This is a genomic window from Candidatus Doudnabacteria bacterium, assembly GCA_037200925.1.
Taxonomy (GTDB): domain Bacteria; phylum Patescibacteriota; class Doudnabacteria; order UBA920; family O2-02-FULL-48-8; genus JBDTSL01.
Genome location: JBBCGO010000001.1, coordinates 1 through 115,343 on the forward strand (window position 1 = coordinate 1; position 115,343 = coordinate 115,343).

The 115,343-nt window shown below is 47.5% G+C and carries 118 protein-coding genes, 1 other RNA gene, 1 pseudogene and 1 riboswitch (1 of these 121 running past the window's edge); of the genes and pseudogenes, 101 read left to right on the forward strand and 19 right to left on the reverse strand.

Annotated features, from left to right (window positions below; translation table 11 throughout):
* Both WDN47_00005 and WDN47_00010 read left to right on the forward strand, forming a co-directional pair.
* The coding region (locus WDN47_00005) for a helix-turn-helix domain-containing protein (GenBank protein ID MEJ0020948.1) at window positions 1–1,233 on the forward strand (1,233 nt) is incomplete at its 5' end.
* A 91-nt stretch (window positions 1,234–1,324) separates the two neighbouring features.
* Window positions 1,325–1,504, forward strand: a complete 180-nt coding sequence (locus WDN47_00010; protein ID MEJ0020949.1) for a hypothetical protein — start codon at window positions 1,325–1,327, stop codon at window positions 1,502–1,504.
* 29 nt (window positions 1,505–1,533) lie between these two features.
* On the opposite strand, the gene scpB is transcribed toward WDN47_00010, so the two are convergent.
* The 5 genes from scpB to aspS all read right to left on the reverse strand — a co-directional run bounded on the left by scpB (window position 1,534) and on the right by aspS (window position 5,127).
* Window positions 1,534–2,076 (reverse strand): SMC-Scp complex subunit ScpB, encoded by a 543-nt coding sequence (gene scpB / locus WDN47_00015; protein MEJ0020950.1) that lies wholly within the window; start codon window positions 2,074–2,076, stop codon window positions 1,534–1,536.
* The gene (locus WDN47_00020) at window positions 2,057–2,776 is read right to left on the reverse strand and encodes a segregation/condensation protein A (protein ID MEJ0020951.1); all 720 of its coding nucleotides are present in this window, start codon (window positions 2,774–2,776) and stop codon (window positions 2,057–2,059) included. Before WDN47_00020 ends, scpB begins: the two co-directional genes overlap by 20 nt.
* Window positions 2,777–3,046: a GIY-YIG nuclease family protein gene (locus tag WDN47_00025; GenBank protein MEJ0020952.1), complete on the reverse strand. Its 270-nt coding sequence runs from the start codon at window positions 3,044–3,046 to the stop codon at window positions 2,777–2,779.
* A 13-nt stretch (window positions 3,047–3,059) separates the two neighbouring features.
* Window positions 3,060–3,521 (reverse strand): YbaK/EbsC family protein, encoded by a 462-nt coding sequence (locus WDN47_00030; protein MEJ0020953.1) that lies wholly within the window; start codon window positions 3,519–3,521, stop codon window positions 3,060–3,062.
* A 196-nt stretch (window positions 3,522–3,717) separates the two neighbouring features.
* The gene (gene aspS, locus WDN47_00035) at window positions 3,718–5,127 is read right to left on the reverse strand and encodes an aspartate--tRNA ligase (protein ID MEJ0020954.1); all 1,410 of its coding nucleotides are present in this window, start codon (window positions 5,125–5,127) and stop codon (window positions 3,718–3,720) included.
* Between the two features lie 134 nt (window positions 5,128–5,261).
* Between aspS and WDN47_00040 the strand changes: the two genes are divergently transcribed.
* Window positions 5,262–6,536 carry a hypothetical protein gene (locus WDN47_00040; protein ID MEJ0020955.1) on the forward strand — a complete coding sequence of 425 codons (1,275 nt, stop codon included), beginning with the start codon at window positions 5,262–5,264 and terminating at the stop codon, window positions 6,534–6,536.
* Window positions 6,537–6,722: 186 nt separating this feature from the next.
* Window positions 6,723–7,472, forward strand: coding sequence for a hypothetical protein (locus tag WDN47_00045; GenBank protein ID MEJ0020956.1), 750 nt, complete (start codon window positions 6,723–6,725; stop codon window positions 7,470–7,472).
* A gap of 41 nt (window positions 7,473–7,513) precedes the next feature.
* On the opposite strand, the gene WDN47_00050 is transcribed toward WDN47_00045, so the two are convergent.
* Window positions 7,514–8,203, reverse strand: coding sequence for a hypothetical protein (locus WDN47_00050; GenBank protein MEJ0020957.1), 690 nt, complete (start codon window positions 8,201–8,203; stop codon window positions 7,514–7,516).
* Between the two features lie 151 nt (window positions 8,204–8,354).
* Here WDN47_00050 and WDN47_00055 point away from each other — a divergent pair, with 151 nt between their 5' ends.
* The 11 genes from WDN47_00055 (at window position 8,355) to WDN47_00105 (ending at window position 16,292) form a co-directional block, all read left to right on the forward strand.
* Window positions 8,355–8,939: a ribonuclease H-like domain-containing protein gene (locus tag WDN47_00055; protein MEJ0020958.1), complete on the forward strand. Its 585-nt coding sequence runs from the start codon at window positions 8,355–8,357 to the stop codon at window positions 8,937–8,939.
* A gap of 5 nt (window positions 8,940–8,944) precedes the next feature.
* Window positions 8,945–9,787 carry a prolipoprotein diacylglyceryl transferase gene (lgt, locus tag WDN47_00060; GenBank protein ID MEJ0020959.1) on the forward strand — a complete coding sequence of 281 codons (843 nt, stop codon included), beginning with the start codon at window positions 8,945–8,947 and terminating at the stop codon, window positions 9,785–9,787.
* A gap of 47 nt (window positions 9,788–9,834) precedes the next feature.
* Window positions 9,835–10,542, forward strand: a complete 708-nt coding sequence (locus WDN47_00065) for a hypothetical protein (protein MEJ0020960.1) — start codon at window positions 9,835–9,837, stop codon at window positions 10,540–10,542.
* Window position 10,543: 1 nt separating this feature from the next.
* On the forward strand, window positions 10,544–10,837 hold the full coding sequence (locus tag WDN47_00070) for an MGMT family protein (protein MEJ0020961.1): 294 nt from the start codon (window positions 10,544–10,546) through the stop codon (window positions 10,835–10,837).
* The gene (locus tag WDN47_00075) at window positions 10,830–11,576 is read left to right on the forward strand and encodes a trypsin-like peptidase domain-containing protein (protein ID MEJ0020962.1); all 747 of its coding nucleotides are present in this window, start codon (window positions 10,830–10,832) and stop codon (window positions 11,574–11,576) included. The genes WDN47_00070 and WDN47_00075 overlap by 8 nt, the downstream gene beginning before the upstream one ends.
* A gap of 2 nt (window positions 11,577–11,578) precedes the next feature.
* Complete coding sequence (locus WDN47_00080) at window positions 11,579–11,986, forward strand: HIT family protein (GenBank protein ID MEJ0020963.1); 408 nt, start codon at window positions 11,579–11,581, stop codon at window positions 11,984–11,986.
* Window positions 11,983–12,954, forward strand: coding sequence for a dTDP-glucose 4,6-dehydratase (gene rfbB, locus WDN47_00085; GenBank protein MEJ0020964.1), 972 nt, complete (start codon window positions 11,983–11,985; stop codon window positions 12,952–12,954). Before WDN47_00080 ends, rfbB begins: the two co-directional genes overlap by 4 nt.
* A 2-nt stretch (window positions 12,955–12,956) precedes the next feature.
* Window positions 12,957–13,514: a dTDP-4-dehydrorhamnose 3,5-epimerase family protein gene (locus WDN47_00090; protein MEJ0020965.1), complete on the forward strand. Its 558-nt coding sequence runs from the start codon at window positions 12,957–12,959 to the stop codon at window positions 13,512–13,514.
* 3 nt (window positions 13,515–13,517) lie between these two features.
* Window positions 13,518–14,357: a dTDP-4-dehydrorhamnose reductase gene (rfbD, locus tag WDN47_00095; protein MEJ0020966.1), complete on the forward strand. Its 840-nt coding sequence runs from the start codon at window positions 13,518–13,520 to the stop codon at window positions 14,355–14,357.
* Between the two features lie 255 nt (window positions 14,358–14,612).
* Window positions 14,613–15,377 carry a sugar phosphate nucleotidyltransferase gene (locus tag WDN47_00100; protein MEJ0020967.1) on the forward strand — a complete coding sequence of 255 codons (765 nt, stop codon included), beginning with the start codon at window positions 14,613–14,615 and terminating at the stop codon, window positions 15,375–15,377.
* The gene (locus tag WDN47_00105) at window positions 15,378–16,292 is read left to right on the forward strand and encodes a hypothetical protein (protein MEJ0020968.1); all 915 of its coding nucleotides are present in this window, start codon (window positions 15,378–15,380) and stop codon (window positions 16,290–16,292) included.
* A gap of 21 nt (window positions 16,293–16,313) precedes the next feature.
* On the opposite strand, the gene WDN47_00110 is transcribed toward WDN47_00105, so the two are convergent.
* Complete coding sequence (locus WDN47_00110) at window positions 16,314–17,513, reverse strand: CAP domain-containing protein (GenBank protein ID MEJ0020969.1); 1,200 nt, start codon at window positions 17,511–17,513, stop codon at window positions 16,314–16,316.
* 130 nt (window positions 17,514–17,643) lie between these two features.
* Between WDN47_00110 and WDN47_00115 the strand changes: the two genes are divergently transcribed.
* From WDN47_00115 to WDN47_00180, 14 genes are all read left to right on the forward strand, one after another.
* Window positions 17,644–18,807 carry a sortase gene (locus WDN47_00115; protein ID MEJ0020970.1) on the forward strand — a complete coding sequence of 388 codons (1,164 nt, stop codon included), beginning with the start codon at window positions 17,644–17,646 and terminating at the stop codon, window positions 18,805–18,807.
* Window positions 18,808–19,173: 366 nt separating this feature from the next.
* On the forward strand, window positions 19,174–19,521 hold the full coding sequence (locus tag WDN47_00120; protein ID MEJ0020971.1) for a hypothetical protein: 348 nt from the start codon (window positions 19,174–19,176) through the stop codon (window positions 19,519–19,521).
* 226 nt (window positions 19,522–19,747) lie between these two features.
* Entirely contained in the window at window positions 19,748–21,025 is a 1,278-nt protein-coding gene (locus tag WDN47_00125) for a hypothetical protein (GenBank protein ID MEJ0020972.1), read from the forward strand.
* Between the two features lie 109 nt (window positions 21,026–21,134).
* On the forward strand, window positions 21,135–24,302 hold the full coding sequence (locus WDN47_00130) for a hypothetical protein (GenBank protein ID MEJ0020973.1): 3,168 nt from the start codon (window positions 21,135–21,137) through the stop codon (window positions 24,300–24,302).
* Entirely contained in the window at window positions 24,295–24,921 is a 627-nt protein-coding gene (locus WDN47_00135; protein ID MEJ0020974.1) for a hypothetical protein, read from the forward strand. The genes WDN47_00130 and WDN47_00135 overlap by 8 nt, the downstream gene beginning before the upstream one ends.
* A gap of 172 nt (window positions 24,922–25,093) precedes the next feature.
* Window positions 25,094–26,113 carry a UDP-glucose 4-epimerase GalE gene (gene galE, locus WDN47_00140; protein MEJ0020975.1) on the forward strand — a complete coding sequence of 340 codons (1,020 nt, stop codon included), beginning with the start codon at window positions 25,094–25,096 and terminating at the stop codon, window positions 26,111–26,113.
* Window positions 26,114–26,163: 50 nt separating this feature from the next.
* The gene (locus WDN47_00145) at window positions 26,164–27,144 is read left to right on the forward strand and encodes an aminoglycoside phosphotransferase family protein (GenBank protein ID MEJ0020976.1); all 981 of its coding nucleotides are present in this window, start codon (window positions 26,164–26,166) and stop codon (window positions 27,142–27,144) included.
* A gap of 51 nt (window positions 27,145–27,195) precedes the next feature.
* Window positions 27,196–27,921, forward strand: a complete 726-nt coding sequence (locus WDN47_00150; GenBank protein MEJ0020977.1) for a dolichyl-phosphate beta-glucosyltransferase — start codon at window positions 27,196–27,198, stop codon at window positions 27,919–27,921.
* Window positions 27,918–29,912 (forward strand): S8 family serine peptidase, encoded by a 1,995-nt coding sequence (locus tag WDN47_00155; protein MEJ0020978.1) that lies wholly within the window; start codon window positions 27,918–27,920, stop codon window positions 29,910–29,912. Before WDN47_00150 ends, WDN47_00155 begins: the two co-directional genes overlap by 4 nt.
* 17 nt (window positions 29,913–29,929) lie before the next feature.
* Window positions 29,930–31,660, forward strand: a complete 1,731-nt coding sequence (locus WDN47_00160) for a hypothetical protein (GenBank protein MEJ0020979.1) — start codon at window positions 29,930–29,932, stop codon at window positions 31,658–31,660.
* Window positions 31,661–31,786: 126 nt separating this feature from the next.
* Window positions 31,787–32,701 (forward strand): ABC transporter ATP-binding protein, encoded by a 915-nt coding sequence (locus WDN47_00165; GenBank protein ID MEJ0020980.1) that lies wholly within the window; start codon window positions 31,787–31,789, stop codon window positions 32,699–32,701.
* A 92-nt stretch (window positions 32,702–32,793) separates the two neighbouring features.
* Window positions 32,794–34,011, forward strand: coding sequence for an ABC transporter permease (locus WDN47_00170; GenBank protein ID MEJ0020981.1), 1,218 nt, complete (start codon window positions 32,794–32,796; stop codon window positions 34,009–34,011).
* Window positions 34,012–34,243: 232 nt separating this feature from the next.
* Complete coding sequence (locus tag WDN47_00175; protein MEJ0020982.1) at window positions 34,244–35,050, forward strand: ATP-binding cassette domain-containing protein; 807 nt, start codon at window positions 34,244–34,246, stop codon at window positions 35,048–35,050.
* Window positions 35,050–35,796, forward strand: a complete 747-nt coding sequence (locus WDN47_00180) for an ABC transporter permease (protein ID MEJ0020983.1) — start codon at window positions 35,050–35,052, stop codon at window positions 35,794–35,796. The genes WDN47_00175 and WDN47_00180 overlap by 1 nt, the downstream gene beginning before the upstream one ends.
* Window positions 35,797–36,111: 315 nt before the next feature.
* On the opposite strand, the gene WDN47_00185 is transcribed toward WDN47_00180, so the two are convergent.
* The gene (locus tag WDN47_00185) at window positions 36,112–36,693 is read right to left on the reverse strand and encodes a hypothetical protein (GenBank protein ID MEJ0020984.1); all 582 of its coding nucleotides are present in this window, start codon (window positions 36,691–36,693) and stop codon (window positions 36,112–36,114) included.
* A 314-nt stretch (window positions 36,694–37,007) separates the two neighbouring features.
* Between WDN47_00185 and WDN47_00190 the strand changes: the two genes are divergently transcribed.
* Entirely contained in the window at window positions 37,008–37,505 is a 498-nt protein-coding gene (locus WDN47_00190) for a DinB family protein (protein MEJ0020985.1), read from the forward strand.
* A gap of 114 nt (window positions 37,506–37,619) precedes the next feature.
* Window positions 37,620–38,768, forward strand: coding sequence for a replication-associated recombination protein A (locus WDN47_00195; protein ID MEJ0020986.1), 1,149 nt, complete (start codon window positions 37,620–37,622; stop codon window positions 38,766–38,768).
* 16 nt (window positions 38,769–38,784) lie between these two features.
* On the opposite strand, the gene WDN47_00200 is transcribed toward WDN47_00195, so the two are convergent.
* A complete protein-coding gene (locus WDN47_00200) occupies window positions 38,785–40,323 on the reverse strand; it encodes a gamma-glutamyl-gamma-aminobutyrate hydrolase family protein (GenBank protein ID MEJ0020987.1) in 1,539 nt (512 codons plus the stop codon).
* A 115-nt stretch (window positions 40,324–40,438) separates the two neighbouring features.
* Here WDN47_00200 and WDN47_00205 point away from each other — a divergent pair, with 115 nt between their 5' ends.
* From WDN47_00205 to WDN47_00225, 5 genes are read left to right on the forward strand one after another with little or no spacing between them, the layout of a single operon-like run.
* Complete coding sequence (locus tag WDN47_00205; GenBank protein MEJ0020988.1) at window positions 40,439–41,896, forward strand: flippase; 1,458 nt, start codon at window positions 40,439–40,441, stop codon at window positions 41,894–41,896.
* Window positions 41,893–42,195: a hypothetical protein gene (locus WDN47_00210; protein ID MEJ0020989.1), complete on the forward strand. Its 303-nt coding sequence runs from the start codon at window positions 41,893–41,895 to the stop codon at window positions 42,193–42,195. The genes WDN47_00205 and WDN47_00210 overlap by 4 nt, the downstream gene beginning before the upstream one ends.
* Window positions 42,120–42,998, forward strand: coding sequence for a glycosyltransferase family 1 protein (locus WDN47_00215; protein MEJ0020990.1), 879 nt, complete (start codon window positions 42,120–42,122; stop codon window positions 42,996–42,998). Before WDN47_00210 ends, WDN47_00215 begins: the two co-directional genes overlap by 76 nt.
* A complete protein-coding gene (locus WDN47_00220; protein ID MEJ0020991.1) occupies window positions 42,995–44,269 on the forward strand; it encodes an O-antigen polymerase in 1,275 nt (424 codons plus the stop codon). The genes WDN47_00215 and WDN47_00220 overlap by 4 nt, the downstream gene beginning before the upstream one ends.
* The gene (locus WDN47_00225; GenBank protein MEJ0020992.1) at window positions 44,259–45,209 is read left to right on the forward strand and encodes a glycosyltransferase family 2 protein; all 951 of its coding nucleotides are present in this window, start codon (window positions 44,259–44,261) and stop codon (window positions 45,207–45,209) included. The genes WDN47_00220 and WDN47_00225 overlap by 11 nt, the downstream gene beginning before the upstream one ends.
* A gap of 20 nt (window positions 45,210–45,229) precedes the next feature.
* On the opposite strand, the gene WDN47_00230 is transcribed toward WDN47_00225, so the two are convergent.
* Window positions 45,230–45,520 (reverse strand): hypothetical protein, encoded by a 291-nt coding sequence (locus tag WDN47_00230; GenBank protein MEJ0020993.1) that lies wholly within the window; start codon window positions 45,518–45,520, stop codon window positions 45,230–45,232.
* A 71-nt stretch (window positions 45,521–45,591) separates the two neighbouring features.
* Here WDN47_00230 and WDN47_00235 point away from each other — a divergent pair, with 71 nt between their 5' ends.
* Window positions 45,592–46,446, forward strand: coding sequence for a glycosyltransferase family 2 protein (locus WDN47_00235; protein ID MEJ0020994.1), 855 nt, complete (start codon window positions 45,592–45,594; stop codon window positions 46,444–46,446).
* 132 nt (window positions 46,447–46,578) lie between these two features.
* Here WDN47_00235 and WDN47_00240 read toward each other — a convergent pair whose 3' ends face one another.
* The gene (locus WDN47_00240; GenBank protein MEJ0020995.1) at window positions 46,579–46,773 is read right to left on the reverse strand and encodes a hypothetical protein; all 195 of its coding nucleotides are present in this window, start codon (window positions 46,771–46,773) and stop codon (window positions 46,579–46,581) included.
* Window positions 46,774–47,018: 245 nt separating this feature from the next.
* Here WDN47_00240 and WDN47_00245 point away from each other — a divergent pair, with 245 nt between their 5' ends.
* From WDN47_00245 to WDN47_00260, 4 genes are all read left to right on the forward strand, one after another.
* A complete protein-coding gene (locus WDN47_00245; GenBank protein ID MEJ0020996.1) occupies window positions 47,019–48,248 on the forward strand; it encodes a S41 family peptidase in 1,230 nt (409 codons plus the stop codon).
* Between the two features lie 125 nt (window positions 48,249–48,373).
* A complete protein-coding gene (locus tag WDN47_00250; protein ID MEJ0020997.1) occupies window positions 48,374–50,104 on the forward strand; it encodes an alanine--tRNA ligase in 1,731 nt (576 codons plus the stop codon).
* Window positions 50,101–50,904 carry a glucose-6-phosphate isomerase family protein gene (locus WDN47_00255; protein MEJ0020998.1) on the forward strand — a complete coding sequence of 268 codons (804 nt, stop codon included), beginning with the start codon at window positions 50,101–50,103 and terminating at the stop codon, window positions 50,902–50,904. Before WDN47_00250 ends, WDN47_00255 begins: the two co-directional genes overlap by 4 nt.
* 82 nt (window positions 50,905–50,986) lie before the next feature.
* Complete coding sequence (locus tag WDN47_00260; GenBank protein MEJ0020999.1) at window positions 50,987–52,552, forward strand: hypothetical protein; 1,566 nt, start codon at window positions 50,987–50,989, stop codon at window positions 52,550–52,552.
* A 175-nt stretch (window positions 52,553–52,727) separates the two neighbouring features.
* Here WDN47_00260 and WDN47_00265 read toward each other — a convergent pair whose 3' ends face one another.
* Entirely contained in the window at window positions 52,728–52,973 is a 246-nt protein-coding gene (locus WDN47_00265) for a hypothetical protein (protein MEJ0021000.1), read from the reverse strand.
* Window positions 52,974–53,449: 476 nt separating this feature from the next.
* On the opposite strand from WDN47_00265, the gene infA reads away from it, so the two are divergent.
* The 9 genes from infA to rpsI all read left to right on the forward strand — a co-directional run bounded on the left by infA (window position 53,450) and on the right by rpsI (window position 57,919).
* Window positions 53,450–53,701, forward strand: a complete 252-nt coding sequence (gene infA / locus WDN47_00270; GenBank protein ID MEJ0021001.1) for a translation initiation factor IF-1 — start codon at window positions 53,450–53,452, stop codon at window positions 53,699–53,701.
* A gap of 130 nt (window positions 53,702–53,831) precedes the next feature.
* Window positions 53,832–53,945, forward strand: coding sequence for a 50S ribosomal protein L36 (rpmJ, locus tag WDN47_00275; GenBank protein ID MEJ0021002.1), 114 nt, complete (start codon window positions 53,832–53,834; stop codon window positions 53,943–53,945).
* A gap of 38 nt (window positions 53,946–53,983) precedes the next feature.
* Window positions 53,984–54,379, forward strand: a complete 396-nt coding sequence (rpsM, locus tag WDN47_00280) for a 30S ribosomal protein S13 (GenBank protein ID MEJ0021003.1) — start codon at window positions 53,984–53,986, stop codon at window positions 54,377–54,379.
* A 129-nt stretch (window positions 54,380–54,508) separates the two neighbouring features.
* On the forward strand, window positions 54,509–54,955 hold the full coding sequence (gene rpsK, locus WDN47_00285; GenBank protein ID MEJ0021004.1) for a 30S ribosomal protein S11: 447 nt from the start codon (window positions 54,509–54,511) through the stop codon (window positions 54,953–54,955).
* A 31-nt stretch (window positions 54,956–54,986) separates the two neighbouring features.
* A complete protein-coding gene (gene rpsD / locus WDN47_00290; protein ID MEJ0021005.1) occupies window positions 54,987–55,595 on the forward strand; it encodes a 30S ribosomal protein S4 in 609 nt (202 codons plus the stop codon).
* A gap of 42 nt (window positions 55,596–55,637) precedes the next feature.
* Window positions 55,638–56,570, forward strand: coding sequence for a DNA-directed RNA polymerase subunit alpha (locus WDN47_00295; GenBank protein MEJ0021006.1), 933 nt, complete (start codon window positions 55,638–55,640; stop codon window positions 56,568–56,570).
* 24 nt (window positions 56,571–56,594) lie between these two features.
* The gene (rplQ, locus tag WDN47_00300; protein MEJ0021007.1) at window positions 56,595–56,927 is read left to right on the forward strand and encodes a 50S ribosomal protein L17; all 333 of its coding nucleotides are present in this window, start codon (window positions 56,595–56,597) and stop codon (window positions 56,925–56,927) included.
* A gap of 1 nt (window position 56,928) precedes the next feature.
* A complete protein-coding gene (gene rplM / locus WDN47_00305; protein MEJ0021008.1) occupies window positions 56,929–57,348 on the forward strand; it encodes a 50S ribosomal protein L13 in 420 nt (139 codons plus the stop codon).
* A gap of 175 nt (window positions 57,349–57,523) precedes the next feature.
* Window positions 57,524–57,919: a 30S ribosomal protein S9 gene (gene rpsI / locus WDN47_00310; GenBank protein ID MEJ0021009.1), complete on the forward strand. Its 396-nt coding sequence runs from the start codon at window positions 57,524–57,526 to the stop codon at window positions 57,917–57,919.
* Window positions 57,920–57,961: 42 nt separating this feature from the next.
* Here rpsI and WDN47_00315 read toward each other — a convergent pair whose 3' ends face one another.
* Together WDN47_00315 and WDN47_00320 are read right to left on the reverse strand one after the other, a co-directional pair.
* Entirely contained in the window at window positions 57,962–58,681 is a 720-nt protein-coding gene (locus WDN47_00315; GenBank protein ID MEJ0021010.1) for an Ig-like domain-containing protein, read from the reverse strand.
* Between the two features lies 1 nt (window position 58,682).
* Complete coding sequence (locus WDN47_00320; GenBank protein MEJ0021011.1) at window positions 58,683–58,847, reverse strand: hypothetical protein; 165 nt, start codon at window positions 58,845–58,847, stop codon at window positions 58,683–58,685.
* 240 nt (window positions 58,848–59,087) lie between these two features.
* On the opposite strand from WDN47_00320, the gene WDN47_00325 reads away from it, so the two are divergent.
* Window positions 59,088–64,151 carry a hypothetical protein gene (locus WDN47_00325; protein ID MEJ0021012.1) on the forward strand — a complete coding sequence of 1,688 codons (5,064 nt, stop codon included), beginning with the start codon at window positions 59,088–59,090 and terminating at the stop codon, window positions 64,149–64,151.
* A 63-nt stretch (window positions 64,152–64,214) separates the two neighbouring features.
* Here the strand turns inward: WDN47_00325 and typA are convergent, their stop codons facing one another.
* Entirely contained in the window at window positions 64,215–66,149 is a 1,935-nt protein-coding gene (gene typA, locus WDN47_00330; GenBank protein MEJ0021013.1) for a translational GTPase TypA, read from the reverse strand.
* A 58-nt stretch (window positions 66,150–66,207) separates the two neighbouring features.
* Here typA and WDN47_00335 point away from each other — a divergent pair, with 58 nt between their 5' ends.
* The 10 genes from WDN47_00335 to WDN47_00380 all read left to right on the forward strand — a co-directional run bounded on the left by WDN47_00335 (window position 66,208) and on the right by WDN47_00380 (window position 74,672).
* Window positions 66,208–67,137 (forward strand): interleukin-like EMT inducer domain-containing protein, encoded by a 930-nt coding sequence (locus WDN47_00335; GenBank protein MEJ0021014.1) that lies wholly within the window; start codon window positions 66,208–66,210, stop codon window positions 67,135–67,137.
* Window positions 67,138–67,227: 90 nt separating this feature from the next.
* Window positions 67,228–67,597, forward strand: an RNA gene (gene rnpB, locus WDN47_00340) — RNase P RNA component class A.
* Between the two features lie 95 nt (window positions 67,598–67,692).
* The gene (locus tag WDN47_00345) at window positions 67,693–68,202 is read left to right on the forward strand and encodes a hypothetical protein (protein ID MEJ0021015.1); all 510 of its coding nucleotides are present in this window, start codon (window positions 67,693–67,695) and stop codon (window positions 68,200–68,202) included.
* An 85-nt stretch (window positions 68,203–68,287) separates the two neighbouring features.
* Complete coding sequence (locus tag WDN47_00350) at window positions 68,288–69,562, forward strand: hypothetical protein (GenBank protein MEJ0021016.1); 1,275 nt, start codon at window positions 68,288–68,290, stop codon at window positions 69,560–69,562.
* Window positions 69,563–69,581: 19 nt separating this feature from the next.
* Window positions 69,582–70,832, forward strand: coding sequence for a hypothetical protein (locus tag WDN47_00355; protein MEJ0021017.1), 1,251 nt, complete (start codon window positions 69,582–69,584; stop codon window positions 70,830–70,832).
* Entirely contained in the window at window positions 70,814–71,914 is a 1,101-nt protein-coding gene (locus WDN47_00360) for a hypothetical protein (protein MEJ0021018.1), read from the forward strand. Before WDN47_00355 ends, WDN47_00360 begins: the two co-directional genes overlap by 19 nt.
* A gap of 108 nt (window positions 71,915–72,022) precedes the next feature.
* Complete coding sequence (locus tag WDN47_00365) at window positions 72,023–72,565, forward strand: hypothetical protein (GenBank protein MEJ0021019.1); 543 nt, start codon at window positions 72,023–72,025, stop codon at window positions 72,563–72,565.
* A gap of 80 nt (window positions 72,566–72,645) precedes the next feature.
* Entirely contained in the window at window positions 72,646–72,798 is a 153-nt protein-coding gene (locus WDN47_00370) for a DUF5989 family protein (protein MEJ0021020.1), read from the forward strand.
* Entirely contained in the window at window positions 72,795–72,983 is a 189-nt protein-coding gene (locus WDN47_00375; protein MEJ0021021.1) for a hypothetical protein, read from the forward strand. Before WDN47_00370 ends, WDN47_00375 begins: the two co-directional genes overlap by 4 nt.
* Before the next feature lie 3 nt (window positions 72,984–72,986).
* Entirely contained in the window at window positions 72,987–74,672 is a 1,686-nt protein-coding gene (locus WDN47_00380; GenBank protein ID MEJ0021022.1) for a carbamoyltransferase N-terminal domain-containing protein, read from the forward strand.
* Window positions 74,673–74,696: 24 nt separating this feature from the next.
* On the opposite strand, the gene WDN47_00385 is transcribed toward WDN47_00380, so the two are convergent.
* On the reverse strand, window positions 74,697–75,656 hold the full coding sequence (locus WDN47_00385) for an SGNH/GDSL hydrolase family protein (GenBank protein ID MEJ0021023.1): 960 nt from the start codon (window positions 75,654–75,656) through the stop codon (window positions 74,697–74,699).
* A gap of 85 nt (window positions 75,657–75,741) precedes the next feature.
* Here WDN47_00385 and WDN47_00390 point away from each other — a divergent pair, with 85 nt between their 5' ends.
* On the forward strand, window positions 75,742–77,259 hold the full coding sequence (locus tag WDN47_00390) for a hypothetical protein (protein MEJ0021024.1): 1,518 nt from the start codon (window positions 75,742–75,744) through the stop codon (window positions 77,257–77,259).
* 4 nt (window positions 77,260–77,263) lie between these two features.
* On the opposite strand, the gene WDN47_00395 is transcribed toward WDN47_00390, so the two are convergent.
* The gene (locus WDN47_00395) at window positions 77,264–78,253 is read right to left on the reverse strand and encodes an SGNH/GDSL hydrolase family protein (GenBank protein MEJ0021025.1); all 990 of its coding nucleotides are present in this window, start codon (window positions 78,251–78,253) and stop codon (window positions 77,264–77,266) included.
* Between the two features lie 66 nt (window positions 78,254–78,319).
* On the opposite strand from WDN47_00395, the gene WDN47_00400 reads away from it, so the two are divergent.
* From WDN47_00400 to secA, 29 genes are all read left to right on the forward strand, one after another.
* Window positions 78,320–79,777, forward strand: coding sequence for a hypothetical protein (locus WDN47_00400; protein ID MEJ0021026.1), 1,458 nt, complete (start codon window positions 78,320–78,322; stop codon window positions 79,775–79,777).
* On the forward strand, window positions 79,768–80,832 hold the full coding sequence (locus WDN47_00405) for a tetratricopeptide repeat protein (protein ID MEJ0021027.1): 1,065 nt from the start codon (window positions 79,768–79,770) through the stop codon (window positions 80,830–80,832). Before WDN47_00400 ends, WDN47_00405 begins: the two co-directional genes overlap by 10 nt.
* Window positions 80,829–82,019 carry a hypothetical protein gene (locus WDN47_00410; protein MEJ0021028.1) on the forward strand — a complete coding sequence of 397 codons (1,191 nt, stop codon included), beginning with the start codon at window positions 80,829–80,831 and terminating at the stop codon, window positions 82,017–82,019. Before WDN47_00405 ends, WDN47_00410 begins: the two co-directional genes overlap by 4 nt.
* A 7-nt stretch (window positions 82,020–82,026) precedes the next feature.
* Window positions 82,027–82,464, forward strand: coding sequence for a hypothetical protein (locus WDN47_00415; protein MEJ0021029.1), 438 nt, complete (start codon window positions 82,027–82,029; stop codon window positions 82,462–82,464).
* Window positions 82,465–82,500: 36 nt separating this feature from the next.
* Window positions 82,501–83,628 (forward strand): N-acetyl-alpha-D-glucosaminyl L-malate synthase BshA, encoded by a 1,128-nt coding sequence (gene bshA / locus WDN47_00420; GenBank protein ID MEJ0021030.1) that lies wholly within the window; start codon window positions 82,501–82,503, stop codon window positions 83,626–83,628.
* Between the two features lie 125 nt (window positions 83,629–83,753).
* Window positions 83,754–84,491 carry a hypothetical protein gene (locus tag WDN47_00425; protein ID MEJ0021031.1) on the forward strand — a complete coding sequence of 246 codons (738 nt, stop codon included), beginning with the start codon at window positions 83,754–83,756 and terminating at the stop codon, window positions 84,489–84,491.
* 135 nt (window positions 84,492–84,626) lie between these two features.
* A complete protein-coding gene (locus WDN47_00430; protein MEJ0021032.1) occupies window positions 84,627–85,112 on the forward strand; it encodes a hypothetical protein in 486 nt (161 codons plus the stop codon).
* A 1-nt stretch (window position 85,113) separates the two neighbouring features.
* Window positions 85,114–86,610 (forward strand): hypothetical protein, encoded by a 1,497-nt coding sequence (locus WDN47_00435; protein ID MEJ0021033.1) that lies wholly within the window; start codon window positions 85,114–85,116, stop codon window positions 86,608–86,610.
* Window positions 86,611–86,656: 46 nt separating this feature from the next.
* Window positions 86,657–87,229, forward strand: a complete 573-nt coding sequence (locus WDN47_00440; GenBank protein MEJ0021034.1) for a hypothetical protein — start codon at window positions 86,657–86,659, stop codon at window positions 87,227–87,229.
* Between the two features lie 410 nt (window positions 87,230–87,639).
* Complete coding sequence (locus WDN47_00445) at window positions 87,640–88,725, forward strand: fibronectin type III domain-containing protein (GenBank protein ID MEJ0021035.1); 1,086 nt, start codon at window positions 87,640–87,642, stop codon at window positions 88,723–88,725.
* A 220-nt stretch (window positions 88,726–88,945) separates the two neighbouring features.
* Window positions 88,946–89,350 carry a hypothetical protein gene (locus WDN47_00450; protein ID MEJ0021036.1) on the forward strand — a complete coding sequence of 135 codons (405 nt, stop codon included), beginning with the start codon at window positions 88,946–88,948 and terminating at the stop codon, window positions 89,348–89,350.
* Window positions 89,351–89,465: 115 nt separating this feature from the next.
* Window positions 89,466–90,179 carry a thioredoxin domain-containing protein gene (locus WDN47_00455; GenBank protein ID MEJ0021037.1) on the forward strand — a complete coding sequence of 238 codons (714 nt, stop codon included), beginning with the start codon at window positions 89,466–89,468 and terminating at the stop codon, window positions 90,177–90,179.
* Window positions 90,180–90,245: 66 nt separating this feature from the next.
* Window positions 90,246–90,803 carry a hypothetical protein gene (locus WDN47_00460; protein ID MEJ0021038.1) on the forward strand — a complete coding sequence of 186 codons (558 nt, stop codon included), beginning with the start codon at window positions 90,246–90,248 and terminating at the stop codon, window positions 90,801–90,803.
* Between the two features lie 167 nt (window positions 90,804–90,970).
* Window positions 90,971–92,203 carry a fibronectin type III domain-containing protein gene (locus tag WDN47_00465; GenBank protein ID MEJ0021039.1) on the forward strand — a complete coding sequence of 411 codons (1,233 nt, stop codon included), beginning with the start codon at window positions 90,971–90,973 and terminating at the stop codon, window positions 92,201–92,203.
* Between the two features lie 132 nt (window positions 92,204–92,335).
* Window positions 92,336–92,686 carry an RNA-binding protein gene (locus WDN47_00470; GenBank protein ID MEJ0021040.1) on the forward strand — a complete coding sequence of 117 codons (351 nt, stop codon included), beginning with the start codon at window positions 92,336–92,338 and terminating at the stop codon, window positions 92,684–92,686.
* A gap of 79 nt (window positions 92,687–92,765) precedes the next feature.
* A complete protein-coding gene (locus WDN47_00475; GenBank protein ID MEJ0021041.1) occupies window positions 92,766–94,187 on the forward strand; it encodes a sugar transferase in 1,422 nt (473 codons plus the stop codon).
* Complete coding sequence (locus tag WDN47_00480) at window positions 94,187–95,302, forward strand: glycosyltransferase (GenBank protein MEJ0021042.1); 1,116 nt, start codon at window positions 94,187–94,189, stop codon at window positions 95,300–95,302. Before WDN47_00475 ends, WDN47_00480 begins: the two co-directional genes overlap by 1 nt.
* A 47-nt stretch (window positions 95,303–95,349) precedes the next feature.
* Window positions 95,350–96,459, forward strand: coding sequence for a glycosyltransferase family 1 protein (locus tag WDN47_00485; protein ID MEJ0021043.1), 1,110 nt, complete (start codon window positions 95,350–95,352; stop codon window positions 96,457–96,459).
* A gap of 5 nt (window positions 96,460–96,464) precedes the next feature.
* On the forward strand, window positions 96,465–97,562 hold the full coding sequence (locus tag WDN47_00490) for a UDP-N-acetylglucosamine--N-acetylmuramyl-(pentapeptide) pyrophosphoryl-undecaprenol N-acetylglucosamine transferase (protein MEJ0021044.1): 1,098 nt from the start codon (window positions 96,465–96,467) through the stop codon (window positions 97,560–97,562).
* Window positions 97,549–98,550 carry a patatin-like phospholipase family protein gene (locus WDN47_00495; GenBank protein MEJ0021045.1) on the forward strand — a complete coding sequence of 334 codons (1,002 nt, stop codon included), beginning with the start codon at window positions 97,549–97,551 and terminating at the stop codon, window positions 98,548–98,550. The genes WDN47_00490 and WDN47_00495 overlap by 14 nt, the downstream gene beginning before the upstream one ends.
* Window positions 98,540–99,946: a UDP-N-acetylmuramate--L-alanine ligase gene (gene murC / locus WDN47_00500; GenBank protein MEJ0021046.1), complete on the forward strand. Its 1,407-nt coding sequence runs from the start codon at window positions 98,540–98,542 to the stop codon at window positions 99,944–99,946. The genes WDN47_00495 and murC overlap by 11 nt, the downstream gene beginning before the upstream one ends.
* An 8-nt stretch (window positions 99,947–99,954) precedes the next feature.
* A complete protein-coding gene (locus WDN47_00505; GenBank protein MEJ0021047.1) occupies window positions 99,955–100,272 on the forward strand; it encodes a hypothetical protein in 318 nt (105 codons plus the stop codon).
* 10 nt (window positions 100,273–100,282) lie between these two features.
* Window positions 100,283–100,618 carry a ribosome-associated translation inhibitor RaiA gene (raiA, locus tag WDN47_00510; GenBank protein ID MEJ0021048.1) on the forward strand — a complete coding sequence of 112 codons (336 nt, stop codon included), beginning with the start codon at window positions 100,283–100,285 and terminating at the stop codon, window positions 100,616–100,618.
* Window positions 100,619–100,691: 73 nt separating this feature from the next.
* On the forward strand, window positions 100,692–102,068 hold the full coding sequence (locus WDN47_00515) for a hypothetical protein (protein MEJ0021049.1): 1,377 nt from the start codon (window positions 100,692–100,694) through the stop codon (window positions 102,066–102,068).
* Window positions 102,069–102,215: 147 nt separating this feature from the next.
* On the forward strand, window positions 102,216–103,184 hold the full coding sequence (locus WDN47_00520) for a deoxyhypusine synthase family protein (protein ID MEJ0021050.1): 969 nt from the start codon (window positions 102,216–102,218) through the stop codon (window positions 103,182–103,184).
* 88 nt (window positions 103,185–103,272) lie between these two features.
* Window positions 103,273–104,190 (forward strand): agmatinase, encoded by a 918-nt coding sequence (gene speB / locus WDN47_00525; protein MEJ0021051.1) that lies wholly within the window; start codon window positions 103,273–103,275, stop codon window positions 104,188–104,190.
* A 19-nt stretch (window positions 104,191–104,209) separates the two neighbouring features.
* The gene (locus WDN47_00530; protein MEJ0021052.1) at window positions 104,210–104,518 is read left to right on the forward strand and encodes a hypothetical protein; all 309 of its coding nucleotides are present in this window, start codon (window positions 104,210–104,212) and stop codon (window positions 104,516–104,518) included.
* 105 nt (window positions 104,519–104,623) lie between these two features.
* Window positions 104,624–104,875: a hypothetical protein gene (locus tag WDN47_00535; GenBank protein MEJ0021053.1), complete on the forward strand. Its 252-nt coding sequence runs from the start codon at window positions 104,624–104,626 to the stop codon at window positions 104,873–104,875.
* A 56-nt stretch (window positions 104,876–104,931) separates the two neighbouring features.
* Window positions 104,932–107,559 carry a preprotein translocase subunit SecA gene (secA, locus tag WDN47_00540; GenBank protein ID MEJ0021054.1) on the forward strand — a complete coding sequence of 876 codons (2,628 nt, stop codon included), beginning with the start codon at window positions 104,932–104,934 and terminating at the stop codon, window positions 107,557–107,559.
* A gap of 14 nt (window positions 107,560–107,573) precedes the next feature.
* Here secA and WDN47_00545 read toward each other — a convergent pair whose 3' ends face one another.
* Window positions 107,574–107,888, reverse strand: a complete 315-nt coding sequence (locus WDN47_00545) for a hypothetical protein (protein ID MEJ0021055.1) — start codon at window positions 107,886–107,888, stop codon at window positions 107,574–107,576.
* 61 nt (window positions 107,889–107,949) lie between these two features.
* Between WDN47_00545 and WDN47_00550 the strand changes: the two genes are divergently transcribed.
* Entirely contained in the window at window positions 107,950–108,525 is a 576-nt protein-coding gene (locus WDN47_00550) for a thermonuclease family protein (GenBank protein MEJ0021056.1), read from the forward strand.
* A gap of 24 nt (window positions 108,526–108,549) precedes the next feature.
* Window positions 108,550–108,651, forward strand: a riboswitch (SAM riboswitch).
* Window positions 108,652–108,698: 47 nt separating this feature from the next.
* Here the strand turns inward: WDN47_00550 and WDN47_00555 are convergent.
* A complete protein-coding gene (locus WDN47_00555; GenBank protein ID MEJ0021057.1) occupies window positions 108,699–109,085 on the reverse strand; it encodes a hypothetical protein in 387 nt (128 codons plus the stop codon).
* A 74-nt stretch (window positions 109,086–109,159) separates the two neighbouring features.
* Between WDN47_00555 and WDN47_00560 the strand changes: the two genes are divergently transcribed.
* From WDN47_00560 to WDN47_00600, 9 genes and pseudogenes are all read left to right on the forward strand, one after another.
* Window positions 109,160–110,098 carry a methionine adenosyltransferase domain-containing protein gene (locus tag WDN47_00560; GenBank protein MEJ0021058.1) on the forward strand — a complete coding sequence of 313 codons (939 nt, stop codon included), beginning with the start codon at window positions 109,160–109,162 and terminating at the stop codon, window positions 110,096–110,098.
* A 16-nt stretch (window positions 110,099–110,114) separates the two neighbouring features.
* Window positions 110,115–110,249: a hypothetical protein gene (locus WDN47_00565; protein ID MEJ0021059.1), complete on the forward strand. Its 135-nt coding sequence runs from the start codon at window positions 110,115–110,117 to the stop codon at window positions 110,247–110,249.
* A 21-nt stretch (window positions 110,250–110,270) separates the two neighbouring features.
* Window positions 110,271–110,678, forward strand: a complete 408-nt coding sequence (locus tag WDN47_00570) for a hypothetical protein (GenBank protein ID MEJ0021060.1) — start codon at window positions 110,271–110,273, stop codon at window positions 110,676–110,678.
* A 74-nt stretch (window positions 110,679–110,752) separates the two neighbouring features.
* On the forward strand, window positions 110,753–111,529 hold the full coding sequence (locus WDN47_00575) for a Maf family protein (GenBank protein ID MEJ0021061.1): 777 nt from the start codon (window positions 110,753–110,755) through the stop codon (window positions 111,527–111,529).
* Window positions 111,522–112,019: an adenylyltransferase/cytidyltransferase family protein gene (locus WDN47_00580; protein ID MEJ0021062.1), complete on the forward strand. Its 498-nt coding sequence runs from the start codon at window positions 111,522–111,524 to the stop codon at window positions 112,017–112,019. Before WDN47_00575 ends, WDN47_00580 begins: the two co-directional genes overlap by 8 nt.
* Before the next feature lie 72 nt (window positions 112,020–112,091).
* On the forward strand, window positions 112,092–113,444 hold the full coding sequence (gene secD / locus WDN47_00585) for a protein translocase subunit SecD (protein MEJ0021063.1): 1,353 nt from the start codon (window positions 112,092–112,094) through the stop codon (window positions 113,442–113,444).
* Between the two features lie 4 nt (window positions 113,445–113,448).
* A pseudogene (gene secF / locus WDN47_00590) lies at window positions 113,449–114,156 on the forward strand (protein translocase subunit SecF).
* A 79-nt stretch (window positions 114,157–114,235) separates the two neighbouring features.
* A complete protein-coding gene (locus WDN47_00595) occupies window positions 114,236–114,337 on the forward strand; it encodes a hypothetical protein (GenBank protein MEJ0021064.1) in 102 nt (33 codons plus the stop codon).
* Between the two features lie 136 nt (window positions 114,338–114,473).
* On the forward strand, window positions 114,474–115,343 hold the 5' portion of the coding sequence (locus WDN47_00600; GenBank protein MEJ0021065.1) for a sigma factor-like helix-turn-helix DNA-binding protein. The gene runs 288 nt beyond the window's last position; only the first 870 of its 1,158 coding nucleotides appear in the window; its start codon is at window positions 114,474–114,476; the stop codon falls past the right edge of the window.

Here is a 115,343-nt window from a genome sequence, read left to right on the forward strand (position 1 = left end):
ATGGAACTAAATGAAATTATTGCCGAAAATATCGTAAATAAGCTCTCGGAATTGCTTAAAAGAAAAGTTTGGGTATCGAATTCCAGCGGAGATGTTTTGGCTTCCACAGAATTATCGGAAACCGGAAAGACATATGATCAACTCAGAGGGGTAACCGATTCAAAAAAAGAAATTGAATCACCGGGCCCTGCTTCTAAATCCAGCTTGCCTCAAGGGTTGATCGTTCCAATTATTTACAGCAATGCGGTTGTCGGATCGTTATTTATTGAAGACAAGCCGGAAGGTTATCTGCATTACCGCCAGATCATCGGCACTACGGTTGAGCTTTTGATTCATCAGAATATCATCATTGATAATTTTCCGTATAAAGATAAGATCAAAGATAATTTTGTGTTTGGATTGCTCCACCGGACACTGAATGTTGAGGACAGCAAGATCCGTGAAGAAGCGGAACTTTTCGATGTCAATCTCAACCGCGACAAAGTGGTTTTGATCATTAATGTCGAAGGATTCTGGCAGGGGATATTCGGAGGCAATCTGGCTGCGTCCGAAGGGGAAAAACAGACGGCCTTAAGCAATTATAAGAAAAAGATCTTCCAGGCTTTCAGCTCGTTTTTTGGCCGCCTGTCCGGATGTTCTGTTTCGTATTTCGGTTTGGACACTTATGTCGTCCTCCTGGACGAGCTTTACAGTACGGATGGAGCTGAGATGGTTGTCCAGATCAGGAACAGGGCGAGTGAATTGTATGATCTGATCTCCAACCAGTTTGAAAAGAACCATTATTCCCGGATCCTGATCGGAGTCGGCAGTTTTTATCGGGGAAAAGAAGGTTCTGCACTGGCCTATGAAGAAGCGCGAAGGGCTCTGAACCTGGGATTAAGCATCGGGGAAAAGAGAAACCTTTATCACATTGATGATCTGGGCATGATCGCGACACTGGCCGGAGGCAATAAGAAATGGCAGGATAACTTTGTCCGCAGAGTTTTAATGAAACTGCTGGCCGAAGAATATTTGCTTGAAACTGTGGAAGTATTTTTCGACAAGAATATGAGTTTGACCCAAACCTCAAAGCAATTGGGGATCCATAGAAACACTCTGCTTTACCGTCTGGACAAGATCAAGAAAGTCATAGGCCTGGATCCGCGCAAGTTCAACGATGCGATGGAATTGAAGGTGGCTTTAATCCTCAACAGGGTGCTTTATTTGGAGAAAGCGGCAGTAAAACAGATATAATTACAGACTTATTTTGGTAAAATATCCAATGTAAAAACAGGTGTTTTGATATATTATGAGGTTCTGGGAGTAATTAAAAGGAAACTTTATAATGTCAGCGAATGTATTGGTCTTATATGAGATAGCAAGCAAGGCAGCAACAGTCAAAACCAAGAAAGCTTTGGGGGAATTTGAAGAATGGGTGCGGGGCGTTTCAACCGCTCATAACGATGCATCGGTTGAAAAAGTGGCCAGAATACATCTGTTCCGCTTAAGAAGCCAATTTTCCTGATGATATTTACAAACTGAAAAAACCGCCGCTCAGGCGGTTTTTTCAGTTGAGGGCAGTTCTATTGATCTGGTCAGTTCTTCGAAGTCAGGCAGATCTTTCATATTTTTAATGCCCAAATGCTGCATGAATTCAAGTGTTGTTTTATAAAGCTGCATACGCTTATCGGAAGGCGATTGGATCTTTTCGATCAGGCCGCGGATGAGCAGATGCCGCAAAGTGTATTGCGAATTAACGCCGCGGATATTTTCAATTTCGGCTTTGGACACCGGCTGGCGATAAAGGACGATAGCCAGGGTTTCCAGCGCTGTATCGGTCAGTTTTTCCCGCAGCTCCAAAGACAGGTATTTTTTGACCATGTGGGAATTATCAGGATTGGATGCCAGCTGCAATTTGTTGTCGTGGGCCAGGAGAATAATACCCGACGCCTGGTTTGCTGCCACTAATTCTGCGATGGCCTGCCTGATTAGGCCGTCTTCCGTTTCCAAAACTTCTTTCAGCTCTTTGATGCTGACGGGTTTTGAAGCGACGAATAGGATAGACAGGATCTGGGATTTAAGCCTGGTGAGGTCCATGCTGCAAGGTTTTTTTAATAATGATCTCGGCGAACATATCACTTTGTTCAACTATCACGATCCGCTGTTTGGTCAGTTCCAAAATTGCCAAAAAGGTCACAATGACCTCGGTTTTGCTTTTCGCGTCCGCCAGCAGGCTTGAAAGGGAAGTTTCCAGTTTATTCGAGATCAGATTTTGGATATGCGCGATCTTTTCCGAGATAGATACGACCTCTTTCATAATATGCTGAGGCAGGCGGATAATGTCTTTCAGTTCCGCGGCCAGATTCCGCAGGCTTAGTGCTAAACTGTTGACGTCCATCTGCTGATCGGGCAAAAAAGTCACGCGATCCGAAAATTCACCCTCGCGCGTCCATGATTGTTTGCGGACCAGGTCAAGACCCCGCAGATACCGGGCTATTTCCTTGTATTTTTTATAAAGCAGAAGCTGGGCCGTCAGATCGAACGCCGCTTCTTCCTCTTCAATCCCCAGGTCCAGGTCCGGCAATAAGGATTTGGATTTGATCACCAAAAGCTTGGCCGCGATGACCAAAAAATCCGCCAGGTTGATGGGATTTTTTTCTTCCAGATTTTTGATATACAGCAAAAATTGTTCCGTGACCTTTGCCAGGGCCAGAGTTGAAATATCCAGCTGCTGCTGTTCGATCAGCTGGAGCAGTAAATCCAAAGGACCTTCAAATTGCTCGACTTTGACTTGCATTTACCCCCTCACCAAATTGCTCAATGAATGAACAATCCGTCTGCGAAGCTGAATATATGCTTTGCTTCTTAATTTTAAATTGTGTTCTCTTACTCGTGCATCCTTTTCTGATTTATAGGCTTCGTAATAGACTAGTTCGAAAGGCGTTCTTAGGCGTGTCGAAAATACTCTCCCAGAGTTATGCAATAAAAGTCTTTTTTTTAAATCATTCGTAGATCCGATATATTTATCTCCATCTTTAATACTTTGTAGAACGTAAACGTAATACATTTGGTGAGGGGGTTTATTTCTTTACTGCAAAATTACCAGTGACCGGGGTTTCCAATTTTACGTAATCCTTAACGTTCATGATCACGGATTCAGTGTAGGACCCGGCGGGAAGGTTGATCTGCTTATTTTTTAAAAGTTTTTTATCGAGCAGCAAAGGAATTTTAAATAATGAGCCAAAAGGGGGGATCAAACCGATCTTGGTTTTAAGTTTGACCGTAATATCTTTTTCTTTAGCCATGGAAACTTTGTCGTCAGCGAGTTTACCTAAGGCCTTGAAGTCGCAATTATTTCCTGCCGGCAGGACTGCCAAATACAGATTTTTTTTGCCTTTGAGCAACACGGCTTTCGCCACTTCGGAAAGTTTTTCATGCTGGGTTTCCGCCGAGTCAAAAGCCGTGAAGACTTTCTTATGCTCTATAACTTCATATTTGATTTTGGTTGCTTTCAGTAATTTTTCCAGGTTTTTGGATATCATAAATTTATTGACGGAGGAGTTGGGTTGGTTATTATCGCATTGATTAAATTTAATACCACCACACCAAATACAAGATAATTCAAAAGAGTAGGTTTATATCCCGTAAAGACTGCTCCAGCGCCGAAAATGATCCAACCGAATCCGATAATAATAACAATGATTCTCATGTTTTTTACAAATGCATATTGCTTGGACGTCATTTCTTTTTCTCCTTTGGTAGATCAACTTTAATATGCAATTCTTTCAATTGTTTGTCGGTTGCGGTCGATGGCGCGTCCATGACCGAGGTTTGGCCGGATGAATTGACGGGGAAAGCGATAACTTCTCGGATATTCTCCTCATTGGCCAAAAGCATGACCAAGCGGTCAAACCCGGGCGCCATGCCTGCGTGCGGCGGTGCGCCATACTCGTAAGCGTTGATCAGGTGGCCAAAGCGCTCTTCAGTAACCTCGGGTGATAAGCCCATGATCTCAAAGACTTTGCGCTGAACTGCAGGATCTGAAATGCGCACGCCTCCGGAAGCCAGTTCCAGGCCGTTGCAGACCAGGTCATATTGCTGGGCACGCAAATTACCCAGATCCTCACTCTTCATAAGTTTTTCTACGTGTTCAGCTTTGGGAGCGGAAAATGGATTATGGGCAAAAGTGTATCTTTTTTCATCTTCATCAAATTCAAGCAAGGGGAAATCCACGACCCATGCAAATGCCATTACGTCCGGATCTTTTTTTTCTCCTCGCAAATCAAATTTATCCGCTCCGAATTGTTTTATCGCCTCCTCATGGGTAAAAACAGGAAAAGGTTTTTTCCAGATCTTTTTTCCGCAGGCTTCGGCGACATTTATCATCAGGCCTTCCACCAGGTCCAGAACATCACGCTCTTTTACAAATGACATTTCCAGGTCAATTTGCGTGTGTTCAAGTTGGCGGTCGCCTCGCAGGTCTTCATCTCGCATCGCCCTGGCCATTTGGTAATATTTTTCAATGCCCGCGATCATAAGCAGCTGTTTGTACTGCTGGGGCGCTTGCGGCAAAGCATAGAATTTTCCAGGCTGCAGACGGGATGGAACCAGAAAATCGCGCGCGCCTTCCGGCGAACTTTTCGTCAGCATCGGTGTTTCTATTTCCACAAAACCTTGTTTGTTCAAATATTCGCGCACCAGAGTTGCGGCTTTGTGCCGCAGGCGCATATTTTTCGCCATGCGGTCGCTGCGCAGATCCAGATATCTGTATTTCATCCGGGCTTCTTCGTTGATCTTTTTCGTATCCTCATTGACCTCAAAAGGCAAGGCTTTTGCGCGGCTGAGAATGTTCAATTTGGTCACTTCTACCTCCACTTTGCCGGTTTCCAAATTGGGATTGATGAGTTTTTCATCGCGGGCTTTGACCAAACCTTCAACTTCAATAACAAATTCATTGCGAATTTCGGAAGCCGCAGTATGTGCTTCTGCCGAAACTTTCGGATTGACGACCAATTGGATCAAGCCTGTCATATCGCGCAGATCCAAAAAGATCAGTTTACCGTGGTCGCGGCGCACGGCGACCCAGCCTTTTAATAAAACCGTTTCACCAATCTTTTTTATCGTATCTTTAATGTAAGTTCGTTCCATTTCAAAAAGTTAAAATATCCATCAAATTATACCATAAATTTTTGGATTGACAAAATATTGTCCTTCTGCTAATAAACCAATGTCTGCCGGTGTTCTATTGCGTCTTTTTTGGACGAATGAATAAGGGGTGTGTCATGAGCCGTGTCATCGGACTTCATCATCGGGTCAAGAAAACGGCGGACGGCGAAGCGCGGCCTACGCAACTGGTCATTCTCGACGACGATAACATTATCACTCATGACCTAGAAGACGAGAATGCGGAACTCGACTTCGTACTCGCTCGCTTCCCAACTTCGTTTCGCAAGCCTGCCGACGATGAGGATCTGAAAAAATTCCTACCTTACCACATCGGTTGGCGTAAAATCGCAGCTGACAAGCGCGATCAGTATCCTGTTCAGCTTCTGAAACAGAAAAAAAAGCTGTGGTATCGAGCAGTTTTTGTTCCCGAAACTTTCGATGGCCTCAAAACGGGCGATACCGTGGCCATGGTGCTCGGCGGGTCAGGTGACAATCTGGCTTACGCGCTTTCACGCTGTGCCGAGTTGCTCAAAGCGCGTATTTTGCGCATTCCGCCGATTCGACTCAAAAAATACCGGATTTCGGGCAAGGAAGACGATGCGCTTAACCTTGCTCAGTTGGTTATCGCTGCGCCCGAGCTCTTTTATCCGACAGAACCGCGCGACCGGGACATCATCAACATCCGCGAAACATACCGAGCGCGCATGTATTGCATGGAAGCGCGGATCGCCTGCCAACTGCGCGTGCGACAGAATCTTGTGGGACAGGTATTCCGTAGCAACGAAGGCAAGTTCCCAGAGGGAGCGATCGAAGCCGAGTACAATAAGGCTAAGGCCAATAACGTTATTCTGAAGAACCTAACCAGAGAAGAGCGCAAGTGCGACACCAAGATGTTGGCTGCGCTCAAAGCCTCGCCCGTATATACGGAGATCTTCGAGCCCATAGAAGGCATTGGTCCTGCGATCGCGGCGGGTATCATTTCCACCATCGTGGACATCCGGCGATTTCCGGCCAAGCCGGGGTTTCGCAAGTTCTGCGGAGTTCACTGCACGCCGGACGGCAAGTTCCCGAAGAGACGTCGTCTGGCAGAAGGCGAGACCGGCAACGACTGGACGCCGGAGGCCAGACAGGCGTTTTTCCTGGCTGCTGAGCAATTCAATTTTCGCCCCGGCTCGGAATGGAACATGAAGCTCAAGGAAAGAAAAGCTTACTTGCGCGCCAAACATTCCGAAGTGAAAAAAACGCCGGACGGGAAAGTGAAAAGCAAGTATTCGCCTTTGCACATTCTCAGGATGAGCAAGTGGCAGGCGGCGACAAAGTTCGCCAACTGGTTGTGGGGTAACTGGTGGGCGCTGGAGCGCCGGCAACAAAAGGCCAGGGAGGCAGCATAAAAAGTTTGGTGAGACGATTCTACAACTGTCCCTAGTGGACGAGAAGCCGGTTGTCTCACCATCTGACCAGGTTAGAAATAATCTGGTCAATCTCTCCCGCGGAGCCAATCAGCAATGGTTGGCTTTTTTAAATTGCCTGATTGACAAAATTGCGATAAACTTTAAACACAACAAGGAGGAACTGAAATGAGCACCAAACTCAGTCAGGCGCCTCCTTTGTGGAGGCCGAAGCCGGAGGTTCCGAAGACTCCGAAAGCATTGATTGTCGGAGCGAGCTACACTTTCCTCACATGCAAGATCGACCCGAACGTCGAGTTTTGGACACCCAACCGAGCAAAGCAGGACCCGACGATACCGGCAGAATTTACGATTCTCTGGGTTGCCGATGACCTGGACGCCAACGATCGGATTAAGTTGCTGGACCAGGCCATAAAGCGGAATATGGAAATCTGGCGGGAATCCGAAACTCATAAGGCCTTATCTATCCGTGCAGTTTGCATAAAATTGTACGGCTTATGGGGGAAACATTCGAACCAATCACTGGTCGAGGTCATAGCAGAAAATGAAACCACGATCAGGGACGGTTCGCCTACAAGAATCGAGGAGCTTAAGGCTGCGGCAGAGAGGTACAGGAAGGGTCTGAGCGTGAAGTTTGACAAGCCGGAGCCGTTAAAGGCCCGAGGACGTCCGAGATTGGCAAGAGAGCCAGAACCTCCAAATGCGGAGATACAAACGACTCCTGCTTCCGTACCTAAAGAAGCTCTTGAGCGGCTTGCGGATTCTGACCGCAGAGTCTACGAGGCTTTCGTCCGGCACGCGGGTAAGAACGGGGACGGGGTTGCTGCGGTAGCGGCTGAGATGAAATATAAAAAACCCAATGTCCAACGGATCCTTGACCGGGTCCGCTCGAAATTGGAGCTTTGCAAGGTTGGCTGAAAGTCAACCTTTTTATTTTGGCAAAAAAAGACCGGCGAGATCTATTCGACCTGGCCGGTAATTGACTTGTAGACCGTCTCGATGAAGCTTACGAACTCTTCCTCCTCGCGCTTCAGTGCTTCCAGTTTCTCATCGCGGTCCTGCTGGATGGTACGAATCGCAGCGTCGCTTTCGTCCGTGATCCGTTGCCTTTCTTCATGGATGCGAACCTGTCTTGCGGCGATGAGCGCTGCCTGAGCTGAAAGTGTCGACCCCATGGCAGCGGCTTCGTTTGCGGCGTCGGCGGGAGAATCGGCGGTTGGACTTGCCGGTTCTTCAGGGACAGGTTGATCTTGGGCTTTCAGTTTGCCGCCCTTACGAGTCTGAGTATTCTTCTGGTGCGGTTTCTTGCCTGCTGACGAACCGTTTGTCGACTGCTCACCCGCGGCCTTGATCACGTTGGTCATCCGCTCGAGAGCCTCACTCGTGAGGATCATCTTTTTCCCGTCGCTGTGCTGTTTGATGAGTCCTTTCTTTTCGAGCTTGGAGACAAGCGCGGCTCCGGACTTTCCGAGTACCGTCTCGATATCCGGGATTGCCGTGCCGGTTTCCGGACCCATGGCGTTGAGGCCTGTCCAGTAATGGTCCAGGAGCTCGGAGTTCAGGCCCATGGCTTTCTGGACCGCCGGATCCTTGATATCGGCCTTCTTCTGGAATTCTTCGACGACGCTCCACGTTGTCGGTCTGCCCATCCTTCTCTCCTCCAGTTCGGGTTTAATGTCAGAAATCCGCCGGCCAAAAGGCCGCGGATTTGACTCTAAATATTACTACTTCAGAGGATGCTTGTCAATATGTTAAACGGCCGATATGCTATAATTGTTTTGTTGCAATTAATGAAATAAAATGAGCGGCTTGAATAAAATTGTTCTGGATCTGGAAACTCAAAAGTCTTTCGCAGAGGTCGGGGGGTTTGGCAAAAATCATTTACTGAAAGTTTCGGTTGTCGGAGTTTATTCGTATCCTTTGAACAAATTCCTGACCTTTGCCGAGGATGAACTGTACCGTTTGGGGGAAATGCTGTCCGAGGCTGACCAGATCATCGGATTTAATATTAAAAATTTTGATTTTCAAGTGCTGCAGCCTTATCTGAAACATAAATTATCGGACATTCCGGCCCTTGATATTCTGGAGGAGGTGGAAAAACTGATAGGCCACAGGGTCAAGCTTGATAATCTGGCCCAGATGACGCTGGGAGCCGGGAAGTCCGGAGACGGTCTGCAGGCTCTGAAGTTTTATAAACTGGGTCAGATGGAAGAGCTGAAAAAATATTGCCTGGATGACGTGCGGATCACAAAGGAACTGTACGAATACGCCCAGACTTACGGCAAACTCCTGTATAAAGATTATTTTGAGACAAAAGAGATCCAGATGAGGTTTGACGAACCTGTTTTGCGGAAACCAATCGCACGGCAGGCGAGTTTGTTTTAGTCAATATGAAAAAATTTTACTGGGCCATCGGAATTATTGCGGCAGCACTTCTGATCTATTTTGTTTTTATTCCTTCATTTGCGGGAAAGCTTTTGATCGACCCGATCTTGCATTTGGGGGTTTTGGGGATCCACTGGTACGGCATTATTTTGGCCGCAGCCATCCTCGTGGCTTATTTTTTGTGCCGCAGGAATTCGTGGAAATTCGGCATCAGCGCTGCGGATATAGATGATTTCGCTTTTTGGGCGGTTATCTTGGGCATTGTCGGCGCAAGATTATATTATGTTGTATTCAACTATTCTTACTTTTTTCAGAACCCTTCTGAAATATATAAGATCTGGCACGGCGGACAATCTATTTATGGGGCCGTTCTGGCCGGGCTGGTGTTCGCCTATTTTTACTCGCGCAGAAAAGCTTTCAGTTTTTATCAGCTTTTCGATGTGGTGGCTTTGTCCTTGCCGCTGGCGCAAGCCATTGGCCGGTTTGGGAACTTCGTGAATCAGGAAGCTTTCGGGGTTCCTACAGACCTTCCATGGAAAATGTACGTGCAGCCCCGTTTCCGCCCCGTGGAATATTCAGCCAGTAATTTTTTCCACCCGGCCTTTCTGTACGAAGCCATTGTGGATGTTATCGTATTTTTGATCCTGCGACGATTGGTCGGCAAAGTAAAAAGCGGAGTTATCGGCTGGTCGTATTTATTGCTGTACTCCATTGGAAGATTTTTTATCGAAGGGATCCGGCTGGACAGTTTTTTTGTTTTGGGATTCCGGGTGGACCAGGTCATCGCCGCAATTTTGATCATCGTCTCGGGCGCAATAATTTTCAGCAAGCAGTCAAAAACAGCTTAAAGAAATATATTGATTTATTGGAGCAATTTTGGTATTCTGGATAAGCTATGTTTACCAGAATCTCATCCATAACTTTAGCCGTTTTGCTTTTTTTGGTTCTGCTCGGCAGTCAGGGAAATCCGTATATTTACGCCACTTCGATCGTGGTTTTAATTTTTGCCGCATTCGCGATCAATTTCAAGCGGCTGAACTTCACTTGGCCGCACTTGCTGCTGCCGACAATTTATCTTCTGGGCGTAGGCCCGGTCTTCGCAGTTATCGGCGATGCGAACTTCCGCCTGATCTTTTTGATCATAGCCTGCCTGCTTTTTTATGTTTTAGAAATGAAGCTCGGCCGCGAAAGCCATTTTTTGCAGAATATTTATCTGATATCCGTATTTGCCGTTTATTTGGGATTATTTGCGGTGCAGTTCGAGTACAACCTGAATGTCTGGTGGATGATCCCCTTGGTATTCGGGTTGACATATATGCTGGCAGTCCAAGGCTTGGCCGGATTTTCTTTGCCCGCCAAACGCTATTTTTATGTACTGATCGCGATCGTCATTTCGGAAGCGGCTTGGGGCCTGTTTTTCTGGCCGACCCATTTTTTCGTTGATAGCGTGGTCCTGTTCTGCATTTTTTACCTGCTCTGGCTGTTCTCGTTCTCGGCTTTTTTCGGCAAACTTTCCCGCGCCAAGATTTATTGGCAATTAAGCCTGATAGCGTTCGTGCTCGCTGTCACGCTGGGCACGGCTGCGTGGCGGCCGTTACATTAATATGAAGCAACCAAAAATCGATTGGTCAAAATATACCCCGTTCCAGCAAAAAGTTTACCGCGCGATCATGAAAATCCCGCCCGGCAAAGTTTTGACGTATGGGCAGGTGGCGCGATTGATCGGCCAGCCGAAAGCTGCGAGGGCTGTGGGCAATGCCCTGGCTACAAACATGGATGCGCCTATCATTCCCTGCCACAGGGTGATCGGCAGTGACGGCAAGATGCACGGCTACTCCGCCCCCGGCGGCATTCACCGTAAAATTAAATTGCTCAAAAAAGAAGGTTATGATGCGTAAGCAGATCATATGGGTTATCATAATTGCTTTTTTTGTCGGCGCATTGGGCAGCATTGCGATCGGCCGGTTCGCGATCCCGTATCTGGCGACATTCAACGGCATGTCTTTTTTGAACAAATTGTCCTCGAATTCCCAGCTTGTGATCAACCGGACGCAGGAGATCCAGCTCAATGAAGGGGCGAATCTTGTTGATCTGATCAAGCAGGCCGGGAATATCACTGTTTCAATTTATGACCAAAGTGATAATTTTTTGGGCAACGGAGTGATCGCAACTTCGGACGGAGTGATCTTTACCAGCGATTCAATCCTGCTGGGCCAGACCAAAGTCAAAGTTGTGACCAATGACGGCAAGAACTTTGACGGACTGGCGCGGGCCAAAGACCCGAAAAGCACGCTGGTCATCCTGACTATTACGGCAAACGATCTGCCCGTGGTCCAGCTCGATGATGCGGCGAATATGGAAGCAGGGCAGAGGGTGATCTATGTCGGGAGATCAAACGCGCCTTTTCAGCACCTGGCGGTTACGGGTTTTGTGACTCAGAAAATGTCCAATCTTGTTGATAAAGCCGAGCAAGTATCGACTGATGTAACGGTAAAACCGGATCTATACGGCGGACCGATCATCAATCTTTCCGGGCACGCGATCGGCATCACTTTGGGTGCCGGCGATAATATCATTTCAGAAAATCTGCGGACCGATCTCGGCGAGTATCTGGCAACAGGAAAATTAACCCCCTAAATATGGAAGATTGTATTTTCTGCAAAATAATCAATCGGCAAATCCCTTCCGATATTATTTATGAGGATGACCAGACTTTGGCCATCTTGGATATCAGGCCTGTGAGCCGCGGCCATGCGTTGGTTATGCCGAAGAAACATACAGAGGATCTGTTGTCCGCTACAGGTGAAGATCTGGTCAATACGATCAAGGTCACTCAAAAAATAACCCGGGCTGTTAAAGATGCTACCGGAGCGATAGGCATGAATGTTTCTACAAACAATGGCGCTGCGGCAGGCCAGGTGATTTTTCATCTGCATTTTCATATTATTCCGAGATTTGGAAATGACAATTTAAGCCCTTGGCCGCACCAAGAAACCGAACCGAAAACGCGCGCGGAGCTGGCCGAGAAAATAAAGAAGTTATTATGAAATATTTAGTCACAGGCGGGGCGGGATTCATCGGCTCTAACTTTATTCATTATTTGTTTGCCAAATACCCTGATTGTGAAGTAGTGAACGTGGATAAATTGACCTATGCGGGGAATTTGGAAAACGTTAAAGAATTTGAAAACGATCCTCGCTATAAATTCGTAAAAGGCGATATTGGCGATCTTGAACTGATGAAGCAAACAATGCAGGGAGTTGACATTGTGGTCAATTTTGCGGCGGAATCACACAATGACAGGGCAATTTTGGATCCCGGAATATTTGTGAGTACCAATGTCTTGGGGACGCAAGTTCTTTTAGAAGCAGCTAAACAAGCGAATGTTCCGAGATTCCACCATATCTCAACATGCGAAGTGTTTGGCGATATGGAGTTGGAAGAAAAAAGAGCATTTAAGGAAACCGATCCGTTCCTTCCCAAAACTCCTTATAATGCTTCGAAAGCCGGAGCAAACCATGTTGTGATGGCTTATTTTCATACTTTTAAAACTCCTGTGACCATCAGTCATTGTTCAAATAATTACGGCCCCTACCAGTTTCCTGAAAAGTTAATTCCTCTTTTTACAACCAATGCGTTGCAGGGAAAAAAACTGCCGTTGTTTAAAAGCAGCCAAAACAAAAGAGAGTGGCTCCACGTGGAAGATCATTGCAGGGCCATAGATCTGATATTGCAAAAGGGCAAACTCGGCCAGGCTTACAATATCGGCAGCGGGGTTGAAAAATCGGTGGAAGAAATAGCCGATTCGATCTTGCAGATTCTCGGAAAGGACAAAAGCCTGAAAACTTATGTTCCTGACCGCCTCCAGCACGATCTTCGTTATTTGCTTGACTGCTCCAAAATCAAGAACGAACTGGGCTGGGAACCTGTCATAAATTTTGAAGAAGGCGTACAAGCAACAGTCGATTGGTATAAGCAAAACCCGGATTGGTGGCAGAAATTACTGGACAAATAATTATGGCAACGACTGAATTCAAAATTTCTCAAACTGCGATCCCGGGCCTTTTCGAAATAGACATAACTTTGCTGGAAGATGAGCGGGGATATTTTCAGGAAAAATTCCAGAAAGAAAAACTGGTGGCTTTGGGATTTCCAAAAGATTTTATGCCGGTGCAGCAGAATATATCGTACAACCGGCAAGTTGGCGTAACCAGAGGATTCCACGCAGAGCCGTGGGAAAAATATTTAGAAGTCATCTCCGGAAGCGTATATGCTGTATTTTTGGATTTGCGCGAAGGGGATAATTTCGGCAAAAAACAGGCAATCGTGATAGATCAAAACAAGGCTGTTTTTGTGCCTTTAGGAGTTGCCAATTCCTTCCAGACCCTGGAAGCCGATACTTACTATTCTTATCTGGTCAATGCGCATTGGTCATCGCAAAAAACCTCGGAATATAAATTTGTGAATTTAGGCGACCCGGACCTGGCGGTTGAGTGGCCGATCAGTCTTGCCAAGGCGATCATTTCCGACAAAGACCGCAATCATCCGATGTTGAAGGATATTAAGCCTTTTTAATTTATGAAAGTATTGATCCTCGGAGCCAAAGGGAGTTTGGGGCAGACTTTTGCCGATGTTTATAAAGATCAGGAAGTGATCGCTTGGGATAAGAATGAACTTGATATCACCGACGAAGATGCAGTCGCTGAAAAAATAACCGGACTAATGCCGGATATCGTCATTAATTGCGCGGCGTACAATTCGGTCGATAAAGCGGAAGACGAAAGAGAAACGGCTGATCTGATCAACGGGTATGCAGTTGGATTTATTGCCAAAGCCTGTGATTCCGCCGGCGCAACTCTTGTTCATTATTCCACCGGACAAATATTCGACGGCAGCAAATCAGAGGGCTATAATGAAGATGATCAGCCCGGTCCCGTTAATTTCTACGGCAAGTCTAAACTTTTGGGAGAGATGCAGCTGCAGGAGTACGCGGAAAATTTTTATCTGATACGGACCTGTTGGCTATATGGCCGGCCGGCCGAAGGAAAAAAAAGTTTTACCGATATAATGCTGGAATTGGCAACCGGGAACACCGTCATCAATGCGACCAAAGACGAATTCGGCAAACCGACTTATGTCAAAGACCTGGCCGAAGCTACCCGAGCGCTGGTTGATGAGAAAAAGCCTTTTGGAATTTATCATCTGACAAATTCTGGGATAGCCAGCAGGTTTGATTGGGCAAATGAGATTTTTACCATCAGAAAAAATAAAGCATTGCTTGAGGCGGTTAATGCCGGTTTTTTCCCAAGAAAAGCCAAGCGGCCCAAATATGAAGTTTTGAACAATACAAAATTCATCCAGCTGAGGCCTTGGACGGAGGCTTTGAAAGAATATTTAAGTTCTACCAATGAGAATTAAACCTTATTTAATACCACTAAGTTTGGGCATTGTACTTCTAACGTTTCTTTCTCCATTTTTTATACATTTACCTTTTGGAATTATTGAAGGGTTAGTAGTGTTAGGCATTATTTTATATCTCGCGGGTTTGGTTACCGAATTCGATCCAGATCCAACTATAAGCAAAAAATATAAAATATTCAGAATAATTCTGATTATCTTTGGTCCAATTGCATTGATAATATTATTGTTATTTTTAATAAATGTAGGTGGTTTATGAAGGGAATTATTTTGGCAGGCGGCTTGGGGACGAGATTATATCCGTTGACCCATGCTACTAATAAGCATTTGCTGCCGGTGTTCAACCAGCCCATGATCTATTATCCTATTCAGACGCTTTTGAAAGCGGGGATCACGGATATCATGGTCGTGGTCGGCGGGCCGCATGCAGGCGATTTTATCAGGGTTCTGAAAAACGGCAAGGATTTCGGGATCAAACATCTGGAATTCGCTTATCAGGATTCCGGAGACGCAGGCATTGCCGATGCTTTGAAGCTGGCGGAAAGTTTTGCGGACAACAATCCGGTAACGGTCATTCTTGGAGATAACTGCACTGATTTTAAGATCCGCGAACAGGTCAAACAATTTAAGGACGGAGCGCTGGTGTTTTTGAAAGAAGTGGAAGACCCGCACCGTTTCGGCATCGCCCAGCTGGACAAGAAAGATCCCTCAAAAATTATCGGAATCGTGGAAAAGCCGAAAAAACCTAAAAGCAACCTGGCCGTAACCGGACTTTATATCTTTGACAGGAATGTCTTTAAGATGATTAAAAAGGTCAAACCTTCAGCACGCGGACAACTGGAAATTACGGACGTGAATAATCTTTATATCCAGGCCGGCAAAATGCAGTGGGCCAAACTGGACGGGTTCTGGTCTGATGCCGGCACGTTTGAAAGCTTGTACCGCACAAGCGTGTATTGGGCGCGCAAGGCTTTGGGAAAACGAAACGAGAAAAGTCTGATAAAATTTGACCGAATTTAAATGCGACCGATCGTCAGCGAAAAAAATCACAAATATCTTTCCACATTTATTGTCAGCTTTGGCATGCTTTTGGGTTTTGAAGCGCTCAGCTACATCGTCGGGATCTATCAGCTAAATACCGGTCTGTTCGTGGCGTTCTATGTTTATGCCTTCCATATTTTCTGGCTGACATTTTTGTTTGACCTGCATCTGAAGAAACGCTCCGTACTGGCAGCAGCCGGATTGGACCACAAAGGCGCGCAGATGGTTTGGAATGCCTGCAAAGAACGTGTCAGACACGTCTTCCAATGGGAATATTTCCGGCATTATCAGAATTATTTGGTTCTGCCCGGCCTGCTTTACTGGGCCACGGTTATTTTGATCTTTCTCAATCCGTTCAACACTTTATTGAAACAATCGGTCATTTTTTCGGCAAGCATTGCGATGACCGTGGCATATTGGTTCATAAAAGAGCATTTCAGCAAGCGCTTGGAGGCCCAGTATCACTGGATCACGGTTCTGGCTTTGGTGAAATTGTTCACGGCGTTTCTGATCTACTCGGCCGTGATCGGCGTGACTTTTCATTACGGCTATGACGTTGGTTTTTTGCTGCCGGCCGTGGTCACGATCACGTTCCTGCTCGTTTACCAGGCGCTGTTCCAGCATAATCTTCTGAGTTTCCCGATTTTTATCTGGATCGTGATCTTAGCGCTGGTTATGGGCATCGTTTCTGTTTGGGTTTACAATTATTGGAATACCGAATATTTCACAGCCGGACTGGTCATGGTTGCGGTTTACAATATGCTGTGGGGGATCCTGCATCATTATTTGGACAAGACTTTGACCCAGAAAGTCGTATTTGAATATTTAGCCATGATGATATTGATAATCTCGTTCCTGTTCGCCTCTCACAATTTCAACCAACGTGTGATATAGCGCTAGGCAAAGAAAAAGTTATCAAAACCAATTGGCAAATAAAGTTACCACCGCGATCAGAAATAAGATCAAAATATGCGGGTTGGGATGGATCCCGGCCCGCTTTACTTTTGCGCGGCGAATAATAACAGCGTCTACGATCAGAAATCCCATATAAATTAGCGCAAAGATCCCGAATACGATCCGTAAAATATTAATGATGCCTGCTTCGTTGGAAATCGGGATTGCAATTGCGGTAGTTGCCGCGCTTGCCGCTTGCGAGGACTGGATGTCAACCGGAAAATCCTGAGTGATCTTGGTTCCGGCGTTGTTGCGCGCTTCCACAGATATCGTTTGGTGAGATAGATCTTCAGTCGGATCAAAAGTGAATGAGCCGATGAATTCTCCCTGCGATCTTCCGGCGATGAGCGTGATCGATTGGGTCTTCAGCCTGGCTGTGACCAGAGTCGGCGAACCCGCAATAACCACATCAATATTCACAAGCGTATGTCCTGAGAGGGAAGTGGAATTAATTTTTATATCTTTGGAAATTGCCAGGCTGGCAATCGGGGCAGGTGCCGGAGCCGGAACGGGTGTTGTCACCGGAGTGGTATAAGGCGTAGCGTACGGCGGCCGAGCTTTTGTCACCGGAGTGGTATAAGGTGAAGCATAGGCCGGCGGAGCAGGCGGGGCCGGTGTTTTATACAGCGCACCAAAAAGGCTGACGGCAATGATCGTATCATGATCCGGTTCAAAAGTGCCTGCGATAGTCGCCAGACCCTGGTCTTCAAATTTGGGATTAACGATATTTTCCCGATGGGTCGGACTGTTCATCCAGGCACTGACCATGTCAGACGCGGAAGTGAAATCCATTGCCAGATTTTCGCCCAACGTCAGATAAGGAGTATAGCCTGCCGCCTCGATCCTCGGCCAAACGTAATTGCCGTCCGGATCGACGTGGGCAAAATAACTTCGGGTCATCATATCCTGGGCTTTGCCGATCGCAGCGTTGATCAGTTTGCCGTTGGTAATTAAAGCCGGAATAAATCTTTGGGTCCGTTCGGCATTGATCCTGCTCATCAGGTCGCTCGCATCAATGCTGGATGCTGCCAGCGAGAGGCTAGGCATTAAGAAACGCAGACCCCAAATGACCAGACAAAAAACCGCCAAGGCCGGGGTAGTTATGATCCAAGGCTTATAATCGTTATATTTGGAGGCAAGCAGATAATGTTTGAGTTTCATCGGTAAGGCGTATGATTTAAGTTTAAACCAGTAGTCCCTTCTTGGCAAAAAGCCTGTTTTATTGGCCTATTTTGAGGTTATTGGAGCTAGGTATTGACAATTTATCTGAATTATGCTAAACTAATACGTTATGACAAATCAATATATATCCGAAATCCATAGCTTGCTGAAGCTGGGTGACCCCAACGTCTCCCCGGCTATTAATGGCGCCCCGGAAGGTTTGCCCATTGCAGGCGAAAATAAAGCCGATTCTCATACCCCTGCCGTCAATGTGCGCGAACATGAGCAGATCTTGCACTCTAACGCAGATACGGCAAAGTTAAACAATAACTTCGTCATAAAGATGAACAAAAGCAACCCGACGGTTGCCCATGTAAAAAGCTTCCTGATCTATCCTATGATCTTTATAATCGCATTTGGTTTCTTTTACATTGTGCTGAACTTTGCATCAGTCAGCGCACAGGTCCAGGGTATGTTCGCAAAACCGCAAGCCCAGCAGATCCTCGGCGATCAGCTGCCGGCTTACGACTCATGGATCAACGGATACTTTTACTCAGTGTCCGATGCAACCCTCTTAGATCCGAATTCTGATATCGACAAGGACGGACTGTCCAACATGGATGAATTTATCATGCGCACCAACCCGACGGTCGCTGATTCTGACGGCGACGGATATCCTGATGGAATGGAAGTTATCAATTATAAAAATCCGTGGGGAACCGGCAATATGACTGTTTCGCAGAAACAGCTGGCTGACACATTGGATATGAACCTGATCAATAACCGTATCAGCTATAACGCGGCGCCGATCAATCCGGGCCTGGTTGCAGCTGCCAGTACAACCGACTATGACTTAAGCAAACCCGGCACTCTGTCTATCCCGAGACTGAACCTGACCGTGCCTTTGATCTGGTCCAAGGACCCGTCTGAATTTGAAACAGATTTGACTAAAGGCGTTATCCACTATCCCGGCACAGCGTTTCCCGGCCAGCAAGGCACTATCTATGTCTCAGGGCATTCTTCAGACTATATATGGAAGCATGATGCGATGCAAAGCATCTTTGCCAAGATCAATTTCCTAAAGCCCGGCGATGACATTTTTATCGACGTTTACGGAGTTGACGGCAAAGTCCACAATTTCCGCTATCAGGTTACCGGCAATCATGTTTATAAACCGGATGACCAGACCCAGTTCATCGACAACTCCAGCAACAAGCTGAATCTTTCAACTTGCTGGCCGATCGGCACATCCACTAACCGCATCGTAGTTTCCGCAGTTCAGGTTGGACTTTAATAATTTGGCCGGGCGGAAGACTTTAGTTTTTCAAATTGGAAGATTAGAGCTTTCCGCTCGGTTACGACAAACAAAAAGGCCAGGCTCCCCAGTAAGGAGACCTGTCCAACGATCTTTCAGGAGGAATGAGAAATGCAGAAGTGGACGATAGTACTCAGTTTGGCTTGCTTTGTTTCCGCCGGGTGCCACAAAGGCAATCCGATGGAACCAACGCCGACTACGACAACGCCCAATGGCGCGATCCCGGTCGCTCAGGCGGCGAAGGTCCAGATTCAGCTGAACCAAGCTGTGGACCGGACCGTCAACGCCATCTCGATGACGCTCAAGGGCGTTTCCGGCTCGGACGAACTCATCAACGGCTTGCCGTTGAGCGAGCCGCTCACGGCGACCGACCGCTGGTCAGGCGCCCTGATCCACGTGCTGTCCTACAACGCCGTGGTCAACGGCAAAGTCGGCTGGTCGGGAAATACGAACATTCCGTTCACGCCGCCGAGCCATGATCACTTCCAGTTCGACAGCATTCCGACCAACGGAACGCTAGATATCGCGATCGAGATGATCCCGGGCAACCAGCCTGTGGGTGGGCCGTTCCACCTCATCAAAGTTGACCCTTCTGCTTCGAATGTGGAGATCACGTCCCCTCTGGGCGCAAGATACACGTTCGAGAAGGACTCTTCGGGATTGGTCCATATCAAAGGGCCGCGTCCCTACTAGTTTCTAACTTGGGCTTGCTCTTCTCGAGCAAGCCCAAGCCCCCTTTCCCCAATTCTGCAAGGTAGCTCTTGACAGAATCGTCATATTCATGTATACTATTTTGTTAACAATTTAAAGCCGATATTTCAGTATAAAAAGTGAGGCTCAAGGTTTGGAGGGCTCCAAGCTTTAAGCGTCGCTTCTTGTATTCCACAAGTAAGCACATAACAACCCTCAGGAGGGGCTTATGAAAATCGTTATGGCAGTAATGGCTGCTCTCTTCTTGGGGGGCGTGACCAAAGCCGAAGCTCAAGTTCGTGCACCGACGCCGGGACTCATTGCGTGTGATCCCAGCACCATCCCCGCGATGAATAAAGGATACCCAGTCTGGGGCCCTGCCGGAGCGGGTGTGTCGCCAGTCATGCCGGAAGTTCTGGATGAAGTTCGCAAAGGGCGAAATCCGCTGCAAGTCGTGGCGGAGGCGATCAAGCGCGACAGAAATCGCGACCGGATCAGTATGTTTAACCGCATCCAGGCATTCACGCCGCCGGACACGCTCATGGGGGAAATCCCCGAACTGCCGCGAGAGTTTCAGGAAGCATTCGAAAAAGCTGTTCGGGTTGAAAATCTCGAAGAGTCTACAATCGAGTGCGGCGACCTGATTCACTACGTGACGTCTGCAGCTCCTGATCGGACTGAAGGAAACAAGGCAATCGCCCAGATCCATATCCTGCCGGCACATGTGCTGGGCTGGTGTGAACAGGGAGTTGTCGGTCCGAACGGCAAATGTGCCGTCCGCGTTGTGCAGACCAAAACGCTGATCAGCCTGACCAGCGGGGTCAACAATGGGAGCGCGTATCGCTTCCAGATGATCCTGAACTGCGGGAACCCCAACGCGAAGTTGGAAGTTCCCAATGTCGTAACCGAAGTTCCCGCTCTAATGCCGCCTCCGGACGCACCTGCTGCACCGCCAAAGGAATCGACGGCACAGGAACAACCGAAACCCGAACCAATCTATTACGAGGTTTGGGGCCGGAAGGTTTTCGAAAGATCAGATCACAAACGCCTCGGAATAAGGGACGTTTCGGACCTGGTCTGGTCGATTCACCTGTCGGCATACGACCGCAACGGTCTGCGCTACGACGCCTATCCCCAATACTACGACGACCGGGGATTCGTATTCAGCTACTGGGTGTTGCGAGATGCCCTGCCGCTGACAGTCTCTGAAGATCCTGCGACCGAGCTTGCAGGATTCAGTGATAAAACCGAGAAACTGAAGATTAATTTAAGGGAAGAATCCTACAAGTTGATCCAAGTTCCTGCCGAGCCTGAGTACATTAACCGGGCCAAGGACATCCACACGCTGTGGATTCCCTGCATCACAGGCAAGCACAACAAGTGGGCCTGCGCAGCCATACTTGGCGTCGGTGCCGCCTTCATACCAAGAGGGCACGGTCAAGCGGCAACGGCGACTTCGTCACCCGAGCAGCCTGTGAAAACAGGAAGCCCGGGCCCGCGGCCGTAACGATACATTTTTTTGGGGCAGACGATCTATCGATCGCCTGCCCACCTTTTCTCAAGTGATTAGTAAGCAAACTCTTTGTTTACTGATTATTTTATAAACAGGAGATCATATGAATTTAATCAAACATCTTTCGCAATCAAAGGTCCTTCGTGTCATAGGGCTGGCTTTGATATTGGTTTCGGTTTTTTCTCTTCAAGTTTTGGTTAAAGCCGATACCGGTTCAGGGGACCATGATTTCCTGGTCAGAGTTTTTGATGGCGATCCGGTAAATGATAACAAGGTCCCGGGCGCCACAGTTCAACTGATCGGCGGAGTTAATGACGGGTTGTCAGGCGTTACTGACGGCGCCGGAAATATCCTTTTTCACGTGACCGAAGGCCAGTTTACCACAAGAATTTCCCATCCGAATTATAACACTCAGGATTTTTCGATCATTATTGATATGCCGAGCGGACAGCTGGATGCTTCTTTGACTGCTAATACTCCACCTACACCTCCGACTCCTCCTACACCGCCAACGCCTCCTACACCTCCGACTCCTCCTACACCGCCAACCCCTCCCACTCCACCCACACCTCCGACTCCTCCTACACCGCCAACCCCTCCTACACCTGGAGCAGACAGGGATTTCCTGGTCAGGGTTTTTAACGGCGATCCGATCAATGATAACAAGATCCCGGGCGCCACTATTTTGTTGATCGGCGGAGCTGATAATGGTCTGTCAGGAGTGACCGACGGCGCTGGAAATTTTCTTTTCCATGTCCACGCCGGCCAGTTTACGGCAAGAATTTCCCATCCGGATTTTAACACCCAGGATTTCTCGATCATTATAGACATGCCGAGCGGCCAGCTGGATGCTTCTATGATTTCTAAAACCACCGCTCCGCCTTCAGGACCTCCTTCAGGCGGCGTCTGTACTCCGACACCTCCGGATGGCCGTCCATTGCTGAACGTCTGGCCTATTTCCACGTCAGGAACTGATTGTACCGACTATCCTTTGCTTTCCGTAAAAAACGTTACGCGAGGCGGCGGATATGTCTCAGGCGGCAATGTAACTGCATCCAATGGGGATACGCTTCGTGTTGAACTGTATGTTCATAACGGCGTTATCGATCTTCCAGAAAACATCGCACGTAATGTAATGGTTAGCGCGAATGTTCCGGGTTCAGTCGGCTCTGCCACTATTACTGCCCAAGCATGGGCCGACAATGCCGACTTGGTAAACAGCGGACAAAAAGGCGGAAATGTTACCGTCAATATGGCGGGCAACGAGTCATTGTCATATATTTCCGGTTCAACTACGCTTTATGATCGTGGTCCATCCAATGCCCGCGGCGTCAGTGATGGAATTGTTGGCAGCGGGATTAATATTGACCCAGCGATGCACGGCTGTTTTCCATTTTTACACTTTGTTACATTTGACCTGCGGGTAAACGCTTCATCTACACCCACTCCTACACCAACTCCAACCCCCACACCGACTCCTACTCCAACCCCGACGCCTACACCTACGCCAACACCGACCCCGACTCCTGGCCAGGGAACTATTAGTTTTACAAAGCTGGTACGGAACGTAACGCAAGGACAAACTGTTTTTGCTAACTCTACTTCTGCTAATCCGAATGATCAGGTGGAGTTTCAAATGAAAGTTACGGATTCAGCTGCAGGCCCGGTTAATAATGTTGTCTTCACGGATACTCTGCCTAGCCGTCTTAATCTGGTCAGCGGTTCGTTTACGATCGATGGAGTACCCAGCGGCAGTAATTTGAACGCGATCGGTTTGGGCTCTCTGAGCGCCAGCCAGACCAGAACCATGGTCATCCGCGCCACTGTTTCCGACAGTTCGCAATTCAGTACAGGCGGTACGGTTTTGACGAACTCAGCTCAAGTGACATCTTCCAGCAATTCAGCAAACGCCTCAGCTTCAGTTACCGTAAATATCGGCCAAAATAATAATACGAACCTGGCCATTGTTAAAACTGTCCGCAACACAAGCCAGGGCCAGTTCTCATTCGTCAAATCCGTCTCTGCCAATCAGGGAGATAACGTCCAGTTCCAAATCCAGGTAACCGCCAGCGGAAACATCGCGGCACAAAACGTCACAGTCACAGACAGTTTGCCTAGCGGATTTAATTTGACCTCTGGAACAACGACTTTCAACCTTGGAACTATGAATCCGGGTTCAACACAGACTGTAACCTTAACCGGCACGGTCAATCTCAACAATATCTGCGGAACGACTATTTTGACCAACACCGCACAAGTAACGTCTTCTAATGCCGGTTCTGCAACGGATTTCGCCACAGTGTCTGTGGTCGGAAATAATTGCGGCGGGCCTTCGTCCCCAAGCTTGAGCTTGATCAAACTGGTAAGAAACCTGTCTACTAATACGGGCTTTTCTAATACCGCAAGCGCCTCAACCGGGAACCAGGTCCAATTCCAACTGGTCATGTCGAATAATAATTCCTCAAGCGTCGCCTCGAATGTCCGGGTCACTGACAGCCTGCCGTTTGGATTATCTTATGTCCCGGGAAGCTTTCAGATCGACAACGGAGTATCGTTCGGAAATCTGTTCGGCGGCAGCCAGTTTGTGGGAAACCTCTCGTTCGGTCAATCGCGTACGATATTGTTCACTGCGATTGTCACTAATTCAGGAAATCAAACCTTGGTCAACCAGGCTACTGCTTCGGCGGACAACACAAATTCGGTCAATGCACAGGCAACCGTGTTCGTCTCATCTGTTCTGGGCAGCAACGTCAACCTCATCCTTTCCAAACAGGCGTTTAACCAGACGAGAAACGCGGATGCAACGACAATCGCTGCAAATTCCGGTGATATCATTGTCTACACTTTGTCAGCTCAAAACACGGGCAACAGTGCGGCTACAAATTACACCTTCCAGGATGATCTGTCAGATGTGCTGCAATTATCCCAGATCCAGTCTTTGGGTGACGCTTCTCTCAACGGTACCAATATGACCTGGCAGCCTGTAACAATTCCTGCCGGAAGCATCGTGACAAAGACTTTCAGCGTGAGGGTCAATTCCACCTTTGCTGCGGGAACTGACAATGTCATGACCAACGTATTCGGAAACACTATCAACGTACCGGTAAACAAGCCGACAGTTTTGGGAGTATTCACTTCACCAAAAACCGGCGCCACCAGCACCTTGGTCTACATCTTATCCTTTATGACAGTTCTGGGTTTTGTCGGATACAAAAAGAAAGACCAAATTTTGCCCGTTTTTAACTCTCTAATCCCACGCAATAATGTCTAAACGCCCGTTCATCGCCCTGATCGCTTTGCTGGTGATCTTAGGTCTTGTGATCTGGGCCGCTAACCGCAAGAGTAAAAATCCCGCGCAGGAAGCCGCAACGCCTCTGCTTTCGGTTTATGCGTACAATCAAACCAAAAGCCTTCCGGCCAACCGGACCGCTGCCTCGCCGAATGATGTCATAGTTTATACCCTGAGCGCTGAAAACCAGACCGATCAGGTTGTTTCCGGATACATCATAGAAGCGAACGTTGCTCAAGTCACTGATAAATCCACTTTAATTGATGCGACAGGCGCTGGCTATAATTCGGCCACCAATTCACTGGTCTGGACGCCGCTGGATATTCCGGCAAACGGAGTGATCCAAAAACAATTCAGCGTGCGCGTCAATTCCATACCCTCGGGAGGCTCGGATACCGTGATGCGGATAAAATTCAATAATGAAATGGTTGTTTCGATCCAATCAGTATCCACGGGCCAGCGCGTTGCCGGTGCCAATACCAGCAACAGCCCGTATAAAGCTCCGGTTACTGGTCCTGCTGAGGATCTGGGCTTGTGGCTGGCCGGTATTGCAACAGTTTCATTTTTTGGAATCAAAAAATATCGAACAAATAAAGTCTAGTGAATTTTTAACAGCACTCTGGGGATAACTCAGAGTGCTGTTTTAAAATGCTCGGAACAAACCGCAGACTTGCCCATGTTTTTTTTGTTATCTATGATTAAGAAAAGCGGAAAACAAACATGCAAACAAAAAACCGCAAAACTTTGCCGGTTTTTTGTTTAACCCTCAATTCATGGATAATAAGAAGCAGATCTTAGTGACCGGCGGTGCCGGATATATCGGTTCCCATACAGTGAAGCTTTTACAGGAGCGGGGATTTGATGTTTTGATACTGGACAATCTTTCGACCGGCCATGCGTCAAGCGTCTCATGCCCTCTGATCGTAGGCGATCTTAATGACAAGGATCTGCTGAAAAAGATATTTTCGGAATTTGAGATTGAAGCGGTAATGCATTTTGCCGCGTCGCTGATCGTTGAAGAATCCGTGCTGTTCCCGGGAAAGTATTTTGAGAACAATGTGGTCAACGGATTGAATCTGCTTGACGCCATGATTGCCGCGAAGGTCGAAAAGATAATTTTTTCTTCGACCGCTGCTGTTTATGGTGAACCTCATTATGAGCGCATTGACGAGGACCATCCCAGACTGCCTCTGAATCCTTACGGTGAAAGCAAATTAATTTTTGAAAAGATCCTTAAGTGGTTTTCCCAGGCGTACGGGCTATCTTCGGTTTCGCTGCGCTACTTCAATGCCGGCGGAGCATCAACTGATGCGTCCTTGGGCGAGGACAAGGCCGTGGTCACGCATCTGATCCCGCAGGTTTTACGCGTGGCGGCAAGACAGCAGGAAACGCTTAAGATCAACGGCAATGATTACGCAACTCCTGACGGCACCTGCATCCGTGATTATATCCATGTGCTTGACCTGGCAAATGCCCATCTGCTGGCTCTGGATAAATTAAATGACGATGCGGGCGTATTCGCCTACAATGTCGGGACAGGCATGGGGCACTCGGTCAACGAGGTAGTCACCGCGGCCATGGAAATTACCGGCAAGATGATCCCGATCGAATACGGACCCAGACGCGCGGGGGATCCGGCAGCTCTTGTTGCGGATGTGGAGAAAATTAAGCGGGAACTCGGATTCAATCCGGAACATTCCGATCTGAATACTATCATAAGAACAGCCTGGGCCTGGCACCAAAAATTGCTCGAGAGGCAGAGAAACAAAATTTTAGAGGAAATGCAAAATTGAAACTTCCAAAAATCGCCAATGGGGCGGTTTTTTGGTATGCTTAGTTTAAGATGAAAGAAATATTTCCTTATAAAAAATCAATTGACTCGAAAGTAGTAAAAGCTGCGTCTGAAATTCTCGGCGTTCCTGTTATTTCTTCAAGCAGATTGAAAGGGGGCGTGGTTAATTATGTCTATAAATTAAAAACAGCTGAACGTACAGTTGTGGTCAAGGTTTTTCGGAATCGTTTTTGGCCCGAAGACGGCAAATTGCAATGGATAGAAAAGCAGTTCGCCAAGCATAAGGTCCCGCATGCAAAGATGATCTATTACAGCAGAAATAATAAATATTTTCTGTTCGGGTTGATGATATCAGAATATGTAGCCGGACTGAATGCAATGGAAGCGGTTAAAAAAGGCGTCCATACAATGGCTGATTCTTATAAAGCCACGGGCAATCTTTTGAAAAGGGTTCATAAGATAAAGTTAAAAAAATTCGGGCAGATAAATTACGGGAAAGGCACAGACAGTAATTTTATAAATCGTGAGCTAAAAAAAGCGACAGGACTGATCGAAAAGCTGATACATCATAAGAATCTTAAACACGAAATTCTTAATAAATTTATTTCAGCCGTGAGAAATGGACTCGAACCGTTCAAAAAGAGATTTAAACCGGTGCTGATCCATGGCGATGCAACCCGTGATAATTCTATTTTGGCTAATAACGGTGAATTTATTCTTATAGACTGGGATAATGCCAAGTCAAATATCGCGCTGTGGGATTATTTTGTTTTGACGTCGTGGTGGCCGATCGGACCAGAGTTTAAAAATCCCGCAAAAAAGAAAGAGTTAAAGCAGGCATTTTTTGACGGTTACGGGAGATCTGGGTTTACGAATGATGAAATTGAACATATTGAGCCAGCAATCCATCTCCTGATATATGCAGCAGTTATGGACTTTTTTTTATTTAACAAAAAAGATTATAAAAGTTTCGGCCAAACCCGCAAGCAGTTTGAGCATATTATTAGGAAAATTAAAATCAAAAATTTGTAAAATCAAGGCAAATTTGGTATAATTTGTTTGAAATATTCTCATTAAAACACAATGATAAAACTTTCAGTCGTGATTCCGGCCTACAATGAGGAACACCGCATTGCGCGAACATTGCTCGATGTTGACGGCTATCTGGAAAAACAAAACTATGAGTACGAAATCATCGTCGTAGACAACAATAGTAACGATAAGACATCCGAAATCGTTAAAAATCTGGAGAGCACATCCGTTCAGAATGCCCGCGTGATCACGGAAACCATAAAAGGCAAGGGTGCTGCTGTGCGGCGCGGTATCTTTGACTCAAAAGGCGAGTTCACCGTATTCATGGATGCGGATAACGCGACCCCGATCCGAGAGATCGAAAAATTCTGGCCCTATCTTGAGTCGGGGATAGAAGTTGTGATCGGTTCGCGCTACCAGGACCCGTCAAGCGTCAAGATCAAGCAGCCTTTCTATAAAGTTCTTTTGTCGCGCGCAAGCAACATTTTGATCCAGATCGTGCTCATACCCCACATCAAAGACACGCAGTGCGGCTTCAAGGCTTTCAAGACCTCGGCGGCAAAAGAGATCTTCAAAAATTTGACCATCTTCGGCTGGGCATTCGACATGGAATTGCTTGCCATAGCTCTAAGATTGAGTTATAGAATAAAGGAAGTGCCGGTTTCGTGGGAAGAACACGGCGGCAGCCACGTTCCCCTTAAAGCCTATCTGCAATCTTTGGTTGATCTGTTCAGAATAAAATGGAAAGCCTTAACCGGAAAATATTCGGGTAAATGACACAACGAAACTATACAATCTTTGCAAAGATCTTAATCGGCATTTTGGTGCCAGTTTTTTTATTCATATTGCTCCCGAAGTTTTCGCAAGCTTCCAGTCCAAGCACCATTCAGATAACTTTCCAGGTCAAAACAGGAGCTAATGCAAATTCGATCTTTACCCGCCATAAGCTCAAACCCACTTTATTGTTTGCCAACATATTCAGAGCGCAAATTCCGGCTGATCAGCTGATCGCAATGCAGCATGATCCGGATGTGAATTACGCGCAGATCGACCATCGCTTGCAGGTCTTTGCAGTTACGACTTCCGATCCTTTTTTTACCGCTGACGCCTCGGACATCGACAAACAGTGGTATCTGCCAAAGATCAAGGTTCCTGATGCATGGGGTTATACGAAAGGTTTGAACAGCGTAATTGTCGCGGTCATTGATACGGGAATTCACGCAAGCCATGTCGAGCTCAACGATGGCCGGGTGATCGGCGGGTTTAATGTCCTGACCAACCAGCCTATATTGGCCAATACAAATTCAGACGACAATGGCCATGGGACCTCGGTGGCCGGCGTCATCGGCGCTATTCCCAACAATGTCATCGGGATCGCCGGAATTGATTGGAATATAAAATTGATGCCTGTGAAAGCCATCGGTGCGGATGGCAGCGGCGATACGTCTGCGGTTGCCGGAGGGATCGTCTGGGCCACGGACCACGGCGCGAATATCATCAACCTGAGTTTGGGCGGCAGCGGATTCAACGCTGACCTGACCTTAAGCAATGCAATTACATATGCCTACAACCACGGGGTGTTGATCGTGTCCGCTGCGGGAAATGACCAAGCCGATCACGGTCTGAATTTGGATACCTCAGTTGTTTATCCGGTATGCGCTGACAATGGCAGCAATATGGTTTTGGGAGTGGCTGCCACTGACAGCAATGATCTGAAAGCGGATTTTTCCAACTTTGGCCATAACTGCGTGGACATCTCAGCTCCGGGAGAAAGAATTATAACCACGGCTTACTTGCCCAATAATCCGTCTGATAATGTTTTGATCTACGGCTCCGGCACTTCGTTGGCCGCACCCATCGTGTCGGGAGTCGCAGCGCTGCTAAAATCGACCAATGTGAATTTATCTAACGTTGATCTGCAGAATATCCTGATGAAAACTTCAGACCCGATAGACGCTCTGAACCAAACCAGTTGTTTGGGCGGTTCGTGCAACGGATTTTTGGGCAAAGGCAGGATCAATGCCTTATCTTCTGTTATGCCGCAGCCGTTCTTGGACGGCAGTCTGTTTCGTGAAGCTGCGACCGGCAATATTTATTTCATTGAGAACAAAACCAAGCGTCTGGTATCAGCTTTTGTCATGACCCAGCGGGGCTTTGATACCACAAGTATCATGAATGAATTTAATAATCAACTGGCTAGTTTGCCGACCGGTAGCCCTTTGCCGCCGGTGGACGGCACACTGATCATGTCTTCCGGAGATCCGCAAGTTTATGTTCTTTACCAGGGATTGAAGCGGCCTGTGACATATCTTGTCTTTGTTTCTAGGGGCTATAGGTTTTCGGATATCCAGATGCTTTCGCCGGCAGAGGTCGCAAACTACGCTTCAGGTGATTGGTATTGGCCGCCGGACGGAACAATGGTTTTAGTCCAAGGTAATCCTCGGGTGTTTGTCATGGACCAGCAGGTTGCCCGGCCGGTAACATTTTTCGTGTTCACTCAAAGGCATTTATCATTCGCTAAGGTGGTGAAAGTTACGGCTGATGAGTTTTCCCACATCCCGCCCGCGCCGGATCAGTATTGGCTTTCTCCTGTTGAAGGTACGCTGGTCAAGTCGGATATTTTCCCGGGAATTTACGTGATCGAAAACGGCGTTCGAAGATTACTGTCATTTCAGGCGTTTACCGCCAGAGGCTATCAATTCGCCAGTGTGAAAACTTTGCCGGAACTGGAAGTTGAGGTGATAACCCCGGGGTTGCCGATCGAATAATTGAAAAAAAATTATAAATGATAAATTATAAATTTCAAATTGCAAAGATCCTCCTGATAATTTTCTGCCTGGGATTGGTTTTGCAAGCGCCGCTGGTGGCTTTTGCCCAAGGCCCTGTTGATCCGGCGTTCAATCCGGGACTGCTGATCCCGGATGAGGCGTTTTCGGATGTCGGGACCTTCGGTTCGGCCGCCGGCATCCAGAAATTTTTGGAGCTGAAAGGTTCGGTCTTGGCCAATACCTCGCCCGATTTTTTGGTGAAATTGAAAGAGCCGGATGCGTTGACGAAAGTTGGCTTGGAAGATCCGGAGCCAAGCTTAACCCGCCTTCGGTCTGCAGCAGAACTGATCTACGACGCGGGCACCAAATGGGGACTGAATCCGCAGGTGCTTTTGGTGATCGTACAGAAGGAACAAAGCCTGATCACCGGAACTTTCAGTTCAACGGCGAGTTTGCAGACGGCGCTAGACCATGCAGCCGGATTTGGCTGCCCGGATGACCAGCCCTGCGGCGCAATTTTTACCGGATTTTATAAACAGCTGTTCGGCGCTTTTGATTCCGACAACAGCCGCTGGCTTGGTACAGCCGCATCACTGATCAAATCCTTCAACGCCCAGATCGACGGCCTGAGGGTCGGCCGGGGACCTGCCGTAGATGCAAACAACCACACGGGAGGCGCGGTCGTGAAGACCGCCAGAAAAGGCGATACGGTTATTTTTGACAACACCTTGGGCGGATATGATGGGGTGCAGCCTTCTCAAACCGTGACTTTGCAGAATTTCGCGACAACGGCTTTATACCGCTACACGCCGCACGTGTTCAACGGCAATTATAATTTTTGGAAATTCTATACGGCGTGGTTCAAGTACCCCAACGGCACCATCATCCAGAAGGTCGGGGACACGCTTCAGTATGTGATCGACAACGGCACGAAACGGCCGTTCTCAAGCTTTGTCGCCACCCAGCGCAAGCTGAACCTGACCAATGTCATCGCAGTGTCGCAGACAGAATTTGATTCGTATCCGCTGGAAAAACCCATGCCGCCTCTGGACGGTACGCTGATCAAAGGCAGCACTGATGCCACTATCTTCCTGGTCCAGGATTCAGACAAGCACCCGATCTCGGCTCCGGTATTTACACAGCACAAATATTCTTTCGCCAAAGTTATTACATTGCCGCAGGCAGAAGTGGATTCTTACGAGGCGGGCAGTTACGTGACCCCGCTGAATGGCACATTGATCAAAGGCCAGACCGATGCCACGATATATATTATTGACGATGAATTGAAGCGGCCGATCTCCGCGGATATTTTCAAGGTCCTCAAGCTGTCAACCAAAAAGATCATGAAACTTTCCGACGCGGAAGTCACCAGCATTCCTTTGGGTCCTTATCTGACTCCGCCGGAAAAAACCGCATTCAAGACGAAGACTGACCCTACGATCTGGTGGTATAAAGACAATCTCAAACATTCGGTTTCGGCTTTCGTGTTCAAGCAAAGAGGCGTGAAGAATTTTCCGCTTTTGACTTTGTCAGACACGGAGGTAACCTCTATCCCCACGGGTGATCCTCTGCCGCCAAATGACGGAACAGTGTTCAAAGGCGACCAATCCTCGGCAATTTACAAAATGGTCGGCGGCTTAAAGCACATGTTCTCCGCCGCATCTTATAAGAAAGCCAAGTATCCAAAAGCGACTGTGCTGCCGCAGGCAGAAGTGGATCAGTATGAGCCGGGAGATGATATACAATAAGAAAATTCCTAAGTTCTAATTTCTAAGCTCTAAACGCCCAGAAAAATTGGGGCGTTTTAGTCTACTTCTTCTCTATACCGATAAACTATTTACAAACGGAGCCTGATATATTATACTTTTCAGGTAATGGAAAATATTATTGAGGTTACGAATTTAACTAAGAAGTATAAAGAAATTGCGGTAGACAATATTTCTTTCAGCGTGCGTCCCGGAGAGATCTTCGGCATTCTCGGGCCGAACGGGGCCGGCAAGACAACGACTTTGGAAATGATCGAGGGTTTGAAGGTAAAAACTTCAGGCCAGGCTTTCTTGGATGGGCACGATGTTTCAAAGCAGACGCGGCTGGTCAAATCCCTGATCGGTGTGCAGCTGCAGTCGTCTTCGTTCTTTGACTTGCTTAATCTGAAGGAATTGCTCAACACCTTCGCTTCGCTGTATAACCGGAAAGTTGATCCGATGGAACTTTTGCGAGAGGTCCAGCTGGAAGAAAAAGCCGGCGCCATGGTCAAAGAACTCTCAGGCGGGCAAAAGCAGAGATTCTCGATCGCGGCGGCACTCGTGAATGACCCGAAAGTATTGTTTTTGGACGAACCGACCACAGGACTTGATCCTCAGGCCAGGCGCAATCTTTGGGACCTGATCTCCCAGATCAACAAAAAAGGTAAAACGATCGTTCTGACCACTCACTATATGGATGAGGCGGAGATTTTGTGCGACCGCATAGCGATCATGGACCATGCGCGCATCATTGCGCTGGACACCACGCCCGAGCTTTTGAAACTGCCGGGACTGGAGACCAGCCTGCATTTTCGCGTGGATAAGGATTGTGCACCTGAGCATCTGCAAAAACTGGAAGGGGTCACTCATGTGGAGCACGAAGACCACAGCTACAAGCTGACCACCAATAATGCCGAAGCATCCTTGGGCGGTTTGTTCAAGCACGCAAAGGACTGCGGGTTCAAGCTGATAGATCTGCAGCTGAAGCAGCCGACCTTGGAAGATGTATTCCTTAAATTGACTGGACGCGCGCTTCGTGAATAAGTTCTTTACGCGGCCAGTCATCCCGGACTTGATCCGGGATCTAGATTCCCGCTTTCGCGGGAATGACAATTAACGTGCACTGAGAGAATAATATGCGAACACTTTTTACACTTACATGGGCGTCTATAAAAATGTTTGTGCGCAACAAGCAGGCCTTGTTTTTTACATTCTTCTCGCCGCTTCTGATAATGCTCATCTTCGGAGCGATCGGCCTGGATAAGGTCCAAAAGATCGACGTGGGTGTGGCGCTGTCCGCTCCTCCAACTGACGGTACAGCTAAGTTTGTGGAAGCTTTAAAACAAGTCCCGTCTTTTACGATCCACGAAGGGCTAGAATCCGATCTGCGTACGCAAATTCTGAACGATAAACTTTCGGCAGTGTTTTTGATCCCAGGGGATCTCATCCCTGATGTTGTGCCACCGGCAAATCCTCCCGCCCCGATCCCTATGCCGGACAATTCCGTTCCCCCTGTCCCTGCGGTAACCCCGGACACCTCGACACCGCCTCCCGCGGCTCCGGCAGTCGTGCCACCCGCTCCACCCCAGACCAAGACGGTAACTGTCCTGACCAATTCCGGACAGGCTCAGCAGGCGGGGATAGCATCAAGTATTATGAGCGAGGTTTTGGATAAGACCGCATTGAACATTTCCGGCGGCGCCGGTTTGTTCAAGCTTGAAACACAGGAGATCAATTCCAATCATCTGAACTACGTGGATTTTCTTCTGCCCGGCCTGATCGCTTTGTCTCTGATGCAGATGTCGGTTTTCTCAACCGCATTCGTATTCACTAACTATAAAGAAAAGGGGATACTCAAGCGTTTGATCGCAACTCCCATGCGCCCGGCGACATTTGTCGGAGCCAATGTCATTACAAGACTGATAGTTTCATTCATCCAGGTTTTTATATTCATTCTTGTAGGAATTTTATATCTGAAGGCTCACGTCATCGGCTCATACTGGCTGATCGCCCTTATCGCTATCCTGGGCAGTATTATGTTCCTGGGACTGGGCTTTACGATCTCCGGAATTTCCAAAACCACGGAGTCAGTGCCGGCGCTTGCTAACCTTATCGTTTTCCCAATGCTTTTCCTCGGCGGGACATTTTTCCCCATCTCATCTTTCCCGAACTGGCTGCAGCACGTCGCTAAATACCTGCCATTGACGTATCTTTCCGATTCCATGCGCCAGGTCATGACGAAGAACGCCTCGTTTGGCGATATCCGCACGGACCTGCTTTGGATGCTGGCGTGGTCTGTGGTTTTAGTGGGCTTGGCCAATATCACATTCGGGTTTGAGGAAAAGCGGCAATAAGGTCGCTCGGATACTGTTTGAAAAGACGCAAAAATTTTAATTAAAATTTTTGCTAAGTGCTCGGCCGATTAAGACAGCCTCGCAATTCTTTTGCAAACAGCATCCTCGCTAAACGAGAAAATGAAAATCGCCTCGTAATTGAGGCGATTTTTTAATAAAAAACAATCAATCGTATAAATCGGTCATTGCTACCGCTAGTCGGGTTTTTTTGATATATTGATTCAGTACTTATATGGATAACATCATTGAAGTCAAAGATTTAGTGAAAAAGTACGGTGATTTTACGGCCGTGGACAAGATCTCCTTTGCAGTCAAAAAAGGCGAGATTTTTGCATTCCTCGGCCCGAATGGCGCGGGCAAGTCCACAACCATTAAAATGCTGACCACACTTCTGAATCCGACTTCCGGCGATATAGAGCTGAACGGCGATAATCCCGTCAAAGATCCCAATGGCGTGCGCCACTCATTTGGCATTGTTTTCCAAGACCCGAGCCTGGATGACGAGCTTACCGCCTGGGAGAATATGGAATTTCACGGCGTGCTTTATGATGTGGAAAAAAGCCTGCGCCGAAAGAGAATTGAAGAGCTGATGAAATTCGTGGAACTGTGGGACAGAAAAGACAGTTTGGTCAAGGAATTTTCCGGCGGCATGAAGCGAAGGCTGGAGATCGCCCGCGGCCTGCTGCACCATCCGAAGATAATTTTTTTGGATGAGCCGACCTTGGGACTGGATCCGCAGACAAGGAACCATATGTGGACATACTTGGAAGAACTGAATAAAACCGAAGGCATAACGGTATTCTTCACCACGCACTATATGGAAGAAGCCAGCCGCATTGCCCAGCGTATCGCTATTATTGACCATGGCAAGATCATTGCCACAGGCACTTCCGCTGAGCTTCAGGCCCAGACCCAAACTGATTCTTTGGAAGACGCGTTTTTAAAGCTGACAGGCAGCGAAATTCGCCAAGAAGATGCCAATTCAACCGACCGATCGCGCAACATGTACCAAATGCGCACCGGGGGCGGCAGGAGATAATGAAAACTATTTACATAATGTGGCTTCGCGAACTTAAGCGCTATAGCCGCTCCAGATCCAGAATTATCGGATCCTTAGGCCAGCCGATCCTTTTTCTGCTTGCCTTAGGTTACGGCCTGGGGTCAGTGTTCCAAAAAGCCGGCCAGGGAAACTATATTGATTTTTTGGCCCCCGGCATAATCGGCATGAGCATTATTTTTACTTCGATATTTTCCGGCATTCAGGTGATCTATGACCGCCAGTTCGGGTTTCTGAAAGAAACCATGGTCGCGCCCGTATCGCGGTTCAATATCATGATCGGCCGCACTTTGGGCGGGGCAACCGTGGCAACCATCCAAGGAACCTTAGTTTTTTTCCTGGCTCTGATCCCCGGATTCAGGCCCCAAAATTGGCTATTGGTTCTGCCGCTGATCTTGGTCATGCTTTTGGTCGGAACAATGTTCACGGCCCTGGGCACGGCGATTGCTTCCCAGCTTGAGGACTTGCAGGGCTTCCAGTTGATCATGAATTTTTTGGTCATGCCGCTGTTTTTCCTGTCAGGCGCGCTGTTCCCGCTGGCGGGTCTGCCTTCGTTTTTAGTTTTTATCACCAGATTTGATCCGTTGTCGTATGGCATAGACGCATTCCGGGTTCTGCTGTCCAACTCGGGGCATTATAGTTTGAGCCTTGATCTGTCAGTGCTGGTTGTGATCACTTTAGTTTTCTTGTCCATCGGAAGTTACTTATTTTCCAAGGTTCAGATCTGATAAAACGGATTGTCCTAATAACGAATTTTTTCTCAAGTTCGCAGCTAACTAAATATAAATTTAATAAAACCGCCCAAAAGGCGGTTTTTTTTCACACTTGTGCAGGATGTCTTAGTAAGATATGATATACAATCGAATCTTAATTGGTTCGATTTTGTTTTTTCCAATACCCGCAACCGAAAGGAGGTACGGTAAGTGAAGGGAACTTGCGAGGTTTGTGGCAATGTCCGAATTGTTGAGAAGAGCAGGAAATCCGGTAAGTTGACCTGTAAACCTTGCAATCGCAAACACCATTCCAAGCGCGGAAGATGTTCCTTATGCGGCAAGGTCAGAACGGTTGAGAAGAGAAAAAAGTCCGGCAAGTTCACGTGTCTTTCGTGTCATCGCAAACACAATTCCAAGCGCGGAAGATGTTCCTTGTGCGGCAAGACAAGGATCGTCCAAAGGAACAGCAAAACCGGCAAGTTGACTTGTTTGCGGTGCTATCGCAAACACCACTCTAAGCGCGGAAAGTGTTCCTTGTGCGGCAAGGTCAGGATCCTCCAAAGGAACAGCAAAACCGGTAAGTTGACCTGTCAATCTTGCTACCGCAAAGATCCTTCCAATCACGAGAAATGCGCCAAGTGTGGTAAGACCAAATGGGTGAATAGCCGTACCCCGGAAGGCAAGGCTATTTGTTACAATTGCTATAAGCAAGGCCGGTACCGGGACAAGAGCAATCACGAGAGATGTTGCAGGTGCCGCCAGATCAAACCGGTGCATTGCCGCAATAAGGCCGGCAAGCCCGTGTGCCGAAACTGCAATCGCAGGGACCCTTCGAAACTGGAGAAATGTTCCTTGTGCGGCAGGCTTAGAGTGGTAGCCATGCGCGGCAAGTCGGGGGAGCCCATTTGTCACAATTGCTACCGCAAAGACCCTTCCAAACACGAGGAATGCAGTGTTTGTGGAGATGTCAGACCCGTGGCTATGCGCCTTAAGGATGGCAAAGCTATGTGCGCTAATTGCTATCGCCAAGACCCAACCAAAGACGAGGAATGCTCAGTGTGCGGTAATGTTAGATGGGTGGCAATGCGCGACAAAGCCGGCCGGGCCATTTGCATTAGATGTTCTGAAGAAGTTTGAGTTTGACCCGTTTGGTGTCTTTCCATAGATCCATTCGGGTCTTTTTATTCAATTGACAAAAAGGCTCCTGATATTTATACTTTAATCCTATGACAAATAAAGAATTTTTTATGGAGACGTTGAGTGCGGAAGAGCCTGCTTTTCGCAACGTGATAGAAGCTTTGCCCCAGGACAAGGTTGACTATATGCCTGACGGCAAAGGGCGAACTGCCGGGAATCTGGCTTTTCAGCTCGCCAGCCAGGCATCTTCCATCTCGTCCATCATTACATCAGGAACAGTGGACGGAAGCCAATTTAAGGTACCTGAAAAAATTCAGGTCAGCGAACTTTTGAGCTTGTTCGATAAGAATCTCAAGCAGCTGCGACTGGATCTGGCAAAGATCTCGGACGAAGGCTGGGAACAGGGCGTGGCAATTCTGGAATTTCCGGGCGGCAAGTGGGAGACGACCAAATACGGCATGGCTTGGGGATTTATATTCGATGCCATCCATCACCGCGGTCAGCTGTCAACATATCTGCGTTCTATGGGCGCAAAAGTGCCGTCCATTTACGGCGGCTCGGCTGATACCCCGCCTCCTGTATTGTAGGCAGCGTTGCTTGCAAAAAAAGGTTACCGGGAGTATAATTACATCATCAATCATTTGGCCCTTAAATGGGCAAGATAAAGAGCGGCATTAGGTCGCTCTTTTTGAGCACAAAATATGGAACCATTAGCTTCAAAGATCAGGCCGAAAAGCTTGGATGAATTTGTGGGCCAAGAACATCTGGTCGGCAAGAATAAACCTCTTCGCATAGCCCTTATGGGTATGCATCTTTTTAGTTTTATCCTCTGGGGCCCGCCGGGAGTGGGCAAAACCACTTTGGCCCGGATCTATGCCAATGCTTTGGGCGCGGATTATTATGAACTTTCCGCCGTGTCTGCGGGCAAAGAAGATATCAGAAAAATAGTTGAAAAGAAAAAAGATCTGTATTCCGGCAACAAACCCAAAGTTTTATTTTTGGATGAAATTCACAGGTTCAATAAAGCTCAGCAGGATTTTCTTTTGCCCTATGTTGAGAGCGGCGAATTAACTTTGATCGGCGCAACCACGGAGAATCCGAGCTTTGAGGTCATTCCGGCGCTGCTTTCGCGCTGCCGCGTATTCGTGCTGAATGAATTGTCTGATGATGAGATGAGTAAAATTATTGAAAGTACCGGATTCAAATTAGATAGTGCTGCAAAAGACTGGCTTATCAGAATGAGCAATGGAGACGCCAGGCAGGCGATCACTATGCTGGAAAACACGGCGAATTTTTATAAAGATATTACTATTGAGAATCTGAAGGATACCTTGCAAAGCAAGTTCCTCCGATACGATAAAAAAGCTGAGGAGCACTATAATACCATCAGCGCGTTCATCAAATCCATGCGCGCTTCGCAAGTGGATGCGGCGTTATATTATCTGGCTCGTATGGTGGAATCTGGTGAGGATCCGAAATTTATTGCCAGAAGAATGGTCGTGTTTGCTTCGGAAGATATCGGTTTGGCTGATCCTGTGGCTTTGCAGCTAGCCAATGATGTTTTCCGCGCCTGCGAAACAATCGGCTATCCTGAGTGCGCAATAAATTTATCTCACGGCGTCGCGTACCTCGCTTTGACGCCCAAGAGCCGGGATTCTTACAATGCATATTTTGAGGCTGCGGATGATGTGAAAGAATTCGGCAATTTGCCCATCCCCATGATGATCCGCAATGCGCCGACAAAACTAATGAAAGAACTTGGCTATCACAAAGGCTACGAACTTTATCCCAAAGAAGATCTGCTGCCCGAAAAATTGAAAGGCAAGAAATATTTAAAGAAAAAGATATAAAAAAAGAACCGGAGTGTTATTCCAGCTCGGTCCTCGCAGGCGGTTTGCTTGTGAAGTCAAACCAAACCCGCAGGATTTCTGAACGCTTTGAGAGCACGGAAGAGATCTCTCTAACTACCGGCTCCGGCAAGTACAGGCCTTCTCCGGTCATGAAATCAGTGGTTTTGAACGGCCTGATCAATGCGGACCCTGCATAGGCCGGGGAGTCACCTCTGACCCCTGACGTCTTTGTTGCCACATAGCCAACGACTAGCTGTGAGATCTCTTTGTAGATGCCATGCCGTTTCGTGATCTCTGCTGCCCTGGCATCCGCCCAGCGAACGACAGCGATTCTCTCGGGTGTCGCAGGTGCGCCCACTACCCGAATGTAAAGCCCGGGGCCCGGAAATGGCTGCCGACTATGAACTGATTCCGGAAGGCCGACTGATTTGGCCAGTTCCCTTACTTCGTACTTGAACAAATGGCGCAACGGGTGAAGCATGGCAAATCCTTCGAGCTCAAGGTCGTTGTGGTGCCTGACTATCTGCTGGCCTCCTGTTCTTCCCGATTCGATCAAATCCGGAGCCAAGGTTCCCTGGGGAATATAGGTTGCCCCAAATCCTAGTGCTTCGGAGATGAGGATCTTTCCATACTCTTGCTGAAAGGCCAAACGTTTATCCGGCCCATAGGTCAACGAGGACAAGGCCGAAGCGAACTCCTCATGCGCGCTGATGATTCGCCAATCGCCGCCGATGAAACGTGCTGTAGTTTCGATCTCCGCAACCTCACCTTCGCGGAGTTGGTTTGCGTCAATGGTGAAATAGCGAAGACGAGCTCCGAGGACGGCAGAAAGTATCCGAGCAGTGTAGGAGGAGTCCACGCCACCGCTAAACGGGAGCACGACCTTTCCATCACCGACCTGGTCGAGCACTTCCTGCTGGATCGATTCCGTGATGTTTGACGGCTCCCAGTCTTCCTCGCAGTCTGCGATTTTTTTCACGAAGTTGCTGAGTATTGCAGGGCCGTATTCAGACTGGGTTGCTTCAGGATGGAACTGCACAGCCCAGATGTTGAGATCCAGGTTGACCATCGCTCCCACCCCACCCGATGAAGTTTGGGCGATCGGTTTGAATCCGCGGCCGGCCGTAATCACTGAATCGCCATGGCTGGCCCAGACAGTCTGAGTCTGAGGCGTTTGATGAAACAGAAGGGTAGGGCTGGTGGAGGTAATACCGGATTTCCCGTATTCTTCCTTGGCTTTCTCAACTCTCCCTCCGAAACGGTGAGCTAAGTATTGCATGCCGTAGCAGATGCCAAGTATCGGAACATGCCGGCCTTTTCGTTTCAGACCAAAGATGCTTTGCGGCGGTTTCGGCGCATCTTCGTCAGTCACGCTTTGTCCGCTGCCTGACAGGATAATGGCTTTCACCTCCTGATTTTTCTTCAGCCAGACTTCAGCTTTTTTCGGATCAAGGATAGCTGAACGGATCTTGGAGGATTCTCTCAGGACCCTGCCGATGTTTTGGGTCAACTGGCCACCCAGCTCGATTATGAGCACTTGCGGTTCAGAAGTCACACAGCCTCCTTCGGCGGGTGAATGTACTAGGCCAAATTATAGCTAAAATAGCGCGGTAAAAGCAATAATCAATTCGCCTTGGGGAAAAGATTAAAATTCAGTATAATACTGGGGCATGTTACACATCGGACGCAATATTTTAAGCCTGCTTGTTTCAAGGATACTGGCCGCAGTCATCCTGTTTTTAATTTACAACCGGCTGATACAGTATCTGGGCCCTGATATCGCCGGTCAGTATGGATTGCTTGCCGCGTATCTCACCGTATTCACTTTTTTCGTGGATCTGGGCATGCAGCAGCTGGTCATCAAGAAGGTCAGCGAAAATAAAGCAGAGGCATCGAAATATTTGGGCAATTATTTCAGCATCCAATTCCTGTTGGGCCTGGGGTTCATGCTGATCCTGGACGTGATCGTTCTGACAGCCCACTATCCTCCGTTGGTCAAGCATTCATTATTCATCACGGGCATAAGCCTTCTTTTATCCTCTTTGACCATGCCGCTTATGGCGATCATCAATGCGTTTCAGCGGCTGGTGGTCATCGCGCGGGTGAACTTTCTTAATTCCGTGATCAATGCCGGAATGATGATCGCGGCCATAGTTTTCCGCAAGAATATTTTTTTTCTGGCATTCATCCCGGGGATCGTCGCGATTTTTGATATTCTGATGTACAGCTACTTTGTCCATAAGAATTTCACACCGTTCGGCCTAAAATTCGATTTTGGATTTTGGAAAAGCCTGTTCGTCTGGAACATGCCGTTCATGTTCCTGACGATCTTCAGCATTTACAACCGCATCGACACTTTAATTCTCCCTCATCTGCGGAGCTTTACCGAAAACGGATATTATACCTATGCTTATAAATTTTGGGACACTTTGGCATTTTTGCCTGCAGTTGTCGCGGCCGCGCTCTACCCCTATTTTGCAGAAAAAATAAAAACAGGGGCGATCGAAGATGTGCGGAAAGTACTTACCACTTACACGCGTTATATGATCGCCGTGGGCATTCCTCTAAGTATGGGCGCTTATCTGTTGTCAGGGAGGATCATCCAGGCTTTCATCCCTGACGGAAAGTTTGCGCCGGCAGCGACCGCTCTTTGGCTTCTGATATCCGCTGTCTCAGTCCTATTTATTTATGTGCCGGTAAACAGCGTGATCATTTCTCAGAAAACCAAAACCGCAACCATAATCACGGGATTCAATCTTTTATTTAACGTGGTCTTGAATTTGCTTCTGATCCCGAAGTTCGGTTTTGTCGTGGCCGCGGTTTTGACTTTGTGTTCTGAAATGGTTCAGCTGATCGGCTACACCTATGTGGTTCAGACTAAAATAATCTCCTTTCCTTATCTGATAAATTTTGTGAAGCCGATTTTAGCTTCAGCTGTTATGGGATTCGCAGTTTATTTTTTTCGCGACCACAACCTGTGGCTTTTGATTGCCGGCGGAGGGGTGATCTACGCGATCGTGCTGATCTCGCTGCGATTCTTCCGCAGAGAAGATGTCGAACTGTTAAAAGCATCCTTTAATTTTACAAAGAAACTGGAACCGGATGTGCCGCCTGTCACACACTTATGAGAATAGGAATTGAAGCTGAGCGGGCGAATCTGCCGAATCCGACCGGGGTGGAGCATTACGCGGTCCAGATGATAAAAAATTTCGCACGGCTAGATCCGCACAATGAATATGTTCTGTATTTCCGGACCAAGCCTCAGGATTGGTTCTACCAATTGCCGAAAAATTTTACCTGCAAGATCATTCCGTTCCCGAAATATTGGACGCAGATAAGAATTTCCTGGAAATGCTCACACATCCGGTCGATGTTCTGTTTATCATGGCCTCGGCCTTGCCGCTTTGGCATCCGAAAAGATCAGTAGTAACCGTGCATGATGTGGCCTGGAAGATCTTTCCCGGGGCATTTACCGTATTCATGAGAAATTACCTGGAATTGTCCACGCGGTTCGCGGTCAGAACTGGCAAAAAGATCTTGGCTGCTTCCGAATCCACAAAAAATGATATTGTGAAATTTTACGGCGCAGATCCTGAAAAAATTGCGGTCACTTATCTGGGGTTGGGCGGAACTTTCGGGCCGATGGACTATCAGGAAGCGCAGCCAATACTCGATAAATATGATCTGGTTTACCAGAAGTATGTTCTGTTTGTCGGCACCATTCAGCCGCGGAAAAATATTGTCCAGTTAGTTGAAGCGTTCCAGAAGATCAGGAAAGAAAATCATGTTGAAGAAAAACTGATAATTGCGGGAGTCAGGGGATGGCTCTGGGAGCCGATCTTAAAAAAGATCAAGATGGCGGGCTTGGACGGCTCGATCAAGTACCTTGATTACGTGAAAAAAGAGGATCTGCCGGCCCTGATCGCGGGGGCGCGGCTTTTGACACTGCCGGCTCTTTATGAGGGTTTTGGCCTGCCACCGCTTGAGGCAATGGCGTCCGGAGTGCCTGTGGTTGTCTCAAATGTATCATCTTTGCCCGAAGTTGTAGGGGAAGCCGGGATCCTGGTGGATCCGGGCTCCGCGGAATCCATTGCAGACGGGTTGCTGCGGGTTTTGATGGATAATGACCTGCGGCAGCAGATGATCGCGAAAGGGTTGGAAAGGGCAAAATTGTTTACCTGGGAAAACACCGCGAAAAAAACATTGGAAGTGTTTGAAAGCTTAAAATGAAAGAACTCCTGATAATAATTTTTACTATCGCTTCACTGGCCTGCTTCTGGCAGTTTTTGCGAAATTTCAAATTGTCTCCGCTGTGGCTGATGCTTTCCGCATGGTTTATTTCGATCGCGATATCAGAACTGCATTTATCTAGTTTGGAACTGCCGTGGCCCGGCAAATATTGGTTATTGATCTTCGTATCGCTTGCAAGCTTTGCTTTGGGAGTTTGGGTATTTGATAAAGTCTGGCGCAGGTACCGATGGTGGCAAAAGTGCAAATTGTTGTTACGAAACAATCTTTCCGTCAGAAACTTAAGGATAGTGATCTATATTCTATTCCTGGTTTCTTTGGGAGCTTTATATTTGTTTTATAAAAAATCCGGAAATTTTCCGATTTTGGCGAGCGACCCGGACCAGTTCAGATTTATCGCAGACACTCAGGTGCCGGGTTTGATCAATTATTTGGCTCAATTGTCCAGAGTTTTCATTCCGTTGGCTTTCTTTTTAATGTTTTACCAGGAATTTAACTGGCGCAAGCATTGGGATCTGGTGTTGATTTGCCTCATCGGCACCGGATGCATAATATTATTTGTTTCTCGCACCCAAATCTTCTTTATTGACCTGTGGGTCATGGGTTTGTATCTTCTGATGCGCAAGCCCAATCTGAAGCAAGCTTTGAAATTTTATCCGTTTTTTTTACTGGTGTCCCTGGTGGTTCTGGCCGCAGTTCCGCTGATCAGGCAATATCGCAGTTACGGCTCGGATTATCTTGGTATGATCACGGGCATTGATACTTCGGGTAACAACAAAATTGAGAAAGCCTTGCTCCCTATATATATCGGCGTTTCGTTCAACCAGCAGGCATTGCTGCATGCCGAGCTTTATTATCAGACGCATCCGGTGCAGCACGGCAAGGTGTCATTGGACCCATTCACGAATATTTTCGGCAAAGTCATCAAGCCGCTCCAAAAATTGAAGTCCAATTATGATCTGGGCGCGATCTTCTATTCCTGGTGGAACACCGGAACTTACCTGTTCCCGTTTGTGCAGGATTTCGGCATATCGGCATTTTATTTCGTGCCGTTCCTGATCGCCGGGCTTTTGACTTTGGCTTGGCATTATTGGAAAACTTCGCCGAATTTTTTGTCTTTGAATTTCTACGCTTACGCGCTGTTTTTCATCGTCTTTAGCGTGTATATGTCATTCACAGTCCGCGCGGAGCTGTATTTGGATATAGCTTTGCTGTTTGTAAGTTATTTGTATGTTTCAAGATATGAAAGTTAGCATCATTACGCTTCCGTTCAGGAAAACTTACCTGATCCCGCCCGTTTATGATGCGATATTTGCGCAGACTCACAAGGATCTGGAAGTGATCGCGGTCATAAATGATCCGGCTGACGGCTCAAAAGAAGTTCTCCAAAGAGATTATCCGAAGGTAAAAATAATTGAGCCCGGAGCAAATTTGTTTTTTGACAAGGGTGTGAATTTGGGCGTTAGAAATTCTACCGGTGAGTTTATCCAGCTCGTCAATGACGATCTGCTTTTGGAACCCAATTACATTGAAGAGATGCTGAAGGCTTTTGCTGACTCCAAAGTTGCCGCTGCAAGCGGGAAATTATTGCGGTACAACTTTGAAACCAAGGAGAGATCAAAAATTATTGATACGACCGGCATTATTATGTCCGCTTCCGGCCGGGCCAGAGACAGGGGGCAGCTACAGGAAGATCGCGGACAATTTGATGATCAAAAAGATGTTTTTGGCGTGTCGGGAGCAGGCCCCATGTACAGAAGAAGCGCTTTGGAAAAAGTAAAATTCGAACAAGAATACTTTGATGAAGATTTTGTGATGTACTGGGAGGACGTGGACCTGTCGTGGAGATTCAATAACGCCGGATTCAAAAATGTTTACGTGCCGACTGCTGTGGCTTATCACGGTCGGACTGCCGGACAAGCTGAAGGCGGCTATCTGCATATTTTGAAATTCATCAAGCATCATCAAAAATTATCCCCGCAGATCCTGAGATGGAATTACAAAAACCATATTTTGATGTATATTAAGAACGCCAAACATATATGGCACCCGGCATTTGTCGGCCGCGAGATCGCCATGCTAGGATACATTCTGGTTTTTGAACCCGGCACTTTGAAAGTCCTTCCTGAATTGTTCCGCCAGATCCCGAAAATCTGGGCAAAAAGAAAAGCCGCACCAGTTGGCACGGCATAAAACGTTATTTGCTTGGACCATCAGGTCACCGATCCGATTGCTTTCGAGCGTGTCAGGGCAGATACTGCTTCTGCGCGCATCGCCAGGAGCTGGTCAGTGATAGTGACTACAATATTTTCAACGGCATCATGCAGAAGTTGGTCTGACCAATAGCGATTGATCACATCGTCAATGAATTCGATGCGCTGGTCATAAAACAACCAGTTCTTTGCTTGGCGGATGTGGTCTTCGCCGACTCGCTTGACGACGTATTCGAGAAGCGAAGATTGGACTGCTATCATCGCGATCGGATTCTGAAGCCGTGTGTTCATGCTCAAGCCTCCGTGAATTTGTAAGATTGTCAAAATTTTATCAAATTATAAAAGCTAGGTCAAACGGAATTATGGATCTGTCGGTAATAATCCTTAATTACAACACTAAAGACTTTCTCCAAAAATGCCTGGGGTCGGTTTTTGCGTCGCTAACGAATTCTCAATTTGAAGTGATCGTTCCCGACAACGGTTCAATCGACGGCAGCATAGAAATGGTCAAGAATAATTTTCCGCAAGTTAAATTGATTGAAAATAATGCCAATCTGGGGTTTTCTGCCGGAAATAACGTCGCTCTGCGGCAAGCTTTGGGACGATATTGTTTGTTGCTTAATTCAGACACGGAGGTTAAGCCCGACACTCTCGATCTATCTATAAAATACATGGACGCTCATCAAGATGTAGGTGTAATGGGCTGCAAGGTGCTTTTGCCTGATGGAAAATTGCATGAAGCATCCCGGCGCAGATTCCCAAATCCGGCCAACGCATTCCTAAGGCTTTTCGGTTTCCGTAAATTCAGTGGTTACAATTATCAAAACATTCCGGTTGACCGGGAAATGGAGGTGGATTCCGTGGTCGGCGCATATCTTTTGATCCGAAAATCGGTGATGGACAAGATCGGACTGCTTGATGAGGAATTTTTTATGTACGGCGAAGACCTGGACTGGTGCTGGCGCGTGAAGGAAGCCGGATTTAAAGTCGTGTACTATCCGGGGGCAGAGATCACTCATTTCCTGTACGGTTCATCCAAAGCTGTGGCATTCCGCTCGGTGAGGTGGGCGCATACGGCGATGAAGATCTTTTATCTCAAGCATTATGCTGCTAAAAATAATTGGTTGTTCAACCAGTTCGTGTATTTGGGAATTAGCACTCGGATGTATCTGGTGCTAGTAGTTAACCTTTTTAGAAAAAATAAAACAGTTCATTGAGCTAAAAAAAGAGTGGACGATCAGTGATGTCCACTTGTTGCGTTCCCGGGACCCCAGACCTTCAGATAAGACTGCGATTGCTCGCCGGGCGCTTTTTCTGCGCCTGTTTGTTGTCGTTATCTTTATGTTGGGCTATCCCAGCTGCTCTTTCTGTTTCTGCCTTCCCAGCAGTGATTGACCTACAGGGTGTTTCCGGTTGTTCCTTGGGGTCGTGGCGTGCGCCACCCAGTACGCTAGATTTTCTTCGTGCTGATGATTCGGGCGTGCGTTTTGCGGTGCAGGATCCGGTCCAGCATCTGCATCGTCCTCCACAGGAAGATCTTGCATGTGGCGTTCCCGTTTGTGGCGGTCAGGCCTGTCTGCGCGGTCCGGAGTACGGCCGCGGACGGCGGCAGGGGTGCGGACTTGCTCTACGATGCCTCAAACATCCTCCTGTCTTGGCTTCAACGTCTCCGCACCTAACTCAGACGTGAGCTTAGAAAAAGTATAGTCTTCAATTAAATTACTGTCAAAAATTATCAACAACTATCAATTATTTTACTTTATGTCCGAATTTGATTATAATTAATCTTATGAATAATAAGTATTTTGAAACAAATTTTTACCCGAAACACGTCAGGCTCTATGCAATTGTATTGGTTTTGGCGGTGGCATTTTACGGGTTGGGATACGGAGTCGGAGCCGGACGGATCCAAGTTCAATCGGGCAAGCTTAGTATCAGTCAGGGGAATGTTCCGAACAATTCCGCTGATTATTCGTTGCTTTGGAATGCTCTGGACCTGCTGAATTCAAAATACGTAGACCGGCCCCTGGACCAGCAAAAATTGATGTACGGGGCCGTCTCGGGCATGGTTGCCGCCGCAGGCGATCCATATACGACATTTTTCGATCCGGATGACGCCAAGGCTTTCACTGAACAGCTTTCCGGCACATTCAGCGGCATTGGGGCGGAAGTAGGCGCGAAAGACAACCAGATCGTTATTATTGCGCCGCTTCCCGATACTCCGGCCTCGCGCGCCGGGCTTATGGCGGATGACATAATTTTGGACATTGACGATATCAGCACGCAGGGCATGACCGTGGATCAGGCTGTGACGAAGATCCGCGGGCAAGCGGGTACCAGCGTCAAGCTGACGATCCTGCATAAAGGGAAGACCAGTCCTACGCAGATCTCTATCATGCGAGCGCAGATCCAGGTCAAGAGCGTGAAGCTGGATACGAAAACCGTCAGCGGCAAAAAGATCGCGGTCATCAAAATAAATGAGTTTGGGGATGACACCAAAGGCCTGCTGGACCAGGCGATCGATTCTGTTACTTCCGGCAACTATTCCGGCGTCGTATTGGACCTGCGGAACAACCCGGGCGGATATTTGGAAACCGCCGTCAGCACGATCTCTGATTGGATCGATGCCAACCAGCTAGCCTTGAAAGAAATAAGCTACGGCAATTCCGAAAAAGATTACACTACTTCGGGTGTGCCCAGGATGAAAGGAATGAAAACCGTGGTTTTGGTCAATGGCGGCTCAGCGTCAGCTTCGGAAATTGTGGCGGGAGCTCTGCAGGATTATAAAGTAGCGACCTTGGTCGGAGAAAAAACATTCGGCAAAGGGTCGGTGCAGGAATTGCAGGAATTGCCGGGGAATTCGGAAATTAAGATCACGGTGGCCAAGTGGTATACGCCCAAGGGCCGCGGCATCAATAAGGTCGGGCTTGATCCCGACATAAACGTAGTCTTGACCCCGGCTGACGCCACGAACAACAAGGATCCTCAGATGGATAAGGCGCTTCAATTGTTAAAATGACACGAAGTGTCATCCCGGACTTGATCCGGGATCCATAAAATACTCACTCAATAACTAGATTCCCGCTTTCGCGGGAATGACAAAATAAGCTAGCCCAAGGGTTGGCTTTTTGTTATAATTAGCCCATGAATTCCAAAGAACTGCGGCAAAAATATCTGAAATTTTTTGAAGAAAAAGGACATAAAGTCATCCCTTCAGCCTCGCTTGTGCCCGCCAATGATCCGACGGTTTTGTTTACGACCGCCGGCATGCACCCGCTGGTCCCTTTTTTATTGGGTGAAAAACATCCGATCGGCACCCGTTTAGTCAATTACCAGAAATGTTTGCGCACGGATGATATTGATGAGGTCGGCGATGATACCCATAATACTTTTTTTGAAATGCTCGGCAACTGGTCTTTGGGCGACTATTGGAAAGACGATGCGATCAAATGGTCTTATGAGTTTTTGACGGATAAAAAATGGCTGGGCATCGAAAAAGAAAAACTGGCTGTTACGGTCTTTGAAGGTGATACTGACGCTGCCAAAGATGAGGAATCAATAAATATTTGGAAGTCTTTGGGTTTTGGCGATGACCGGATCAAACCCTTGGGGAAAAAAGATAACTGGTGGGGGCCTGCCGGGGCCACAGGGCCGTGCGGTCCTGACACGGAAATGTTTTACTGGACCGGTGAAGATGCGCCGCCGGCAAGATTTGACCCATCCGACAAGCGCTGGGTTGAGATCTGGAATAATGTTTTCATGCAGTACAATAAAACCCAAGAAGGCAAATTTGAGCCTTTAAAACAGCGCAACGTGGACACTGGAATGGGCATAGAAAGGACCACTGCGGCGCTGGAAGGTAAAACGAGCGCTTATGATACCGAATTATTTGCGCCGATCATCCAAAGGATCAGATTGCTTGCCGACAAACAAGATCAGAGATCAGAACGGATCATTGCCGACCACATGCGTGCGTCAGTTTTTTTGCTTGCGGATGGAGTGACCCCGTCCAATAAAGACAGAGGATACATTTTGCGCCGACTCATCCGCAGGGGAGTGACTTTCGGGCAAAAATTGGGGATCGACCATGATTTTACGGCTGAGATCGCAGAGATCATTGTGCTTGAATATGAATCAGTTTATCCGGAACTTAAGAACTCAAGCATAGAAGCCGAGCTGAAGAAAGAAGAGATGAAATTCCGGGGAACTCTGGGCAGAGGCCTTAAACTTTTGGAAGGAAAATCGCATATCACCGGCAAAGAAGCTTTTGATCTGTTCCAAACTTACGGTTTTCCGTATGAATTGATCGAAGAATTCGTCACTGTCACAAACCCTGAGGAATTTGAGAAAGAGTTTGAACAACATCAGGGGCTTTCACGCACTTCGTCTGCCGGGCAATTTAAAGGCGGCCTTTCATCGCATTCCGATAAAGTCGTGCGGCTGCATACGGCCACTCATCTTATGAATGCAGCGCTTCGCAAAGTTCTGGGCGCCAACGTTTGGCAGAAGGGGAGCAATATAACCGAAGAGCGCACGCGGTTTGATTTTACGCATGACAGAAAAATGACCGATGAGGAAAAAAAGCAGGTTGAAGAATTGGTTAACGATTGGATCACGCGCGATCTGTCGGTAAAAAAAGAAATATTGCCGCTTGAGGAAGCAAGGAAACTTGGGGCGATCGGCGTGTTTGGCGAGAAATATCCGGAAACAGTTTCTGTTTACACTATTTTTGACCCCGAAACCTCCGAAGTTGTCTCCAGAGAATTTTGCGGGGGCCCCCACGTGGAGCATACAGGCGTCATCGGCAAATTTAAGATCCAGAAAGAGGAAGCTGTATCCGCGGGCGTAAGGAGAATTAAAGCGATTGTTATATGATAGACCTTACAAAAATTTCAGGTTTGCCGGTTGAACTTGCGGATGATCTGAGAATTAAATTTTATCCCCCGATGCAGGATAGAGAGCCGACTTATATCCGGATGTTTTCGCAAGTCCAGGGAGTGTTAAAAGATCCTGATTTTAAATCTCCCACGCAAGAAATGTATTTAGGCTACAGGCAGTTATATTTGCCCGAACATGCGGATTTGGTCAGATCCGATCATTTGGAATATGATCTGACCATCATCCCGCCGATGATGTTGGGTGAAGAATATAATAAAACAGTCGGGCATTATCATGCCGCCATTCCTGGCACGAAAATTGCCCATCCGGAAATGTATGAGATTTTGAACGGCCATGTTTTAATTCTCTGGCAGAAAATGGATGAGGATTTTAAAAATTTGATCTCTGTGTATGCCGTTGAAGCTAAAACCGGGGACAAGATCATTTATCCGCCGAATTACGGGCATATTTTGGTAAACATCGGAACCGACATTTTGGTCACGGCCAATTGGCTTTCCACTGATTACAAACCCTTATATGAACCGGTAGCGGATTTCCACGGCATGGCGTATTACGTGATCAAGGGAAACGGTAAGCTTTACGATTTTGTTAAAAATCCCCACTATTCCGATCATCCGGATCTGAAACTGATCAACGAACAACAACAAGTTTATACAAACTTCGGCTTTGTGCCGAGCGAACCTATGTATACCTCAGGCATGAAAAATCCCAAACTTCTGGAATTCTTGAATCATCCGCAGAAATACGCGGTTCAGTTATCAACCCTGACTTCGTAGTCGGCTGATTTATGAGCCTTTAAAGAGCCGATGAATCGGCTGACTACAATTTTAATATTTTTAGTGTTAAACTACACTTATCATGCCTCCAAAAGTAATCAAACTCGGCAAAAAAGACGACATAGCGTCAGTCATCAAGCAGATAAAATCGCTCCGTGACCGTGAGGTTGTCTTTGAACTTATAAAAGGCTCGGTTTTGCTCTCAAGCTCAGATAATCTCAAACTTTTAAAAAGAACAGGTGAAGCTTTGGGGAAGACCATAAAAGTTTCTACCGATGACGAGATCGGCCGGATCCTCGCGAAAAAAGCCGGAGTGCTCTATGGCGACGCGGAAGTGAAGATGCCAAAAATCATGCCCCGCGTGGCGCGCAGCGACGTAAAGCCGCGGTTCTCCGATATCATGGGTTCACGAAAGATTTTCAGCAATGCCGTGGACCGCGCAATTAATCCGGCGCCTGAAAGCCCGCCTGCAAAACTTCCAAGGGATAATGTCAGAAAAACCCGGTCATCCGGCAATTTTACAAAATTTTTCATTTTAGGATTGGTGATACTGGTTGTTGCGGTTTTCGCCCTGGCAGTGCTTTTGCCCACAGCCACAGTCACCGTGTTTGCCCGCTCTGAACAGGTCACACGCGATCTGGAACTGACGGTTGATAAAAATACCAGCTCCGCTGACCCTGATAATTTGCAAATAACAGGAATTCCAGTTGACCGCGAAGTTTCGCAAACCAAAAATTTTACCGCAACCGGGGTACAGCTTGCAGGAACCAAGGCCACAGGGACAGTGACAATTTATAATTTTACGCCAAATATCCTGACTCTTCGTGCTGCAACTACGACACTGGTAATGTCCGATAAAAAATATTTGTTCACCAAAGATGTAACGGGCATCAAGCCCAATGGCGTACCTAATCCTGGTATTCAGATCATTGCAGATCTGCCCGGAGAGGCCCAGAACCTGCCGGCAAACTCCAAGCTTCAGATCGTCAACCAAAAGCTGGGCAGCCAAAATGTCTATGCCGTAAACCCGGACGGTATCGGCGGCGGACAGGCCACAAGCACCACGGTCTTATCCCAGGCGGACATTGATATGGCGGTTGCCAGTCTGACAAATGATATTGTGGCTCAGGCGGAATCAGACATGACGCAGGAGACGGGTTTTGCCGTAAAGCTCGTGCCTTCCGGGATCAAAACAGACATCCTGGCCAAAACGGCAAATAAAAATGTAGGCGATGAAGCGGACAGCTTTGCCATGACATTGATCGCCAAAGTCACAGGTTTGGGATTTAAGGACAGCGATGTGACGAGCATAGTGGTTTCTAAGATCAATCAAGTCCTGTCTTCCGATAAATATCTTTTGGATAATGCGCAACGGCAATATACGGCGGAGTTTAAATCGATAGACATCCCAAACGGCCACGGGGTTTTGGCCGTGCACTTTGTGACCACAGCCGCGTACAAAGTTGACCAAACAAATCTGGCCGGCATTTTGGCAGGCAAAAATGAAACCGAGATCAAGGAGATCCTTATGAGCAAGCCTGAGATAGACAATGTCCAGGTGACATTCTGGCCGAGCTGGTTTACCCACAAAGCCCCGAGATTTAACGGGAAGATCTATATCAAGACTGAATTGAGCTCTAGTCAATAACCCCTCCGGTCCCGACAAGTCGTGACCACCTCCCCTTATTTTAAGGGGAGGTTTTTTAGTCCCCCTCTTAAGATAAGAGGGGCTAGGGGAGTTATTTATTAAATTAAAAAAGAGGCCAACTGCGAAGCGCAGTTGGCCTTTGAAATTGACGACACTCGAAGTGTTGTCGGAAACGTTACTCGACGGGGAAGAGTCCAAGCGAGGCGAAGAGATCGAGCAAATAGCTCCTTGGCACCGGCAAAACATCGTGCCTAGCTATGCCGTGCGCCTGAAGCCTTTCTGCCCGGTCAGAAGCGGTCATAGGCACTCCGTACATGGTCGCGACTTCCAGAACGACGTTGTGTTTACCTTCCGAACCTTTGCTGCTGGTCAGGTTGGCAAACTTCGCCGAGTGTTTCGCGTTGATTGGGAGTGGGAGCATCCATCCGTCCTCCCTGTCGACTCCTGGGATTGTGTTTGGGCCTGATGCCAGAAACGCAGACAACGACGCGAACTGCTGGGCCGTGAGACCGTCGAGCTTGATAATCATTCTGTCCTCCTGAAGAAACACCGTTTCTTTTTAGGAAAGTGGCACCGCCACAAATCCCGAGTTGCCGTTATTGCAACTTAAAATTATACTCCTTTTTTGTGGTTTTGTCAATAGTTCCGGGTAAATGGTGGCTAATCTAAGCTTTTTTTAACCTCACCCCCGGCCCCTCTCCTCGCGAGGAGAGGGGAGTTCTAAATTGAAGTTGACAGCAAATCGATTTCTTGTTAATATTTCGAAGTATTTTACCCCGTTAGAGATTGATAATTTAATGACGGTGTAAAGTTTTTGTCTAGTTATTTATAAAGTAAACCATCGTTTTATATCAGCTTTGTTGATCTCTAACGGGGTTTAGCAATCAATTTACACATATTCCTACCGGAGCTCAAGATTTAGGGACGCAAGGCCCACAAAAAAATACAATAGAACTCGAGGGCAAAGTGGTAGAATCTTTACCCAATGCTGTTTTTCGTGTGCAGATCGAGTCCGGACAGATAATTTTGGCTCATATTGCGGGAAAATTACGGGTCAATAAGATCCGTGTCCTGCCGGGAGATAAAGTGATTATTGAGGTTACCCCGTATGATTTAACGCGAGGCAGAGTTATTAGAAGGTTAAGGTAATTAATTTACGAAAAAATTGAGTCGCAGTCCCGATTTATCGGGACGAGAACAATTTTTTCGAGAGGAGTAATAAGTCGACCGGAGCGCATTTTACGAAGTAAAATCGCGAAGGTTCGACCAATTACGACGAATGAAAGTCCGTGCAAGTGTAAAACCTATGTGCAAGAAATGCAAGATAGTCCGCAGACGGGGCGTAATTTTTGTTATTTGTGAAATTCCTAAACATAAGCAAAGACAAGGTTAACGGGAAAATTTCTAATTTCTAATGTCTAATTCCTAAATATGGCACTAGTACGTATAGCGGGTGTTACATTACCACAGCAAAAGCGGATCGAAGCCGCTCTGCCTTACATTTTCGGCGTGGGCTGGCCGGGTTCGCAGAAAATTTTGGCAGCCACTAAAGTGGACCCGAACAAGCGGACAAGCGAACTGACCGAAGCTGAAGTGGCTAAGATCCGCGAATTTATCGAAAAGAATTATATGGTGGAAGGCGCGCTGCGCCAGCAGATCACGGGCAATATCAAACTTAAAAAAGAGATCGGCTCATACGAAGGCATCCGGCATATCCGCGGCTTGCCTGTGCGAGGCCAGCGGACAAGGACCAATTCCCGGACTCGCCGTGGCAACGTACGCCGAACAGCAGGGTCAGGACGCAAATCAAGCTCTGAGAAAACCTAGTAATTAATTACGAAAAAATTGAGTCGCAGGCGCGACAGCGCCGAGAACAATTTTTTCGAGAGGAGCGGCAAGTAGACCGAAGCGTATCCCGCCAAGGCGGGATTGCGAAGTGTCTACCCGACGCGACGAATGGGACAGCAAAAGGCTAGTACAATTCCGGCGGAAGAAGATAAGGCTAAACAAGCCACTACTGCTGTTAGTGCACCGAAGAAAAAGAAGTCCAAGATCAAGGTTGCGCGCGGACACATCTATGTACAGTCCACTTACAACAACACGATCATTACGGTGACCGATGTTTCGGGCAATGTCATTGGCTGGGGCAGCGCAGGAAGAACCGGCTTTAAAGGCAGCAAGAAATCCACGCCTTATGCGGCGCAGAAAACCATGGAAGACACCATCGCGCGCCTGAAAGAAACAGGCCTGAATGAAGTTGACGTGTTCGTCAAAGGCATTGGCACCGGACGCGAGTCTGCGGTGCGCGCCCTGCAGGGCAGCGGGTTTAATATCATTTCCATCCAGGACCAAACTCCGATACCGCACGGCGGAGTTAGACCAAAGAAAGCAAGAAGGGTATAAAAATTTCTAATTTCTAATTACTAATTTCTAAATGGCGAGATACACAGGGCCAAAAATCAGACAATCACGCAAATTCGGCGAAGCTTTTACGAAAAAAGCCGAGAAATATTTGGCGAAGCGGAATTACCGCCCCGGCCAGCACGGCCAAAACCCGCAGCGGGTCTCTGAATACGGCATGCAGCTTCGCGAAAAGCAGAAAGCCAAGATCATTTACGGACTGATGGAGCGCCAGTTCCGCCGTTATTATGAGATCGCGACCAAGAAAGTCGGTATTACGGGGGATGCGTTATTGCAGCTTTTGGAGTTAAGATTGGACAACATCGTCTACCGCATGGGTTTTGCCCAGACCCGGCCGCAGGCAAGACAGCTGGTATCCCACGGTTTTTTTGACGTTAACGGCAAGAAAGTCAACATTCCGTCCCTCCAGGTCAAGGTCGGGGACCAGATAAGCATCCGTGATATCAAGAAAGATTCCGGCTATGTGAAAAATCTGGCGCTGGTTTTGGCCAATGCAAAGACTGTGGAATGGGTTTCCCTGGACCCGAAGAATTTTTCCGGAAAAGTTCTGTCCAAGCCCTCACGCGAACAGCTGGACCTCAGCCTAAATACCCAGCTGATCGTAGAATATTACTCAAGATAATTAGAATTTCTAATATTTAATTAACCTAATTAATCTAAACATATGGAACAAATTCCACTGCCGAAAAAAGTTTCTTTTGAAGAACTGGGGAACAATAAATACAAACTCGTCATGGAACCGCTGTATCCGGGATACGGCGTGACTTTGGGCAATTCTCTTCGCCGCATACTTCTGTCCAGTTTGCCGGGCGCGGCAGTGACTGCCGTGAAGATAAAAGGAGTGGACCATGAGTTTTCCACCATCCCGAACGTCAAAGAAGACGTGATAGAGATCATTCTGAACCTCAAGCAGCTCCGCTTGAAAGTCCATACTGACCAGCCTGTGAAGCTTGAACTGAAGGTCAAAGGCGAAAAAGACGTGACCGGCGCTGACTTTAAGAAAAACGCGGATGTCGAAGTCGTCAACCAGGACATGCATATCGCGACTTTGGACAACAAGTCCGCTGACCTGGAGATGGAAGTGGTCGTTCAGTCGGGCCGCGGTTACGTACCGGTGGAGCAGCGCGAGCATGAGAAGCTGGAGATCGGGATGATCGCGGTTGACGCGATCTATACGCCGGTCCGCACCGTGAACTACGACATCAACAGCGTGCGCGTCGGCCAGATCACCAATTATGACGAATTGATCCTGACCATTGAAACGGACGGCACGACCACAGGCAAAGATGCAATAGACCAGGCGGCGCATATTTTGATGGACCATTTCGCGCTATTCGGCAAAACCAATCTTGAGCAAACATCTGCGCCAGTTTTGGATACGGCTATGGATGAAGGGATCAAAACCCCGGAAGAGGATGACCTGAAATCACTGGGCCTATCCAACCGCTCTTACAATGCCCTGATCAAGAACAATATCAATAAGATATCCCAGCTGTCCGCTCTGGATCATGAGCAGCTGCTTCATGTGGAAGGTTTGGGGGAAAAGTCAGTTGAGGAAATAGAAAGGTTGATAAAGACTTACGCAGGGAACGTATAATATAGTAAATTCATGCGGCATTTGATGAAGAAAAAAATCGGCAAGGGACGGGACCATGCCAGGAAACTGGTCCGCTCTTTGGCCGCGTCAGCGATCGTTTACGAAAAGATCCAGACGACCGAGGCCAGGGCCAAGATCGCCCGGCAACTGGTGGAAAAGATGATCACGAAAGGCAAAAAAGAAGATCTGCATAACAAGCGCCAGATCTTTTCCGCATTGCCGCCAAATGCCGCGAGAAAGGTCATTGAAGTTCTGGGCCCGCGCTACAAAACCCGGCCGGGCGGATATACGCGCATTGTTCGCCTCGGGAAATCCAAGGACGGCATGCCGAAAGTATTGCTGGAATTAGTTGAATAGTATGAAAACTTTTATTCCAAAAACTAAAGAGATCAAGCGTACATGGTACGGAGCGGATGCCAGCAAATTTGTGCTGGGCAGACTTGCTTCCAAAGTTGCAACCGTACTTCGCGGCAAGCACAAAGTCACTTTTACCCCGCATATGGACGTGGGTGATTTTGTGGTGGTTACGAACGCCGAGAAGGTGCGCTTTTCCGGCCGGAAACTTGAACAGAAAAGATACCACAGATTCTCCGGCTATCCCGGCGGATTGTATACGAAGAAACTTTCTGACCGCATGGAAAAAGAGCCGGAAAAAGTCATCCGCGATGCGGTCTACAACATGCTTGATAAAAACCGCCTGCGCAAGCATATTTTGCGCCGGCTGAAAGTTGTAAATGGAGATAAACACGAATTCCATGTAGAAAAGGAGATCAAATAATATGGAAGCAGTACCAAAAAAACCCGCCGACAAACCCGCGCACAAAAAACCGGCAGTCAAACCTCACGTTGCAAGAAAGCCACGGGCAGCTAAAGAGCATCCCGAACCGGCGGTTGTGGCTAAAACTTTGTTTGAACCGGACGCGGATGCTGTCGCGGACAAGCCGGTTGTGAAAATTGCTCACGGCAAAAGTTTTTATGCCGTGGGGCGCAGGAAAACTGCGGTTGCCCAGGCCTTGCTTTCAGCCGGCAATGGCACGATCACCATCAACCAATTGCCTTTTGAAGGATATTTCCAGACTGCTGATCTGCAGCTGATAGTGACTCAGCCGTTGCGGAGTCTGGGTTTGGAAAAACAGTTCAACGTGAAAAGCAAGATCCATGGCGGCGGTATTCACGCTCAAGCCGAGTCATTGCGTCATGCAATTTCCAGGACCCTGATCGCCCACAACCCGGAGTCCAGGCGGACTCTGAAAAAACTCGGGTTTCTGAAGCGCGACCCGAGAGTCAAGGAACGAAAGAAACCGGGATTGAAGAGAGCAAGACGCGCGCCGCAGTTCAGCAAGAGATAAAAAAATAGCCGAGACACAAGCTGTCTCGGCTTTTCGATCGGCTTATTGCCATCCTAGAGCCGGGTAATTCACGCAACTGCCGCAAGGCCCTATGGTAGGATTGGTTGATTCGACCGTGTCAGGGTCACGTCCGTCAAATGTCGGCCACCAGTCGGCTTCGATAATGTAAACCTGACCGTTCTTCAGGACAACTCTCAACGGACCGTTTACCCAAACATCGAAGTCTTTCGGCCAACTGGGAGTATTGTAAGTGGTATCTGCCGGATGTGCATTAGGATATAGACTGTGGAATTTAGCAGGATCGTCTCCGATCCGAAGTCCGCGGTCAGTTGATCCTTGCCACGGCGCTCTGACGGCAACCGTAACAAAACCATTAAACGCCCATTGCAACCAGATATAGTTCCCGCCAGAACAACCCAGATACTCAAGCGTCTGTCCGGCTCCTCCAGTATGGCCATTATAGTAACTGTAGTCAGGGTCATCACTGCCAGCCCGCCAGTCACCCTGGTATCGCCTCATCACTCCGAATCCCGCTGCGGAACCAGTCGGAGCAATAGGACCTGAATCACACTCAGAGAGCGTGACGTTTATGGTCACAATCGCGGTCTGGTTGTCGTACACAGCCTTGATATCGGCTGCTCCATAGGCATGCGAAGTGACCAATCCTTTGTCTATTGTAGCGACGGTTGTGTTTGACGAGCTCCAGGTTGCGGCATCGGTGACGTTTTGGGTCCTACCCGAAGCGCCCGAATCAGCCTGCAACTTAAGCGTATGGGTTTTTGCCCTTGATCTCTGAAGTACCCTTTATATCTTTGATGATCGTGGTCACGTCATAGATCTTTAAAGCCTCATCATTACTTGGCGATAGTAGGTTCTTAATGCAGGCCGAAAACGTTATGCACAAAATCGCCAGCAACCACGGTTTCATACATCCTCCTTGGTTTAGAAATATACGGGAAAAAATTACCGGCGTCAATAGGTTTCTTCAAGAATTTGTGACTATTATCAGAACGGTTGCTCCTTTGGTTTTTTCATTTCTCACTTGACAAAATAATAATTTCCGTTATAAAATACCTTACGTTTGCATAGAAACAGAGCAACAAAAATTAACATTAACAGCGAAAAAAAAATGACAACTCAAAACGGGTTTTTTCGAAAGTCGTTGTATATGTTTGCCATCGCCGCTTTGGTACTGAGCGGTTTTTTTGCGGGCGTTTCCCCGGCTTCGGCAACCACCGGCACTTTCACCGCCACCCAGACCGTGGCGAATGTTCCAGCCTCCACAATTCCTTCCGTAACTTTTGCCGGAGGGTCTAACGCCGTAAACGGGGTTGTTCCGGCTGTAACTTTTGCCGGCGGCGCCAATGCAGTCACCAGCTCTATCCCATCCATCACTTTCGCGGGAGGAGTAAACGGCGTTGCTGCCACAGCTTCCACTACTATCCCGGCAGGTCTTGCTGCCAATGCCACTGACCATTCCATCACAATCGACGGAGTAGTGATCAACCTCGGCACAGCAGCTCAGAGTGCAGTTCAGGTAGCATCCACCATTGCCGGCACAAACTTTTCAACCGGTACCAGTTTTCTTGCCGATGGAGCGTATACGGTAAGCAATGTTGGCGCAACCGTGACCTTTACCAGAACAGCCACCGGCACTGCCGGGAATAACGGCCTGACAATTGCTGATACTGATTTCACCTCTGTGAATGCAGCGGCTGCCAGCGCGACGGTCATTGTACCGGCAGGCCTTGCTGCCAATGCCACTGACGAAATAATTATGATCGACGGAGTGAGTATTGATCTGGGCACCGCCGCTCAAACAGCAGTTCAGGTAGCCTCCACCATTGCCGGCAGTGACTTTTCAACCGGTACAAGCTATATGGCTGACGGAGCGTATACGGTAAGCAATGTTGGCGGTACCTCAGCCACAGTCACCTTTACCAGAACCGCCACCGGCACCGCGGGAAATGTAAACCTATTAGTTGCCGATGCCGATTATACGACTACAAACGGCGTTGCTGCCACAGCTTCCACCACTATCCCGGCAGCTTTGCCTGCGAATGCAGCGGACCATTCAATTATGATCGACGGGGTGACCATTGATCTGGGAACAGGCATCAGAAGTGCTGCCAGTATCGGTGGGCTTATTGCTTCGACTGATTTTAGTTCCGGAACAAGTTTTCAGGCTGACGGGTCCTATACGGTAACTAATAATAACGCTGTCGTTACTTTTACGCGAGACAATACAGGCACTGCCGGCAATAACGGCCTGACAATTGCTGATGCTGATTTCACGGGCGGAGTCAGAGCAGCAAGGACGGTTACAGTGAACAGTGTTCCTGCCAACGGGGTCAATCTCACCATTGGCACTTGTGTTATATCGTTTAACACCATAGCCACTGCTGACGCAGATTGCGGTAATAATAACGCGGGTATCAGAACCAGTGTAGACAATACTGCGGCTCTGGTTGCTGCGAGGCTGCGAACCTTGATTAATGTGTCTGATGTCGGGCATGGCGCTTTGACAGTGGCAGGCAGCGGCACAACCGCCAGCTTCACCACAACAGGTCCTGAAACTTCAGCTACTGTAATCACTGCTTCTCTGTCCGCGGGGGCGAGCATTATTCTGACCACTGTTAATACTACGGGTGTTGTTTTTTCCACAGCCACGATCCCGGCCCTTACTTTTACGGGCGGAGTTACGCTTGTCACCAGCTCTCTTGTCCCGGTCGTTACTTTTGGAGGAGGCGTTGATATTGTCACCAGCTCTATCCCATCCATCACTTTCGCGGGAGGAGTAAACGGCGTGGCTGCCACAGCTTCCACTACTATCCCGGCAGGTCTTGCTGCCAATGCCACTGACCATTCCATCACAATCGACGGAGTAGTGATCAACCTCGGCACAGCAGCTCAGAGTGCAGTTCAGGTAGCATCCACCATTGCCGGCACAAACTTTTCAACCGGTACAAGCTATACGGCTGACGGAGCGTATACGGTAAGCAATGTTGGCGGTACCTCAGCCACAGTCACCTTTACCAGAACAGCCACCGGCACTGCCGGGAACAACGGTCTGACAATTGCTGATACTGACTATACCACCGTAAATGCAGTGACGGCGAGCGTCACAGTTACAATAACCGATTCCCTGGCCGGCAATGCTAATGACCATTCAATTACCATAGACGGAGTAACCATTGATCTGGGAACATCCGCTTTGACCGCTAATCAAGTTGCGGCCGCGATCGCCGCCAATCCGTTCACAGGCAAAGATTACACCGTAACCAATCCCTCCGGCGCCAATCTTACTTTTACTAAGAATCTGGGAGGTACTGCCGGAAATGTTTCCCTGACGCTTCAAGATCCTTTATATACCAAAATTAACGCTGTGTCGGCAACGGTTACGGTTACAATACCTGCCGGCCTTGTGGCCAATGCCACTGACCATGTGGTCATCATAGACGGAGTAACCATTGATCTGGGAACATCCGCTTTGACCGCTAATCAAGTTGCGGCCGCGATCGCCGCCAATCCGTTCACAGGCAAAGATTACACCGTAACCAATCCCTCCGGCGCCAATCTTACTTTTACTAAGAATCTGGGAGGTACTGCCGGAAATGTGGCGCTGACAATTCAGGATGCAAGTTATGGTGCAGTGGCTCAAGTGGCCACGTTCACACCCGCATCAGTGACCGCAACCGAAACATATAGGGCAACCATCAACGGGATAAATTATGATTACCTGGCCGCCGGAGGAGATAATGTAGCAACAGTGGTAGCAGCACTAGCGCCTCTGATGGACGCAAACCCTGCTGTTGATTGTTCCCAAGACACCACTAAGATCACCTGTGCCGCGAGCGTTGCAGGAACCGCCTTTACTTTTTCCGCAACAGTCATTTCCGGAGCAACTTTAAGTTCCGTTCACATTGGATCTAACAACGCAAATCCAGCACAGGCAAAAGTCGGAGACATGGTGACTTTGACTTTCAGTTCTTCTGTGAGCATCCAGTCTGTTGTGGTTACGATCGCGGGTCATCCGGTCACAGCTTCCGGTTCGGGCGCAGGTCCCTATACAGCCACGTACATGATGGCCACTGGTGATACGGAAGGCGCGGTTGCTTTCACGATTGATTTTACGGATATGGCTAGCAACCCCGGGAGCACAGTTACGGGGACTACTGACGCGTCCAGTATAAATTTTGACAAAACGCCTCCCGCGACTCCGGTGATCACGTCGATCGCAGGCGATAATTTCATCAATAATTCAGAAAAAACGGCAATAGTCGTTCTGGGAACTGCTGAAGCCAACTCGTCAGTCAGCGTGTCTTTGGCCGGAGGCGCAACGGTTAACAGTATTGTTACTGCTGACGGTCTGGGCAATTTTACCGCAACGATAGACGGGACAACCCTGACCGATGGAACAATTACTCCTTCTGTGGTTGTCATGGATGCGGCCGGCAACGCAAGCGCGGCCGCAATGACGCCGACAGCCGTAAAAGACGTGGTGGCGCCTACGGCTTCGATCAGTTACTCCATCCCATACGCAGTCAGGTCAGGAGATTCGCTCACAATTACGGCAACTTTCAGCGAACCAATATTGGATTCACCGGTAGTTAAATTGGCTATTTCCGGCAGCAATACTTTGGCTGCGGCGGATATGACCAAAACCGACGGCACTCATTACACATATGTGTTTACGGTCGGTTCAGGAGATGGTGCAGCATCCGTGGCATTAAGCGTTGGCACTGATGCTGCGGGCAACATTGTGGCTTCAACTCCTACAAACAACGCTGCATTTACAGTTAATAATACAACCCCGATCGTTCCTAACTCCGTAACTTTAAGCGATTCTACTACTCTGGATCTTTCTTCTGGCTTGGCTCCGCAGACGTCCGCTGATGTGAACGTTGAAGGTGTTGCTACAGTGAGTATGGTCAAATCAGTTCTCCTGCGCGGCGCCACCCTGGGCGATCCGGTCGTGATTAGCAATTCTGATCTGGCTGGGGTAAATGTCAGCATTCCGGACGGAACTACTATTACCGGTCCCAACGGCTGGGATGGGAATATACTTCCGCCAAAGACCAATACGGACAGTTCCGGTACTCCGCCTTCCGGATTCCAAATAGGAAATAACATTATAGAAGTCGGTTCCCTGGGGAATGTCCTGGTTTTAGATAGTCCCGTAACAATTACCGTCTCAAATGCCACAGCGCCGATCGGTTACCGCGCGGCCAATACAACTATGTGGGTTGCTCTTCCTATGTGCACAGGAACTTATGCCAGCCCTGTTCCGGTAGCTTCACCAAATGCTTGTTGGATAACTAATGGCACTGATACGAAAATAGTTACTTTCCACTTCAGTACTTTTGCCGGATTGATCGCAGTGAGCACTGGAGGCGGTGGCGGCGGAGGGGGTGGCGGCGGCAGTGGCAACGGTATTTTGCCGCCCGTAGCAAGCTCAACTTCATCTTCGGTTCCAGGATTACCCTCCACGGGTAACGCGGTCACGACTCCCGCACCGGCTGGGGCGCATCCGAACGGAACGTTGATCTATGATGGCCAGACTTTTTATCTGATAAATAATGCGCAAAAGATCGGCTTCCGCGACCCCAATGAATTTGCCTCTTACGGCTATAAATTCAGCCAAGGGGTACCGGCGAATGCTATAGATAAAGCTCTGCCAACTGCGCCGGATATTGCGAGAGCAATGGCAGGAACCTTAGTGATAGATGCCAGAGACAATATTACCGTTTATATGATAGGCACCGGCAGTACTGCAAGGGGCTTTACCTCTGCTGATGTATTCATGGCTTTGGGCTATAGTTTTGGGGGACTTCCGAGAATTAATTTGGCTGATTATCCTGTAGGACCTGTGATTGGTTCAACTACCGATGCTCATCCGGACGGCTCATTGGTTCTGGACGGCAATACCATTTGGTGGCTGCAAGGCGGACAAAAACAGGGATTTGAATCCATGGCAGTGTTCAACACCTACGGGTTCAGCCTGTCGCGGGTTGTTCCGGCGAACGATTCAGACAGGGCAATACCGGAAGGCCCGATCGTGAAATTCAGGGACGGCACATTGATCAATGACGGGGTCAGTTACTACATAATTTCCGACGGCAAAAAACTGCAGTTCTCATCCGCGGCCGATCTGTCCAATAGGGGATACAAAACTTCCAACGCCGTGATGACCAGCCTGATCAATTACGAAGCAGGCGGAATGGTCCAGTAAAAAAGAAAATAGAAAAAGACCTTGCGTGAGCTAGGTCTTTTTTGTTGCTTATAATTATTCGTTTTATTGTTTCTTTTCGCGCTTGCGTTTGTTCGGATCCAGAATTTTCTTTCGCAGCCTCAAACTTTCGGGAGTGACTTCCAGCAGCTCATCCGGTCCCAGATATTCCAAAGATTCTTCCAGGCTCATAACTTTGGGCGGGGTCAGGATCAGCGCTGCGTCAGTGCCGGAAGCGCGCATATTGGATAATTTTTTAGTTTTGTTTATGTTCACTTCAATGTCCTCGGCTTTGGCATTTTCGCCGACGATCATGCCCAGATAGACTTCCACTGCCGGTCCTATAAATAATGTGCCGCGTTCCTGCGCGTTATTCAGTCCGTAAGCGTTGGAAATTCCGGATTCGGAAGCGATCAGCGAACCGTGAGGCAGATTAACTTCCCTCTCCGCTTCGACAGGACGGTAAGAATCAAAGATATGGTTGATGATCACAGTTCCTTTAGTCTGGGTCAGAAGTTTGCTTTTAAGTCCGATCAAACTCCGGGTAGACATGACGTAATCCAAATGCGTTTCGCCGTGGCTGGTATGGATCATGGTCACTAGTTCGCCGCGGCGGCGTCCGATCTCTTCAATTATCGCCCCCTGGTAATCATTGGGAACGATGACCGATAAGCGTTCGAACGGTTCGGTTCTTACTCCATTCTCATCTTTGAAAATAACTTCCGGCTGGGACACTTGCAGTTCAAATCCTTCGCGGCGCATGGTCTCTATCAGGATGGCCAGATGCAGTTCGCCTCTTCCTGCCACCTGAAAAGTATCCGGGCTCCCTGTATCCGTGACTTTGAGCGCTACATTGGTTTCCAATTCCTTGTATAACCGGTCGCGCAGATTGCGCGAGGTGACGAATTTGCCTTCGCGGCCGGCAAAGGGCGAGTTGTTCACGGCAAAAGTCATTTGTACCGTCGGCTCATCCACTATCACCGGGTCTATCTGTTTTGGATTCGCAGGGTCAGTGATGGTTGAACCGATCGTAATTTCTTCCAACCCGGCCACTGACACGATCTCGCCGGCGGAGGCCTCTTCCACTGATTGTTTTTGCAAGCCTTGGAATACTGAAATATCCGTGGTTTTTGCCGTGAATTTTACGCCATCGGGCGCGATCTGCATGACTGACTGGTTCTTTTTGATGGAGCCGGAATAAATCTTGCCGATGCCCATTTTGCCTATGTATGGATCGTAAGCTAAAGCCAAGACCAGAATTTGCAGCGGTTCGTTTTCAATGATCGTCGGTCCCGGGATCTTGCCGACAATGGTTTCGAACAGGGGAGTCAGATCAGTGCTGGGTTTATGGATGTCCAGAGTAGCGGTGCCGGCTGTTGCCTGGGCGTAAATTATAGGAAAATCCAGCTGGTCGTCTTTCGCGCCCAGGTTTACGAACAGATCAAAAGTTTTGTTCACAACTTCATCTACTTGCGCGTCAGAACGGTCAATTTTATTTATGACCACGATGGCTTTGTGTCCCAGTTCCAGGGCTTTTTTCAGCACGAATTTGGTTTGTGGCATTGGGCCTTCCTTGGCATCTACCAAAAGCAAAACGCCGTCCACCATCCGAAGCGTGCGCTCCACTTCGCCGCCAAAGTCAGCGTGCCCCGGCGTATCCACAATATTGATTTTTACGCCATTAAAAACTACCGAGGCGTTTTTGGCCTTGATGGTAATGCCGCGCTCGCGTTCCAGGTCCATGGAGTCCATGATCAGCACGCCCAGATCTTCCACGTTACGCTGAACATGGGTTTGTTTGAGCATGGCGTCAACCAAAGTTGTTTTTCCGTGGTCAACGTGAGCAATTATTGCAATATTCCGAATGTCAGCTCTTTTCATAATGTAAATAAAATAAAATCCGGCGATGGTGCCGAAGCACTGGTAAATATACCAAATCTTGGCTTTTTTGTCAAAATGCAGATAATATCTCAGCCATTTTTTATACTGGTATAATTGCAAAAGTTATTAACCCGAGCTATAATATTTTTCCGGACCAAAGGTTCCCAAGGAGGAGAGAATGTCTAGGAAACGGCCGATGATCCTGGTTTGCCCTGTTTTTTTTCTCATTTTTTTCGGACTTTCCTGCTCCAACGACAAGCCGACCCCGACTCAACCTACGCCGGTTCAGGCTCCCACGCTCTCTATTGTTGGAAACTCAGAGATTGTGGGCAAGGGGAAGATTTTGCAGCTGTTTGCATCCTACAAGACAAGCACGGGAGTTGCTCAGGATCAAACCAACGCCGCCAACTGGAGCTCATCAAATGCTTTGGTGGCATCCGTGAGCAAGACAGGATTGGTGACGTCGGTAGGTTACGGGCAGGCAGATATTTCTGCCGCGTTCAGCGGCATAAGTGCACTGGTTTCGGTGAAAATATCTCAGCCTCCGCCGATCACGTTTACCGTTGAGTCCCAAGGCACGAATGCTTCCAGCGGGGTTGACGATTACGGGAGGGCAATTTTCAAAAGGAACGGCAAGATCTTCGCCGGCCGAGATCCCTCGGTAACAGGAGCGCTGTTCTCCGGTCGAGGATTCAATCTGGTCATTATAGATCCGCAGACTGGAGAAATGGCGGGACCAATAGCCACCTTTGATACATATATTTCACGAAGCACGGGTGCGGATGTTTCAGCCATGACTGCTTTCGTGAACGGATTGCCTTCCGGAGTAATTATCCTGGTGGGCGTAGAAGATGAAGCTGGTCTTACCAGTGATGATTTTTCCTGCTTGCCGAACCCGACTCCCGGTACGGTCTGCTGCCGCCCGCTAGGATATTCCTGGACTGAAAATTTACAGCGATTGTTCGAATCGCTCGGTGCCACACAACTGCGCCGCTATTGCTACCGCAACTCCTATGCCTTTATTGCGATCAAGGGGCAAGGCGCAAAAGCGGAACAGTTGGTTAACGCTACGACAGCAATTGCTGCGTATACATTGACCCTGCCATAAGCGGGTTGCCCAAATATCAAATTTGGGCTTTTTTATTTTTAACAACCATTGACAAATAAGCCCAAAAGGAGTACAATTTATTTTGCTTCTTAAGTAAGCGCGGCAGTCGCTCTCATCGCAAGATGAGGGAGGAAAGTCCGAACACGTTGGTTGGATGGAATTCTCATGAGTTCATGCAACCTTAGGTAGCGGGTAATTCCCGTCGTGAGAGATCAAGAGATGCGAACAGTGACGCCTGATCAGAAATGAAAAGGCTCCTAAGCGATTAGGATGAAGCCAATGGTAACATTGGATTGAAACGGCTAAATTCTTACCTAATAGTGCAATATCAAATAGGCTCTTAAATGAGCGGGTTGATAGCTTGAGGTGCGCAGCAATGCGTGTCCCAGATAGATGATTGCCTCTGCTTTGGGTAAAACCAAGGCAACAGACAGAATTCGGCTTACAACTTGCTTAGGAAGCATAAATATTGATCCGATGGATAACCATCGGATTTTTATTGCTTTAATATGGCACTTGAATTGCAGTATATTGAATGTTATGATTTAGAAGCTTATGAAAAATGATCAAAAAATAATCATAGTGTTCTTGACAATAATTGCTTTGGCGCTCGGATTTTTTGCTTATAAAAAAATGCACCCTCAGGCCAAAAGCATGCAATCCGCTCAAACCAACCAGAGTGCCCAGACCAATGCAAATACTAACAGCCAAACCGACGCACAGAAACTTTTGAATGTACCGGCGCCCAATGCCTCGGCAGATGAGATCACGCAGCATTCGCAATTGGCGGCCAAGCTGGCGGTGCTGGGCTCGGAAATTGAAGTGGGTGATTGCAAGTCCAAGCCGCTGGTTTTGCAGCTCAAGCAGGGGACTGCCTTTACATTAAAGAACAGCGGAGCATCCAAAGTGGGAATTACTTTTGATAAAGACCACGTGGATTATGTTGATCCCGGAAAATCAACCGTTGTCAAAGCCTCTCTGGACCATGGGCCCGGTCTTTATGGTTATCGTTGTATCACCAGTACGGCAAATGGCATCAGTGGTTTTGTCCTCGTTTCGCCGTAAGTCCGACCTCTAGCTTGCATTTAGGATTTGAAATCATGGCTTGAAACCCATGATTTTTTGTGGCATAATTAGGCCAAAGAAATAAATGAAGAAACTAAATTATCAGGAGAATAAGGTCTTTATTCTGGCGGCAGGGTTTTTGGCCGTTGTGATCCTTTTATTTATAGGAATTTTGGCCGGCGGACGCATTAATTTTCATTTTAAACCGCATAACAATTTAGCTTCCTCAACTGATAATTACTCGGAATTGGATGCCATCCGCGGCCAAAACCAGGATTTCGGCCAGCTAACTGTTTTTTTCAAGGACTTGGCAAATAAAAAAGGCGGTGAATACGCTTACAAAGCCTTGGCTTTCGCCGCCAACTCCAATTATCTGGCGCCGAATATCGATACTCATTTGCTCGGCCATGTTGTCGGCGATGTTTTATTCGCCCAGGAAGGCCTGGACGGGATCAAAGTCTGCACCAATGATCTGCGCAATGCCTGTTCCCATTCCATCGTTGTCGGGGCCTTGCTTACACAAGGGCTTGGCGCGCTTCCCAAAGCGGTTGAGACGTGCCATTTGGCGCCGGGCGGTAGCGGCGCTTACACCATGTGCGTGCATGGTCTGGGTCATGGGGTTTTGGCATATACGAATTACGATATGAAAAAAGCCATTCAGTTGTGCGACAAGGTCGGGCAGCCGGTTATGAGCAGTCAGGAATATGCCCAGTGCACCGGAGGCGTTACCATGGAAATGATGGCCGGCATACATGACCCGGTGGCCTGGGCCAAGCAAACTCCGTATTATTTCAGCAAGACCGATCCGCTGTCGCCCTGCGACATGTCATTCATGCCGGCGGCTGCCCAGCCCATGTGCTATAACTATCTGACTCCGCATTTGTTCCAGATGGCAGGTGCGGACCTGGGAAATCCGGGTCCGAAAGATTTTGAAAAGGCTTTTACTTTCTGCGCGAAACTGCCGGTTTCAAATAGAGTAAACTGGGATAATTGTTATGGCGGTTTCGGGAAGGAATTCCCGGTTTTGGTCAACGGCAGGAATGTTGAAAATGTGCAGGACCTGGACGACGCCAAACTTAAAACGGTCTACAGCTGGTGCCAATTGGCCAAGGTCAGTGCCGGTGTGACTGACTGCATGAATTCAGCTCTTTCGTCGCTTTATTGGGGAGGGGAGAACAATCGCGACGTGGCGATCAGGTTTTGCAATGCGGTCAGTGATGCGCAAAACCAATCTCTGTGTTTTACATCTCTTTCCGGAGCCGTTTCTTACTACATCCAGGACCATTCATACCGGGAGAGTTACTGCTCTGAGATCCCGCAGGCTTATCAGACAGATTGCCGGCGATTGCTGCTCTTATAATTTTTTAGCGGATTTCTAAATGCCAGATCTGAAAACCAAATTAAATTCCATCGGGTCAGTTTTGATCAGGAATTTTTTTGCAATTTCATTATGCCTGATAATACTCGTCATTGCCGGGGAGATTACTGTTTTGACCTATAAAAAACATCCGGTAGGAACGGATCGTGAGACTTCTTCGCTGAATAATTATGCGGACCAGATCATTGGCAAATGCAGTGATGAACGGTATCATCCCGCCTGCTACGATAAGGAAATTCCCAAACTTATGGATGTTATTTCCATGGAAGACGCTTTCAAGGTCACGGCGATAATCCAAAGCAAAGACAGCACGTACCCTTATTGCCACGTGCTTGGCCACGAGCTCAGCGCCCGCGAAGTCGATAAAGATCCCACCAAATGGAAGGATGTTATAGCCAGGCTCCCGTCCGGGGTTTGCTCCAACGGCGGCATTCACGGGGCCCTGCAGGAAGAATTCCGTTCGGAAACATTTACGCCAAAGCAGGTTGCGAAGATCAAACCGGAGTTGGTCGATCTTTGCGAAAAGCGCGCGTCCTGGAATCCTACCGGCCTGGAACAGGGTTCCTGCTATCACGCCCTGGGTCATTTGACCATGTATCTGACCAATGCCGATATTCCCAGTTCCGTCGCCATGTGCAACGAACTTGCCAAAAAACCCGACGGCCGCGATTATTCCGAGCTTTGCTACGACGGGGCATTTATGCAGATCTTCCAGCCGCTGGAGCCTGAGGATAAAGAGTTAATTGCGGGCAAAGAAGTAAAAGAAGGCCATCTTACCGCCTATTGCGAGCAGTTTACAGGCAATGTCAGAAGTTCCTGCTGGAGCGAGGGCTGGCCTTTGGTTTATAATCAGATAATGCAGCCGCAGGGATTGGTCGCGCATTGTTCGGACAAAATTTTGCAAAGCCCTGACGATTCTGACCGGTGTTTTTTGTCGCTGTTCTATATTGTAACGGCCCAAATGAGCCTTGACGGGAACTTGCTGGATAAGTTCTGTTCAGCCCTGCCGGCGAAATTCAGCGGGCAATGCTATTCTGATGCGGCGGGGCGCATGGTAGAAACTGATTATAAAAATATTCCGACGGCCGTGCAATTCTGCGGAAGCGCCAGCACTGCGGTCGACCAGCAGGCATGTTACGGTGATCTGGTCAGATATTCAACCTATAATTTTCATAGCGGGTCAGAGCAATTCAACAATCTGTGCAACAATATGCCCGAGGATTGGAAAACCAGATGTTTCGCAAATTCCTGACCAAGAACAATCTTATAATCTTTTTATGCCTGATCATCTTCTCAACACTGCTGGCCATTTTTGCCTTAAGCAGCAGGCATCCGAAATCCGCGCCAATCCAGGCTTTTAACGTGGATCAGGAACTCAGCACGCTTTCAAAACAAAACACAGGCGATCTGTTTAAACCCATCCGCGATAATTTGAAGGAGCTGATGAAACGAGGAGGCATTGACGGATCAATTCAGCTGACGGACAAAGCATTTGTAGCAGGCCTGATCCCGCTGGATGAATGCCATAGTTTGATGCATTTGATCGGGCACGCCGCATATGAATACAGCAACGAGGACTTTCACCCCATCGTCAGCAAAGACAGCAATAAGTGCGTGGCCTCGTTTCAGCACGGCGTAGAAGCCCAGATCGTTGAGAGCAAGGTCAATATCATGCAGGCCGTGCCGGAACTGAAGGATTATTGCGCGGCTTTGCGGCAGGTTTTACCCGGGATCACATGCTATCACGGCGCAGGCCACGGTACGATGAGAATTACCCACGTTGCGGCCAAATCATTGCAGTTATGCGATGCGCTTGCCGGCGGACCGGAAACCGATCTGTCTGACTGCTATCGCGGAGTGTTCAGCGAGTACGGCAACATGGCTCTCAACTATGACGGCGACACGGGTGAATATATTCCGACCCCATCCACGGTTACATACGATTCGAAACATCCGTTGCTGACTTGCCAGACGTATGCAGCTAAATATCAGGATGCGTGCTATTCGCAGCTGACAAAAATAGTTTATCAGGGCTCGGATATAGAAGGTACATACAAAAATTGCCAGGATCCGAAGTATACCAGGTCAGCCCAATTAACCTGCACGCGGATCATTTCGGGAATTTACTCCGAGCAGACGTTATATAAAAATGATTTTGTAGCAGCGCCCAAGATCATTTCAACCATGTCAAAGGATTTCAGGGATGTTTATGTTTCGGGGATAAAACTGGGCTTTCTTTCGTACAGCACCAGCGGAGTGCGGAAGGATTGGCAAAAAAGCTGCAATCAGCTCCAAGTCTCGGACCGTCAGCGCTGCCTTGCAGCTTATGAATAGGATTATACCGGCTGTGGATAATTGATTTTGCGCAGTTAAGGCATGAGTGTTATGATATAAGCCTATTGATATCTGCTTGAAACATTAAATAAAATTAAAAAGCAAAGTATGAAAACAACGCAAAAAACAATCTTGGCGATCCTCGTCATAGCCATTTTAGTGGTGGGATATTTATTGTTTAACAAGCTGTCAACCGGCGGCCCCGCAAGCAATCCTGCGCCAAGCGGCCAAAATCCGGGAACTTCCACGCCTGTCTATAAAGCTCCAACCGTTTCAAAAGCGACCGCAGATGTATTAAAACAGCTGTCCACCAGCGCCAGCCAGAGCATCACCCCGCAGCAGATCAAAGACTATAGCGATAAAGTCGCGGCAGTTGCCGTCACTTCACCCGTCCTTGATGTGACCGGCTGCACCGCCACACCGAATGTATTAAAATACAACGATAAAACAACTGTTACGGTCCAGAATAAGGACACTGTTGCCCATACTCTCACATACGGTCCGTCTGATAAAGTAGTTACTCTGTACAGCGCTCCGGCGCAGTCGGTAAAATCCGTGACGTTAAATATTCTTTCAGGCCCCGGGATCTACGGTTATCTTTGCGACAAGCAAGGCCCGGCCGGAATGTTGCTGGTAGTAGCAAGCCAATAATTCCCGTTCCGATTATAAAACCGTAAATAAATAATTTACGGTTTTATTTTTTGCCCAAATCAGCTATAATATAGTACCATATGTTTGAATCGATCAAACAAATTTTTACTTTACTTTCTAAGTCAAAAAAGATCTGGCTGATCCCTTTGCTTTTACTGCTGATAATAATCGCTTTGCTGATCATCACCGCCCAAATTTCCGTTGTTCCTATTTTTTTGTATCCATTTGTATGAAGAAAGCCGTTAAACTGATAAACGATATTTTTATCGCCTTCATATTGTTGATTTTTTACTTCATTTTTGTGGGCGTATTTTTTGTTATTGTCCGGTTTTTAAATTCTCAAAATAAAAAAGCCGGCTCTTTCTGGCTTACCGATGATGAAAAATCGGCCGGCTTTGATCTGGATTCCGCTTACTAATACATGAATATCCTCGGTATTTCCGCGTTTTATCATGACAGTGCGGCGGTAATTTTGAAGGACGGGGAAATCCTGTGCGCGGCAGAGGAGGAGAGGTTCACACGAATTAAGCACGATAACCAATTCCCGTTCAAATCGGTTGAGTTTTGCCTAAAGCATTCGGGATTGTCCATCGGTAATATCGATCGCGTCGCCTATTATGAAAAACCCTTAAAAAAGTTCGAAAGGATACTTGAAAATTTTATTCAAACTTATCCTTTTTCATATGAGCAGTTTGTCAAAGGGATCCCCGAATGGCTGGGTAATAAGATAAGGGTTGAGAAAATAATAAAAAAAGAACTGGGTTTTTCCGGTAAAGTCCTGTTCGTTCCGCATCATTTGTCGCATGCTGCGGCCGCTTTTTTTTCGTCGGGACATGAGCAGTGCGCCATTCTTACCGTAGACGGAGTCGGAGAATATCAGACGACCTGTTTATGGACCGGAAATAAGAACCAGATCACTTTGCTTAAATCCCTGGATTATCCTGATTCTTTGGGTTTGCTGTATTCAACTTTTACTGCGTTTTTGGGATTCCGGGTGAATGAAGATGAGTATAAGGTCATGGGACTTGCAGCTTACGGCCAGCCGGTTTTGGTGAACGAGATCCGGAATTTGATCTTTGTCCAATCTGACGGGAGCTTTAAGCTTGATATGGAATATTTTGGGTTTCATAAAGGTTCTAGGATGTGGAGCAAGAAGTTTGAAAGGCTTTTCGGCCCGCCGCGCCTGCCGGACGAAACGGTCAGCGATTTTCACAAGAATTTGTCGGCAAGCGTACAACGGGTGGTTGAAGACGTGTATTTCCTCATCCTCAACCATTTGTATTCGCTAACGCCACAGCCAAATGTCGCCATTGCCGGCGGAGTAGCCTTAAATGCCCTGGCCAACGGCAAGATCTTTTCTCAAACCAAGTTTCAGCAAGTTCATATTTTTGGCCCAGCCGGCGACAGCGGCGCGGCTTTGGGGGCCGCGTTTTTGGTCCAAAGTCGGCTGGAACAAGGCACGGTTAACAAATTTGCCGGGAGTCTGCTTCTGGGGTCCGCGTATGAAAACGATCAGATCGAAAAAATCTTGCTGAAGAAAAATCTGGCTTATAAACAATTCACTTCGGAAGATCTGCTTTTGGAAAACCTGGCCGGTTTGCTCCAGGACGGAAGGGTGATCGGCTGGTTCCAGGGCCGGATGGAACTGGGCCCCCGTTCGCTTGGCTCCCGATCCATCCTGGCCAAACCGAACCCGAAGTCGGTCAAGGAGAAGATGAATCAAATTAAGCGGCGGGAGCAATTTCGCCCGTTCGCGGGCTCGATCCTCAAAGAACAGGCTGCAGAATTCTTTGAACTGCCTCACTATCAGGAGGATTTTCCATATATGAATTTTTGCTTTCAAGTCAGAGACGATAAGCGGGAAGTTCTGGCGGGAATAGTGCATGCCGACAATTCTTGCCGCATCCAGACCGTCAGCGCGGAAAACGGCGTGTATTACAGATTGCTGAAGAAATTTTACGAGATCAGCGGAATTCCCTGCCTGCTCAACACCAGCTTTAATTTACAGGGCGAGCCGATCGTGGAAACACCCGAACAGGCGGTGGATGATTTCCTAAGATCGCCCATGGATAATTTGGCGATCGGGGATTTTCTGATCTCGAAATAAAAAACAGTCCAATTTCGGATCTGTTTATTTTTTGCAATCTATCAGATTCTGTGTCAGATAATTATATAAATCTTGAGCGATTATTTTGCTTCCGGCAGCGTTAGGATGGGGGTCTCCCGGACGAACGATATTATTGTCATCTGTTAGGTTGCCGATCTTATCATCGAAAAATGTATTCTGTGAAGCACCGGTAAGCCCTTTGATTTTGTTGACATTTTCCGAAGACAGCAGCCCCGGGGAAGTAAAGAAAAGAAGTTTATTATTGAAATATTTCCTGATCGACGTCAAAGCATTAATTTCATAATTTTCAATTTCTCCGATATTTTTCTGATTATACTCCTCTCTTTGCGCACGGAAGGCGAGTTGTTCTGGGTTAGGCGAATAATTTGCCAAATTGTCGTAGTAATCCAGGACATCATAGAACATGTCAGCGTACACGGACAAACTTCTGTCCAGTAAAAACCATGCCACCAGGTCCGGGTTGTACTTTTGCCCCCGCAGTATATATCTTTCAAGAACGTATCGGGCGTCGTATCCTCCGACCCCGAGATTTATCACTTCGAATTTTTTAATATTTTTGCATTGCAGATTGCTGTTCAGCATGTCTTCCAGGCGTTCAGAAAAATTATCATTCGTGTCAAGATATAATCCGAATGTCATGGAGTCACCCAGAGTTATAATTCTGTATGTCGCCGGGGGTTTTTCTGTGGTATAATCATAACGCTCGTTGAGGGAATCGGAATTAATTGTGTTGGTGGATTCATAATCCAGCCAATCAGGTTTGTTCTTCAGGCTGACATTCGGCTTTGGCTCATAAAAATGTTTGAGATCGTTGGAAATTGTGAACTGAAAATCCGCTTTATTTAGCGGGTGAACAGTCGTTTCATGTAAGATTTTTTCGCGTTTAATGTAGTTGAAAGCCAAAAAGACGATAATTAATATTTCAAAAATCACTAAACCTGTAAAGACAGATTTTTGTTTCATATAAATATAGAATAGGTATAATCTATTTTCATTATAACACAAGCAAAAATATAATTTCGCCGGTATCGCGTTTATAAGACGAAACATGATCTCCAAACCTAGTAATAAATTTTTTATAGCCTTGACATTTTTTTTGTCAGGGATATTTTTAATTTTGTTTGTCTTAAACAGCCAGTTCACAAAATACTTGAGCGTAAAGCATATTAACGTCACGCTCACAAAAGACGGTTTTCAGCCGGGCAAGATCGAGATCAAGCAGGGCGATACCGTGACGTTTGTTTCAGATCTGGACAAGCCGTTTTGGCCGGCTTCAGACCTTCATCCAACCCATCTTTTGTATCCCGAATTTGACCCCAAACAGCCCATCGAGCCGGGCAAGACCTGGACATTTAAATTTGATAAAGCCGGAATATGGACTTACCACAATCATCTCGATCCTGATATATTAGGGACCATCATTGTTCACAGCGCAGGTAACAGTAAAACCGCTAAAATAGACCCGTCTTCCTGCGACGGGCTTTCCGATGATGTCGAGAAATTGAAATGCTGGAGCACTTCGCTGAACAATGTATTGGAATATCAGGGGATCGAAGCGGCCTTCGGCACGCTCGATAGCTGGTTAAAATCAGAGCCCGATTTTGAACCTTATTGCCATACTTTGGTGCATGAGGTCGGCGCTAAGGCTTACGATCTTTTTTCGGAACATAAGAGCTTTGGACTCACAGACCAGACATCGCTCTGCGGCTACGGATTTTACCATGGATTTACGGAAACCCTGGCTGCTGAGGGCGGCGGCATTGCTCAGGCCCGGCAGTTTTGTTCTTTCGTTTATGATGAATTGGGAAGTAAATTACCCGGAATTCTCGACCAATGTTACCACGGTTTTGGCCACGGGTCTGTTGACATCCATAACGAGGGTATTTGGGGGGATGAGATCGCGATGATACAGCCCGCCTTAAAAATGTGCCGCGCCGTGGCAACTGATTCCGAGAAGCTGTTCCGTTGCGGCACGGGGATGTTTGATTCGATCTCTATAGGTTATTTTACCCATGATTATAATTTAAAAATGAATTCCACAGATCCTTTTTGGCTGTGCCGGCAGCAGAAAGAGGAAGAATTTAAGCAGTCATGCTACGTGAGTTTGGATCCCGCTCTTTTACTGATGGAAAATATGGATTTTTCTAAAGCGTCCAAATTTATTGAAAATATAAAAGAGGATCAACATGCGACTTTGGCCATGGGGAGCCTGGCTTTGCCGGTTTATTGGATCAAGGACAGGTCAGGCCGGGAAGCCGCCTCAAAAATGGATAATTTTTACCAAACCCAAGGGGTTGCTTCCTGCAGAACCTTGCAGAAACGCTTGATTGAGCCGTGCATAAAAAGCATTGCATATGCTTTGACAATGGATGAATCGCGCACCAAACAGTACCAGGAAGGACTTAAGTTCTGCCGGAGGACTGATCTGACTTCAGCTGAAAGCGGCGACTGCTTTAATACCGTGATCAGCACCCTTTCAGAGATTTACCCGAAAGATGAATTGGGTGTTATCTGCAATCAAGAATTGAAATCCGAAGATAAAATATATTGTCAGGGGAAAATTTAGCGGATTATTTGCAGGTGATCAATTTATTGGCCAGCAAATAATTCAGCAGATCTTGGGCTATGGCCTTGTGTCCTTCCGGGTTCGGGTGCTGGTCGGGAAAGACCTTGCCTGCTTTCACCAGATCCAGCGGGCTTTCGTAGAGATAGGTCCCATCACGCGATTTGCTGTAATTTTCCAACAACAACGCGGGATTGGTTGTAGTAGATGGGAGCAGGTATTTCGGAGCATAGATCAGCAGATTGTTTTTATATAAGCTGTTAAATTCATTGAAAGCCTGCATGTTGTAGTCGACAATTTCCTTCACTGATAATTGTTTGAGGCTGTCTTTGAAAGCCTGATCCCAGACATTAAAAACTTGCGGTTCGATCAGACCACCGCCCAGTTTATTCAGATAGTCGTTGACTTTCGGGAGCAGAATTTCGTTAATATAGTCAATATCGTCATACTTTAAGAACCAGATGACCAGATCTGGATCGTATTTTTGTCCCCGAAGTTTGTACCGCTCTTCCGAATATTTAACATCATATCCCTGAACAGCCAAGTTGATCACTTCAAATTTTTTGTAAGTCGTACAGCCCATGCCGTTTAATTCATCTTCCAGGACCTTAGGATAACTCTGTTCATTATTGACGAATAACCCGTACGTGAAAGAATCACCCAGGGTGATAATCCGGAATGTGCCCGGAGGTTTGTCGGGCGTGTAATCAGTAGTGCCGCGGAGCGTATCGTGGTTTATGTGATAGGTCGGCTTAATTTTCAACCAGTCTGGTACGCCGTTATTTGCCTCGCTATCGGCCTTCGGTTCGTAGAAATATTTCAGACTCGATTGGTCGGGAAAAGTTACGCTGCTGCCCGCGATCGTGCTGAAAGAAGGAGTTGACGATAATATTTTCTTCCTGTGATAATCCGTGACAAGATAAACCACAGCTTCAAGTTCAAGAAGGATTATCAAGATTATAGCAAGGTTTCTGAATTTTCTTTTTGTATCGTTCATGCGGCAGGAGGGTTGACTGATGACTTTACTTTTCATATTATAGCATAGGATTTGACGCTTCTTCCCATGAAACTAAAACGCTATTATTTTTATTTAGTCGCAGCCTTGGCTCTTCTGATAGTTGGGTTGATCTTTGTTTATGCCGGTTCTGCCAAAGGCTTGAAGTTAGCTTCAATATTTGAACAGGGCAACCGTTCCTCGCACACCATCGTGCTTTCCAAGGGCGGCTTCAGTCCCGGCAACCTTACCATAAAAAAAGGGGATTGGGTGACTTTCACCACTACTGCCGGTCAGCAATTTTGGCCGGCCTCAGACCCTCACCCTACACACAGCATCTATCCGGATTTTGATCCGAAACGGCCTGTCGATCCGGGTAAATCATGGAGTTTTCAGTTTGAAAAAGAAGGAACTTTCCCGTATCACGATCACTTTATTCCAAGCCTGGGAGGAACCATTGTCGTCGGCCACGCGAGTGAGATCGGAGAGAATTGCGCTGAAGATACTCAAAATCAATATTTGTGTTGGTCGAAAATGATCGATGAATCTTTGCGCAATAACGGGCTTAATTCAGCTTTCTCGCTGGTAGAAAACTTATATCAGACGCAGCCGGCATTTGCCGGCGATTGCCACCTGTTCCTTCACAAGCTGGGACAGGCGGCCTATGAAGAATTTGCAGATAAACAGGACATTGCCTTGACCAGCGCGTCCGCCTACTGCGGTTACGGGTTTTATCACGGTTTTATGGAAAGTCTGCTTATGCAGTCGAACAATTATTCTAAGGCTTTGGAGTTTTGCCAAAAAGTTTCAGCAGAAATGTCGCAATCCTTGTCTGATGCGTGTTATCATGGAGTAGGGCATGGCGCCATGGCCGTGGGCACTATTGACCAAGCGACCTGGGGCAAGCCCGATTCTTTGGTAAGCAAGGCTTTGGCGATCTGCAATAAAGTGGCAGACTCTTCGGTAAATGTCGCGCGCTGCGCTTCCGGCTCGTTCATGGAAATTTCAAGTTATTTGTCGGGCAGCCAGTATGGTTTGTCCGCAGACGCAAAAAATCCGCTGAAGATATGCCAAGCTCAAACCGCAGAAGACATAAAAACGACCTGCTATGCCCAGATGTATCCTGTTCTGCAGGCAGTGAGCCGCGGGAGCGTGCCCGCTGCGATCAAATATATAGAAGCGATCCCGGAAGATAATTACGCGGAAGAATCGGTAGAAACCCTTCTCGGGTCCATGGCCGGGATAAACAGCGATCAGTCAAAAAACGTGCAGGCTTGCTCTGCGGCGCAAAAGCGCCTGCAAGCCAAGTGTATCAGCGGAATTGCCTTAAGCTTTATGCTGAACGGCACACCTAACGAACAGTATAAGCAGGCGGCCGCCTTCTGCAGCACCGGCGGTTTGACGGGCATTGAGAGAGATTCGTGTTATGATCTGATCGTAAATGAATCCAAGAATACTTATTCTGGTTCTCAGCTCCAAAATGCCTGCCAATCCCTGCCCAGTTATTATCAAAAAAAATGTTTGTAAAAAATAACCGCAAATTTTTTATTATCGCCGTCGCGCTGATCTTATTTTTCCTGGGCGAATTGTTATTTTTGTCAGGCAAATTCCGGTCCGTCAAACCCGAGGCCAAGCCGGTTGCGGTAAACAGCCCGCCTGCAGATGCCGAAAAAACGGATCAAAGTTTGCAAATTTCCGCACTGGAGCAGAAAGTGAAAGACGATCCCAATGATGCGAATTCGTCGAACAACCTGGCCAGTCTATATTTTCAAACCGGAAAATTTGACCAGGCCAAAGATCTATATTCTAATGTTCTCAAAATCAATCCGAAAGACGTCGGAGCGATGACCGGTTTGGCGAATGTCCTGCGTTACCGCGGAGAATATGCCGAATCAGAAAAATTGTATCTGGAAGCGATAAAAATCGATCCGGGCAATGCCTGGTCATACATTGATTTCGGGAAACTCTATCGTGACTGGAATAAACCGGCCCAAGCCGAAGCGGTTTTAATGCAAGCCGCGAAACTCAACCCCAAAGATGATAGGATATATTCTTACGGCCTGGGGTTTTTGTACAGAGATGAAGGCCGGCTTCCCGAAGCGGAAAAAATGTTCAACAAAGCCCTTCAGCTGAACCCGAATGATTATAATTACATGTCCATGGGCGATATTTACCGCGATGAGGGCAAATTTGCGGAATCAGAAACCATGTTCAAAAAAGCCCTTGAGTTAAATCCCTTGAACGAAGCTTATATGGGTATGGGGTATCTATACCTTCAGGAAGGTAAATTGGATAAAGCTGAAGAATCTTTTCAAACGTACTTGAAGCTGATCAAGCCGAAAAGCGAGGTCTATGAAGGCTTGGGCTACATCTATATCTCACAGGGCAAGCTTGCCGACGCGGAGAATGCGTTCAAAAACTCCATTGCAGTCAACCCGCACTTGTTCGGATATTTGGGCTTAGCCAGGGTCTATAATGTTGAAGGCAAGAAAGACGAAGCCATACAGGCATTGAAAAAATCCATTGAATTGAATCCGGATGACAAAGCGGGGCCGGCCTTACTTAAACAATTGGAAGGATGAGAACTTTAGCCAACAAAAATTTTTTTCTTGTTCTCGCTGCCGCGATTTTGCTTGCCGGTTTGATTTTGGTTTTAGCTCATGCCAAAACCAGATCTCTTGCCGCCGGCAAGCAACAAACATCTGCTGGGACCGACTGCTCCGCTTCAAACAACCAAGAGCTATGCTGGCAGCAGCAGATGAAACAGACATTGCAATCGCAAGGCCTGCCCGCGGCATTTGATATACTGGCAAATCTTTACGACACTGCGCCGGCGTTTGCCTCGCAGTGCCATGCCTTTACCCACGAGCTGGGCCAGGAGGCATATGAAATGTTCGCATCGCACCAGGACTTCGAGCTTAATTCCAAAACCCAGTATTGCGGTTACGGGTTCTATCACGGTTTTATGGAAACGCTGCTGCAGAGCACAGGCGATGTCAGTCAGGCGCAGAATTTTTGCGCCTATGTCGGAAAGAAGCTTGCCGGCCAAACGTCCGACGGCGAGGGCGCCTGTTATCACGGCATCGGCCATGGCGCCGTCGACGGCACGGATATAAAAGCCTGGGGAAACCCGCAGGCAATGATCGATCCCAGCTTAAAGCTTTGCAAATTTGCTTCCGGCGACAACCAGCAATTTTTATACCGCTGCGTGACGGGTGTTTACAATGCTTTGGAAATACTTTCTTCTGACCCCCAGTACAAGCTGACAATGATCCAGAAAAATCCTTTCTGGCTGTGTCCGAGCCAGCCGGAATTTTATAAAGAACCGTGTTACACGAATATGCTGCCGTCCCTGCTTAGGTTTACAAATAATGACTTGGTGAAATCCGAGAAAATGATAGAAAAAATTCCTGAACAGACAGCCATAAAAACCACTGTCTCATACAGCCTGTTCCATGAATTTATCCGGCTGAATTTGGAGCGGCCGAATTATAATATAGAAAATGGCGTGCAGATCTGCCACGGTCTGGCAGACCCTTACCGTCTGTCATGTATCGAAGGCTTGGCCGGCGGACACATGAAATACGGCGATCCCCAACAGGCGTACGTCAAAGGCCTGGCGTTTTGTAAAATGCCGATCTTGAAAAGCGACGAAGAGGATTCATGCTATAATACAATCCTGACACGCCTGCCGATCTGGTATTCTCCGGCAAAATCCGCTGAGATCTGCAGTTCCGTGGATGTAAAATTCCAAACTTACTGCCGATAAACTTTTTATGAATAAAAAAATAATAATTATTCTGCTGTGCGTCATTGTGCTTGTTCTGGGAGTCTACGCTTATAAATTAGCTTTCGTAAAGCCGTCTGACGCGGGGACAAGCCAGGCTGACTCAAATTCCGAACCGGCTAAGTTTTCGACCCAGGATAAAATATTGCCGACCGATGTCGTCGTGAAAGTGACGGACAACGGTTTTGTGCCGGACTCGGTTACTGTTAAAAAAGGGACTCCGGTCGTGTGGCTGAACCAGACCAGCAGTTTTGTCTGGCCGGCGTCCGACCCACACCCCCTGCATACGGACTATCCCGGGTTCGATCCGCAGGAGCCGTTCAAGAATGGCGAAACTTGGGCTTTTACTTTTGACCGCGTGGGAAATTGGGGATACCATAACCACCTGCAGCCCAGCATGAAGGGAACTGTGCACGTAACTGAATGATTGCGGTTGATTTTCCTTATGACTTCTAAGCCTCGGTTGAAAATCGGGATTGTCTGCTACCCGTCAGTCGGAGGGAGCGGAATAGTTGCTACCGACCTTGGCAATCAATTGGCCCTTTTGGGGCACGAAATCCATTTCATCAGCTATGAACGGCCTTTTCGTCTTGGCTCCAATTCCGCAAATGTTTTTTTTAATCAAGTAAAGATAAATGAATATGAACTGTTTCGCTATCCGGATTACACCCTACCTTTGGCAGTGAAGATCGGAGACATAAGCCAAAAATACAGCCTTGACATCATCCACGCTCATTATGCAATTCCTCACGCGACTGCCGCTTTGCTGGCAAAAAATATAGTCAGACATTGCAGCCAGCAGAAGCCCAAAGTGGTAACTACTCTCCACGGCACTGATATTACCCTTTTGGCCCGCGATCCGAACTTGCGTTCGATCATTCAGTATTCGATCGAAGAGTCGGATGGGGTCACTGCCGTTTCCAACAGCTTGCGCGAAGAAAGCATCAGTCTGCTGGGGATCAAAAAAGCCGTCGAAGTCATTTATAATTTTTATCAGCCCAAGATCCCGGCCATACCGGCAGCGCAAATAAGGAAGGATTTGGGGATCGGAACGGACGAATTTATGGTTATTCACCTTTCCAATCTTCGTCCCGTCAAACGCATTCCGGACCTCCTGCGAATAGTCGCCGCGTCGAAGCATGTGCGCAAACTGAAGCTGGTGATCTTATCCGGCGGCAATTTTGAGCAATTCCTGCCGCTGGTTGACGAGTTAAAATTGAAAAACAACATCATTGTCCGCGAAAACATTTTAGATATTGAAAATTATATCAATGCAGCCGATCTGGGCATTTATCCGTCCGAAACGGAAAGCTTCGGCATGGGTATTTTAGAAACCCTGAGCTTCGGTAAGCCTGTTCTGGCCAGCAATTCAGGAGGCATTCCCGAAGTCATGCAGCACGGCAGAACCGGATATCTCTATCCGGTGGGAGATGTCCAATCGTTCACACAAGGCCTTGATGAACTGATCGAAAATCCTCAAGAAAGGCAGAAGATGGGGGAGCGGGGCAAGGTTCGGGCCCAAAGCTTATTTAATACCGAGAAAATAGTTAAAGAATATTTTGATTTTTATCAAAAAACCCTGAATTCCTAGGCATTTTGCTATCATTTGACAAATCCGGGCGAAAGGTGTAAATTATTGTGTTATAGTAGAGATATAGGATTCTTCTTTTTCGGTTATTCAGTTATGTATAATTTTTGGCCTCCAAGGAGGATGCCATGCGACGGTTGATCATCTCGTTCGTGTTTGTGCTTGCGGCACACGCTCACGCGTTCGCCGCGGATCCGCCCGGACCGGTTCAGCAGGCCTACAGCGAGCGGCAGCTGACCGCAATCGAAGCGGCCATCGGCGATTCTGCTGCCGTGATCTGGCAAGCTGCTAATCAGCAATCGGCCGAGGTCAAGACCAAGCTTGTCTTGGGACTTGAAACGAACAGGAAGAAGAACGGGTTCGTTCTCCTGGACGGGAACAAGCCGCTGATCGGTCTCTTGCAGCAGCAGTATGACAAACTGAAGCCAGGGAACCCGCGTCCCGTTGTGATCCATTTGTTCCGTAGCAATTCGGAGCAATTCAACACAATCGGCGACGATGTCTACCTCGATGCCGCCACTGTCAGAGGACTTTCAGGGATGGCGGGCGGACAACTCGTCCTGCTCGGAATTCTGGCTCATGAAGTCAGCCACGAACCTGCCGACTTCGCGCGAATCCAGCTGTTCGGATCGCAGAATTTCACGCCGGATCTGAAAAAGATCCTCATACAGCGCCTTGAAAATCGCACAGATGAACGTGCAGTCAAGATGCTGGAAGATGCAGGGCTTGACCCCGCCGTGATGATCCGCGTTGTTCAGATGCTCATCGAGAGCAATCCGAATGAAGCCACGCGGCTCGCGGCTCGGAAGGGCCGGATCGAAGAAGTGATCAAAGCCCGCACTGTGGCTACCGCCGGCTCGCGCTAAGGTTTGCCTTATGCGATCGGACTTTTTGACTTAGGAGATAGCAGATCAACATCTGCTTCACCTGGGTCTTTTTCTTTTACATTTTTTTTAAAATATGTTTTAATAAGCTGGTATTGTAGATAATTAAAAAACCGGATGGGAAACAAAAAAAACCTTACAATACTTGCGGTTTTAACGCTAATTTTTGTAACCGGGGTTTATTTGGCTTATAGATATAGGACCCCGGTACACCAGGTTCAAATCGGTCTTTTTGATGAAACTGAGTCGCCCGACGCAGCCTATACGATTACTTTCCCTAATGTAACCAGAATGGTTTTTAGCCCCGACCAGAAGCCTTTAAGCGATTTGGTTTATTCCTTGAATTCCGGGCCCCAATATTTTATTGTTACCTATAATAACGGTAAAAAGGGTGATGAGGTTACTTTCAATGCAATTGGCACGGTAGATGAATTAATGAGTTTTTATTCAGGTCAAAAAAATTATCAGGTCATAAAAAAATACAGTAATGACAAGCAAGGCTTTGTAGAGTTAATCCAAGGCACGACAAGCATCAGGGTTTTACTGATACAGCAAACCCCAGCTACGACGGTAAAAGTTACTATTCAAGGAATAACCAATTGATATGAAACGTAACTTATATTATTTATTGGCTTTCTTGTTCCTGGTTTTTATTGTTTTATCGCCGTCCAAAGAAGCGAAGGCGAACTCCACAACGTGTTACACGGCGGAAGGGACCGGAGGATCCGAGAATTTTTATTGTACCCCGGCAAACGGATATACATGTGATTGCGGCGCTAACAGTGCCAGTTGTACCGATAACGGATCATATACTTGGCACGATGCCTATGGGAATTCCGGAACTTGCTGGTCGGGATCAACTTGTAGCTGCACCACTACTTCCTATTCTTGTGGGGGCGGATCTACCTGCGATGGTCCTGTAAATGGAACCGGAAACGGCACTCCCGGACAGACCGTTTGCGGTACGAACGGATGGACGTACACCTGCACTGCTCCGGGAAGTTGGATCGGGGGGCCGGGTTTTGGAAGTACATGTCCTGCTTGCTATTCTCAATCATCCTACTACTCTCAATCCAGTTATTACTCCCAATCATCCTACTACTCTCAATCCTCCTACTATTCCCAATCTTCTTATTACTCCCAAGCAGCCTACTACGCCCAATCAGCATACTACTCTCAGGCAACCTATTATAGTCAAGCAACTTATTACTCCCAAGCCGCCTACTACGCCCAATCAGCATACTACTCTCAAGCAACCTATTATAGTCAGGCAACCTACTACTCCCAGGCAGCATATGTAGTAGCTCCCACAGCCCCGACCCTGACCAAAGTGGATAATATCAATACCGATGCTTCGGTGCCCTGTTCTAAGCTGAAAGTAACCTGGACTGATAACTCCGGCAATGAAACCGGCTTCATAGTCCTGCGATCAACCACATCAGGCTCAGGGTATGCCAATATCTCAGGCAACCTGCCTGCCCAGAGCGGCACAGGCACCTTTGGCACTTACCTGGATACCCCTCCTTCCACCGGAGTGACCTATTTCTATGTGGTCCAGGCCTTCAATGCCGGGGGCAACAGCCAGTCAAACGAGAAGAGCATCATGAACGTTGTCTGTTCTGCCAACTTTGCCAATACAACGAAGTTTGTCAGTAAGGTCAACGGCAACCCCTATAGTCCCAGCACTTCAGTCAATAACGGGGATACCCTGACCTACCAGATCACCCTGGTCAATTCCGGCCCTTCTGCAGCCACGGTCAACTACATCTGCGACACTGTCTCTTCCAACCTGACCAATCTTAGGAACCTGACGGTTACAGGCCCGGGCTCTGTTAATGGGGGACTGACAGCCAACAGCCCTACCTGCTCCGGTAATTATCTGTTTAACATCTCAGGCAACAAGGATGTGACCAATAACTGGATCATTACCTATGATGCCAATGTCAGCACCGCATCCGCCGATATCCAGGAAGTGGTGACCAATACCTTTACCATCCATTACACTGATTCTTCAGCCAAAAGCTTCTCAGGCTCAGCCCCGAACATCATTGTCAATTCCTCCACAGGCAAGACCCCGATCATCAGGGAAGTCGGGCCGTAGAAATGTTCGAAAAAGTCTGATAAAATAAATTATAAACACAAAATTTATGGCAAACAGATATATCGCTTTGATCATAGTTTTGATAGCTCTCGCGATCGGGGGAGTATTCATCGGAGTTGTGTATTGGATCAATTTCCCGGTCAAAGCTCCTGCAACCGGACAAACAAGCACCACAACAACCAGCGCGTCTGCGGTAAATCCGGCTCCTTCACTCCCTCAAGCAGTCCCTGCCTCAACTCCCGAAGATTTGCTGAAAGTAATGCGCACGTATGCAAAAATCTCCGTCCCGGAAATTGCCTCGCAAACAGATGCCACAGCCAAGGACATACCCAGTCCCATTGCCACTTTACTCGGATCACAAACAAACTTAAAGGTAACAGCTGTGAATTATGCGAACAAATCATCCGGGCTTATTATTGAATTTGCAGAGCCGAAAAATGTTCAGGATACTTTTACCATATTCCGTCACCCCAGCAGCGATTGGAACGTATTGTCGGGAACTAATGCTCCTATGGCCGCTTTAGTTGATCTGGATAATGCCAATTACTCTGTTGTAATTGAATTGAGCCAAGTTGCGGATACCCAAACAGCGGTAAAGACCTGGGTCATAAAGAAGTAATGAATTAAATAAACAACAGTTTGAAACAAATACGCAAACAATTAGTGCTGTATATTGTGCTAGGCCTTGCAACTGCCATGGTATTTTTTGCAGTGCCTCATTCTTCAGCTGATACGATTTGGTGTTCTACTTTCCAATTTTGCAATGGAGGCGCTTCCTGTGCACCAAATCCATCAATGGCTCCAACCGATTGCCCTTCTACTGGCCATTGTTCAGATAATGGTTTTTCAATATGCGGCGATTTTCTTTATTGCGATAATGGTAATTATGCCATTTGCGATGCAACATACTCCCAATCCTCCTACTACTCCCAATCCAGTTATTACTCCCAGGCAGCCTATTATTCCCAACCATCCTATTATTCTGAACCGCAATATTATCGCTGGCAGGGAGGCGGGGGATGCATATGTATGCCGGCCAATCCAGGTGACTGCGTCATAACCAACACTGCAAATTGCACGGTAAACTCTAACTGCGCTGGTCTTCCTGCCTGCTACTCTCAATCCTCCTACTATTCCCAATCAGCTTACTACGCCCAATCAGCATATTACTCCCAATCAGCATACTATTCTCAAGCGTCATATGGCGGCGGTTATTCCCAAGCAGCTTACTACGCCCAGTCTGCATACTATTCTCAGGCAGCCTATGCGGGTTACTCTGAAGCATCCTACTATTCCCAAGCAGCCTACTATGCCCAGGCATCGTATGTCTCTGCTCCAACCGCTCCTTCAGGCGTGGCTGTGGACAATGGCACTTGCGGCCAATTGACCGTGACCTGGACTGATAATTCCAACAATGAGACCGGTTTTACAATATGGAGATCAACCACATCAGGCTCAGGGTATGGCCAGGTCGGCAGCGTAGGCCCTAATATTACGTCATTCCCAGACACCCCTCCTACCCCAGATATGACCTATTATTATGTGGTCCAGTCGGTCAATGCCGGAGGAAGCACCCAGTCAGTATTAGAAGCAAGCGCTTACGACAACCCGTGTGTTGCCAATTTATCCGGGACCGCCAAGGTCTTAACCCAGATCAACGGCGCAGCCTATTCTTCAAGCACTTCCATCAACGCCGGGGACGTGCTGACATACCAGATCACGATCATCAATTCCGGCAATGCCCCTGCTGATATCACTTTCATCTGCGACACCGTCTCTTCCAACCTGACCAATCTTCGGAACCTGACGGTTACAGGAACCGGCTCTTCGGGTTCAGGTTCTGCCATAGTATCCAACGGCGGCTGCGGAGCAGGCAGCTACAAGTTCAACGTTACAGGAGCCAAACAGCCCTCTCCTCCTGACCCAGGCAACTGGATAATTACCTATGATGCCACAGTCACCCCGGCCAGTGCTGATATCCAGGAAGTGGTGACCAACAGCTTTGTCATCCATTACAACAACAACGGAGCTAAAACCTTTGCAGGCTCCTCCCCGAGCATCCTCATCAATGCCTCAGCAGGCCAGGCCCCGAACTTCCATGAAGTGACGCCGTAGAATGCTTAGGCGATAAATTTGATTTAGCGACCAAAGAGCAGCTTAGAGATAGGCCGCTCTTTGTTTTATCCTATTTCTATTGACAGTATCATTATTTGCGAGTAAACTGATATATTACGATACTAATACCGTAGCGGCTTGCTCTACTTAAAGAATAGTGTCGCAACCAAGCCTTTCAAAAAAGGTTTAAAGAATTCAATCCGCAGGAGGGTGTGATTTTATGAAGCGTCTAGTCGCCTTAGCTTTCGGCTCGCTGTTCGTCGCGGCCTGCAGCAAGGAAATGCAGTCGCCCGCAGCTCCCGCCGCGCCTCAGCCGCAGGCCACGGTCTCTGTGCTTGGCACACTGTCGCTCGTCAGTTGCGATGACGGCGGCCCGGGCCATGGCACTCCCGCCTGCACTTTCTCGGGAATCGTCCGGAACAACGGACCGGATTGTGCCGCAGGTATCCAGGGGACCACGACCGTCTTAGTTCAATTTGGCGGCGTGGCTCAGTCATGGAGCGTTAACGCCACGTTGCGGCCTCAAGAAACGACGCAGTTCACTGTTTTTGGCTTCAGTCAGGGAGAGATCCAAACGGGCAAGCCGGAATCTTCGGCTTCAGCCAGAGGGGTAACCTGCCCGTAGCGAATTCACGCGGAGAGCGTTCATTTTCAAGTGAACCTCTGCCGCGTTTTCTTTTTGCCTGACCTTGCAAATTTTTGTTTTTAATCATGCTATAATTCACTTGAAGTTTTAATTTATGAAACTAATTCCCAAGCGCTATTTGATAATAGTAAGCATCTTTGTCATCGGAATATTTTTAACCGTTGCAGCTTACAGCACGCTTCGCTTTCATGAGAAAAATAAAACACCAGTTTCTGCGGACAGCGCAAAGTCTGAACCTATCGTCCGATCACCTCAGGAAATGCTTAAGGAGCTGAGCAGGAACTCCCCTCAATTAGGAAGTCCAAACGCCCCGATTCAGGTCGTGGAATTTGCGGATTTTCAATGCCCATACTGCGAACAGTTTTATGCCACTGCTTTTAATCAGATAAATGATAAGTATGTTAAAACAGGAAAGGTAAAATTTATTTTTGCCGACGCCCCGATCATCGGAGAAGAGTCGACGATCGCGGCCCGCGGAGGCAAGTGTGCGGATGAGCAGGGAAAATTTTGGGACTATTACAATTATTTGTTTCAGCATCAGAAACCCGAGAATAACGGCAACCTGAGAACATCTAATTTGAAAAAGATAGCTTTGCAGATCGGTCTCGATGGAGAGCAGTTTGACGCTTGCCTGGATTCGCAAAAATACGCTTCCGAGGTATCTGATGAATTGAAACTTTTCGGCGTGCTTGGCATTACCGGGACGCCTGGATTTGTCATTAATGATCAGGTAGTATCAGGCTATAAAGCGGGGGTAATTCAGGGGATAATTGATAAAGAATTGAAGTCTATCGATCCGAATCCTTGACATTTGCCTGATTTGTTTTTTTATTGTATATTAAATTTGCTGTAATACCCCAAAAAATGAAATAAAATGAATAAAGCAGTCAAATGGGTTCTTATTGTAATCTTGATTTTGGGTGTAATAATCAGTGCTGGGTTCCTTGCAGTGAAATACTGGCCTAAGAATACCAATTCTCAGGCGAACATTCTTCAAAGAGAACAAGCAGCGGATGCCTATGTTCCAAGCAAAGACCCGGCAGCTGATCTGGCGGCAGACAAACAGAAACTTCTTAAGCTCGCTACGTTAAATTTTCTGGCGATTGATACGTCTGAGGTTTCCGATGTGCCTTCGGATCTGAATTTTTTGAAGATAAAGGATGCCACAAATTTAGTATCAAATAAAGTCAGCTACACTGACGGTTCAAATGGATTTTTGATAACAATGGATCTGGATTATCCTCTGTTTTCCGCCTATCAGACCGAAGCCAGGAGCATACACTATGAACAAGGCTGGAGCCAGATTTATGGAGCTATCACTAATACATTTGCTTTGCTGGAAGCAAAAAATAATACCAATCAGATCCAGATCAGGTTTACAAGATTATCAACCGAACTTACAACCGTCGAGATTAAAGTACTGACGAAATGACAATATCAAACAAATTTTTATTCATAATTATTATTTTGGCGAGTGTTGGGGCTCTGTTTGTTACTGTAAAAATTAGCAATGCACAGACTTGTTGGACTTATGGCTGTGATGGGGTGAGTGGTGAATGCAGGGTTGCCGGCAATACTTGCGGGGGCGGACAGACTTGTGTGGATCAAGGTTTTGTAACTTGCCCTGCGGGCGGGTGCGGCGAATCTTTTAGCTGCGTGACTTCTTATTCCCAATCATCCTATGTATACAACACCCCCTACTCTGAACCGCAATATTTTCGGTGTTCAGGGAGCGCACAAAGCGTATGCATTCCGGCTAATCCCGGCGACTGCACCATAGGTAATACTGCAAATTGTTCAGTAAATAATAACTGCAGCCCTATTACCTGCTACTCTCAATCCTCCTACTATTCCCAATCAGCTTACTACGCCCAATCAGCATATTACTCCCAATCAGCATACTATTCTCAAGCGTCATATGGCGGCGGTTATTCCCAAGCAGCTTACTACGCCCAGTCTGCATACTATTCTCAGGCAGCCTATGCGGGTTACTCTGAAGCATCCTACTATTCCCAAGCAGCCTACTATGCCCAGGCATCGTATGTCTCTGCTCCAACCGCTCCTTCAGGCGTGGCTGTGGACAATGGCACTTGCGGCCAATTGACCGTGACCTGGACTGATAATTCCAACAATGAGACCGGTTTTACAATATGGAGATCAACCACATCAGGCTCAGGGTATGGCCAGGTCGGCAGCGTAGGCCCTAATATTACGTCATTCCCAGACACCCCTCCTACCCCAGATATGACCTATTATTATGTGGTCCAGTCGGTCAATGCCGGAGGAAGCACCCAGTCAGTATTAGAAGCAAGCGCTTACGACAACCCGTGTGTTGCCAATTTATCCGGGACCGCCAAGGTCTTAACCCAGATCAACGGCGCAGCCTATTCTTCAAGCACTTCCATCAACGCCGGGGACGTGCTGACATACCAGATCACGATCATCAATTCCGGCAATGCCCCTGCTGATATCACTTTCATCTGCGACACCGTCTCTTCCAACCTGACCAATCTTCGGAACCTGACGGTTACAGGAACCGGCTCTTCGGGTTCAGGTTCTGCCATAGTATCCAACGGCGGCTGCGGAGCAGGCAGCTACAAGTTCAACGTTACAGGAGCCAAACAGCCCTCTCCTCCGGACCCCGGCAACTGGATAATTACCTATGATGCCACAGTCACCCCGGCCAGTGCTGATATCCAGGAAGTGGTGACCAACAGCTTTGTCATCCATTACAACAACAACGGAGCTAAAACCTTTGCAGGCTCCTCCCCGAGCATCCTCATCAATGCCTCAGCAGGCCAGGCCCCGAACTTCCATGAAGTGACGCCGTAGAACCTCGGTTTTGCAGGGGTTGACTTGTCCCTGATTACGGTTTATGATGACCACGTTTCCTTTAGTCGAGGGGAAGCTAATTAAAACATAGGGTGCTGAATAGGTTTCCCTTTGTTTGAAGGTTCATATAAAATGGGTAAGAAATTGTTTGTCGGAGGCCTGCCTTACACCACAACCAGCGACGATCTGAAGAATCATTTCGCCGCAGCGGGAAATGTGGTTACAGCGCAAGTCATTACCGACAAGTTCTCCGGCCGATCCAAAGGATTTGGATTCGTGGAGATGTCATCCGACGACGAAGCAGCCAAGGCGATTGAAATGTTCAACGGCACTGACTTCGGCGGACGCTCTTTGGCTGTAAACGAAGCAAGGCCAAAGACCGAAGGCGATCGCGGAGGCAGTCGCGGCGGATTCGGCGGCGGACGCGGCGGCAGTGACCGCGGCGGGTACGGCGGTGGCGGCGGTCGAAGAGACAGCTATTAAAAGCGAAAATGGAAAAAATCCCGGTTTGTCCGGGGTTTTTATTTTTATGTGAAAAATGTTATAATATTCATACAAAAGTATGAAAAAATCTGAATTAGTTTTCAATTTAATCTCGATCTTGTCGGATATTATTATGGTGCTATTGGCCGGGATCATTGCGTTTTATTTGCGCCTGCAGTTGGAAAGCTTGCGTCCGATCTTGTACGTTTTATCATTATCTTCATATCTGAAAGTTTTATTTCTCATCACCCCGGTGATTATTCTTTTAATGGCCTTGGCCGGGCTGTACAATCTTACGGGCACAAGACGGATATCATCTGAACTGCTGAAGATCATTTTGGTGATCTCTTCCGTGCTGTTAGTGGTGGTGATCTTATTTTTCTTTAATCAAAGCGTTTTTCCGTCCCGCCTGATCATCCTGCTGACGTGGATTTTGACGATAGTACTGATCAGTTTTGGCAGAATAATCTTGAGGCTTATCCAGATCCGTATGCTGAGGCGGGGTGTAGGTTTGCACCGCCTGGTGGTACTGGGGGCAGCTGACCAAACATACGAATTGGTAGTGGAAATTTCTTCGCGGCCCGAGCTGGGGTTTAGAATTGTCGGGAAACTTGATACCGGCCAATCGGTTGATGATCTGATCGACCGGTTGAGGCATATCAGAGAGAATTCCGGTATAGACGGGCTTTTGCAATCTGATCCGTTTTTGGACCAGGAGGTCGGACGTAAGATCCTGCAATTCTGCCGCGACTACGGCATCAGATTTAATTTCGTGCCGAACCTGTTCGAAACCTCTACGGCCAATATCGCTGTGGAAACTATTTCCGGCATTCCGGTCATCGCACTGAAGGGAACCCCGCTGGAGGGCTGGGGTATGGTTGTCAAAAGATTAGTTGATATAATAGTATCTTTGCTGGGCTTGATCATCTTAAGTCCTGTATTTTTGCTGGTGGCGGTCGCGATCAAACTTAACTCCAAAGGCCCGGTGTTTTTTCACCAGCTCAGAGCTGCGGGTTTGGGCGAATTTGAATTTTATAAATTCCGGTCAATGCATCATGAAATGAGCGAAGGGACAGAGTCGGGAGATAAACTTCGCGAAGAGCTGGAAAAGCACAATGCGCGCATCGGGCCGTACGTTAAGATCAAGAACGATCCGCGCGTGACTTCCGTCGGCAGATTCCTGCGCAAGACCAAGCTCGATGAGATGCCGGCGCTCTGGCATATCCTGCGCGGACAAATGAGCCTGGTGGGCCCCCGGGTTCACATGGTCAAAGAAGTTGACCATTTCCGGAATGAGTATAAGAAGTTGTTTATCATCAAGCCCGGAGCCACTGGACTTACCCAGATCACTCAAGCCACGGACAACCCGGAAATATCCTGGGAAGACGAGATCAAGTTGGACGAGTTTTACATAGAAAACTGGTCCATTTGGCTTGATCTGTATATCATCTTCAAAACTTTTTTAATTTTGCTTGGCCGTAAACCCAAGGTTGATTATTGATGAAGATAGCTCTAGTTCATGAATTTTTGAATCAGCTTGGCGGCGCGGAGAGAGTTCTGCAGAATTTTTTAGAAATCTGGCCGGAGGCAGAAGTGCATGTGATCTTGTATGACAGGGAAAAAACACAAGGCCAATTTGAGGGTTATAAAAAAAAGGTCTCCTGGCTGAATACTCTTCCGGGAGTAAAAAAACACCCGAGATTGTTCTTGCCGCTGATGCCGGGAGCGATTGAAAGTTTCAGCTTTGATGATTACGATCTGGTCTTGTCTGATTCGTCTTCGTTTGCCAAAGGGATACACACGGACAAATTGCACATATGCTATTGTCACGCGCCCACGCGATATCTCTGGACTGTTCGTGAATATATTGATAAACAAAAATATCCTAGATTTTTGAAGTTTTTGGGAAAAATTTATTTGAAGCGGCTGCGCAAATGGGATTTGAAAGCCGCCCAGCGGGCTGATTTTTTTATCGCCAATTCCGTAAATATCCAAGATCATATTAAGAAATTTTACCAGCGCGAATCGATCGTCATTCCGCCCCCGGTCGATACAGAAGTATTTTTTCCGGATGGGCCAAAGCAAGATTACTTTTTTACCGCCTCCAGACTTGAGCTCTATAAGAGAGTTGACGTGATTATTGAAGCATTTAATCACTTGGGCTGGCCTCTCAAGATCGCGGGGAGGGGTACGGACCTAAACAGACTAAAAGCTTTGGCCAAACCGAATGTTCAGTTCGTTGGCGCGGTTTCGGATGCCGATCTGAGCAAATTGTATTCTCAAGCCAAAGCGTTTGTGTTTGCGGCGGAGGAAGACGCCGGAATTATGGTGGTGGAAGCGCAAGCCTGCGGGACCCCGGTTATAGCTTTTGGAAAAGGAGGAGTTTTGGAAACAGTTAAACAGGGGATTACCGGAGAATTTTTTGATGAACAGACTGCCGGGTCTTTGGAGAAAGTTTTGAAAGATTTTAATCCCGCAAATTACGATCCGCAAGTCATCCGGGAACACGCAGAAAAGTATGACAAGAAAATCTTCCAGGAAAAGATCAGGAGTTTTGTGGAGGAAAAATACGGGGAATTTGCGAGGAGCAAAGCGACGAAGCAATCTAATCAGTAGAATAGACTGCCACGCGGCCTTTGGCCGCTCGCAGATTCGATATATTTATGAAAATAGGACTTGATTTGCGCATGGCCGGCGGGGGATCGGGGATCGACCGCTACATCACCGAACTGTCACATGAAATTTTGAGGCAAGATAAAACTAATCAATATGTTTTGTTTTTTAGGGGAGCCGATAAATCAGCTGAGTTCGCGCAATATAATCAAAAGATCGTCATCACAGATATCCCACACTATTCTTTTGCTGAACAACTTCGTCTTCCCGGAATTATAAATAAAGAAAATCTGGACTTGGTTCACTTTCCGCATTTCAATGTCCCGATCTTCTACCGCAGGCCGTTTATCGTGACTATCCATGACCTGACGCATACCTTGTTTCCCGGCAGAAAAAGATCTCATATTTTTCACCGTCTGGCATATAATATCGTTTTCCGAAATGCCCTTAAAAATTCAAAAAAGATCATAGCAGTTTCTAATGCCACAAAACAGGCGATCGTCGGGCGATTTCAAATCAATCCCGAAAAGATCCAGGTTATTTATGAAGGATTCAACCAGGCTTATAAAATGATGGATAAAATTGAGGCATTTGCCCAAGTATCGAAAAGTTTTGGCGTTACCAAACCGTATATATTGTATGCGGGCGTCTGGCGCAGGTATAAAAATCTGCCGATGCTGGCAAATGCTTTTGACAAATTGATCGACAAGGGTTTGGACATTGAGCTCGTGCTCGTAGGGGAGCAGGACCCGTTTTACCCTGAGATTAAGGACCAAATTTTTAACATTAAGAATCATACCCGCATCAAAGTTTTGGGAAGAGTAAGCGATGAAGATCTGGCAAAACTTTATAATGGGACTACTTTATTTGTTCTGCCGTCCCTGATCGAAGGATTTGGTTTAACTGCGCTTGAAGCCGCGGCGTGCGGGGTGCCTGTTGCCTGTTCGGATATTCCCACAATGCGGGAAATAATGGGGCAGGGCGCGGAATATTTTGACCCCAATAATCTGGATAACATGACGGAAGTGCTGTTAAATCTGCTTAACGACGCCAAAAGGCTGGAAGAACTGGCGAATTTGGCATTGGGCCGTTCCAAACACTTCAGCTGGAAGCAGGCAGCGGAGCAGACCATCAGCGTTTATGAAAAGTGCTATCTATAACTAATATGAAAATATTACTTGCAGGCGGCGGCTCTGGAGGCCCGGTAACACCGGTGCTTGCGGTCGCGCTTGAGATCAGAAAACTTAAGCCCAAAACCGAATTTTTATTTGTCGGAACAAAAAAAGGCCCGGAACGCGCCATGGTTGAGCCGACAGGCATCCCATTTGTTTCAATTCCTGCGGCCCGCTGGCGCAGGTTTTATAGCATAAAGAATTTATTCGCGCCTTTTGTTTTGCTGTCCGGATTTCTACACTCGCTTACAATTGTCCGCAAATTCCGTCCTGATGTCGTGTTTGCGGCCGGATCTTTCGTCAGCGTGCCGGTTTGCTGGGCCGCAAAACTCTACGGAGCCAAAATCGCAATTCATCAGCAGGATGCCCGTATCGGCTTGGCCAACAAACTTATAGCGCCCGTGTCTGACCAGATCACCACGGCTTTCGAGAAAACCAGCAAGGATTTTTATTCTGGGTCGGGATTGGGAAAAAATTTAAAGCCCGCGGCCCAATGGATCGGCAATCCTGTGCGGCCGGATCTGTTCAGTCATGCGGCTGATGCAAAAAAGTTTTTTAATCTTCACGAAAAATTGCCGGTACTTCTGGTCTTGGGCGGAGCGACAGGATCTGCGCAGATAAACCGGCTCCTCGGGGAAATTCTGCCCGATCTGGTCAAGGCGCACCAAGTTGTCCATCAGACTGGCGCCGGCAAAAATAATTTAGCTTTCTCGGATAAAAACTACCATCCCTTTGAATTAATTCCGTTCCCGGAATATGCGGCGATTTTAAAGCTGGCGCACATAGTCATTGCCCGCGCCGGCTTGTCCACCATTGCTGAACTCTCAGCACTTCGAAAAACTGCGATTATCATTCCCATGCCTAACACTCATCAGGAGGATAATGCTAGAATATTAGAAGAGGCGCACGCCGCAGTGGTCCTGACCGGCTCAGAGGCTACCGTTGAAAATTTGTTTCGCGTAGTCAACGGACTGAAATTCAACATAAAAAGAACCGAATTGCTGAGTAAAAATATTTCCGGTCTCATCCCTCCCGACGCCGCAATTAACCTGGCCAGGATCGTTATCAGAGAAGCCCATGCCGACAACTAGACCGACAATTGGGATTGCTTTATCAGGCGCTTCAGGCAGGGCGATTGCTCACATTGCCGTGCTGGAAGTTTTGCGGGAGAACGATATCCCTGTCGATATTCTGGTGGGCTGTTCGTCGGGCGCCATAATCGCCGCAAGTTTTGCCGTCGGGACAATGGAAACGCTCAAGACTTTCATGTACCAGCTGACCTTTCCCAAGATGCTGCGGATGTGGTCGGCAAGAAAAGCCAGGGGAGGGATCTTCCATCTGAGAACGGACAAAATGGACGAAACTTTGAACAGCATTACTCACAACCTTCGTTTTGAGGATATTGATTATCCGAAACTCGGATTTGTCGCAACCGACATCAACACCGGAAAATTGATCACCCTGAAACGCGGCAGCATCAACAAGGCTTTCAAGGCAAGCGTCGCAGTTCCCGGGCTTTTTGAACCAGTGATCTGGGAAAAAAAAGTTCTGGTTGACGGTGGACTCGTCAATATCGTGCCCACTCTTCCGGCAAAAGAGATGGGGGCAGATATCGTGATCGGGGTGAATTTGGCTGCGACAAAGTTCATTTATGAAAAAAAGATGCCGATCTGGCGCGGCTACCGATTCCTGACCCGGTTTACGGGTTTGCAGTTCATCAGGGAGAAGATCCTCCCAAAATTATCGCCGCGCCTGCTGTTCCGGATAGACAGCCAATCCGATATTTTGGAGCCGGAAGATATCGAAATTCCGGGCGTTATGTCGGTGTTGTCCAAGGCGATTGAGCACTCCTTCCGGATCGAAGAGCTGTGGGACGAATCCCATGTCGCATGCGACCTGATGCTTGAGCCTGTGGTCAAGCATTACGGCAAAACCGAATTCAACAGTTTGGAGAAGATCTACCATGAAGGCCGCAGATCCGCGCTGGCAGCGATCCCGGCAATAAAAAAGCTGATAAAAAATTATGATCCGGATAAGGCAAAAAAATATAAAACTGTATCCCTGGCCCATGACAATTGAACAGGCGAAAAATATTTATTGTTTGGGAATCGGCGGCATCGGGGTCTCGGGTTTGGCGCGGCTGCTTTTGAGCATGGGCAAGAATGTTTCCGGCTCTGATATCAAAGAATCGGAGATCACAAAAAATCTGGAAAAATTGGGAATCAAGATTTACATCGGCCAAAGCGAGCAGGATCTGGTTGCGGCAAACCCTGACCTGATAATATATTCGTCGGCTGTGGCTGACTTTCATTGGCCGGCAAGCATCGCCAAGCTTAGCCAAGCCCAAGCTGTGGGCGAATTAATGTCAGACAAGTACGGCATTGGTATTACCGGCACGAACGGCAAATCCACAACCTCGGCGATCCTGGGCCTGATCTTGGACTACGCCCAACTTGATCCGACTGTCTTGATCGGTTCCATGCTTTCTCCTAAGAACGAAACGGAGAAATTCAAGGCCAATGCCCGTTTGGGCGGGGGCAAACCCGCCCGACTGAACGATGTCAGTCGTTCGGGCGGGTACTTTGTTGCGGAATCGGATGAATATGCGCGCAAAATGCTGGAGAATAAGCCGAAAATGATCATTATCACGAATATTGCGGAAGATCATCTGGATTACTATAAAGGTCTGCAGGATATCAAGCAGGCTTTTTCGGAATACATCAGCTCTTTGCCTGACGACGGGATCCTGATCTACAATGCGGACGATCATAATACGGTTGAGATCTGCCAGCATGCGGCACGCCATAAATTTACTTTCGGCATTCATCATTATGCGGATCTGCAGGCTTTGAATCCCAGAACAGAGAGCGGAACCCAGATATTCGACCTGCATTTGGATGACGAAAAGATCGGGACATTTAAATTGCATGTCCCGGGTTTATTTAATATTTCCAATGCCTTGGGCGCTGTTCTGGCCGCAATTAAACTGGGAGTTAAAACTGAGGTCATACAAAAAACTTTGGAAGAATATGCCGGCATCTGGCGCCGGTTTGAGATCGTGGGCAAGCTTTCTGGCAAGCCCGTAATTTCCGATTATGCCCACCACCCGGCGGGAGTTGCTGCCACAATTGAGGCGGCTAAGCAGTTTTATCCCGGTAAAAAAGTTTTAGCGGTCTTCCAACCCCATCACCGCAACCGCACCCGTGAATTGTTCGGCGAATTTATTGAATCCCTGGTCATGGCTGATGAGCTGATCCTACCTGAGATCTTTGACGTGGCCGGCCGCGAGCATGGTGAAGATGTCAGTTCGTTCCAGTTGGCCGCGGAGTTGAAAAAAAGAGGCGTTACTGCGACCTTTGCGAAAGATTTGTCAAAAACGGAAAGCTTGATCCGTGAAAAGGCGAAAAATTTTGATGTTATTCTTTTGATGGGAGCAGGGGATATAGACAACTTGGCGAGGAAGCTGGTAAAATAAAATAGCATATGCTAGAGACTATAGAAAGACCTTCTGAAGAACTCGAAATTTCCGGTCCGGAAAAGACCCAGTCTTTTAGAGAACTTGAAATTACCCCTAAAATACAAAAGATCTTAGTAGAAAAATCCAAAAAATACGGCATTGATTTTTTTGATCTCGACGATCCTGTGCAGGAACCTTTAAGAAATTTGTATTTCAGCCTGCCCGGCCAGATCTCATCCGGCTCAAAGCATATTGATGACATAGATAATGAGATCGAAAAAGCAATAGAGCAAGTAAAAGCAGCCAAAGAAAAATCAGAAGAAGAGAAAAAATTTCTACATTAATGCAACCCATATGAATATTGCGATCAAAGCAACAAATTTGGACCTGACTCCCTCTATCAAAGAATATGTGGAAGAAAAAGTCGGCGCGTTAGACAAGTTTATCAGCGTTCTGGAAGGAAAGGTTGAACTTGAACGCGACCGCCACCACCACAGCGGAGAAGTTTTCCGCGCCGAGATCATGCTGGTAATGAGCGGCAAACTTATGCGGGCTGATGCCGAGGCAGAAGACATTTATGCCGCGGTTGATCTGGTCATACCGAAATTGAAAGAGCAGATCAGCAAGTTCAAGGATAAGAAAACTACTCTGTTCCGCCGCGGCGGACGCACTGCGAAGAAAAAAATATAAAAAAGTCCTTGACAAGCTTTGTAATTGCTTTACAATTAACTTGAAATAATTTTTCTGAAAATCTTTCACTGAATTGAACACGAAGAAAAATAACTTCAAGAAATTTTGGAAGCTTGGAGTCGAAGAGTATAATACTCAACCTTTTGACATCACGTCGGACGGGAAGCTGGTCGTCAAAGAAGGAAATTACCAGTACAATATTTTCGACCTTATAAAAAAATACGGTTCGCCTCTTGAAATTGTCTTTCCGTACATTCTGGAGAACCGCGTGCGGGACTTGATCGATATTTTTAACGCCTACATCAAGCTGCATGGCTACAAGGGCCGGTTTTATTACCACTACGCCATGAAGGTCAATCAGAACAAAGAGTTCGTCCTGCCGGTGGTGTCTGAAGGCGGGCACTTTGACGTGGCCTCAGTCAATGAACTATGGCTGGTCAAGCGAATGCTGGAACAGGAGAAGTTCAATCCCAAGATCAGAGTTATCTGCAACGGCCCGAAAAATGAGCCTTATATCAAGCTTATCGAGGAGCTGAAGGCCAAGGGCCTCACCGTGATCCCGATCATTGAGGATTATAAGGAGCTAGAGCGGCTGAAAAAATTCAAGGGAGAAACGGGGATCCGCGTCAATATGAATGTTAAGGTCAAATCCCACTGGGATAAAAGATTTAACCGTTACGGCTTCCATGAAGATGAGATCCTGAAGATTGGCAAGATCAGGAATTTAAGCGTTCTGCACTATCATATTTCCTCGCAGATCGAGCGGGTTGACGGTCTGGTCCACCCGTTCAAGCGCGCTCTGGAAATTTACAAGGAACTGAAAAAGACCAATCCGGGACTGGATACGATCGATATGGGCGGCGGCGCCGGCGTGCCATACGAGAAGAAAGGCAAGTTTTACTCGGCAAAGACCGCGATCAACCAGATCGTCCGCAGCGCCAAGAAATTCTGCGACAAAAATAATCTTAAACACCCGAACCTGATAGTGGAATGGGGCAGATACGTGGCCGCTCCCGCGCAAATTACAATTTATAAGATCATATCCGAAAAGCCCGTGGCCGAAGGCGCCAAGCGCAAATGGTACGTCATTGACGGCAGTTTTATGAACGACCTGCTGGATACCTGGGCGATCAAACAGAAATGGCATGTCACCCCGGTCAACTACATGAAATCAACCAAACTGCAGTCCGTTTGGTTTGCGGGTTCCTCCTGTGATTCTGACGACAAATATACCGCCGGGGGCGGCAATATTTTCATGCCACGGATGGAAGATCTGAACGGCGAGGAATTATATGTCGCGTTTTATGACTCAGGCGCATATCAGGATCCGCTGGCCTCACATCATTGCCTGCTTTCATCTCCGGCCAAGATCATTTGCCAGAACGGAGAAATCAAACTCGCCCGCCGCCGGGAAACTTCGGAAGAAGTCGGAAAACAATTCGGATGGTGAGGGAGGGCGCTCGGGCACGCTTCGAAAAGACGCAAAAATTTCATTAAAATTTTTGCTAAGTGCTCGGCCGTTGATACGGCCTCACAATTCTTTTGCAAAGCGTGCCCTCGCTAATCAATTAAAAATGTATATAATTAACTTAAATCTATGGGAACAATAAAAGATTTTATCAAACATCATTACCGCCATTTCAATTCGGCTGTTGTGATCGACGCGGCTGAGGCTTATGACAAACATTTAAAAAACGGCGGCAAGATGTTTTTGGCCATGGGCGGCGCTATGAGCACGGCTGAACTGGGATTGTCTTTGGCCGAAATGATACGCCAGAATAAGATCCACGCCGTCTCAACTTCCGCTAACAATCTTGAAGAAGATATTTTTAACTTAGTCGCGCACGATCACTATAAGCGCGTGCCTAATTACCGCGACCTTACCCCTGCCGATGAAGTGGATCTGCTGAACAACCATCTTAACCGCGTAACCGACACATGTATTCCTGAAGAGGAGGCAATGCGCCGGATCGAACGGCATGTTTTGAAATTCTGGCAGAAAGCCGATAAGGCCAATGAGCGGTACATGCCATATGAATATATGTATCAGCTGATCAAGAGCGGGGTTTTGAAGGAGTATTACCAGATCGATCCCAAAGATTCCTGGGTTTTGGCGGCATGCGAAAAAAATATTCCGATCTTTACACCCGGCTGGGAAGATTCAACTTTGGGCAATATTTTTGTGGCTAATGTGATACGAAAAGACGTATCTAATTTCCAGGTGGTGAAGTCAGGTATGGAACAAATGGCTTTTTTGATCGATTGGTATAAGGAAAATTCCAAAAATAGCTCAATCGGCTTTTTCCAGATCGGCGGCGGTATCGCCGGCGACTTTCCGATCTGCGTCGTACCTCTCATCCAGCAGGATCTCAAGGAAGACTGCAAGCTCTGGGGTTATTTTTGCCAGATATCGGATTCCACGACTTCTTACGGTTCATACTCCGGTGCCGTGCCAAACGAGAAAATCACTTGGGGAAAATTGGATGTAACTACGCCCAGATTTGTGATAGAGTCAGACGCTACAATTGTGGCGCCATTGATATTTGCATATGTACTTAATCAATAACGCCCCCGGCGCTGATGCGCCACCCCCTCTTAAATTAAGAGGGGGTGAATTAGCCAAAGCGTTAGCGGGGGAGTTATTTCCTTAGAATATGTTTGACCCCAAAAAGCCATATGAACCAAAGCCATTTTTGGACATCTTCAACCTCGGCATCAAACCCGAGGTTACTTTTGAGTCCTCAGATGCCGTTATCGTACCTTTCGGATATGAAGGCACTGTGACTTTTGGGCATGGCACAGACAAGGGACCAGCAGGATTGATCGAAGCTTCCCTCCAGGTCGAGACTTTTGACGACGAGTTGCTGGATGATGTACAGGATCACATCAGAATTTGGACAACGCAGCAGCCGGAACTGCCTAAGGAGCCAGAAGAAGCGTGCAAGTTTTTGAAAAGTATTGTTGAAAATATCATCGAGCAAAAGAAACTGCCGGTGGTTGTGGGTGGGGAACACAGCATCAGTTTTGGTTTTGCCCAGGCTTTGAACGAGCATTACAAAGATGTTTCGGTTCTGGTTTTTGATTCGCATTTGGATCTTGGCGACAGGTGGTCGCCGAAACCTTTTACTCATGCGGCTTGGCTAAAATATTCTCTGGATTTGCCGAATATTAAAAAAGCCACATTGGTCGGCATCCGGAATTTTAATAAACTTGAATATGAATTTTGGCAGAACCATCCCGAACGCGTGAAAGTTTTCCTGGCAAGGGACCGTAAGAACTGGAAGATCGACGAGATCGTCGATAGCTTAGGCGAAAATGTATATTTAAGTTTTGATATTGATGCTTTTGACGCGAGCATGATCCCGTCCACCGGGACGCCTGAACCCGGGGGACCTGCGTGGGACGAAATTCTGCCGATAATCAAAGCAGTAGCTCAGAAGAAAAATATCATAGGGATTGATCTGGTGGAATTGGCGCCGATAAAAGAACTTCAAGCGCCGGACTTCATGGCTGCCAAGCTTTTGATGAAAATGATCTTATACAAATTCAAGGCGAAAGCGCTGAAAGCATAAACTTTTGGAGGAAACTAAGATGGCGGATGAAACCACCCAATCCGCATCGGATTGGTCGCGCAATCAGATACTCTGGTATCTGAAATACGTGAAAGCCGAGTATTTTTTGCTTACCAACGAGAACGAGTCCCGGAAGTACGGGGATGCTCAAAAGGCCCTTGAAGCCGGAGATCCAACTCCCGCCAAAGAGCTGCTGATACGAGACCGCGAGATCTGGTTCAAATGGGGCGAGACCATGCCCATCACCTGCCCTCACAAGGAGAGCCAGAAGAAGGATATTGACGGACATATTCGGCAGTTTGACAACTGGCTTGAGGCATTAGGTTAGGACGCTTGTCTTAGCCTTTTCTTTTTGCAATTCTTCTTATTGACAAAATCATATAAAAGGGGTTATATCTTAATATCCGACAAACCCGAATGGGGGATAGCAACCATGGCAAATGAACGGATGCTTCGAGACCGTGTACCTCTTAGCGCAGAGGAGAGATCTGTCCTGGTGGGATGGCTGCGCTATCAGGCGAGCCAACGCGATTTAAATAAGCAATTTCTTGACTGCAGACTGATCGAAGAGAACGCCAAAATATTGGAGGAAGATGGCTTTGTAACCAATGTGATTATTGAGTTGATGGTTGCGGAGGCTAAAAAACTCAACCAATGGATTGAGAAATTTTCCCTGCCGAGATGATTTTTGTTTCGGCCTTTTCTTTTTGGCCGGAATTTAGTATAATAAAGCAGATTTTTATGTCTTTTTTATCCAATCTATTCTCATCTTCGAATGAAACGGTGGTCAGGCAGCTCGGCAAAAAAGTTGCCGAGATAAACTCGCTTGAAAAAGAATTTGAAGGCAAGTCGCAAAGCGACTTGCAAACTCTAACAGCTAAGTGGAAATCCGACTTGGCGCCTTTAGATTTGGAACAAACCAAAGAGTATCTCGGAAAGATATTGCCTGAGGCTTTTGCTTCCGTGCGTGAGGCGGCCAAAAGAACGATTGGCCAGAGGCATTATGACGTGCAACTTCTTGGCGGCATGGTTCTGCATCAAGGCTCAATAGCTGAAATGCGAACCGGTGAAGGAAAAACCCTGGTTGCGACCCTGCCTTTATATTTGAACGCTTTGGCCGGACGCGGCGCGCATCTGATCACAGTTAACGATTACCTGGCCCGCTGGCAGGCATCGTGGATGGGCCAGATCTACCATTATTTGGGATTATCCGTGGCCTCAATTCAGCATGAGCAGGCATTTTTGTATGATCCGGGTTATGCCCCGGAAGAGGAAGAGATCAAGCAGATCGAATCCAAGGTCCAGGGTTTGGTTTTGGATGTCAAACACATGCGGCCTATTCCGAGGCGCCAGGCGTATGCTTCGGACATCACCTACGGCACGAATAATGAATACGGATTTGATTATTTGCGCGATAATATGGTTTGGGACAAGAACCAGATGGTTCAGCGGGACCTGTTTTATGCCATTGTGGACGAGGTTGATTCCATTTTGATAGACGAGGCGCGCACGCCTTTGATAATCTCTGCGCCCGATACGGACCCGACCGATAAATACCTGGAATTTGCCAGGGCTGCGAATAAACTTGTCAAAGATGAGGATTATACAGTAGATGAAAAACACAAGGCTGTGATGATAAATGACAAAGGGATTTCCAGCCTTGAAAAAATTTTGAATGTTCCAAATCTTTACAATGATGTTGCGCTCGTGCATCACAACGAAAACGCTTTGCGCGCCAAAGAGCTTTTCAAAAGGGACCAGCAGTATGTGGTCAAAAGCGGTGAAATAATCATTGTAGACGAGTTTACCGGCCGCATGATGTACGGCCGCAGATATTCCGAGGGTCTGCACCAGGCGATCGAAGCCAAAGAAGCCGCGGTTTACCGCCAGCCTGTGAAGATCCAGCAGGAAAGCAAGACCTTGGCCACAATTACGTTCCAAAATCTGTTCCGTTTATATCACAAACTGGCGGGCATGACCGGTACTGCAGAAACTGAAGCTGAGGAGTTCCACAAAATTTACACTTTAGAAGTGGTGCAGATCCCGACCAACCAGCCCATGGTCAGAAAAGATTCGCCGGATCAGGTTTATAAGAACGTGGAAGGAAAATTCACCGCGCTTATCAGAACTATTAAAGAACTGCATGAAAAGGGCCGGCCGATGCTGATCGGTACGATCTCAATTGAGAAGAACGAGATGATGTCCGAGCTTCTAACCCAGGCGGGAGTGCCGCACGAAACCCTGAATGCAAAAAATAACGACCGCGAGGCGCATATTATCGCGCAGGCGGGGCGCTTGGGCGCAGTCACCCTGGCCACGAACATTGCAGGAAGAGGAGTTGACATTATTTTGGGCGGAAGCATTCCGGATCCTGTTGAGCAGGAAAAAGTGAAAGAACTCGGCGGCCTGTTTGTCATCGGTACTGAGCGCCATGAATCGCGCCGTATTGATAACCAGCTGCGCGGACGCGCAGGGAGGCAGGGAGATCCCGGTGCTTCGCAATTTTTTCTTTCTTTGGAAGACGACCTGATGCGCTTGTTCGGCGGCGAGCGGGTGCAGAAAATGATGGAAACTCTGGGCATTCCGGATGACCAGCCCATAGAACATGGGATTATTTCCAAATCCATTGAATCGGCCCAGCGCAAGATCGAAGGGTTGAACTTTGACACCCGCAAACATGTTTTGGAATACGACGATGTCATGAACAAGCAGCGGACAGTGATCTACGGCAAGCGAAAAGAAATTTTGGATCGCACGGAACCTTTATCTGAAGATATTCTGGGCATGATAGAAAAAGAAATTACGAACGTTGTTAATTTCGCATTGGCGCAGGAAGATGTGAATTTAGAGGAGCTGCATAAAGAAATTTCGGGATTTTTGCCGCTGCAGCAAACGGACATCATTGATTCGCATGATGCGATCGAACTGGTCAATCACTTTGTAGAAATCGCAGAGCGCGAATACAAAGCCAAAGAACAGAAGGTCGGACGCGAAGTTCTGAACAATATGGAAAAATTGGTGTACCTGCGTTCAATTGATACTCTGTGGCAGGAACATTTGGATACAGTGGAGCATTTGCGCGATTCGGTCAGACTCCGCGGTTATGGCCAGAGAGATCCATTGCAGGAATTCAAAAATGAGGGCTATCAGATTTTCCAAAGGTTGCTGGAAGAGATCAATAAGCAAATTGTTTTTACTATTTTCAGAATTGATGTCGTGCCACAGCAGGCGCCGGTGATCCGGCTAGATCCTTCGCAAAAAGAAATCGGGCGCAACGACCCTTGTCCATGCGGAAGCGGCAAAAAATGGAAAAAATGCGGCCTTTTAAACACGCCCGAGCATCAAAGATTGATGGCGCAAAAGACATAAAAAAAGAGCCCTTCTCAAGTTGAGTCGGGCTTTGCAAGCAGGGCTCCGCACCATGGGCAAAACGGCGCGTCCCAGCTGGCTCGGACAGCGGGAGTCGGAAAAAATCCGTTATGCTCCGGTTCGCGGCACGAAGCTTTGATTTCCTCCGGGGTCAAACCGAATACTGCCTTGAACTTTTCTCGGTCTAAGAATGCATTCGGCTCTCCGCATTCCTCGCAAAACGGGGAAATACTTCCATCAACGATCTGATGTCCGCATTTGATGCAGACTGCCAGATCCTTCCGGAAGTGGCGCTTAGTTTCGCCTAAAGGATCGTCTATCTGCGTCATTTATTATTCCTCCTCAACTAAAGAGTTTATCAAAGAATCATAAACAAGTCAACAGGTTTTTATGAAAAACAAAACAATATTTTTGATTATTGGATTGCTGGCGCTTGTGTTTCTGATCTCGCAAAGTCACATCAAATCACCAAAAGCGATAATTACAGGTGAAAACTATGACACAAGCATCAAAACTATTCCCGGCGAACCGATAAAAGTAGATCACGTCATTGACGGGGATACAATAGTTTTTATCAACGGCGATCATTTGCGGTATGTGGGCGTGGACACGCCCGAAGAGTTTGACCAGCGAAAACCCGTGCAATGTTTTGCCAAACAAGCTGCGGAAAAAAATAAAGAACTGGTGGAAGGCAAAACGATCAAGTTCTACAAAGATGTTGATGATATGGACCAGTACGGCCGGTGGCTGGGATTCGTATATCTTGAGGACGGAACATTTGTGAATATGGAATTGGTCAAACAGGGTTACGCCTTTGCATATCCGTATCCTCCTGATGTTTCCAAATCGGAAGAGTTTGCCGCTGCGGAATCTTATGCAAGGACCAATAAATTGGGGTTGTGGAACGGCCAATGCACAATCTCAAAGCTGTCCACAGGCCGCGAGCAGACGAATCCTGCGCAATAGTGTATAATTAATCCAACAACTGAATATATATCAAGAGTGGCGGTGAAAGCTCTGGCTTTATGACCCGCCCGGCAACCCTCAACAAGAGAAGGTGCCAATTCCAGCCTCTAACGAGGAAAGATAATAAAAAAACTTTCCTTCCGGAAGGTTTTTTTGTAAAAAAAGAAGCCTCGCTAGCGCGGGCTTGGTTTGAGGGGCACAGGGTCAACCAGTTGTTTTACGCAGTTGATCGCTGCTCCGTACTCGGCAAAAATTTCCTTAGGCAGCGCCTTGACCTTTTTTTTCAGGTCTTCCTGAACCGCTTGAGAGTTGGCGACGAAGACCAAAGGCTTGTGCATGTTCGCGAACACCGATTTGGTCTGGATCATGAACTCGCACGTATCCCGTTCAAACCGTTCCAGATGGGTCAGGTCGAACACAACAATGTTGAGCTTTTGGATAAAGCCAGGACGAAGCCCGAAGGTCAGCAGACCGATCTCTTGTTCGCTCATGGATTCGCCGATAATGATCTTGAGCATGCGAGCCTTAGGCCAGTCGCCGTTGTTCACTGAAATCGACATAGGGGCTCCTTGGGGAAATCGCAATTCCTCCTTGCGATATTCAAGCAGTTTAGCGTTTAATCAACACTACGTCAATGCTTAAAACAGCCGAATTTGTCAGTCCCAAACACCCGGATAAAGTCTGCGATTTCATCGCAGATTCGATTTTGGACGCGTATCTTAAAGATGACAAGGAAAGCCGGGTGGCGATCGAGGTCATGGGCGGTCATAAATTGATCACGATAAACGGGGAAGTCACTTCGCTGTCAAAACCAGATCTTGAAAAATTGGTGCAAAATATTGTCGGCCTTGATTACAGGATCATCATCAATTTAACAATGCAAAGCGCGCAGATCGCCCAAGGAGTCGACATTGGAGGAGCAGGCGACCAAGGTATTATGAAAGGGTATGCTACTAGCGAAACTCCGGCATACCTCCCGCTTGAATTCACTCTGGCCAGGGATCTTTGTAAAAAAATTTACGAAGTGTATCCGTATGACGGGAAAACGCAAGTGACGATCGAAAATGGGAATGTGGTCACCGTTGTGGCCAGTTTTCAAAATACAAAAAATGTCGAACTTTTAAAACTTGTGCGGAATAATATGGAAGCCCGCGAGTATTTGATAAACCCGGCAGGAGAATGGACGCAAGGCGGATTCGATGCAGATACGGGTCTTTCAGGCAGAAAACTGATCATTGATAATTATGGGCCTGAGATACCAATCGGAGGAGGATCGTTTTCCGGCAAGGATTATACAAAAGTAGACAGGTCGGGCGCATATATGGCGCGCAAGATCGCTGTAGAGCTTATAAAGGATCGGAAAGCCAAGGAGGTTTATACTAAACTGGCATATGCTATAGGCAAAAGAGAGCCTGTCATGGCAGTGGCTATTATAGACGGCAAGGAAGAAGGAATTGTGGGCTTTGACCTGAGTCCTACCGGGATACGCCAATATCTTAAATTAGACCAAGTAAAATTTGCCGATACGGCTACATGGGGCCATTTCGGACGAGGGTTTCCTTGGGATAAATAAATGGTATTATAATGACATGATCCGGAAACGAGGCAGCATCTATGTCATCCTTTCAAAAAAGACGCACAAGGTGCTGGGAAAATTCAAGACCAGGAAAGCCGCTCTTGCGCGATTGCGCCAGATTGAATTTTTTAAACATTTCAAGAAATAGAATAAAAAACTGGAGGACCTTATGGATAGGACCGCAAGGCGCGCGTTTCGGATCCTCGGCATCGTTCTGCTGGCGCTCGGGCTGACAGACATTCTGCGGGCGCTGATCGCGCACAGCTTGGGATTCTCCACGCCGGAGTACGATGTCGCGGTAATGCTCATAGTCGCAGGGTTGTTCATGCTGAACTGGAAGAAAGAGGCGGCTATGACGGCGATCATGTTGCTCGCAGGCGCCTATCTGCTGACGGGAACTGTTTGGCCGAAGCTCAACTGGTCGGTTGTCATTCTATCAACAATATTTCTGATCCTGATGTTCTCTGACCGCTACGACGTCTGGGATTCGGACCAGAGGATCGGTCGGATGAACAATCCCCCGCAAGCCGATCCCGATCGTGACGGAATATACTCGGAATATCCCGGATCGCAATAATCAGGAGGTAGTCATGATCCTAAGACTTCTCCGATGGGTCAGTTTAACGATTTTTGACCGCGACAGATCGCATTATGAAGGAGAGGACTATCCTCACCCTTCCGCGCCAGTCAGACGATCCCGTGTATGGCCGCATGGTTTATCAGAGGATCTGGATGAGCACGGTTCTCCGTCTGACCAGCGCAGACTGCGCTTTGACGATGCCGGCAGGCCCAAGTGGTAGCGTGAACCTTTCGTTCGCGCTTTTCTTTTTGGTTAATTTGTGGGAAAATATAGCCATGAAAATAATCCTCGGTTCAGGATCGCCAAGACGCCAAGAAATATTGAAAAATTGGGGTTATAATTTTGACGTCAGGATCCCACAGATCGATGAAAGATCAATCAGATCCGATGATTTCAAGTCTTTACCGGTTTTAATAGCTAGGAGCAAATCGGAAAATTTGAGAGAAAAAATCACCGAGCCTGCGATCTTAATTACTTGCGATACGGTTGTTGTTCATGACGGCAAGCTCTATGAAAAGCCGCTGAGTGATGACGAGGCCCGGTCTTTTTTACTGTCCTACGGCAGCACACCTGCGGAAGTGATATCCGGCGTAGTAGTTATGAATACCGAGAACAAAAAAATCGCGGAAGGAGTGGATTCGGCAAAAGTATATTTTTTGAAAATCCCGCTCAGTTTGATCGAAGAGATGATTTTGCTGGGGAAGGTTTTCGACTGGGCCGGCGCTTTCCATCCGGCCGATCCTGCTATCAAGCCGTACATAGCATATATTGAGGGCGAAAAAGATACGGTCATGGGATTGCCTGGATTTTTGACCAGGCGGCTGATCGACGAGGTTTCAAATGGATAAAAAACAGATCGTCGTGGCTGTGTCCGGCGGATTTGATCCGATACATCCGGGACACATCCGAATGTTCAAGGAAGCCAAAGCCTTGGGCGACAAATTGGTGGTAATTCTGAATAATGACAATTGGCTTTTGAAAAAGAAAAAATTTAATTTTATGTCCCAGAAAGAACGGAAAGAAGTTATCGAAGCGATCAAATACGTGGACGAGGTTTTAATTTCGAAGCACAAGTTTGATACGGACGATATGAGCGTCAGTGAAGAATTGCGGACGATCAAGCCCGATATATTTGCCAACGGGGGCGACCGCAATCCTGCGGACGCAAGGAAAAAGAATTCTTCTTTGAGCAGGGATCTGGCCGTATGCTTAAGATACGGCATCAAGATGGTCTACAATGTCGGCGCCGGCGGGAAGATCCAGTCCAGCTCAATGCTGGTGGATAAAGCGATGAGGACTGCGCCCCGCAAGGTGGACGTGAAAATCAGGAAAAAATAATCATTTTACGCGGGTCTTGTATTCGCTCAGTAAATTTATTATAATTCAGCTTGAGGAAACACCTCTTTTTTAATGTCAAAACGTAGATTATACCTAACTTTTCTGGCGATCTTACTTCTGGCTGCAGGCGCGGTTTATTTGGATTTGCCGCAGGGAAGCAAGATCAATCTCAAACCGATAAAGATCAACTATAACCAGCAGTTCAAGCTCAAATTGGGTTTGGACCTGCAAGGCGGTACGCATTTGGTCTATGAAGGCGACCTTACGAACATCCCTCCTGAAGCGCAAAGCGATGCCATGAACTCGGCGCGAGATGTTATCGAACGGAGAGTAAATGCATTCGGGGTGTCTGAGCCTTTGGTCCAGGTTTCGGGAAACAACCGCCTGATAGTGGAATTGCCCGGGGTCAAGGACATCAACCAGGCCATCTCGCTCATCGGCCAAACTCCGTTTCTTGAATTCAGGGAAGAAAATCCCAATCCGCCGGCAGTGAAGCCCGACGCCAACGGCCAGGTGAACATTTCGGCTGATGATGCCTTCAAACCAACCGGACTTTCCGGCAAACAGTTCAAGCGCGCAACATTGGAATTTGACCAGCGCACCGGCTTGCCGCAGGTGGCTTTGCAGTTTGACGCGGAAGGCACAAAATTGTTTGCGGATATCACGACCCGCGATGTCGGCAAAAGGATCGCTATTTTTCTGGACGGAGAGATCTTATCGGCGCCGACGGTCAATACGCCGATCACCGACGGTCAGGCGATAATCACAGGACAATATACAGTTCAGGAAGCTAAAGACCTTGTGACAAGGCTTAACGCCGGCGCTTTGCCCGTTCCGATCAAACTCATCTCCCAGGAAAACGTCGGCGCCACGTTAGGTTTGCAGTCTGTGGAAAAAAGCGTGGAAGCAGGCTTGATCGGTTTCGCCATCGTGGCTTTGTTCATGATCATCTATTACCGGCTGCCAGGTGTTTTGGCGGTCATCGCTTTGTCTATTTATACGGCTTTAAGTTTGGCGATCTTCAAACTGTTCGGCATCACCATAACTCTTGCCGGCATCGCCGGGTTTATTTTGTCGGTTGGTATGGCCGTGGATGCCAATATTTTGATCTTTGAGCGCATGAAAGAAGAGCTGCGAAAAGGGAAAACCCTCCAGCAGTCGGTGGAAGACGGGTTTAACCGGGCCTGGCTGTCAGTGCGCGATTCTAATTTTTCCAGTTTGATCACGACTTTCATCCTGGGTTATTTCGGTTCCAGCATCATCCGGGGGTTCGCCATCACGCTGGCCATCGGCATCCTTGTTTCCATGTTCACAGCCATAACCGTGACCAGGACCTTCTTAAGGATGCTGGTCGGCCACAATATTCTGGTCAAACACGGCTTATACGGCGTACGCACCATGGCTGAGGAGAAACCCAATGCTTAACATAATGAAATATTACAAATTCTGGTTCGCAGTCTCCGCAATACTTTTATTGGCCGGCATTGTGTCTTTGGTGATGTTCCGCCTCAAGCCGGGTATCGATTTTACCGGCGGTGCCTTAACCCAGATCCAATTTCCGGGGGCTGTTCCGCAGTCTTCAGAAATACAATCAGTTCTCCAAAGCTCTTTTCCCGATGCCCAGATCCAGCCCGCCAGCGGCAACCAGGTGATCATCCGGACCGGACCGCAAGACCAAACGCAGCATGCCGCATTTATGAAAGCTCTGACCGATAAATTCGGCGCTGTGACAGAACAGCAATTCACTTCCATCGGCCCAATAATCGGCAAAGAGCTGCGCTCGCAGGCCTTCGTGCAGTTGCTTTTGGTCTCGTTGGGGATCATTTTCTATATTGCCTATGCTTTCCGCAAGGTTACCAAACCTGTCTCGTCCTGGCGTTTTGGGATTGCGGCCGTCATTGCTCTTCTGCATGACCTGTTCATCGTGCTCGGCGCTTTCTCCATCCTGGGACATTTTAAGGGAATTGAAGTTGACAGCCTGTTTGTTACTGCCATGCTGACGGTTTTGGGTTTTTCCGTTCACGATACGATCGTTGTATTTGACCGGATCCGCGAAAATTTGCGCATACGGGCCGGGCAGTCATTGTCCGAGATCATCAACAACAGCATCAATCAAACTCTTGTCCGTTCTATCAATACTTCACTGACGGTTATTTTTGTTCTTCTGTCGCTGTTCCTGTTCGGGGGGCAGCAGCATCCATATCTTTGTATTGGCCTTGCTGATAGGCATCATTGCCGGGACCTATTCATCCATATTTATTGCCAGTCCGATCCTGATCGTCTGGCATAATTGGGAAGTCAGGCGTTCGTCCCGTTAAAGCATAGATAACTAAAACCGCTCCGAGCAACTGAGCGGTTTTTATTATTTTGCTGAATTTATTTCAAAAAAACAAATTAGAACATAATCCTTGACAGAATTGAAATTTTGTGCTATACTATTTTTAATACAATTCTATGTCAGATAAAGACACTAACAACCCGACGAGTTCCCATCCGCCTGCCGGACAAACAGGTATTTTGGATCAGATAATGGGGACCAAGACCCAGAACAGCTTGAATGATTTTCAGCCTGTTTCTTTGGTGAATGAGCTTATGGGCTCGTTAAAGGAGCGCGATAAGGAAATTTTAAGCAAACGTTTTGGCCTTTCCGGCTCGGAAATTGAGACCCTGGAAGCTATCGGCAAGAAACATAACCTGACCCGGGAACGCGTGCGTCAGATAGAAAAAGACTCTTTAAATACGCTAAAGAAAAAGCACCAGGGCGCCCACGAAAAAGCCCTGCAGCTGATCTTTGAAACCATCACGGAGCACGGCAACTTCATGAGCGAAGAACTGTTGATGCAGATAATCCTTCAGAACAAGCCTGATCAGGAAGAAATGAATGCAGTTAAGTTTTTGCTCTATCTCGGCGAACAGTTCCAAAATTTTAAAGAATCACCGGAATTTTTTGAATCCTGGTATATCATCGGTTTTGATTTTGCCAAACTCGACCGGATCATAAAAGAATATACGGCAATTCTGGAGTCCGAGGGCCATGTTTTGACGGAGCTGTCTTTGCATCAGCGGTTCAAGCAGACCTCTTATTTTAAAGAACATGAGTTGGAATTGAATGACCGCGTTCTGCACAGCTATCTGAATGCTTCCAAAGCCATCCAGATCAATCCTTTCGACGAGATCGGACTGAAACATTGGAGTGACGTTAAGCCCCGCGACGTTGGGGATAAAGCCTATCTGGTGATGAGGCATCATAAAAAACCCGAGCATTATTCCGTCATCACTAAGCTTATCAATGACAATAAATTTGACAACAGGGTGGCTTACCAG

Excerpts from the sequence above, each read along its gene's own strand:
- WDN47_00220 (MEJ0020991.1), top strand. The coding sequence starts at position 42,995 with ATGAAAGAACTCCTGATAATAATTTTTACTATCGCTTCACTGGCCTGC.
- WDN47_00320 (MEJ0021011.1), bottom strand. The coding sequence starts at position 58,847 with ATGAAACCGTGGTTGCTGGCGATTTTGTGCATAACGTTTTCGGCCTGC.
- WDN47_00025 (MEJ0020952.1), bottom strand. The coding sequence starts at position 3,046 with ATGTATTACGTTTACGTTCTACAAAGTATTAAAGATGGAGATAAATAT.
- WDN47_00405 (MEJ0021027.1), top strand. The coding sequence starts at position 79,768 with ATGTTTGTAAAAAATAACCGCAAATTTTTTATTATCGCCGTCGCGCTG.
- WDN47_00260 (MEJ0020999.1), top strand. The coding sequence starts at position 50,987 with ATGCCTCCAAAAGTAATCAAACTCGGCAAAAAAGACGACATAGCGTCA.
- WDN47_00250 (MEJ0020997.1), top strand. The coding sequence starts at position 48,374 with ATGAATTCCAAAGAACTGCGGCAAAAATATCTGAAATTTTTTGAAGAA.
- WDN47_00490 (MEJ0021044.1), top strand. The coding sequence starts at position 96,465 with ATGAAAATATTACTTGCAGGCGGCGGCTCTGGAGGCCCGGTAACACCG.
- WDN47_00255 (MEJ0020998.1), top strand. The coding sequence starts at position 50,101 with ATGATAGACCTTACAAAAATTTCAGGTTTGCCGGTTGAACTTGCGGAT.
- rfbB (MEJ0020964.1), top strand. The coding sequence starts at position 11,983 with ATGAAATATTTAGTCACAGGCGGGGCGGGATTCATCGGCTCTAACTTT.
- WDN47_00100 (MEJ0020967.1), top strand. The coding sequence starts at position 14,613 with ATGAAGGGAATTATTTTGGCAGGCGGCTTGGGGACGAGATTATATCCG.
- WDN47_00155 (MEJ0020978.1), top strand. The coding sequence starts at position 27,918 with ATGACACAACGAAACTATACAATCTTTGCAAAGATCTTAATCGGCATT.
- WDN47_00265 (MEJ0021000.1), bottom strand. The coding sequence starts at position 52,973 with ATGCTCCCACTCCCAATCAACGCGAAACACTCGGCGAAGTTTGCCAAC.
- WDN47_00075 (MEJ0020962.1), top strand. The coding sequence starts at position 10,830 with ATGCGTAAGCAGATCATATGGGTTATCATAATTGCTTTTTTTGTCGGC.
- WDN47_00470 (MEJ0021040.1), top strand. The coding sequence starts at position 92,336 with ATGGGTAAGAAATTGTTTGTCGGAGGCCTGCCTTACACCACAACCAGC.
- WDN47_00430 (MEJ0021032.1), top strand. The coding sequence starts at position 84,627 with ATGGGAAACAAAAAAAACCTTACAATACTTGCGGTTTTAACGCTAATT.
- WDN47_00165 (MEJ0020980.1), top strand. The coding sequence starts at position 31,787 with ATGGAAAATATTATTGAGGTTACGAATTTAACTAAGAAGTATAAAGAA.
- WDN47_00125 (MEJ0020972.1), top strand. The coding sequence starts at position 19,748 with ATGAAAATCGTTATGGCAGTAATGGCTGCTCTCTTCTTGGGGGGCGTG.
- WDN47_00495 (MEJ0021045.1), top strand. The coding sequence starts at position 97,549 with ATGCCGACAACTAGACCGACAATTGGGATTGCTTTATCAGGCGCTTCA.
- WDN47_00130 (MEJ0020973.1), top strand. The coding sequence starts at position 21,135 with ATGAATTTAATCAAACATCTTTCGCAATCAAAGGTCCTTCGTGTCATA.
- WDN47_00460 (MEJ0021038.1), top strand. The coding sequence starts at position 90,246 with ATGAATAAAGCAGTCAAATGGGTTCTTATTGTAATCTTGATTTTGGGT.
- WDN47_00240 (MEJ0020995.1), bottom strand. The coding sequence starts at position 46,773 with ATGCAAGATCTTCCTGTGGAGGACGATGCAGATGCTGGACCGGATCCT.
- WDN47_00435 (MEJ0021033.1), top strand. The coding sequence starts at position 85,114 with ATGAAACGTAACTTATATTATTTATTGGCTTTCTTGTTCCTGGTTTTT.
- WDN47_00410 (MEJ0021028.1), top strand. The coding sequence starts at position 80,829 with ATGAGAACTTTAGCCAACAAAAATTTTTTTCTTGTTCTCGCTGCCGCG.
- secA (MEJ0021054.1), top strand. The coding sequence starts at position 104,932 with ATGTCTTTTTTATCCAATCTATTCTCATCTTCGAATGAAACGGTGGTC.
- galE (MEJ0020975.1), top strand. The coding sequence starts at position 25,094 with ATGGATAATAAGAAGCAGATCTTAGTGACCGGCGGTGCCGGATATATC.
- WDN47_00400 (MEJ0021026.1), top strand. The coding sequence starts at position 78,320 with ATGAAACTAAAACGCTATTATTTTTATTTAGTCGCAGCCTTGGCTCTT.
- rpsK (MEJ0021004.1), top strand. The coding sequence starts at position 54,509 with ATGGGACAGCAAAAGGCTAGTACAATTCCGGCGGAAGAAGATAAGGCT.
- WDN47_00365 (MEJ0021019.1), top strand. The coding sequence starts at position 72,023 with ATGAAAACAACGCAAAAAACAATCTTGGCGATCCTCGTCATAGCCATT.
- scpB (MEJ0020950.1), bottom strand. The coding sequence starts at position 2,076 with ATGGACCTCACCAGGCTTAAATCCCAGATCCTGTCTATCCTATTCGTC.
- WDN47_00215 (MEJ0020990.1), top strand. The coding sequence starts at position 42,120 with ATGCTCACACATCCGGTCGATGTTCTGTTTATCATGGCCTCGGCCTTG.
- WDN47_00395 (MEJ0021025.1), bottom strand. The coding sequence starts at position 78,253 with ATGAACGATACAAAAAGAAAATTCAGAAACCTTGCTATAATCTTGATA.
- rplQ (MEJ0021007.1), top strand. The coding sequence starts at position 56,595 with ATGAAGAAAAAAATCGGCAAGGGACGGGACCATGCCAGGAAACTGGTC.
- WDN47_00210 (MEJ0020989.1), top strand. The coding sequence starts at position 41,893 with ATGAGAATAGGAATTGAAGCTGAGCGGGCGAATCTGCCGAATCCGACC.
- WDN47_00335 (MEJ0021014.1), top strand. The coding sequence starts at position 66,208 with ATGTCTAGGAAACGGCCGATGATCCTGGTTTGCCCTGTTTTTTTTCTC.
- WDN47_00570 (MEJ0021060.1), top strand. The coding sequence starts at position 110,271 with ATGGATAGGACCGCAAGGCGCGCGTTTCGGATCCTCGGCATCGTTCTG.
- WDN47_00560 (MEJ0021058.1), top strand. The coding sequence starts at position 109,160 with ATGCTTAAAACAGCCGAATTTGTCAGTCCCAAACACCCGGATAAAGTC.
- WDN47_00350 (MEJ0021016.1), top strand. The coding sequence starts at position 68,288 with ATGAAGAAACTAAATTATCAGGAGAATAAGGTCTTTATTCTGGCGGCA.
- WDN47_00090 (MEJ0020965.1), top strand. The coding sequence starts at position 12,957 with ATGGCAACGACTGAATTCAAAATTTCTCAAACTGCGATCCCGGGCCTT.
- speB (MEJ0021051.1), top strand. The coding sequence starts at position 103,273 with ATGTTTGACCCCAAAAAGCCATATGAACCAAAGCCATTTTTGGACATC.
- WDN47_00325 (MEJ0021012.1), top strand. The coding sequence starts at position 59,088 with ATGTTTGCCATCGCCGCTTTGGTACTGAGCGGTTTTTTTGCGGGCGTT.
- WDN47_00230 (MEJ0020993.1), bottom strand. The coding sequence starts at position 45,520 with ATGAACACACGGCTTCAGAATCCGATCGCGATGATAGCAGTCCAATCT.
- WDN47_00225 (MEJ0020992.1), top strand. The coding sequence starts at position 44,259 with ATGAAAGTTAGCATCATTACGCTTCCGTTCAGGAAAACTTACCTGATC.
- WDN47_00360 (MEJ0021018.1), top strand. The coding sequence starts at position 70,814 with ATGTTTCGCAAATTCCTGACCAAGAACAATCTTATAATCTTTTTATGC.
- WDN47_00520 (MEJ0021050.1), top strand. The coding sequence starts at position 102,216 with ATGGGAACAATAAAAGATTTTATCAAACATCATTACCGCCATTTCAAT.
- WDN47_00115 (MEJ0020970.1), top strand. The coding sequence starts at position 17,644 with ATGACAAATCAATATATATCCGAAATCCATAGCTTGCTGAAGCTGGGT.
- WDN47_00145 (MEJ0020976.1), top strand. The coding sequence starts at position 26,164 with ATGAAAGAAATATTTCCTTATAAAAAATCAATTGACTCGAAAGTAGTA.
- WDN47_00375 (MEJ0021021.1), top strand. The coding sequence starts at position 72,795 with ATGAAGAAAGCCGTTAAACTGATAAACGATATTTTTATCGCCTTCATA.
- WDN47_00580 (MEJ0021062.1), top strand. The coding sequence starts at position 111,522 with ATGGATAAAAAACAGATCGTCGTGGCTGTGTCCGGCGGATTTGATCCG.
- WDN47_00245 (MEJ0020996.1), top strand. The coding sequence starts at position 47,019 with ATGAATAATAAGTATTTTGAAACAAATTTTTACCCGAAACACGTCAGG.
- WDN47_00450 (MEJ0021036.1), top strand. The coding sequence starts at position 88,946 with ATGAAGCGTCTAGTCGCCTTAGCTTTCGGCTCGCTGTTCGTCGCGGCC.
- WDN47_00195 (MEJ0020986.1), top strand. The coding sequence starts at position 37,620 with ATGGAACCATTAGCTTCAAAGATCAGGCCGAAAAGCTTGGATGAATTT.
- WDN47_00105 (MEJ0020968.1), top strand. The coding sequence starts at position 15,378 with ATGCGACCGATCGTCAGCGAAAAAAATCACAAATATCTTTCCACATTT.
- WDN47_00020 (MEJ0020951.1), bottom strand. The coding sequence starts at position 2,776 with ATGCAAGTCAAAGTCGAGCAATTTGAAGGTCCTTTGGATTTACTGCTC.
- WDN47_00205 (MEJ0020988.1), top strand. The coding sequence starts at position 40,439 with ATGTTACACATCGGACGCAATATTTTAAGCCTGCTTGTTTCAAGGATA.
- WDN47_00355 (MEJ0021017.1), top strand. The coding sequence starts at position 69,582 with ATGCCAGATCTGAAAACCAAATTAAATTCCATCGGGTCAGTTTTGATC.
- WDN47_00070 (MEJ0020961.1), top strand. The coding sequence starts at position 10,544 with ATGAAGCAACCAAAAATCGATTGGTCAAAATATACCCCGTTCCAGCAA.
- secD (MEJ0021063.1), top strand. The coding sequence starts at position 112,092 with ATGTCAAAACGTAGATTATACCTAACTTTTCTGGCGATCTTACTTCTG.
- WDN47_00295 (MEJ0021006.1), top strand. The coding sequence starts at position 55,638 with ATGGAACAAATTCCACTGCCGAAAAAAGTTTCTTTTGAAGAACTGGGG.
- WDN47_00485 (MEJ0021043.1), top strand. The coding sequence starts at position 95,350 with ATGAAAATAGGACTTGATTTGCGCATGGCCGGCGGGGGATCGGGGATC.
- rpsM (MEJ0021003.1), top strand. The coding sequence starts at position 53,984 with ATGGCACTAGTACGTATAGCGGGTGTTACATTACCACAGCAAAAGCGG.
- WDN47_00380 (MEJ0021022.1), top strand. The coding sequence starts at position 72,987 with ATGAATATCCTCGGTATTTCCGCGTTTTATCATGACAGTGCGGCGGTA.
- rpsD (MEJ0021005.1), top strand. The coding sequence starts at position 54,987 with ATGGCGAGATACACAGGGCCAAAAATCAGACAATCACGCAAATTCGGC.
- WDN47_00445 (MEJ0021035.1), top strand. The coding sequence starts at position 87,640 with ATGCCGGCCAATCCAGGTGACTGCGTCATAACCAACACTGCAAATTGC.
- WDN47_00440 (MEJ0021034.1), top strand. The coding sequence starts at position 86,657 with ATGGCAAACAGATATATCGCTTTGATCATAGTTTTGATAGCTCTCGCG.
- rfbD (MEJ0020966.1), top strand. The coding sequence starts at position 13,518 with ATGAAAGTATTGATCCTCGGAGCCAAAGGGAGTTTGGGGCAGACTTTT.
- WDN47_00345 (MEJ0021015.1), top strand. The coding sequence starts at position 67,693 with ATGAAAAATGATCAAAAAATAATCATAGTGTTCTTGACAATAATTGCT.
- lgt (MEJ0020959.1), top strand. The coding sequence starts at position 8,945 with ATGAAAAAATTTTACTGGGCCATCGGAATTATTGCGGCAGCACTTCTG.
- WDN47_00390 (MEJ0021024.1), top strand. The coding sequence starts at position 75,742 with ATGATCTCCAAACCTAGTAATAAATTTTTTATAGCCTTGACATTTTTT.
- WDN47_00565 (MEJ0021059.1), top strand. The coding sequence starts at position 110,115 with ATGATCCGGAAACGAGGCAGCATCTATGTCATCCTTTCAAAAAAGACG.
- WDN47_00575 (MEJ0021061.1), top strand. The coding sequence starts at position 110,753 with ATGAAGGAGAGGACTATCCTCACCCTTCCGCGCCAGTCAGACGATCCC.
- WDN47_00550 (MEJ0021056.1), top strand. The coding sequence starts at position 107,950 with ATGAAAAACAAAACAATATTTTTGATTATTGGATTGCTGGCGCTTGTG.
- WDN47_00190 (MEJ0020985.1), top strand. The coding sequence starts at position 37,008 with ATGACAAATAAAGAATTTTTTATGGAGACGTTGAGTGCGGAAGAGCCT.
- WDN47_00160 (MEJ0020979.1), top strand. The coding sequence starts at position 29,930 with ATGATAAATTATAAATTTCAAATTGCAAAGATCCTCCTGATAATTTTC.
- WDN47_00065 (MEJ0020960.1), top strand. The coding sequence starts at position 9,835 with ATGTTTACCAGAATCTCATCCATAACTTTAGCCGTTTTGCTTTTTTTG.
- WDN47_00055 (MEJ0020958.1), top strand. The coding sequence starts at position 8,355 with ATGAGCGGCTTGAATAAAATTGTTCTGGATCTGGAAACTCAAAAGTCT.
- WDN47_00180 (MEJ0020983.1), top strand. The coding sequence starts at position 35,050 with ATGAAAACTATTTACATAATGTGGCTTCGCGAACTTAAGCGCTATAGC.
- rpmJ (MEJ0021002.1), top strand. The coding sequence starts at position 53,832 with ATGAAAGTCCGTGCAAGTGTAAAACCTATGTGCAAGAAATGCAAGATA.
- murC (MEJ0021046.1), top strand. The coding sequence starts at position 98,540 with ATGACAATTGAACAGGCGAAAAATATTTATTGTTTGGGAATCGGCGGC.
- rplM (MEJ0021008.1), top strand. The coding sequence starts at position 56,929 with ATGAAAACTTTTATTCCAAAAACTAAAGAGATCAAGCGTACATGGTAC.
- WDN47_00110 (MEJ0020969.1), bottom strand. The coding sequence starts at position 17,513 with ATGAAACTCAAACATTATCTGCTTGCCTCCAAATATAACGATTATAAG.
- WDN47_00175 (MEJ0020982.1), top strand. The coding sequence starts at position 34,244 with ATGGATAACATCATTGAAGTCAAAGATTTAGTGAAAAAGTACGGTGAT.
- WDN47_00425 (MEJ0021031.1), top strand. The coding sequence starts at position 83,754 with ATGCGACGGTTGATCATCTCGTTCGTGTTTGTGCTTGCGGCACACGCT.
- aspS (MEJ0020954.1), bottom strand. The coding sequence starts at position 5,127 with ATGGAACGAACTTACATTAAAGATACGATAAAAAAGATTGGTGAAACG.
- WDN47_00535 (MEJ0021053.1), top strand. The coding sequence starts at position 104,624 with ATGGCAAATGAACGGATGCTTCGAGACCGTGTACCTCTTAGCGCAGAG.
- WDN47_00050 (MEJ0020957.1), bottom strand. The coding sequence starts at position 8,203 with ATGGGCAGACCGACAACGTGGAGCGTCGTCGAAGAATTCCAGAAGAAG.
- WDN47_00235 (MEJ0020994.1), top strand. The coding sequence starts at position 45,592 with ATGGATCTGTCGGTAATAATCCTTAATTACAACACTAAAGACTTTCTC.
- WDN47_00045 (MEJ0020956.1), top strand. The coding sequence starts at position 6,723 with ATGAGCACCAAACTCAGTCAGGCGCCTCCTTTGTGGAGGCCGAAGCCG.
- WDN47_00135 (MEJ0020974.1), top strand. The coding sequence starts at position 24,295 with ATGTCTAAACGCCCGTTCATCGCCCTGATCGCTTTGCTGGTGATCTTA.
- WDN47_00010 (MEJ0020949.1), top strand. The coding sequence starts at position 1,325 with ATGTCAGCGAATGTATTGGTCTTATATGAGATAGCAAGCAAGGCAGCA.
- WDN47_00080 (MEJ0020963.1), top strand. The coding sequence starts at position 11,579 with ATGGAAGATTGTATTTTCTGCAAAATAATCAATCGGCAAATCCCTTCC.
- WDN47_00455 (MEJ0021037.1), top strand. The coding sequence starts at position 89,466 with ATGAAACTAATTCCCAAGCGCTATTTGATAATAGTAAGCATCTTTGTC.
- WDN47_00040 (MEJ0020955.1), top strand. The coding sequence starts at position 5,262 with ATGAGCCGTGTCATCGGACTTCATCATCGGGTCAAGAAAACGGCGGAC.
- WDN47_00150 (MEJ0020977.1), top strand. The coding sequence starts at position 27,196 with ATGATAAAACTTTCAGTCGTGATTCCGGCCTACAATGAGGAACACCGC.
- WDN47_00505 (MEJ0021047.1), top strand. The coding sequence starts at position 99,955 with ATGCTAGAGACTATAGAAAGACCTTCTGAAGAACTCGAAATTTCCGGT.
- WDN47_00545 (MEJ0021055.1), bottom strand. The coding sequence starts at position 107,888 with ATGACGCAGATAGACGATCCTTTAGGCGAAACTAAGCGCCACTTCCGG.
- WDN47_00170 (MEJ0020981.1), top strand. The coding sequence starts at position 32,794 with ATGCGAACACTTTTTACACTTACATGGGCGTCTATAAAAATGTTTGTG.
- WDN47_00370 (MEJ0021020.1), top strand. The coding sequence starts at position 72,646 with ATGTTTGAATCGATCAAACAAATTTTTACTTTACTTTCTAAGTCAAAA.
- WDN47_00030 (MEJ0020953.1), bottom strand. The coding sequence starts at position 3,521 with ATGATATCCAAAAACCTGGAAAAATTACTGAAAGCAACCAAAATCAAA.
- WDN47_00385 (MEJ0021023.1), bottom strand. The coding sequence starts at position 75,656 with ATGAAACAAAAATCTGTCTTTACAGGTTTAGTGATTTTTGAAATATTA.
- WDN47_00555 (MEJ0021057.1), bottom strand. The coding sequence starts at position 109,085 with ATGTCGATTTCAGTGAACAACGGCGACTGGCCTAAGGCTCGCATGCTC.
- WDN47_00480 (MEJ0021042.1), top strand. The coding sequence starts at position 94,187 with ATGAAGATAGCTCTAGTTCATGAATTTTTGAATCAGCTTGGCGGCGCG.
- WDN47_00415 (MEJ0021029.1), top strand. The coding sequence starts at position 82,027 with ATGAATAAAAAAATAATAATTATTCTGCTGTGCGTCATTGTGCTTGTT.
- WDN47_00475 (MEJ0021041.1), top strand. The coding sequence starts at position 92,766 with ATGAAAAAATCTGAATTAGTTTTCAATTTAATCTCGATCTTGTCGGAT.
- WDN47_00530 (MEJ0021052.1), top strand. The coding sequence starts at position 104,210 with ATGGCGGATGAAACCACCCAATCCGCATCGGATTGGTCGCGCAATCAG.
- raiA (MEJ0021048.1), top strand. The coding sequence starts at position 100,283 with ATGAATATTGCGATCAAAGCAACAAATTTGGACCTGACTCCCTCTATC.